This window comes from Citrobacter sp. RHBSTW-00887 (assembly GCF_013728095.1).
In the GTDB taxonomy this organism is placed as follows: Bacteria; Pseudomonadota; Gammaproteobacteria; order Enterobacterales; family Enterobacteriaceae; genus Citrobacter; species Citrobacter braakii.
Window position 1 is genome coordinate 743,054 of record NZ_CP056267.1, and the last position, 115,343, is coordinate 858,396.

Sequence of the window (115,343 nt, forward strand, 5' to 3'; positions counted from 1 at the left end):
GCATGCAACTGTACCAGCGCTTTTTCCCGCGTTTGCGGGTCGTCGTCTGACAGTTGCACCACTTCAGTTTGTACTTTCAGCGCGGTCAACGGGCTGCGCAGCTCGTGGGCAGCATCAGAAGTGAAGCGCCGTTCGCGGACCATCATGGAATGGGTGCGGGTAAACAACTGATTGAGCGATTCAACCAACGGGCGTACTTCGCTTGGCACACCTTTCGGGTCGAGCGGCTCCTCCGATTCCGGTGAGCGCCAGCGCAGAGCCTGCGCCAGTTTTTTCAGCGGCCTGAGTTCACGGCTAATCATGACCACCAGGATTAGCAACATCAGCGGCAGCGCAATCAACCACGGTGTTAACTGGGCGGTGACGATCGACAGCGCCATATCCTCTCGATACTCCCACTCCTGGCCTACCACAATGCGGTATTTGCCGTCAGCGGAATTCAGCCACAGAAAACGCCATGCGTCGTTGTCCCCCTTGAGTTGGCCATCGGTAAAGCCTTCGCGGGTGTAGCTGTAGGGAATGTCCTGGCCGTTGTCGCCATCGTGCAATACCATTTTGCCGTTGATGGTGAAGATGGCAAACGTCAGCGCGTCGTCATCAATATGGCCGTGCTTGAGCTTCTTCGGCGTGCGAGCCATATTGCTTGAGGTGGTGACGTCGCTGATATCCAGCGTGCTAAGCCGCTTGGCGAACAACATCAGTTGGGTATCAAACAGCTCATCGACATTATCGGTGGTCTGCTTCCAGGCTACAAAGCTCGAAACGGCCCAGGTTGCTGATGCCAGAATCAGAAAAATAAGCGTTAGCCTGACGCGCAGGCTGAGGCGTTGTGTGAGTTTCATGCGTCACCCAGGGTGTAGCCAATGCCATGCACGGTACGGATAAAGTCGCTGCCGAGCTTACGGCGTAAGTGATGGACGTGTACCTCAATCGCATTGCTGGAGACGTTTTCGTCCCAGGTATACAGTTTTTCTTCAATCAGTTTGCGGGGCAGGACGCGACCCTTATTGCGCATCAGCAGTTCCAGTAGAGCGAACTCTTTGGGTTTGAGAGACAAAGGCTCATCTGCCGCCGTGGCAACCAGCGCACCGGGATCGAGCGTCACCTGGCCATGGCGCAATATGTTGCTCGCCTGGCCGCTGGCACGGCGCACCAGCGCCTCCAGCCTGGCGGCAACTTCGATCAGCGCAAAGGGTTTGCACAGATAGTCATCCGCGCCGAGACGCAGACCCTCAACGCGTTCCGCCAGCGCGTCGCGAGCGGTCAGAATCAGCACTGGCTCCTGCTTTCCGTTGGCTCGCCATTCGCGCAAGATGTCCCGTCCGTCGATGCCTGGCAGCGTCAGGTCGAGGATCACCGCATCATAAGGGGCGCTGTAGAGCGCTTCTTTCCCCTGTCGACCCTCGGTAAACCAGTCGGTGCTGAAACCCATTTTACTCAGACCTGTTTTCAGGCCGTCGCCGATCAACGTGTCATCTTCGATCAGTAAAATACGCATATGTTCTTCCCTGCAGCCGCTCTCATTAGCGTCAGTAAACCTTGTGACTACAGCCTCTGTACAGCAAAAAAAGTATCTTTTTTGCCTTAAGAACTTGTTAAGGATTAACTTATTTAATAGTCGTAAACCAAAATGAAAGGGAGACATGACGATGAAAAAATTAGCTGCAATGGTTGCTGTAATGGCACTGTGTTCCGCACCTGTTCTGGCAGCGCAGCAGGGCGGTTTCTCTGGACCGACAACCACCACGCAAAGCCAAAATGGCGGATTTGTCGGCCCGAATGGTAGCAGCGCGACGGTAGAAAGCGCCAAATCACTGCGTGATGACACTTGGGTTACCCTGCGCGGGAACATTGTTGAGCGTATTTCCGACGACCTGTATGTGTTTAAAGATGCGACCGGCACGGTGAATGTGGATATCGACCACAAGCGCTGGAACGGCGTAACCGTCACACCGCAGGATGTGGTTGAAATCCAGGGTGAAGTGGATAAAGACTGGAACTCCGTTGAAATCGACGTGAAACAGATTACCAAAGTTGCCAAATAATCCCCATCAGGGCCGCACTCGTGGCCCTTTTCTTTGTGACTCAACACGCCAGATAGGGTAGTATCTGCGGCAATATTGCCCTTCAATAGAGGGGTACAAAGTTGAGGAACCACGATTAATGAGCGATATGGCAGAGCGCCTGGCGCTGCATGAATTCACGGAAACCGCCTATCTGAACTACTCCATGTACGTCATCATGGACAGGGCGTTGCCGTTTATTGGCGATGGTTTGAAACCCGTTCAGCGTCGCATCGTGTACGCGATGTCCGAACTAGGGCTGAATGCCAGCGCCAAATTTAAAAAATCCGCCCGTACCGTCGGTGACGTACTGGGTAAATACCACCCACACGGCGACAGCGCTTGTTATGAAGCGATGGTGCTGATGGCGCAGCCGTTCTCTTACCGTTATCCGCTGGTTGACGGGCAGGGGAACTGGGGGGCGCCGGACGATCCGAAATCCTTCGCGGCGATGCGTTATACCGAATCCCGCCTGTCTAAATATGCGGAAGTTCTGCTGGGTGAACTCGGCCAGGGTACGTCGGACTGGGTGCCAAACTTCGACGGCACCATGCAGGAGCCGAAGATGCTGCCTGCGCGTCTGCCAAATATTCTGTTGAACGGCACGACCGGTATTGCCGTTGGTATGGCGACGGACATTCCGCCGCATAACCTGCGTGAAGTGGCGAAAGCGGCGATTACCCTGATTGAGCAACCGAAAACAACGCTGGATCAGTTGCTGGACATCGTGCAGGGGCCGGATTACCCGACCGAAGCGGAGATCATTACCTCGCGGGCAGAGATTCGTAAGATTTACGAAAACGGACGTGGCTCCGTACGTATGCGCGCGGTATGGACGAAAGAAGACGGCGCGGTGGTGATTTCCGCACTGCCGCATCAGGTTTCCGGGGCAAAAGTGCTGGAGCAGATCGCCGCTCAAATGCGCAATAAAAAGCTGCCGATGGTAGACGATCTGCGCGACGAATCGGATCACGAAAACCCGACCCGTCTAGTGATTGTCCCGCGCTCCAATCGTGTGGATATGGAGCAGGTGATGAACCACCTGTTTGCCACCACCGATCTGGAAAAAAGCTACCGCATCAATCTGAATATGATCGGTCTTGATGGTCGTCCGGCGGTGAAAAATCTGCTGGAGATTCTCACCGAATGGCTGGCGTTCCGCCGCGATACCGTACGTCGTCGCCTGAACTATCGTCTGGAAAAAGTGCTTAAACGCCTGCATATCCTTGAAGGTTTGCTGGTGGCGTTCCTCAACATTGACGAAGTGATCGAAATTATTCGTCATGAGGATGAACCTAAGCCCGAGCTGATGTCGCGGTTTGGCATTTCTGAAACCCAGGCTGAAGCCATTCTTGAGCTGAAATTGCGCCACCTTGCCAAACTCGAAGAGATGAAAATCCGCGGCGAGCAGGATGAGCTGGCGAAAGAGCGCGATCAGCTGCAAGGCATTCTGGCTTCCGAGCGTAAAATGAGTAACCTGCTGAAGAAAGAGCTGCAGGCTGATGCCGAGGCCTATGGCGACGAACGCCGCTCTCCGCTGCAGGAACGTGAAGAAGCGAAGGCGATGAGCGAGCACGACATGCTGCCGTCAGAGCCAGTGACCATTGTGCTGTCTCAGAGTGGTTGGGTGCGTAGCGCGAAAGGCCACGACATTGATGCGCCGGGATTAAGCTATAAAGCGGGCGACAGCTTTAAGTCTGCGGTGAAGGGTAAGAGCAACCAACCGGTGGTGTTCGTGGACTCGACCGGACGCAGTTACGCCATCGACCCGATTACGCTGCCGTCGGCGCGTGGACAGGGTGAACCGCTGACCGGGAAGCTCACGCTGCCGCCGGGCGCGACGGTTGAGCACATGCTGATGGAAGGCGACGATCAGAAACTGCTGATGGCATCCGATGCGGGTTACGGTTTTGTCTGCACCTTCAACGACCTGGTAGCTCGTAACCGTGCTGGTAAGGCATTGATTACGCTGCCAGAAAATTCGCGCGTTATGCCGCCGGTTGTGATTGAAGATGAAACCGATATGCTGCTGGCAATCACCCAAGCTGGTCGCATGTTGATGTTCCCGGTAAGCGATTTGCCGCAATTGTCAAAAGGCAAAGGGAACAAGATTATCAATATCCCTTCAGCGGAAGCGGCGAAAGGTGAAGATGGCCTGGCGCAGCTCTACGTGCTGCCGCCACAAAGCACGCTGACTATCCACGTCGGTAAGCGCAAAATTAAACTGCGTCCTGAAGAGTTGCAGAAAGTGACCGGCGAGCGTGGCCGTCGCGGTACGCTAATGCGTGGTCTGCAGCGTATCGATCGCATTGACATTGACTCGCCTCGACGCGCCAGTCACGGCGACAGCGAAGAATAACGCTACCGTCCGGCTCTCCCTGTTTTAGCCCGGGGAGAGCCAACGTTAAAAATTCCCGTGAAACCGTTGTTTATTCGTGCGTTGCGATTAACAATACGCTTTTCCAGAGAGCCGCCCTTAACAAAGCCCTAACCTGATACTGCGTGATGAATCAGGTGACGTAAAATGCCAGGCTCTTAGGCCTCAGAGGTTGTTATGCTATATATTTTTCGTTTAATCATTACTGTTATTTACTGCGTTCTGGTCTGTATTTTCGGTTGCATATACTGTTTGTTCAGCCCACGAAATCCAAAACACGTCGCAACGTTCGGTCATATGTTTGGCCGCCTGGCTCCCCTTTATGGCCTGAAGGTTGAGTGCCGCATGCCGGCAGACGCGCAGAACTATGGTAATGCTATCTATATTTGTAATCATCAGAACAACTATGACATGGTTACCGCTGCGAATATCGTTCAGCCGCCGACGGTGACGGTAGGCAAAAAAAGCCTGTTGTGGATCCCATTCTTCGGGCTGCTGTACTGGTTAACCGGCAACCTGCTGATTGACAGAAACAACCGTACCAAAGCGCACAGCACCATTGCGGCGGTGGTGAATCATTTCAAAAAACGTCGTATTTCTATCTGGATGTTCCCGGAAGGAACGCGCAGCCGTGGTCGCGGTCTGCTGCCGTTTAAAACCGGCGCGTTTCATGCGGCGATTGCGGCGGGTGTCCCGGTTATTCCGGTGTGCGTTTCAACTACCTCGAACAAGATAAAACTCAACCGACTCAATAATGGTCTGGCGATTGTAGAGATGTTGCCACCGGTAGATATTAGCCATTTTGGGAAAGATCAGGTTCGTGAACTGGCAGCGCATTGCCGTACGCTGATGGAACAAAAAATCGCAGAACTCGATAAAGAAGTTGCTGAGCGGGAAGCCGCCGGTAAGGTTTAATCCGCGCAATTCGGGTTTGTTACAGGAAAAGATTTCCTGCGTGTTAATCGCCAGTTTTTCATGGAGTTTATATGTCATTCAGTCGGCGTCAGTTCATTCAGGCATCGGGGATCGCACTGTGTGCAGGTGCTGTTCCGCTGAAGGCTAATGCTGCCGGTCAGCAACAACCGTTACCCGTACCTCCGCTGCTGGAGTCCCGTCGGGGGCAGCCGTTATTTATGACGCTGCAACGCGCCCACTGGTCCTTCACGCAAGGCACGCGCGCACCTGTCTGGGGGATTAACGGTCGCTACCTGGGACCGACGATCCGCGTCTGGAAAGGGGATGACGTCAAGCTTATCTACAGCAACCGTCTGACTGAAAATGTCTCGATGACTGTCGCTGGATTACAGGTGCCAGGCCCGCTGATGGGCGGCCCGGCGCGCATGATGTCCCCTAATGCAGACTGGGCACCAGTGCTGCCGATTCGTCAGAATGCCGCTACGCTGTGGTATCACGCCAATACGCCAAATCGTACTGCCCAGCAGGTTTATAACGGTCTTGCCGGAATGTGGCTGATTGAAGATGAAGTGAGTAAATCACTGTCTATTCCCAACCACTACGGCGTGGATGATTTTCCGATCATTATCCAGGACAAGCGTCTGGACAACTTTGGTACGCCGGAGTACAGCGAACCCGGCAGCGGTGGTTTTGTCGGTGATACGCTGCTGGTCAACGGGGCGCAAAGCCCGTATGTCGAAGTCTCTCGCGGCTGGGTGCGTTTGCGTTTGCTGAACGCTTCAAACTCGCGTCGTTACCAGTTGCAAATGAGCGATGGCCGCGCGCTGCATGTGATTTCCAGCGATCAGGGCTTTTTACCTGCGCCCGTTTCGGTGAAGCAGCTCTCGCTGGCGCCTGGCGAGCGCCGTGAGATCCTGGTGGATATGACTAACGGAAATGAGGTCTCTATCACCTGTGGTGAGGCGGCCAGCATTGTCGACAGGATCCGCGGATTCTTTGAGCCTTCCAGTATTCTCATCTCCACGCTGGTATTGACGCTGCGCCCGACCGGCCTCCTGCCGCTGGTGACCGACAGTCTGCCAATGCGCCTGCTGCCAACGGAAATCCTCAGTGGTTCACCGATTCGCAGCCGTGATATCAGTCTGGATGACGATCCCGGCATCAACGGTCAGCTGTGGGACGTCAACCGCATGGATATTACCGCTCAGCAGGGCTCCTGGGAGCGCTGGACGGTACGAGCGGATATGCCTCAGTCTTTCCATATCGAAGGCGTCTCGTTCCTGATCCGTAATGTGAATGGCGCAATGCCGTTCCCGGAAGACCGGGGCTGGAAAGATACCGTCTGGGTCGACGGCCAGGTTGAATTACTGGTCTACTACGGACAACCTTCCTGGGCTCATTTCCCGTTCTACTTTAACAGTCAGACGCTGGAAATGGCGGATCGTGGCTCGATCGGACAGATGTTGGTGAACCCGGCGCCGTAATGCGCCGGAGTTTCCGTTACGCCCGCCAGAACATGCGCGAGAACAGGATCAGAATGGGGTAAATCTCCAGACGCCCCATGATCATGGCCGCGCACATCAGAAGTTTTGCCTCCTCGTTTAAGGTGCCAAACGTCGTTGCGGTGATGCCAAATCCCAGCCCCATGTTATTGATGCAGGCGGCAACGGTGGCGAATGAGGAGAAGAGATCGTAGCCCATCAGATTGAGCGCCCAGATAAAAAAGCTGGTAAATAAAACGTAGAGAAAGAAAAAGCTCCATACCGAACGCACTACTCGGTCGCTTACCACGTTATTGCCCACTTTGATATTCAGCAGGGCGCGAGGATGCGCGAGCTGATGTAACTCCTGACGGCATTGCTTGAACATAATCAAAAAACGCAGCACCTTAATCCCCCCGCAGGTCGAGCCGACACAACCGCCGAAGAAACTGGCGCTGAGCAGCATGAAGATCGTGTGCGAAGGCCACTGCGCATAATCCGCCGTCGACAGGCCATTATCTGTCAGCATGGAGCTGGCCAGAAAAAAGGCATGCACCAGGCTGTCCGTTATCCCGTACATACCCGCCCGCCAGACCTGCCAGGTGGCGATCAAGGTGACAACCAGCGCAATAAGCAGAAAGAAACGCAGCTCGGCATTACGACGAAAGGGCTTAAAGGTACGTTTCACAATAGCTACGTACCAGAGGGTGAAGTTAAACGCAGACAGCAGTGAAAACAGTCCGGCGACTAACTCAATAGCGTGGCTGTTATAAAAGCCGATGCTCTCGCTACGGGTAGAAAATCCGCCGAGAGAGACCGTCGACAGCCCGTGGCATAAGGCATCGAAAAACGACATCCCGGCAATCCAGTAGGCCAGAGTACAAATAAGGCCGAGAATGACGTAGGTCAGCCACAGCGTACGAGCGGTATCAGCAAGCCTTGGCGTGAGGCGTTCTTCTTTAAAGGGACCTGGCATTTCAGACTGATACAGCTTCATACCACCAATACCCAGCAGGGGTAATACCGCCACGGCAAGGACAATAACCCCCAGGCCGCCAATAAAATTGAGCTGAGCCCGATAATACAGATACGATTTCGGCAAGGCGCTGACGTCGTCAATTACCGTAGCGCCAGTGGTGGTTATCCCGGAAACCCCTTCGAACAGGGCATCGGCAAAGGAGAGATTTAAGCCATCGTCCATCCACATCGGCATGGCGCTGATAAACGAAAACAGCAGCCAGAACAGGACGATAATGACGAAGCCATCCCGGGTTCGTAGTTGAATACCTGCATGTTTGGTTGCCAGCCACGCTCCACCGCCGAGGGTAAAGAACGTCATAAATGTGCTGAAAAAAGCGAAAAAGCTCCGCTCTTTATTTAACAGAGCAATGGCCATCGGCGGCAGCATGGAGAAGCTGTAGAGAAGAACCAGAAATCCGCACAGGTGAACAACTACCCGTAACTGGGAAATATGCAGTGAATCGTTGAGTCGCAATGAAAAATCCCCCGCCGAAAAAGAGTTATCTCAGCTGGCCGGCATGGTGTTAATTATGAATGATAAAAATGGGCGTCGTAAAATTTAACAATTTAAATCACTTTCTACTTGTCCGACTCAGACTCCACTTCATTTCTTGCCGACATACAGCGTATAATCCCCGGCCTTTGATTATTTTTTTACCATTTTTGGAAGCACTATGAGCGCAATATCCCTGATCCAGCCGGACAGAGACCTTTTCTCCTGGCCGCAGTACTGGGCTGCCTGTTTTGGCCCGGCACCATTTTTGCCGATGTCACGCGACGAAATGGACCAACTTGGCTGGGATAGCTGCGACATCATTCTGGTTACCGGCGATGCATACGTCGATCATCCCAGCTTTGGCATGGCAATTTGCGGCCGTATGCTGGAAGCGCAGGGCTTTCGTGTTGGGATTATCGCCCAGCCGGAGTGGAACAACAAAGACGATTTTATGCGTTTGGGTAAACCGAACCTGTTCTTTGGTGTAACCGCAGGCAACATGGATTCGATGATCAACCGTTATACCGCCGATCGCCGACTGCGCCATGACGATGCTTATACGCCAGACAACGTGGCGGGCAAACGCCCGGACCGCGCGACGCTGGTCTATACCCAGCGCTGTAAGGAAGCATGGAAAGATGTGCCGGTTATTCTCGGCGGTATTGAGGCCAGCCTGCGCCGTACCGCGCACTACGACTACTGGTCTGATACCGTTCGTCGCTCCGTGCTGGTGGATTCAAAAGCCGACATGCTGATGTTCGGTAACGGCGAACGTCCGCTGGTGGAAGTGGCGCATCGTCTGGCGATGGGTGAAACTATCGATCAGATCCGCGACGTGCGTAACACCGCGATTATGGTTAAAGAAGCGCTGCCGGGCTGGAGTGGGGTGGATTCCACGCGTCTCGACACGCCGGGCAAAATTGACCCGATCCCGCATCCATACGGCGAGGATCTGCCGTGTGCCGACAACAAACCTGTCGCCCCGAAAAAGCAGGAAGCGAAAGCGGTAACCGTACAGCCGCCGCGCCCGAAACCGTGGGAAAAAACCTACGTGCTGCTGCCGTCCTTCGAAAAAGTGAAGGGCGATAAAGTGCTGTATGCACATGCGTCGCGCATCCTGCACCACGAAACCAACCCAGGCTGTGCGCGTGCGCTGATGCAAAAGCATGGCGATCGCTACATCTGGATCAACCCGCCAGCCATTCCGCTCTCTACCGAAGAAATGGACAGCGTCTTTGCGCTGCCGTACAAGCGCGTGCCGCATCCGGCGTATGGCGACAGCCGCATTCCGGCCTATGAGATGATCCGTTTCTCGATCAACATTATGCGTGGCTGTTTTGGCGGCTGCTCGTTCTGTTCGATCACCGAGCACGAAGGCCGCATTATCCAGAGCCGCTCTGAAGATTCGATCATCAATGAAATCGAAGCTATTCGCGACACCGTTCCGGGCTTTACCGGCGTGATTTCCGATCTCGGCGGCCCAACGGCGAACATGTATATGCTGCGCTGTAAGTCACCGCGTGCGGAGCAAACCTGCCGTCGTTTGTCATGCGTCTACCCGGATATCTGTCCGCATATGGATACCAACCACGAGCCGACGATTAACCTCTATCGCCGTGCGCGTGATTTGAAAGGCATTAAAAAGATCCTTATCGCTTCAGGTGTGCGCTATGACATCGCGGTCGAAGATCCGCGCTATATCAAAGAGCTGGCGACCCACCACGTGGGCGGCTATCTGAAGATTGCGCCAGAGCATACTGAAGAAGGCCCGCTGTCGAAGATGATGAAGCCGGGGATGGGCAGCTACGATCGCTTTAAGGAATTGTTCGACACCTACTCTAAACAGGCCGGTAAAGAGCAGTACCTGATCCCGTACTTTATTTCTGCGCATCCTGGGACGCGTGACGAGGATATGGTGAATCTGGCGCTGTGGCTGAAGCAACGTCGTTTCCGTCTGGATCAGGTGCAGAACTTCTATCCATCACCATTGGCGAACTCCACAACCATGTATTACACCGGGAAAAACCCGCTGGGTAAAATTGGTTACAAGAGTGAAGACGTGGTGGTGCCGAAAGGTGATAAACAGCGTCGTCTGCATAAAGCGCTGCTGCGTTACCACGACCCAGCCAACTGGCCGTTAATCCGCCAGGCGCTGGAAGATATGGGGAAAAAGCATCTGATCGGTGGTCGTCGCGAATGTCTGGTTCCGGCGCCTACGCTGGAAGAGATGCGCGAAGCGCGTCGCCAGAACCGTCATACCCGTCCGGCGTTGACCAAGCACACGCCTGTGGCGCATCAGCGCCAGACGCCCGCCGCGAACAAAAAACGTGGGAAAGTAGCTGGGCGCTAATCTGTCTTGCCCGGGAGTGAAATGTTTACCGGGCCTGAAAGACAGTCGGCCGGATAAGGTGCCATCTGGCAGAAGTGCTCAGTAATTATGCCTCACGAATTCTGGCCGCTAATGCGGCCAGTTTTGCATCATCCGCCCGTTCATGATCGTGTGACGACAGATATCCTTCATACTGCTCGAAAAATTGGTTCTGCTGCGATTCAATCGGCTTCCAGTGGGGCAGATCGCATGGGACTCAATTAGCTGTGCACGTGGTCTACGCCGAAATTCAAATCAGTAAAGGCCCGACGAGATGTCGGGCAGGAGAGAAGGGGTTAACCGCCGAACTGGTCCGGGTCTGGTCCCAGACGTTTGCCCTGATCGAGCTTTGCGATTTCGCCTAATTCATCTTTATCCAGGCGGAAGTCCCAGACGTTAAAGTTTTCTGCGATACGCGCAGGGGTGACTGATTTCGGAATAACCACCAGGCCGCTATCCAGATGCCAGCGGATGACAATCTGCGCCGGTGATTTGCCATATTTCTCTGCGAGATCGCGGATGATCTTTTGATCAAAGACGTCTTTGCCGCCCTGCGCCAGCGGGCTCCAGGATTCGGTCTGGATTTTATGCGTTGCGTTCCAGGCGTGCAGTTGGCGCTGTTGCATAAGCGGATGAAGTTCTATCTGGTTAATCACCGGTGGTACGCCGGTTTCATCCATCAGTCGCTGGAGATGATTGATCTGAAAGTTACACACGCCGATGCTCTTAATCAGCCCTTCTTTTTGCAGATCGATCATGCTTTCCCACGCTTCAACGTAGTGGTCGATCGCCGGAACCGGCCAGTGCATCAGATAAAGATCGAGGTAATCGAGCTGGAGTTTCTCCATGCTTTCGAGCAAGGCTTCCCGAGGACGTTTCTGGTCATCATTCCATAGCTTGGTGGTGATGAATAACTCTTCCCGCGGTACGCCCGCATCGCGTATTGCTTTGCCGACACCTTCTTCGTTTTTGTACGCCGCAGCGGTATCAATTGAGCGATACCCCACTTCCAGCGCTTTATGAATGGCAGTGATGACCTCTTCGTTACTTGCCTTCCAGACCCCCAGGCCCAGCTGCGGCATGACGTTACCATCCTGTAGTTTAATAATGGTTGGACCGGTCATAATTCCTCCCCTGAATTGAGTTTACCGAGGCAAGCCCCGGTAAGTTAGGTGTGACTTAAGTCTGGCCTATCCTCGTCATACTTCAAGCTGCATATGCGTTGGCTTTATTACGCGGCCCATCCATGAGCCTCACCCTTTCAGGTCCGCTGCAAGCAGCGTTCAAATCTGCTCCCGGCAGGTTTGTCGTTTCACCCCCAGTCACTAACTTATGTAAGCTCCTGGGGATTCTCTCCTTTGCCGCCTTTATGCAACTCGAATTATTTAGAATATAAATACCCAAAAATGAAAGGCGGAGGTGAAAAAACCTTAGCGGGCAGCTTCGTAAATCCGACGGCTGACCTCGAGCGTAATGTCCTGATGTTCGCCCAGTTTCGTACCGCCGTGCGCTTGCAGTTTTTCCAGTAGCGCTGGGATGGAGCTACCGTCCAGGCCGTAGTCAGACAGACGAGTCGGTACGCCCATTTGTTCGAAGAAAGCGCGGGTTGCGGCAATAGCGGCGTCGATGCGTTGGTCATCGGAACCTTCGGTGATATTCCAGATACGCTCTGCGTATTGCAGCAGTTTGGCACGTTTGGTATCGCGTTTTTCATTCCACAGCGCTGGCAGAACGATAGCCAATGTTTGAGCATGATCCAGACCGTGCATTGCGGTCAGTTCGTGGCCCAGCATATGCGTTGCCCAGTCTTGTGGTACGCCTGCGCCAATCAGACCGTTCAGCGCCTGGGTTGCCGCCCACATAACGTTCGCACGCACGTTGTAATTTTCCGGCTCCTGCAATGCTTTCGGGCCTTCTTCTACCAGCGTAAGCAGAATACCTTCAGCAAAGCGATCCTGAATTTTCCCGTCAACCGGATAAGTCACATACTGCTCAACGGTATGTACGAAGGCATCTACGACGCCGTTCGCAACCTGACGCGGCGGCAGGGTATAGGTGTAAACCGGATCCAGCACGGCGAATACCGGCTGCACAAATGGGGTCATAAAGGCCAGCTTATCGCCGGTGGTTTTACGCGAAATGACCGCGCCGGAGTTAGATTCAGAGCCGGTTGCTGGCAGGGTTAATACGGAGCCCATCGGGATAGCGCTTGTTACGTCGTTGCCGTGGGTTTCCAGAATGCGCCATGGATCGATGCCGTCAGCGTATTGTGCCGCAGCCGCGATGAATTTGGTGCCATCCAGCACCGAACCGCCGCCTACCGCCAGCAGGAACGTCACTTTCTCATCACGCACGATTTTTACCGCGTTCATCAGCGTTTCATAAGACGGGTTCGGCTCAATACCGCCAAACTCCAGCACGTCCAGGCCTTTCAGCGCATCCTGAACCTGTGCCAGGACACCGGTTTTTTTCACGCTACCGCCGCCATAGGTAACCAATACGCGAGCATCCTGAGGGATTTGATCGCGCAGCTCAGCAATCGCACCTTTACCAAACAGAATGCGGGTTGGGGTATGGAGATTAAAGTTGTTCATTGCTCGTTCCCTTATGTGGGTAAAAAAGAGGGCAGGAGAGTGTCTGCCGGATGATGAACATTGTGGTCGTCAGCCGCGCTGCTCTCAATGCTCATTTCTGCCGATGTCTTGCCCATTTCTACAGACTGCTGGAGAAAACGGATAAATCTGCGCATTATGTCAGGGTTGCAAACCGATGATGAAATGGTGCTCTATGAACCGTGATGAGATCTGCCTTCTGCTGACAGAAAAAATTAAGCAGCTGAAAAACAATGAAAATAAACTCAGCGAACTGCTGCCAGATGTCCGCCTGCTGCACGGCACTGAGCCGGCAGCGCGTACACCGGTAATGTATCAGCCAGGAATCATATTTCTCTTTTCGGGACATAAAATTGGTTATATCAATGAACGTGTATTTCGTTATGACGCCAACGAATACCTGTTGCTAACCGTACCGTTACCCTTTGAATGTGAAACGTATGCAACGCCGGAGGTTCCCCTGGCCGGTATCTACCTGAATGTCGATATTCTGCAATTGCAGGAGCTGTTGATGGACATTGGGGAAGATGAGCTGTTCCAGCCCGCCATGGCGGCCAGCGGGATCAACTCCGCGACGCTCTCTGACGAAATTCTTTGCGCCGCTGAGCGCCTGCTGGATGTGATGGAGCGACCGCTGGATGCGCGTATTCTGGGGAAACAGATTATTCGCGAGATCCTCTACCATGTGCTGACCGGGCCGCGCGGCGGCGCATTACTGGCGCTGGTCAGCCGCCAGACGCATTTCAGTTTGATAAGCCGGGTGCTGAAGCGCATTGAAACCAAATACACCGAAAATCTCAATGTCGAACAGCTGGCGGCAGAAGCGAACATGAGCGTGTCGGCGCTTCATCATAATTTTAAAGCGGTGACCAGCACGTCGCCGCTGCAATACCTGAAGAGCTATCGTCTGCATAAAGCACGGATGATGATGATCCACGACGGGATGAAGGCCAGTGCGGCTGCCATGCGCGTCGGCTATGAGAGCGCATCGCAATTCAGTCGGGAATTCAAACGTTTCTTTGGCGTAACGCCGGGGGAGGATGCAGCCAGAATTCGAATGATGCAGGGGAGTTAAACTTGCTCAGCGCTGGCCTGATAAGCGAAACGTCATCAGGCGAAAATGCCGGGGGAACCCCGGCCTACGGTTAATGCTCAGGCGCTACAGTATTTTTTTTTAATCACGACAAACAGGGTTCCCAACAGACCCGCGGTTAACAGGGCAATCGGCAGGATCATTAAAAAGGTCATCACCTGATCTTCATGGCGTTTGACGAACGGGATCATGCTCAGCGCATAGCCAAAGCCGGTGACGACGGTGACCCACAGCAGACCGCTCAGCCAGTTAAAAAACTGGAACCGACGGTTTGGCAGGCCCGAAATTCCCGCCATTGTTGGCAGCAAGGTACGAACGAATGCCAGGAAACGCCCAGCCAGCAGTGCCATCAGCCCGTGTTGGTCAAACATGCAGGTAGCGCGCTGATGATATTTATCAGGTAATTGCGCCAGCCAGCCTTTTACCGTCCGCGTGTTGCCCAGCCAGCGTCCCTGAATGTAGCTCAGCCAGCAGCCCAGACTGGCTGCGGCAGTCAGAATAGCTATGGTAGGTATAAAACTCATCACGTCCTGAGCGATCAGCGCCCCTGCCAGCAATAACAGGCTGTCTCCGGGTAAAAAGGAGGCAGGCAGCAGGCCATTTTCTAAAAACAGTGTGGCGAACATTACGAAGTACACCACGCTCACAACGTGCGGATCCGCCAACGCGGCAAAATCGTGTTGCCAAAGCGCGGAGACAATATCTTGAATGACTACCATGGACTTTCCTGTGGAACAGCGTTTATGTGTGGATTGTACTCCTGAATTGTCCGGGATGCCTTGATCCCGGACGCAACAATTGCAGACTTTTCCACCAGAAGTGTCTGCATATATGTCCATCTATGGCAATTTTACTCGATTCGGGCAAATCCTGCGGCCAAATCGGCAATCAGATCGTCAACATTCTCTAAACCGATATGCAAACGGATGAGCGTTCCACTGAAGTCCACCTCGCCTTGCGGACGGATTGCCGCAATGTGTTCCGGCTGATTAGCGAGAATCAGCGACTCAAAACCGCCCCAGGAGTAGGCCATGCTGAACAGGCTGAAGTGGTCCAGATACGCGGCCAGCTCTTCATGATTTAGTTTCTTATTCAATACAAATGAGAACAGTCCGCTGCTGCCGGTGAAATCACGCTTCCAGAATTCGTGGCCTTTACTGCCGGGCAGCGCGGGGTGGTTCACGCGGGCGACCTGCGGATGGCTGGCCAGCCACTCGGCGACCTTTAAGCTGCTTTCATGATGTTGGCGCAGGCGAACGCTTAGCGTACGCAGTCCGCGGCTGGTCATATAGGCGGTATCGGCGTCCAGCATTTGCCCCATCAGATAGGCATTTTCGCGCAGTTGATCCCAGCAACGGGCATTAGCTACCGCAGTGCCGACCATGGCGTCGGAATGGCCAATCAGATATTTGGTGCCAGCCTGAATAGAAATATCGATGCCAAAATCCAGCGCTTTGAACAGCACCCCGGCAGCCCAAGTGTTATCAATTATGATGATCGCATCCGGCGCGACGCTTCTGACGGCGGCAACAATAGCAGGAACATCATGTACTTCCATGGTGACAGAGCCGGGAGATTCCAGAAATACGACTTTAGTGTTCGGCTGTATGTGCTTCACAATATCGGCACCAACCAGCGGATCGAACCATCCGGTGGACACGCCGAGTTTGCCGAGAATTTTGGTGCAGAAATCCTGGCTGGGTTCATAGGCGGTGTTGGTCATCAGCACATGATCCCCTTGTTCCACAAAGGCGAGGATGGTGTTGGCAACGGCCGCCGCGCCGCAGGGGAATAACGCACAACCCGCGCCGCCTTCCAGTTCACACATTGCCTCCTGCAGGGAAAGATGCGTCAAGGTTCCGCGACGTCCATAGAAAAGCGCACCGTTAGCACGGTTGTGCGTAGCCTGCTTTTTGGCCTCTACGGTGTCAAACACTAGCGAAGAAGCGCGCTGGATCACGCTATTTACCGCGCCCAGCGTGTACTTTTTACTGCGTCCTGCGTGAACGAGTTTGGTTTCAAGTTGCTTATCTGCCATGTCGTCTTACCTGTTTTTATACGTCTGGATGTCTAAACTACCATGAATCAAAGATGACGCATCCTGCAGAACGGTCATACAGTAGAAAATAATCTCAAAATGCTTCTGGTGACTTTTTTACTGCGTAAGCGCAAGGAAAAGAAACCAAAGGTGCGGCAATGTGTAAATAGTAATGAGAACGACTATCAATTCGACGTCGTTTTGATATCATTACGCTCAGATTTTGTGATTTGCGTCCTGGAGATACAGAGTGGGTAATAATTTGATGCAGACGGATCTTTCCGTCTGGGGTATGTATCAGCACGCCGATATCGTGGTTAAGTGCGTGATGATTGGGCTGATTTTGGCATCAGTGGTCACCTGGGCTATCTTCTTTAGTAAGAGCCTTGAGTTCTTTACTCAGAAACGCCGCCTTAAGCGTGAACAGCAACTGCTGGCGGACGCCCGCTCTTTAGACCAGGCAAATGAGATTGCTGCAGGATTTGATGGCAAAAGCTTGGGCGCACAGTTGATTTACGAAGCGCAGAACGAACTGGAATTGTCAGAAGGCAGCGACGACAACGAAGGTATTAAAGAGCGTACCGGCTTCCGTCTGGAGCGTCGTGTGGCGGCGGTAGGTCGTCATATGGGACGTGGTAACGGCTACCTGGCCACCATCGGGGCTATCTCTCCATTTGTGGGTCTGTTCGGTACCGTATGGGGGATCATGAATAGCTTCATCGGCATTGCACAAACCCAAACGACCAACCTGGCCGTTGTTGCGCCGGGTATCGCAGAAGCACTGTTAGCGACGGCGATCGGTCTGATCGCGGCAATTCCTGCGGTCGTTATCTACAACATTTTCGCACGTCAGATTGGCAGCTATAAAGCGATGCTGGGCGATGTCGCGGCACAGGTATTGTTGCTGCAAAGTCGCGATCTGGACCTGAACGCTAGCGCTTCTGCCCATCCGGTACGTGCTGCGCAGAAATTACGTGTAGGATAATGTTCCATGGCAATGAGCTTTAATGAAAACTTGGACGATAACGGTGAAATGCATGAAATCAACGTGACGCCGTTTATCGATGTTATGTTGGTTTTATTGATCATCTTTATGGTGGCCGCACCGTTGGCAACGGTGGATGTGAAGGTGAATCTCCCGGCTTCCACCAGCACGCCGCAGCCGCGTCCGGAAAAACCGGTTTACCTGTCTGTTAAAGCCGATAAGAGTATGTTTATTGGCAACAATCAGGTGACGGATGACACCATGATTAGCGAATTAAATACGCTGACCGATGGGAAGAAAGACACCACGATTTTCTTCCGTGCGGATAAAACCGTCGATTATGAAACCATGATGAAAGTTATGGATACGCTGCATCAGGCGGGTTTCCTGAAGATTGGTCTGGTCGGTGAAGAGACCGTGAAAGCGAAGTAATCCTGATTGCCGGGTAATGGTTGTTGCCTTACCCGGCCTTCCTCTCCTGATTCAACTCTCCCCACACGCCCTTATCTGTCCTCATCCAGTGCGACTGCCGTTATCCTGGTGGGTTCGTAGTTTCCTTCAGACAGTTTACGCGTCAGGCGTAAGGTGGCTGTTTCTCGCTTGAGTATATGCTGGTATGTGCTCTCCAGCCGGGCCATGATTTTGTCCCGTAGTTCTGGTTGCTGCTCCATAATGGCTTCAATCGCGGCGCCATAGATCTCTTCTTTAGCCTGTAGCGCATAAATTTCGCGACGATTTTGCCATTTCATCCGCACCAGCGCGGCGGGAATAGAGACCATCTCCTGGGCAACGCTTTCCAACGTCGCATTTTTATTGGCAATCAATACGGCCAAATTTTGCTTTAAGACAAACTCATCGCTTTTATGGTCATCTAAAGCCAAATAAACATTATTATCCTCAACATCTTTCATTTTATTTCTCTTCCAGAGAATAAAAAATAGGATCGCTGGTCTCACGCGTAATTAAATTAAGCCAAATTTTATTGCCCTGTTCATTTACGCTGGCTGTTTTTGTCGATAAAATTTTACTTAATTCTTGAGCATTAATGTCGCCTTCCGCTTGTAGTGAATTGAGCAGGCGAGTGAAGGACTCAATTTTTGCGGCACGAAACAGGCGCTCTTTTAAATGGCGATCGCACTCTTCAAATAACATATTGCGCGCCTGGCCGTTAGCGGTAGAGCTAATCAAAATATCGGGTTCATAATCACTTAATGTTCTCTTTCCCTGAGTCAAATTTTCACTATTATCTGCGGGACGGGTATTAGTAGATGAGCTGGATAAGTGAAAACGCGAGGGAACAAGATGCTCGGGAAGCATGTTGAAATATCCTTTGATGCCAATGATATGTTGTTCTAAATAAACCAGGCTGCGTTGACAATAGCATGGCGTAATTTTAAAATCAAAAAAAATGGAGCCAGTATATGAACAGTATATTTTATTCTGTTATTACCCTGCTATTGCTTACCTGCGGGGTACTTTTGTTGATGCGCAGTGCAAATAAAAACCGATATGCAGAAAATGGGCACTCTGAAAACCAGCCGGAAATGCTGAGTAAAGAAGAGGGGGAAGATCATTTTTCGGTACTGATGAATTCGATTACCCCAGTATGGTATTGGCGCGTTAATCACGAATATATCGATTTTATCCACTCCACGATCAAGCGGATGACAATGGTAGAGCTAAATGAGACGCCAGGGCTATTTGATGCACAGCGGCGTTGTAGCGATCTCAACTCTGCGGTGTATAAATATTACGACAATATAAAAAAGCGCTGTCTGAGCGGTGAGAAAGTCCCGCATGCCGATCTGGATGTGCTTAACTTACGCCAGTGCTTCAGGGAGTTCAGTCTGGAGGCTTATCCTGCGCTTGTCGCGCTGGTGTGGCCGGAATTTCAACGTCCAGAGATCAAAGCGGAAGAGGTGTGAAGGGATTGGCTGGCCCTGTTACGTGCCGGGGAGGCTAACGCCGCTTCCCGGCACAGAGTTACAAACGGCTATTTGTCAGATGAGGCCTGCCACAGGTTCAGTTTACCATCCGTGACATGCTTATCGATCTGCGCCAGTTCTTCGGCGCTGAACGTCAGGTTAGCCAACGCCTGAACGTTCTCCTCCAGTTGCTCCGGTCGGCTGGCGCCAATTAATACCGACGTCACCCGGTTGTCTTTCAGCAGCCAGCTTAAGGCCATTTGCGCCATCGACTGTCCGCGCTGTTGCGCCATTTCATTGAGCAAACGCAGGCTGTTAAGGTTTTCTTCCGTCAGCATATTTTCCGTCAGCCCACGAACTTTTTTCCCTTCACGCTGCATGCGTGAACCTTCCGGAATGCCGTTGAGGTATTTCCCCGTCAGCAGCCCCTGGGCCAGCGGCGTAAATGCGATGCAGCCCATGCCGTTGGATTCCAGCGTATCCAGCAGACCGCTGCTGTCTACCCAACGGTTAAGCAGGTTGTAAGAAGGCTGGTGGATCAGCAGCGGAATTTTCCATTCCCGCATCAGCTCGGCCATTTTCTGCGTACGCTTCGGGGAATAGGATGAGATGCCGACATACAGCGCTTTACCGCTTTGCACCGCATGGGCCAGCGCTGAGGCGGTCTCTTCCATTGGCGTATTTTCGTCAACGCGGTGCGAGTAGAAGATATCGACATAGTCGAGGCCCATGCGTTTCAGGCTCTGGTCGAGGCTGGCGAGCAGGTATTTGCGCGAACCGCCAGAACCGTATGGCCCTGGCCACATGTCATAGCCTGCCTTGGTGGAGATGATCAGTTCATCACGATAGTGTGCAAAATCCTCGCGCAGTAATCGGCCAAAATTCTCTTCTGCGCTGCCCGGAGGCGGCCCGTAGTTATTGGCTAAATCAAAATGCGTGATGCCTAAATCAAATGCTTTACGCAGCAGAGCGCGCTGTGAATCCAGCGCCTGAACGTGCCCAAAACTGTGCCACAAACCCAGCGATAGCGCGGGTAAACGTAAACCGCTGCGCCCGCAGTAGCGATAGAGCATCTGCTCGTAACGTTCAGGATTGGCAAACCAGTCCATGAGATCTCCTTAGTGCAGGTGAATTTCGAAACAACGTTTCTATTCTAGCGGGTTCATGATGAATATCCCGTTCACCAGGTCACACTGGAATGAAAAACTGGGCAAAAACAGACCACTGTGCTTTGCTTAAAAAAACATCGATCTGGAGTGCTGCCATGCCGCGTCTAACTGCCAAAGACTTTCCGCAAGAATTGCTCGACTACTATGACTATTACGCTCATGGCAAAATAACGAAACGCGAGTTTCTCAATCTTGCTGCGAAATATGCAGTCGGTGGTATGACGGCGCTGGCATTATTCAATGTGTTGAAACCCAATTATGCCCTCGCAACGCAGGTGGAGTTCACCGATCCTGATATCCTGGCGGAATACATGACTTATCCTTCACCTGAAGGGCATGGTGATGTGCGTGGGTATCTGGTTAAACCTGCGAAAGCGACGGGGAAAGTTCCGGCGGTAGTGGTGGTGCATGAGAATCGTGGGCTGAATCCGTATATTGAGGATGTGGCACGGCGGGTGGCGAAGGCGGGCTATATTGCACTCGCGCCTGATGGATTAAGTTCAGTGGGGGGCTATCCTGGCAATGATGATAAAGGTCGGGAGTTGCAGCAGCAGGTTGACCCCGTAAAGCTGATGAACGACTTCTTTGCCGCCATTGAATTTATGCAGCGTTATTCAGACGCGACGGGAAAGGTGGGTATCACCGGATTTTGCTACGGTGGCGGCGTATCGAATGCCGCAGCCGTTGTTTTTCCTGAACTGGCCTGCGCAGTGCCTTTTTATGGGCGTCAGGTTCCTGCATCAGATGTCCCTAAAATCAAAGCGCCTTTATTACTGCACTATGCGCAATTAGATACCCGAATTAATGAGGGATGGCCTGCCTATGAAGCGGCGCTCAAAGCCAATAAGAAAGTCTATGAGGCATATATCTATCCCGGCGTTAATCATGGTTTTCATAATGACTCGACACCGCGTTATGATAATGCTGCCGCTGATTTGGCCTGGGAGCGTACTCTTGCATGGTTTAACAAATATTTACGATAGAAAACAAGGGATTATTTAATGCTTCAGGTTAATTATCTGAATAATAATGCTAGCTAATTTCATTAGCATTCATGTTGATATAGTGTAAATAATATTGGATATACTTAAGAAAGTAAAAAAATAAAGAATGCATTATATCTTCTCTGTTGCCTGCCGATAACAAGGATAAGTATCGCCTGATGGCGAATTCCTCATCAACGGCAAGGAAATTATTATGCGTTTGCTGAAAAACTTCACTATTCGTATTGTCATGTTGGCAATACTGGGACTTTTTTGCCTGCTCTGGTCGGGCGTGGGTTTATTCAGTCTTCATTCTTTATCAAAAATATCTGAAGGCAATGATATTGACCGTCATCTTGTCCATCAGATGACGGTGCTCAGTCAGGGGAACGATCAGTATTTTCGCTTCGTAACGCGCTTAAGTCGCGCCATGGATGTCAAAATGAGCGGCGGAACGCCTGATTTTGCACCAGCGCAGCAGTCCCTGGATAATATGAGCAAAAAACTCCAGGAGATGAAAACGTTGTCTCCGGGGCCTATGGATCCGGACGTTGCCGCGGCGGTACTGGCGAAGTGGCAGGCGCTGCTGGATAACGGGGTGATTCCGCAAATGCAACTGGCGCAGCAGGGCACGCTTACGGCCTTTGCGGAGCATGCCAGCACCGTTACGCCAGCGCTGAGCCGTGAATTTGGCGCCAGTGCCGAACGTTTTAACGCCACGGCAGGTAAGCGGCTTGATACCACGCGCGTCATGGTCGATGGCAAAACGTCTATCATCCGGACGCTAATTATTACCGCCGTGATCCTCGGTATTGCCCTCCTGTTCTTCACAGACCGTTACCTCGTCGCCATGATGGTGAAACCCCTGGGACGTATCCGCCAACAGTTCCAACAGATTGCTCAGGGCGATCTCAGCCATCCAATCGAAGATTTTGGCCGTAACTGCGTGGGCCAACTGGTGCCGTTATTGTGCGCGATGCAGGACAGCCTGCGCGAAGCCGTCAGCACAATTCGCTCAGGTAGTGACAACATCTGGCGAGGGGCTACGGAAATTTCCACCGGCAATAACGATCTCTCATCGCGTACTGAGGAGCAGGCTGCGGCGCTGGAAGAGACCGCTGCCAGCATGGAGCAACTGACCGCAACGGTAAAACTGAACGCCGAAAACGCGCGTGAAGCCAGCCAGCTTGCCGATACGGCGACAGAGACGGCAGGTAAAGGGAGCAGCCTGGTTTCAGAAGTGGTTGAGACGATGGACGGCATTGCCGCCAGCTCTAAACAGATCGCGGAAATTACGTCTGTTATTAATAGTATTGCCTTCCAGACCAATATTCTGGCGCTGAACGCGGCAGTTGAAGCTGCCAGAGCAGGTGAGCAGGGGCGTGGTTTTGCCGTTGTTGCCGGTGAGGTGCGTAACCTCGCCAGCCGTAGCGCCGGGGCGGCGAAAGAGATTGAGACGCTGATTGGCGAATCGTCGCGTCGCGTCGATCAGGGCGCTCGACTGGTTAAAGAGACGGGATTAACCATGGAGGCAATTTTGCGCGGAGCCACCGAAGTGACCGTTATCATGAAGCAAATTGCTTCTGCCTCAGAAGAACAGAATAAGGGCATCTCGCAGGTGAGCGTGGCGATCACGCAGATGGACAGCGTAACGCAACAGAACGCCGCGCTGGTAGAGCAAGTTTCCGCCGCGGCTGTGGCGCTTGAACGGCAAACGGAAGAGCTGCAACGCTCGGTACAACAGTTCCGTCTTTCAGCAAACGATGTGCAGTACGCCGCGGCCAGTACCGCTTCCCCTTCAGCAGACAGCAAAACGTCTGCGGCCGCTAAAAAGGATGAATGGGTGTCCTTTTAAGCGGGCATAAAAAAGTACGTGATACCTCTGGCCTTTGCTTAAAAAATCGCTATATAATTTATTATATAGCGATTGGAGGTTATGCATGGACAACCATTTTGGAAAAGGCTTGATGGCCGGATTAAACGCGTCAAGTGCGGATAGCGCACGCACGGCGGCCAATTTTTGTGCTGATTATAAACGCGGTTTTGTGCTGGGATTTTCTCATCGAATGTTTGAAAAAACGGGCGATCGACAGCTCAGCGCGTGGGAAGCGGGGATCCTCACGCGTCGCTATGGGCTGGATAAAGAGATGGTTATGGATTTCTTTAAAGAGAACCAGTCCAGTACAACAATTCGTTTTTTCATGGCTGGCTATCGTCTCGAAGCTTGATCCGAAAGGGGTATTATCTTGCTTTAATTAATTACACTATTGACCTACGCCTTCGTTTTGTTGCTCCGCCGAAGTATTATAATGCACATAACCATATAAAAAGTGTGGTAAATGGCGCGCCGATCGCAATATGCAACATGCGAAAGGTGCAAAATAAAAGCCAGGTCTTCGCAACGGAATAACTATAAAATGACTGGAGATAACTCTCTCATCAATTCGAACGGCATCAATCGCCGTGATTTCATGAAGCTTTGTGCAGCACTGGCCGCTACCATGGGGCTCAGTAGCAAAGCCGCCGCAGAAATGGCCGAATCAGTTTCTCGTCCTCAGCGTCCACCGGTTATCTGGATTGGTGCGCAGGAGTGTACGGGTTGTACTGAATCGCTACTTCGCGCGACACACCCTACAGTGGAAAACCTCGTTCTGGAGACAATCTCTCTGGAATACCATGAGGTACTCTCTGCCGCTTTCGGCCACCAGGTCGAAGAGAATAAACATAACGCTCTGGAGAAGTACAAAGGGCAATATGTTTTGGTTGTAGATGGTTCTATCCCACTGAAAGACAATGGTATTTACTGCATGGTTGCCGGTGAGCCGATCGTAGATCACATCCGCCGGGCCGCAGAAGGCGCTGCCGCTATCATTGCCATCGGCTCTTGTGCCGCGTGGGGTGGTGTTGCTGCTGCTGGCGTTAACCCAACGGGTGCCGTCGGCTTGCAGGAAGTTCTGCCAGGCAAAACCATCATCAACATCCCCGGCTGTCCTCCGAACCCGCACAACTTCCTTGCAACGGTCGCGCATATCATCACTTACGGTAAGCCGCCGAAGCTGGATACCAAAAACCGTCCGACATTTGCCTATGGTCGTTTGATTCACGAACACTGCGAACGTCGCCCGCACTTCGATGCAGGTCGTTTTGCTAAAGAGTTTGGCGATGAAGGTCACCGTGAAGGATGGTGCCTCTACCATCTGGGCTGTAAAGGACCAGAAACCTACGGCAACTGCTCAACGCTGCAATTCTGCGATGTTGGCGGCGTGTGGCCGGTGGCTATCGGTCACCCTTGCTACGGCTGTAACGAAGAAGGTGTCGGTTTCCATAAAGGTATTCACCAGCTTGCTCATGTGGAAAACCAAACACCGCGTTCCGAGAAACCTGACGTCAATATGAAAGAAGGCGGCAATATTTCTGCCGGGGCGATTGGGCTGCTTGGTGGCGTAGTAGGACTGGTTGCCGGTGTCAGCGTGATGGCGGTTCGTGAACTGGGGCGTCAGCAGAAGAAAGATAACGCTGACTCACGGGGAGAATAACCGTGAACAGACGTAACTTTATTAAAGCAGCCTCCAGCGGGGCATTGCTGTTGGGCGCTGCGCCGTCCATCAGCCATGCGGCTGCAGAAAACCGTCCGCCGATCCCTGGTTCTCTTGGGATGCTCTATGACTCGACGCTGTGCGTAGGCTGCCAGGCCTGTGTCACCAAGTGTCAGGATATCAACTTCCCGGCGCGTAACCCGGAAGGCGAGCAGACCTGGTCGAACAACGACAAACTGTCACCGTATACCAATAACATCATCCAGGTGTGGCGTAGCGGAACAGGCGTTAACAAAGACCAGGAAGAAAACGGCTACGCATACATTAAGAAGCAGTGCATGCACTGTGTCGATCCGAACTGCGTCTCCGTTTGCCCGGTCTCCGCGCTGAAGAAAGATCCGAAAACTGGCATCGTCCACTATGACAAAGATGTCTGCACGGGCTGTCGTTACTGCATGGTCGCCTGCCCGTACAATGTGCCTAAGTATGACTACAACAACCCGTTTGGTGCGCTTCACAAATGTGAACTGTGTAACCAGAAAGGTGTTGAGCGTCTGGATAAAGGCGGTTTACCGGGTTGTGTTGAAGTGTGCCCTGCTGGTGCGGTGATTTTTGGTACGCGTGAAGAGCTGATGGCTGAGGCGAAAAAACGTCTCGCGCTGAAGCCTGGCAGCGAATACCACTATCCGCGTCAGACGGTGAAAGCAGGCGATACCTATCTGCATACGGTACCGAAGTATTACCCCCATCTGTACGGCGAGAAAGAGGGTGGTGGTACACAGGTTATGGTACTGACGGGCGTTCCTTACGAGGATTTGGATCTGCCGAAACTGGATGATCTTTCAACCGGTGCGCGTTCCGAACATGTTCAACATTCCTTGTACAAGGGCATGATATTACCCCTGGCTGCGCTGGCGGGCTTAACCGTGCTGGTTCGTCGTAACACGAAAAACGACCATCACGATGGAGGAGACGATCATGAGTCATGATCCTAAACCGCTGGGCGGAAAAATAATCAGCAAACCGGTCATTATTTTTGGGCCGCTTATCGTCCTGTGTATGCTCCTGATCGTGAAACGTCTGGTCTTCGGATTGGGCTCAGTCTCCGATCTGAACGGCGGTTTCCCATGGGGTGTATGGATCGCGTTTGACCTGCTGATTGGTACCGGCTTCGCATGTGGTGGCTGGGCGCTGGCGTGGGCGGTGTATGTTTTCAACAGAGGACAATACCATCCACTGGTACGTCCGGCGCTGCTGGCGAGCCTGTTTGGCTACTCGCTGGGTGGTCTGTCGATCACCATTGACGTCGGTCGTTACTGGAACCTGCCGTATTTCTACATTCCGGGCCACTTCAACGTGAACTCGGTACTGTTCGAAACGGCGGTCTGTATGACCATCTATATCGGCATCATGGCGCTGGAATTTGCTCCGGCTCTGTTTGAACGTCTGGGGTGGAAAGTCTCTCTCAAACGTTTGAATAAAGTGATGTTCTTTATCATTGCCCTTGGCGCGCTGCTGCCAACTATGCACCAGTCTTCAATGGGTTCATTGATGATATCTGCGGGCTATAAGGTGCATCCGCTATGGCAAGCTTATGAAATGTTGCCGCTTTTCTCCGTATTAACCGCTTTTATTATGGGCTTCTCGATCGTCATCTTTGAAGGCTCGTTGGTACAAGCCGGGCTGAAAGGTAATGGTCCGGATGAGAAAAGTTTGTTTATCAAGCTGACGAATACCATCAGCGTACTGTTGGCGATTTTCGTGGTTCTGCGCTTTGGCGAACTGATCTATCGCGACAAGCTGTCCTATGCGTTCTCAGGCGATCTTTACTCCCTGATGTTCTGGATTGAAGTCGTGCTGATGGTCTTCCCGCTGGTGGTGCTGCGCGTCACTAAGCTGCGTAACGACTCACGCATGCTGTATCTGTCTGCGCTGAGCGCATTGCTGGGTTGTGCGACATGGCGTCTGTCCTATTCGCTGGTGGCGTTCAATCCTGGTGGTGGCTACCACTACTTCCCGACCTGGGAAGAACTGTTGATTTCTATTGGTTTTGTGGCTATTGAGATTTGTGCATACATCGTACTCATTCGTCTACTGCCGATACTTCCTCCTTTAAAACAAAACGATCAAAATCGTCATGAGGCGAGCAAAGCATGAGCCAGAGAATTACTATTGATCCGGTAACCCGTATTGAGGGTCATTTACGCATCGACTGCGAAATCGAAAATGGCGTGGTATCTAAAGCATGGGCTTCCGGTACCATGTGGCGCGGCATGGAAGAGATCGTGAAAAACCGCGATCCGCGCGATGCCTGGATGATTGTGCAGCGTATCTGTGGCGTTTGTACTACCACTCACGCTATCTCTTCCGTTCGTGCAGCAGAAAGCGCGCTGAATATTGATGTTCCGGTGAACGCACAGTATATCCGTAACATCATTCTGGCCGCGCACACTACGCATGACCACATTGTTCACTTCTATCAGCTCTCTGCGCTGGACTGGGTGGATATCACCTCTGCACTGAAAGCAGATCCAGCGAAAGCGTCTGCCATGCTGAACGGCGTGTCCTCCTGGCACCTGAACAGCGCAGAAGAGTTCACTAAGGTTCAGAACAAGATCAAAGACCTTGTTGCCAGCGGTCAGTTAGGCATTTTTGCCAACGGTTGCTGGGGTCACCCGGCGATGCAGCTGCCGCCAGAAGTGAACCTGATTGCGGTCGCTCACTACCTGCAGGCGCTGGAATGCCAGCGTGATGCTAACCGTGTTGTGGCGCTGTTGGGCGGTAAAACGCCGCACATTCAGAACCTGGCGGTAGGCGGGGTTGCTAACCCAATTAACCTCGACGGCCTTGGCGTGCTGAACCTTGAGCGCCTGATGTATATCAAGTCCTTTATCGATAAGCTGAGCGACTTCGTTGAGCAGGTTTACAAGGTTGATACCGCAGTTATTGCTGCGTTCTACCCTGAGTGGCTGGAACGTGGTCAAGGTGCGGTTAACTATCTGAGCGCACCGGAATTCCCGACTGACGGTAAAAACGGCAGCTTCCTGTTCCCGGGTGGTTACATCACCAATGAAGATCTGTCGACCTATCGTCCGATCACCTCTCACTCCGATGAGTACCTGATCAAAGGGATTCAGGAGAGTGCGAAACACGCCTGGTACAAAGACGAAGCGCCGCAGGCTCCGTGGGAAGGCACAACGGTTCCTGATTACACCGGTTGGTCAGATGATGGCAAGTACTCCTGGGTTAAAGCACCGACCTTCTACGGTAAAACAGTTGAAGTGGGGCCGTTGGCCAACATGCTGTGTAAACTGGCGGCCAAACGCGAGTCTACCCATGCCAAGCTGAATGAAATCATCGCGATTTACACCAAGCTGACCGGTAAAACTATCGAAGTGTCACAGCTGCACTCTACGTTGGGCCGTATTATTGGCCGTACCGTTCACTGCTGTGAACTGCAGAACGTTCTGCAGGATCAGTACAATGCGCTGATTGTGAACATCGGCAAAGGCGACCACACCACCTTCGTGAAACCGGATATCCCGGCAACGGGTGAATTTAAAGGTGTCGGTTTCCTCGAAGCGCCGCGCGGTATGCTGTCTCATTGGATGGTGATCAAAGATGGCATTATCAGCAACTACCAGGCGGTAGTACCGTCAACCTGGAACTCTGGCCCACGTAACTTTAATGATGAAGTGGGACCGTATGAGCGCTCGCTGGTAGGTACGCCGATTGCCGATCCAAACAAACCGCTGGAAGTGGTTCGTACCATTCACTCCTTCGACCCTTGTATGTCATGTGCGGTGCATGTGGTGGACGTTGATGGGAACGAAGTGGTCTCAGTTAAGGTTCTGTAATGCGGATATTAGTCTTAGGGGTCGGCAATATTTTGCTGACCGACGAAGCCATCGGGGTACGTATCGTTGAAGCATTAGAACAACGGTACGTCCTGCCAGACTTTGTTGATGTTCTGGACGGTGGTACGGCTGGGATGGAGCTTCTCGGTGATATGGCGAACAGAGATCATCTGATCATTGCTGACGCCATTGTGTCGAAGAAAAACACGCCAGGAACGATGATGGTCCTGCGGGATGAAGAGATCCCGGCGCTGTTTACCAACAAAATCTCACCGCACCAGCTTGGTCTGGCCGACGTATTGTCGGCCCTGCGTTTCACCGGCGAGTTTCCGAAAAAGCTGACGTTAGTCGGTGTTATTCCGGAATCGCTGGAGCCGCATATCGGACTAACGCCAACGGTTGAAGCGATGATTGAACCTGCGCTTGAGCAGGTTCTTGCCGCGCTTCGCGAATCAGGTGTTGAAGCGATCCCGCGGGAGGCGGCTCATGTCTGAGGAGTTTGTCGGTTTTCAGACGGCCCCGAAGAAGCAAATTCAGGCAGCGTTTGAAGAGGTTGCCCGGCGTTCAATGCACGATCTCTCTTTCCTGCATCCGAACATGCCGGTATATGTCTCTGAATTTACGCTGTTTGAAGGACAGTGGACGGGGTGTGTTATCACGCCCTGGATGCTCAGCGCACTGATTTTCCCCGGACCGGACCAGATCTGGCCGGTGCGTAAAGTCAGCGAAAAAATCGGACTGCGTCTGCCGTATGGCGAGATGACCTTTACCGTTGGTGAACTGGAGGGCGTATCGCAATACCTTTCCTGCTCACTGATGTCGCCGCTTTCGCACAGTATGTCGGCGCAAGAAGGCATGCGTCTGACTGACGATTGCGCGCGAATGCTGTTATCGCTGCCGGTTAGCGATCCGAATGCGCCGCAGCTTAATCGCCGCGCGTTGCTGCTGGGTCGTCGGAACTGCGAAAATGCATGAGCTGTCCCTTTGTCAGAGCGCGGTTGAGATTGTTCAACAGCAGGCAGAGCAGCACGGTGTCAAACGTGTAACCGGTGTTTGGCTGGAAATCGGGGCGCTCTCCTGCGTTGAAGAGAGCGCCGTTCGTTTCAGTTTCGACATCGTCTGTCAGGGGACGCTGGCTCAGGGTTGTGAACTGCATATTGATTACAAGCCAGCCCAGGCATGGTGCTGGGATTGCAGTCAGGTTGTGGAAATCACCCAGCATGATGCGCAGTGTCCACAATGTCAGGGCGATCGTCTGCGGGTTGATGCTGGCGATTCACTGAAAGTGAAAAGTATTGAAGTCGAATAACCCATAGGTTGCTATGGGGCGGAGTCAGATATGTGTATTGGAGTCCCTGGTCAGGTTCTGGCCGTTGGTGAAGATATTCACCAGCTTGCGCAGGTTGAAGTGTGCGGCATCAAACGTGATGTCAATATTGCCCTGATTTGTGAAGGTGATACAGCTGAGCTGGTCGGGCAATGGGTGCTGGTGCACGTAGGGTTCGCCATGAGCATCATTGATGAAGATGAAGCTAAAGCCACGTTAGACGCACTTCGCCGCATGGAGTACGACGTCACCAGCGCGTGACAAATCCTGAATGAAATTGCCGGATAGCGGTTGCCATCCGGCAATTTATTTTAGTTCTGGCGCTTATCTTCGGTTTGGGTATCGAAGTCGCTGGCGTCATGGCGTTCATGAAGCTGCTCGTTCAGCGGTCCGTTAGTGCGGTTTACAATACGACCACGCTTAACCGCCGGACGCGCTGCAATCTCTTTTGCCCAGCGTTGTACGTGCTTGTAGCTTCCTGCGTCAAGGAACTCTGCTGCGTCGTAGACGTTGCCCAGAACCACATTGCCAAACCATGGCCAGACCGCCATATCGGCAATGGTGTATTCATCTCCGGCCACAAACTGATGTTGCGCCAATTGTTTATCCAGCACGTCGAGTAAGCGCTTGGCTTCCATGGTGAAGCGATTGATAGCGTACTCAATTTTTACCGGAGCATAGTTATAGAAGTGGCCAAAGCCTCCGCCGAGGAACGGCGCTGCGCCTTGTAACCAGAACAACCAGTTCAGCGTTTCGGTGCGTTTTGCCAAATCCTGCGGCAGGAAATAACCATATTTTTCCGCCAGATAGAGCAGGATTGCGCCAGATTCGAATACGCGAACTGGTGGGTTTTGCGAGTGATCGCGTAGCGCCGGGATCTTCGAGTTCGGATTCACCTCAACAAAGCCGCTGGAAAACTGATCGCCATCGCCAATGCGGATAATCCAGGCATCGTATTCCGCGCCCTTCACCCCCTGCGCCAGCAACTCCTCCAGCATGATCGTCACTTTCTGCCCGTTTGGCGTACCCAGCGAATAGAGCTGCAGCGGATGTTTGCCAACCGGCAGCGTTTTCTCGTGGGTGGCACCGGAAACCGGGCGGTTGATATTGGCGAATGCGCCCCCGTTCGATTTTTCCCACGTCCAGACTTTCGCGGGCTGATAGGTATTGTCTGACATATTGACCTGCCTTCTGAGTGGTTGTGTTGATGCAGTGTAGCAGTTAGGTAGAACTCAATTTAACAGATTGGGACTTTATGTCGCTTTGTGCTGAAAGGGGAAGATAAATCTAACCCGTTCATTGTACTCGCTCCGTACTCCATGAAGAGGAAATCAATGTTGGACGGAAATTGCTACCGTATTCACCATTAAAAATTGGCGGTGAATAAGCAGTAATAATGAAAAATGGTGTTCCAGGAGTAAGCGGTTATCAGGGCCCGGCGGGTGGGTGGGGCGCGGTAAAAGCCGTCACTGCTTCGGTGTTTTCGCAAAAGGCTGTCGCCCGCGACATTATCGCGATGTTCAAAATGAACCAGGTGAAAGGGTTCGACTGTCCGGGCTGTGCGTGGCCGGACCCAGGGCATCGTGCGCCAATGGAGCTGTGCGAAAATGGCGTTAAGGCGGTCTCCTGGGAGACAACCAGTAAAAAAGCGTCACCGGAATTTTTCAGCCGTCACCCGGTTTCCACACTCTGGCACTACAGCGATTATGAGCTGGAAAATATCGGTCGTTTGACGCATCCGATGAAATACGATGCAGCATCAGATACCTGGCAGGCGGTGGATTGGGATATCGCCTTCCAGGAGATAGGCGAGCGTCTGCGCAGCTATGATTCACCCCAGCAGGTTGAGTTTTACACCTCCGGCAGAACGTCAAATGAAGCGGCGTTCCTGTATCAGCTTTTTGCCCGCGAATATGGCAGCAGCAACTTTCCTGATTGCTCAAACATGTGCCACGGACCGACCAGCGCAGGGCTAACGCCGGCCATTGGCCTTGGAAAAGGGACCGTTGAACTTGACGATTTTGACCATTGCGATCTGGTGATTTGTATCGGGCATAACCCTGGCACTAATCATCCACGTATGCTGACCACCTTACGCGACGTTGCCAAACGCGGGGCTAAAATTATCTCTATCAATCCGCTGAACGAAAGGGGGCTTGAGCGCTTTAGTTTCCCGCAAAGCCCGAAAGAGATGTTCACCGGTCAGTCGACGCAGCTGAGCAACGACTATTACCAGGTAAAAATGGGCGGTGACGCCTCGCTGCTCAAAGGCATCATGAAGGCGCTGATCGAAATGGATGAAGCGCGGATCTTACTGGATCAGCAACCGACACTCGATCATGCGTTTATCGATGAGCATACTGCTGGATATGCAGCGCTGTATGATGACTTACGTCAGCATAACTGGGCGGAGCTGGAACAGGACTCGGGCCTGACGCGCAGTCAGATGGAAGACCTGGCACACAGCTACAGTAAATCTCGTGCGACTATTATTTGTTACGGGCTGGGCATCACCCAGCATAAAAACGGTACTGAGAACGTCCAGCAACTGGTAAACCTGCTGCTACTGAAAGGCAATATGGGTAAGCCGGGGGCGGGGATCTGCCCGTTGCGCGGTCATTCTAACGTTCAGGGCGACCGTTCCGTGGGGATCAACGAAGCGGCATCCGAAGACTTCCTGCAACGCCTTGAGACGCATTTTTCTATCCGTGTGCCGCGTACACATGGCCGCTCCAGCGTGGAGAGTATTCGGGCCATCGAACGGGGAGAGGCAAAAGCGCTCATTTGCATGGGTGGCAATCTGGCGGTGGCGATGCCGCAGCCGCAGCGTACCTTTGCGGCGATGAAAAATTTGGATCTGCAGGTCCATGTTGCGACCAAGCTGAACAGATCGCATTTGCTGCTGGCAAAGCATAATTACCTGCTGCCTGCATTAGGTCGAACGGAGCGCGACATTCAGGCGACGGGGAGCCAGTCGGTGACCGTCGAAGACTCGATGTCGATGGTCCATGCTTCCTGCGGCGCGCTGAAGCCAGCTTCCCGCTGGTTAAAATCGGAACCCGCGATTGTGGCGGGCATGGCACACGCCACTCTGCCGCTTTCGCCGATCAACTGGGAAGCGTTAACCGGGGACTACGCGCTGATCCGTGACGCCATTGAAGCCGTGATCCCGGCGTTCCACGATTACAATGCCCGTATTGCCGAGCCGGGCGGATTTCGTATGGATACGCCCGCTTCGCGCCGTGAATGGCGTACGGCGAATGGTAAAGCCAATTTTATCGTCAGCCATCAGCGGGCGGTAGAGCGAGAAAATCAGCCTGCCGATGCACTGGTTCTGGCGACGCTGCGCAGCCACGATCAATACAACACCACTATTTATGGTATGAACGATCGCTACCGTGGCATTACCGGTCGTCGGGATGTGGTGTTTTTAAGCGCTGAAGAAGCGGCGACTCGCGGTCTGAGCCAGGGAGATGTGGTCAACGTTCAGGCGCTGGACGACAGCGGCCAGCCCTGTGCGGATCGCATTATGTGCGGCTTGACGGTGGTGATTTACAACATGGCGGTGGGCTCAATAGGCGCTTATCTGCCAGAAGCGAATGTCCTGCTTTCGCTGGATGCGGTGGACACACAAAGTTTGACTCCGGCGTATAAAAGCGTACCGGTCACCCTGACAAAAGCGTAGTTCCTGCTGTGAATTTTTCGCCTCTGAGCGCCAGCCGCTGCGTTGAGGTGTATGATGATGTTGACCTCTGTCCGGTTAGTGTCGCAGAGCAGGCAATCAGAGCGAAAAATTCACGCCAACCTGCTCAGGCTGTATTGTTTTGAGGTAAGGTGCATGAGCAAAGGAACGACCAGTCAGGATGCCCCATTCGGGACATTATTGGGCTACGCCCCAGGCGGCGTAGCAATCTACTCTTCAGATTACAGCTCCCTCGACCCACGGGACTACGACGATGATGCGGCATTTCGCAGCTATATCGACGACGAATACATGGGCCACAAATGGCAGTGCGTAGAGTTCGCACGCCGCTTTCTCTTCCTTAATTATGGCGTGGTCTTCACCGATGTGGGCATGGCCTGGGAGATCTTTTCCTTACGCTTTCTGCGCGAAGTGGTGAATGACAATATCCTGCCGTTACAGGCATTTCCGAATGGTTCACCCCGCGCGCCGGTAGCCGGTGCTCTGCTTATCTGGCAAAAAGGCGGTGAGTTTAACGATACCGGCCATGTGGCGGTCGTCACCCAGTTGCTGGAAAACAAAATCCGTATTGCCGAACAGAACGTGCTCCATACGCCGTTGCCACCCGGACAGCAGTGGACCCGCGAACTGGAGATGGTGGTTGAAAACGGTTGTTACACCCTGCGTGATACCTTTGACGACACCACCATCCTTGGCTGGATGATCCAGACCGATGATACCCGTGACAGCCTGCCGCAGCCGGAGATCGCCAACGACTCGTTGAGAATTGGCGGCGCGCGACTGGAAGATAACGGGCAGTTTGACGGTAAATGGCTTGATGAACAGGATCCGCTGCAGAAAGCCTACGTGCTGGCGAACGGCCACGTTATTAATCAGGATCCGCATCAGTACTTCACCATTACCGAGAGTGCAGAGCAGGAACTGATCAAAGCCACCAACGAGCTGCACCTGATGTATCTGCACGCGACCGACAAAGTGCTGAAAGATGACAACCTGCTGGCGCTGTTCGATATCCCGAAAATCCTCTGGCCGCGTCTGCGCCTTTCCTGGCAGCGTCGTCGGCATCATATGATTACGGGACGTATGGATTTCTGTATGGATGAACGCGGACTGAAGGTGTATGAGTACAACGCCGATTCCGCATCGTGCCATACCGAAGCCGGTTTGATCCTCGAAAGATGGGCCGAGCAGGGCTATACAGGACAGGGACACAACCCAGCTGAAGGATTGATCAACGAACTGGCGGGGGCCTGGAAGCACAGCCGCGCGCGTTCTTTTGTCCACATCATGCAGGATAAAGATATAGAGGAAAACTACCACGCTCAGTTTATGCAGCAGGCGCTACGTCAGGCCGGGTTTGACAGTAAAATTCTGCGTGGCCTCGATGAGCTACGTTGGGATGACGCTGGTCAGCTGATTGACGGGGACGGTCGTCTGGTGAACTGCGTCTGGAAAACCTGGGCGTGGGAAACCGCGATTGAGCAGGTGCGAGAGGTCAGTGAAACGGAGTACGCTGCGGTACCAATTCGTACCGGGCATACGAATCAGGAAGTGCGTTTAATCGACGTGTTGCTGCGCCCGGAAGTGCTGGTCTTTGAACCTCTGTGGACGGTGATCCCTGGTAATAAAGCGATTCTGCCGATCCTGTGGCAACTGTTCCCACACCACCGCTATCTGCTTGATACTGATTTCACTGTTAATGAAGAGCTGGCGCAAACCGGTTATGCAGTGAAACCTATTGCTGGACGTTGTGGCAGCAACATCGATCTGGTGAGCCATCAGGAAGAGTTACTGGATAAAACCAGCGGTAAGTTTGCCGAGCAGAAGAACATTTATCAGCAGCTTTGGTGTCTGCCAAAAATTGCCGGTAAATATATTCAGGTTTGTACCTTCACCGTAGGCGGTAACTATGGGGGGACCTGCCTGCGCGGCGATGAGTCGCTGGTGATTAAAAAAGAGAGCGATATCGAACCGCTGATTGTGGTGAAGGAAGAGTAATCTTTTTGCGTGTTCTTGATTGAAATGCGAAAAGCCGGAGTATATCTCCTAATGCTTGTCAGTTTAGCTTTTGATGGAAACCGTAATGCATAGCGTTGCGGTTTCTTTTTTACTGCCCGGGGATAATGTCTCACCCTTCCCACGGGCAGGAAAAAACTCTCCGCCATATCCAGTATCTCATTATGTAGTGGCACACTGCCCATCACTGCACCCTGATGCCATAGACGCGTCCTTGGAAACGGACAGCGATTCATTCAATAACGCCCCGATTTCTGCTCCCAGCGCGAGGTCGTCTACCTGACCAAAATATTGCTGGCGTAGGTATCCCTGCTGATCAATTAACGTCAACGTAGGTGTACCGCGCATAGCGTAGGACAGCATGGTCTGGGGGACATCATTGTCAGGAGACGGCATATCCACCCCGACGGGGAAAGGGATGCGGTATTCTGATAGAAAGGTTTCCAGTGCCTGTGCGGTCATTACCTCATGATGCTCAAAAACCGTATGTAGGCCAATAACGGCCACTTTATCCGGTGGAAAAGTGGCATACACACGTGAAACCTGCGGCAGTCCATGGGAAACACAGCCGGGACACAGCATCTGAAATGATTCCATTACCACGACCTTGCCGCGCAATGATTCCAAGGTTATCGGCTGTGACGTATTAAACCAGCGTTCAATTGTCAATGCTGGTGCTCGCGGATGACGAATGATATTCATGTTAACTCCAGAACCCGCACTGTGGTGCGGGTTAATTTCCGTTACTGGTTTACTTTCCCCGGCAGCGTCAGCTTGCCAGAGGCCACTTTAAATACATCCTCGACGCAAAGTAGCGGCGCATGAACGGACGCATTAACTCGTAGCCCGGCAGTTACACCATCAAACTGGCTGGCAGTGACCACGCCAATATTATCGAACGGAACTTTCACTTCTACAGTTTCGCCTGTCAGCGTAGGATTCCAGCCCGGACTGTCCAACAGTACCGGCAAGCCAGGCCAGGTTTTTGGCAACCTGGGTTTTTGTCCCTCAGGAATATCAACTACGGCCAGTGCGCCAGGCCCGCAGACCTCGTTAGGCTTCAGCACCACCCAGTGGGTATGCCACAGATCGCCATCATTGTTGCGGTTACCATCGCCATTTTCATCATACAGCGGCGTATCATCCAGATCAGGATGGGATGTTACCGCCAGTGCCAGGATACCGGCCTTATGTTCAAATCCCACTTCATACGGATCGATCGTTGTCGGCCAGACATAAGAGAAAATTTCCGTTCCCGCCAGCTTACCTGTTACTGCAGGCTTACTTTTACCTGCCTTGCCGGAAACTGCCATATGGAAGGTGGCAACATTCCCTTCGGTAGTGACTTTAGTGTGCACAATATCAAACTCAGCCAATACAGCCTTGTCGGCGCTGGTTTTAATACCGCCCTGATGAGGCTCATTGCCATGTGCACCGGCAGAGGTGGCGACAGCCATTGCTAATACAATCGCAATACGTTTCATTTTTATCCTTAAAGCAGATCTTTAATAAACGCACCAAAGTTGATGTGAAGCGGGATACCGCCATCCAGTACCAGGGCTGGAACAGATTGCACACCAGCTTCGATGGCCTCATTCAGCCGCGTTTTATCATTTCCGAGATGAATGATTTCTACCGTGTATTGAGCGGGATCCAGTGCCAGTGCGATTTGGTGTTCTGCATCTACGCATACCGGGCAACCTGCATGAAAGAAAACGGCTGTTTTACTCATGATGACTTTCCTTGTGTAATATCAAATGGTATTGAATCGATACCATTTGATATTACACACACACTGAAAATATTGTCAATATGGTTTTGAATCGATACTATTGATGACAGTAAATCCCCATCGTTAGAAAGTCTGGACGTTTGCTTATCCAGCACGTATCCCGGCAAGCAGAGGCAGGTAACTGTGACACTCTTTGATATTCTTGAACGCCTGGTGAGCCTGCAAATGGGCAGCTTTTATCGCCATCCGCAACTGAAAGGACTCCCCACAACATGGGTTCAGATTCTTTTCTATTTAACGCGATGCAATGGTTATTCCAATACGCCCGCTGCAACAACGGAATACCTCGGGCTGACTAAAGGCACGGTATCGCAGTCCCTGAATAAACTAGAGCGTGAAGGCTGGATTAGAAGAGAAAATGACGGCAAGGATAAACGGGTTGTCCATCTGGTTCTGACATCCAAAGCGAGTGAAGTGATGCATACCATCATGCAGGAGACACTGCAGGAGCCTTGGGATTCATTAGCTTTTTCTGAGGAACAACTGAAAACAGTTTTTCTGGCCCATCTGCGGAGTATGCAGAAAAATCAGGGGGCCAGAATGTTTGGTGAGTGCCGTTTTTGCCGGTTTCATCAGTCGATAAATGGGCATCCCTGGTGTGGTCTAACAGAAGAGCCAATTCCCATGGAAAGCACCACATTAATTTGTCGTGAATTTGAGGAACCGGAAAATAGTTGCAGCGTTAGCGATCAGAACGAGAGAAAGGGCTAGATACTGGCTTTTGAACGGGTAAAGTGCGGACATAAAAAAATCCATAAAATGGTATGCACATTCTCTGGATTTTGTAGTGGAACACTGAATTTGGCCACCTGAATAGAGGTGATATGCTCACTCTGCCACGTGTTCGGGGTTCATCGCAGCAGTTAACCCCCCTGAAAAACCAGACGGCAGACGGGCTGTATTACGCGGTCAGGTTCTGGCGTTGCATAACATCAACCATGGTTTTGCTGGCGCAAGAAGTATCGTGACCATGTCAACGCTGAGAGGCTTCCGGATGAGGGCAGGCTGATTACACCGATTGAATTTCTTGTGACTGGCGATTTGTCATCGTGTATGGCGGTTTTCCAGGCCCATGCCCTCCCAGGCGTCATACAGCCCTGACATTAAATGAAACGCTCTCTTTTGGGACATAAAACCGATTATGTTCCTGATGCTTTCCTTATGGCTATTGCGGTGTTTCCCACATGAAGCAAGGCTATGACTCACTGCCCCCTTTTATTTCTTTCTGATCTAAAACCATTTCCTTGAAAGCGCATTGGTGTTTTTAACTTTCTTATATTGATGTAGATCAATTCAAGAACCATTTATTAATAATTATCCGTTCATTTTAACTGCTGCGACATAAATGTTTGTTTTGTGTGCCGGTAATAGTCCATTTTACTGACATTTCAGCACTATTCACTATTAACATTTAGAGGAAAATTCCTAAGAATTTACTTAAAATAGATTAAAGATCTGTAAGTTTGATTTATTGTCGATCATTGTTCTATTATCACATGTAAAGAACTTTCGTTTGAAAGATGCACGCAGTGATAAACCGAGGGATGATGAGATGGCTGATAGTTTCCAGAATGAAGTGCCAAAGGCACGTATTAATCTAAAGCTTGACCTGCATACAGGGGGAGCCAGCAAGAAAACTGAGCTCCCTCTGAAATTACTGGTGGCGGGCGACTTCAGTAATGGTCAGGAATCTGCACCACTGTCTGAGCGCAAAAAAGTTAACTTGAACAAGAATAATTTCGACTCAGTTCTTTCCGAATATTCCCCAAAAGTCAATCTGACCGTTAAAAACACGCTCGCCAGTGATGGTAGCGAAGACAATATCAGTCTGACATTCCAGAGCATGAAAGATTTCACCCCGGAGCAGGTTTCCAGACAGATCCCTCAGCTGAAGGCAATGCTTTCCATGCGTAACCTGCTTCGCGATTTAAAAGCGAACCTGCTGGACAATCAGGCTTTCCGAAAGGAGCTGGAAAAAATTCTGCTCGACCCGGCGTTAAGCGCAGAACTCCGCTCAGAGCTGTCTGCTCTGGCACCTAAACAGCCATAACGGTCACGATGATTTAACGGATTAAAAAGGAAGATGCTGATGTCTGTAAAAAATGAGAATGCGACTGGTGGCGAAAGCGTGGTGCTGGAACGTCCTGCTGCGGGCGGGGTTTATGCGTCCCTGTTTGAAAAAATCAATCTGAACCCGGTCTCTGAGCTGAGTGCGCTGGATATCTGGCAGGACGCGCAGGCGATGTCGGATGCGACTGCGGATGAACGTTTAACGGCCGGCATGCAGGTGTTCCTGGAATGCCTGACGAAAGCGGGCTCAAAAGTTGAAAAACTCGATAAAAACCTTATTGACCACCATATCGCAGAGCTGGACTACCAGATTAGCCGTCAGCTGGATGCGGTAATGCATAGCGAAGAATTCCAGGCTGTGGAGAGCCTGTGGCGCGGCGTGAAATCCCTGGTCGACAAAACTGATTTCCGTCAGAACGTGAAGGTTGAACTGCTGGATATGTCCAAAGAAGACCTGCGTCAGGACTTCGAAGACAGCCCGGAAATCATCCAGAGTGGACTGTATAAACATACATACATTGATGAGTATGACACCCCGGGCGGTGAGCCGATTGCCGCGCTGATTTCTGCCTACGAATTCGATGCCTCTGCGCAGGATGTCGCTCTGCTGCGCAATATTTCAAAAGTGTCTGCCGCAGCGCATATGCCGTTTATCGGCTCAGCCGGCCCGAAATTTTTCCTCAAGGATTCAATGGAGGAAGTGGCGGCCATCAAAGATATTGGTAACTACTTTGACCGTGCGGAGTACATCAAGTGGAAATCCTTCCGCGAGACGGACGATGCACGCTATATCGGTCTGGTGATGCCGCGTGTACTGGGTCGTCTGCCTTATGGTCCGGACACCGTGCCAGTGCGCAGCTTCAACTATGTGGAAGAAGTGAAAGGCCCGGATCACGACAAATACCTGTGGACTAACGCCTCGTTTGCTTTTGCGTCTAACATGGTTCGCAGCTTCATCAACAACGGCTGGTGTGTGCAAATCCGTGGCCCGCAGGCCGGTGGTGCCGTGCAGGATCTGCCTATTCATCTGTACGATCTGGGCACCGGCAATCAGGTCAAGATCCCGTCAGAAGTGATGATCCCGGAAACCCGCGAATTTGAGTTTGCCAATCTGGGCTTCATTCCGCTGTCCTACTATAAAAATAGAGATTATTCCTGCTTCTTCAGCGCTAACTCCACCCATAAGCCGGCCCTGTATGACACCGCGGATGCCACGGCTAACAGCCGTATCAACGCCCGTCTGCCGTACATCTTCCTGCTGTCGCGTATTGCGCACTACCTGAAGCTTATCCAGCGCGAAAACATCGGCACCACCAAAGACCGTCGTCTGCTGGAGCTTGAGCTCAACACCTGGGTGCGCAGTCTGGTGACTGAAATGACCGATCCAGGCGACGAGCTGCAGGCCTCTCACCCGCTGCGTGATGCAAAAGTGGTGGTGGAAGACATCGAAGACAACCCGGGCTTCTTTCGCGTGAAGCTGTACGCCGTACCGCACTTCCAAGTCGAAGGGATGGACGTCAACCTGTCACTGGTTTCCCAGATGCCGAAAGCCAAGTCATAAGCTAAGGCAGGAAGCCAATGAATACGGAACAACCGTTATGGGGCAGGGGCGTTATGGTCTCTCCCCAGCACTTCCAGCAACAGGCCGCATACGCGGCCTGGTCTGCGGAATGCATTGCCCGACTGGGCCTCTCCCATCCCTGGGGGATGATTGATGCCACTTTCGAACCGGATGCACTGAAACTGGGCCGCCTGCAGGCCCGTCATCTGCACATCCGTTTCCCCGACGGCACGCTTATCGACACGGATAATGCCGACTCCCTGCCGCCGGTGCTGGCGCTTGAGGGCGAATCACAGGAAGTGGCGGTGGTTCTGGCGCTTCCGCTACTGCGGGCAAATGGCGGCAACTGTCTTAAACCCGATGAGGTGGCCGAGCGCCCTGTGCGTTATCGCCAGCGCTGGCGGGATGTCCGTAACGCCTTTGGGGACGATACCCGCCAGATTGCGGTGATGCAGCCCGAGCTGACGTTGCGTTTCGCCCATCAGAACAACAGTGATTACCTGACCTGTCCGGTCGCCCGTCTACAGCAGGATTCACAGGGGAGCTGGGCACTCGATGAAACCTTTCTTCCGCCACTGCTGGCTCTGCAGGGCAGCCGCTGGCTGGTGACCCAGCTGGAACAGCTGATGATGCAACTGCGTGCCCGTCTGAGTCGCCTGATGGACATGCGTCGTGAAAGTAACGAGCGCATGGCCGATTTTGCCGTGGCTGACGTGTCTCTGTTCTGGTTGCTCAATGCCCTGAACAGCGCAGAACCCGTGCTCGGACAGTTTCAGCGACACCCGCAAAGTCCGCCGGAGCGTCTGTATCCGGAGCTGGCAAGGCTCGCGGGCAGTCTGCTGACCTTCTCGCTGGAACACCAAGTGAGTGCTATTCCTGTCTGGCAGCATGAGCAACTGAATAACGTCTTCCCGCCGCTCTTTGACCTACTGGGCGACCTGCTGGAAGCCAGCCTGCCGTCGCGGGTGGTAGCGATTGAGCTTGAGCATGATGCCCGGCTTCACTTCTGGCAGGCCCGTCTGCATGACCCACGCCTGCGCGAAGGGGCAGATTACTACCTCTCCGTGCGTTCACCGATACCGGTGGCACAGCTGCAGGAACAGTTCCCGCGCCAGTGCAAGGTCGGCAGTCCGGATCATGTCAGGAGTATCGTCAATTCATCACGGGTGGGTGTGCCCCTGATGCCCCTGCGTCATGTGCCGGCCGCCATCCCACTGCGTCTGGAAAACCAGTATTTCAGCCTCGATGTCTCTCATCCTCTGGCCAGCGAAATGCTTCAGGGCGGCACCTGTATGTTTTACGTTCCGGGCATGCTCGGCGAGCCTGAACTTGAACTCTTTGCGGTACTGAGAACATGAGTGAGCCTAAACGCAGCGCTGCTGCGTCCATTGATATTGATGCCCTGCTGCAGGACACCTGGCTGCAGGTGATCAGCCTGCGTCACGGTCCGAAGTTTCAGGATGGAGAAGGGCGCACGTTGTGGGAGCGCTGCATTGCTGATGTCGAACGCGTGCAGCGTGAGCTGAAAGCGAGCGAACTCGATGAAGCCAGCTGTCAGCATATTCTCACTGCACAGTGTGCGCTGCTTGATGAAGCCGTCAAAGGTCGCGGTGTGGAGGATGATGCCTGCCTGCAGTGGTATGACATTCCTCTGCAGGGGCACTTCCTTGGCACCATGGATGCCGGTGATACGCTGTGCGATCGGATGCGCGATGTGCTGCGTGAACCGGCGCCCGACCACGCTGTTGTGACCTGCTTCCAGCGGGTCATGATGCTGGGGTTTCTCGGCAGTTTCCGCTCGCTGAACGATCCGGAGCGCCAGAAACTCGTCAACGCGCTCAGTGAACATGTCACGCCGTTCAGCTATCCGCAGGCTCACCCGATACTGGCAGAAAGCCGTACCGGACGAGGAATGGGTGGTTGGCTGGCGTCATGGCCCGTGCGTATCGGCCTGAGCGTGATGGTAGTCGCCGCACTCTGGTGGGGACTGGATCACTGGTTGGATCAGACGCTGCTGACCCTGCTACCGGGAGCCGTGAAATGAGTCCTGAACAACAGCGCGGGCTTGCGTTATGGGCCGCCCTGCTGAGTGCAGTGGTCTGCCTGGGTTTCCTGCCGGTGTCCCGACTGGTTTCTTTGCTTGTTCTGTTGGCGATGCTGGGGCTTATCCTGGCGTTCTGGTATGTCGCCAGTCGTCGTGTGGAGCATGACGTCACCCTGCGTCTGGATGACCTCCCGGAAGCCACTTACCGTCAGCCCGTGGTGTTGGTCTGTGGCGATCTGCCGCTGGCATGTATGCAGCAGTCACCGGTGCTCACTGTCACGCAGGGATGCTGGATCCGCGTGGAGGATCATCAGGATCTGGAGCAGGCAGCCCGCCAGGTACTGTGGTTGCGACCTGACTGGGGTCGCCAGCTGTCGGTGATGGTCAGCGTCTGTCCACAGAAACACGCCGACAGCGAGCGCCTTACCAGTCGTCTGCTGGCCTTGCGCTGGCAAATCAGCCAGTTGCGTAAAGAAACCGGGCATTCCGTGCCGCTGGTTCTGAATGGTCAGGTTGGCAGTGCGATGACGAATGATCTGCTCTGGCAGGCGGCTATCCCGGGGGAAGGGGTGAGGGTCTGGCGTGAATCTTCAGCGCCGAGTTCAATCGCTACATGGGTTACCACCGGTGGGTCGCCTGCGATGCAGCAACAGGTGTTGATGAACAGCCTGATGAGCTGGTTCCATCAGCACGTCAAAGCTGTCTTTATGGATGAGAACCCCGACGTTCCTGTCATTGCGCCTGTCGCGGTGCTGTGGGGAATGGGACCGATCCTTGCCGGAAGTCTGGCCACATCTGCCTGGACTGCGTGGCTTTCCCGTCACACTGCGATGCAGCAGGTAGCGGGCTGGCAGCCGGTAGGAACGGACAGTACGGTTATCTCCCCCTTCCCGGATTTTATCCTGCCACTGCTGCCCGAAGGGCGAGGCCTGACGCCGCGTGGGCGAGCCTTCCGTTGTGCGCTCGGGATTTTCACGCTGGCGGCCATTGCTGCGCTGCTCAGTAGTGGCTGGAACAATCGCCAGCTGCTGCAGCGTGTGAGCTTCGATATTGCCCGCTATGACCGTATCCCGATGCATGATTTCGGACCCAAAGCCGATGCCGTTGCTGTCCTGCGTGACGATGCGGCAGAGCTGAATGACCAGGCTCGTAATGGCGTACCGATGCGGATGGGGCTCGGTCTGTATCAGGGGGAGCGTCTGCGAATGCCTGTGCTGGATGCGATCCGTTCCTGGGTGCCTCCACCTCCGCCGTCTGAACCACAGCCGAAATCCAAACCGGTACCGAAAATTGTCCGCCTCGACAGCATGTCGCTGTTCGATTCCGGTAAATCCGACCTCAAGCCGGGCTCCACCAAAATGCTGGTGACCTCCCTGGTTGGCATCAAAGCTAAACCGGGCTGGCTGATTGTGGTGTCAGGTCATACCGACAACACCGGCAATCCAAAACTGAACCAGACGCTTTCACTTCAGCGTGCCGAAGCGGTGCGCAACTGGATGCGTGACACCGGCGATGTGCCGGAGAGCTGTTTTGCGGTGCAGGGCTATGGCGAAAGCCGCCCGATCGCAACGAACGACACCCCGGAAGGGCGCGCACTTAACCGTCGTGTCGAAATCAGTCTGGTACCGCAGGCCGATGCCTGTCAGATACCGGGCAATCCCCAGGCGTCATCGGATGATGGCGCAGATAAAACTGTAATGGAGTAAATCACATGGCAATTCCTGTTTATCTTTGGCTGAAAGACGACGGCGGCGCGGACATTAAAGGTTCTGTGGACGTTCAGGATCGTGAAGGCAGCATCGAGGTTGTCGCTCAGGAGCATAACCTGTACATCCCGACCGATAACAACACCGGCAAGCTGACCGGTACCCGTATCCACACCCCGTTCCTGTTCACCAAGGAAATCGACTCGTCCAGCCCGTATCTGTACAAGGCGGTGACTACCGGTCAGACCCTCAAGTCTGCGGAATTCAGGTGGTACAAAATCAACGACGCGGGCCAGGAAGTGGAGTACTTCAACACCAAACTGGAAAACGTGAAAGTGGTGAAAGTGAATCCTGAAATGTATGACATCAAGGATCCTTCTAAAGAGAAGCACAACCACCTTGAGCGCATTGAACTGCGCTACGAAAAAATCACCTGGACCTACAAAGACGGCAACATCATTCATTCCGATTCCTGGAACGAACGCGCCACCGCGTAAGCCTGATGCGGACGGGGTTTCCTGTCCGCATTTTTTTGCTGAGAGCCTGCCTGAAACGGGTTTTCAGCAAAGAAAACCACAAACTGCCAGCCTGACCGTATGCGCTTTGGTCTCCTTCACGGAAAACAGCGATGGGCGGTAGCGTGTCCAGGAACCGACAAAGAGAGAGATTCATGGAAAATCCAGCCATCCTGTTGCGACGTCTGAACCCTTACTGTGCCCGTGCGATGGAAGGGGCGGCTTCGCTCTGTCAGACCCGCGCCCATGCGGAAATTCTGCCGGAGCACTGGCTGCTGAAGTTGCTCGAACAGGGGGAAGGTGACCTGACGGTGCTGGCGCGCCGTTATGAGTGGGATATGGACGCCATCTGGCAGGATTTGCTGGGCTGGCTGGACAAGCAGCCGCGTTCGGTTCGCAGCCGCCCGCAGCTGTCTGCTTCCATTCAGTCTCTGCTGCAGGAAGCCTGGATGCAGGCCTCACTTGCCGGAGAGGAAAGTATCCGAAGCCAACACCTGCTGATGGCGCTGACGGAGAACCAGCGACTTGCTCGCTGCGATGGTCTGTGGCCTTTGCTGACCCTGGGGCAGAGCCAACTGGAACGCCTGCGCCCGCTGCTCGACGCGCAGTCCGATGAACGCCCGGAAGTACAGCAGGAAGCCGAACTGGCACAGAGCCATGGTGGAGAAGTGGAGTTCGTCGGGCGTCCTGTCGGCGTGGAGGTAAAAGAGGGGGAACTGACCCCGGCGCTGCAGAACGCGCTGGATAAATTCACGCTCGACATCACTGCCAAAGCGAAAGAGGGCAAGATTGACCCGGTGTTCGGCCGTGACACGGAAATCCGCCAGATGGTCGACATTCTCTCGCGGCGTCGCAAAAACAATCCGATCCTGGTCGGTGAACCGGGTGTCGGCAAAACCGCGCTGGTGGAAGGCCTGGCGCTACGAATCTCTGAGGGTAACGTGCCGGAATCGCTCAAGCCGGTGGCGCTGCGCACCCTTGACCTCGGCCTGCTGCAGGCGGGGGCGGGCGTGAAAGGTGAATTCGAACAGCGCCTGAAAAACGTGATTGATGCGGTGCAGCAGTCGCCGGTGCCCATTCTGCTGTTTATCGATGAAGCACACACCATTATCGGCGCGGGCAACCAGGCGGGCGGTGCGGATGCGGCCAACCTGCTGAAACCGGCGCTGGCCCGCGGTGAACTGCGCACCATCGCCGCCACCACCTGGTCTGAATACAAACAATATTTTGAACGTGATGCGGCTCTTGAGCGCCGCTTCCAGATGGTGAAAGTGGACGAGCCGGATGACGATACGGCCTGCCTGATGCTGCGTGGTCTGAAATCACGCTATGCCGAACACCATGGCGTGCATATTACTGACGATGCGGTACGCGCCGCCGTCACGCTGTCCCGCCGTTATCTGACGGGCCGCCAGTTGCCGGACAAGGCCGTCGATTTACTCGATACGGCCGCAGCCCGCGTGCGCATGAGCCTCGACACCGTGCCGGAGCCGCTGACCCGTATTCGCGCGCTGATGACCTCGCTGGACATAGAGAAGCAGGCGCTGCTGGAAGATATCGCAGTCGGCAATCAGAGCCACGGCGAACGCCTGACCGCCATTGAGCAGGAAGAGAAGGACCTTATCGCTGAACTTGACGAACTGGAAGCCCGGTACGGCGAGGAGCTGAAACTCACCGAACAACTGCTGGAAAGCCGCCAGGACATCTCCCGCCAGAGTGAGACGCACGCGCTGCAACAGGCGCTGAACGGCATACAGCACAGCAACCCGCTGCTGTCGGTGGATGTGGACGTCCGCACCGTCGCCAATGTGATTGCCGACTGGACCGGCGTGCCGCTCTCTTCCCTGATGAAGGACGAGCAGACCGAACTGCTGACCCTGGAAAACGAAATTGGCAAACGTGTGGTGGGTCAGGATGTTTCTCTTAATGCCATTGCACAGCGTCTGCGTGCCGCCAAAACGGGCCTGACGTCAGAAAACGGTCCGCAGGGTGTGTTCCTGCTGGTCGGTCCAAGTGGTGTCGGCAAGACCGAAACCGCACTGGCGCTGGCGGATGTGCTGTACGGTGGCGAGAAGTCACTCATCACCATCAACCTGTCCGAGTACCAGGAGCCGCACACGGTGTCCCAGCTGAAAGGCTCGCCGCCGGGCTACGTCGGCTACGGTCAGGGCGGTATCCTCACCGAAGCGGTCCGCAAGCGTCCGTACAGCGTGGTGCTGCTCGATGAAGTGGAAAAGGCGCACCGCGACGTGATGAACCTGTTCTACCAGGTCTTCGACCGCGGCTTTATGCGTGACGGCGAAGGGCGCGAAATCGACTTCCGCAACACGGTTATTCTGATGACCTCGAACCTCGGCAGCGACCACATCATGCAGTTGCTGGACGAACAGCCGGAGGCCAGCGAAGGCGACCTGCACGAACTGCTGCGCCCGACTCTGCGTGACCACTTCCAGCCTGCGCTGCTGGCCCGCTTCCAGACCGTGATTTATCGTCCGCTAGCGGAAGCGGCGATGCGCACCATCGTGGAAATGAAGCTGGCGCAGGTGAGCAAACGCCTCAACCGTCACTACGGCCTGACCACGCAGATTGATGAGAGCCTGTATGACGCACTGACTGCCGCCTGCCTGCTGCCGGATACCGGGGCGCGTAACGTCGACAGCCTGCTGAATCAGCAGATTCTGCCGGTGCTGAGCCAGCAACTCCTGACCCACATGGCTGCGAAACAGAAACCACAGTCGCTATGCCTTAGCTGGAGTGAGGAAGAGGGTATCGGGCTGGAGTTTGACCGTACACAAGGAGTGCACGCATGAGCAACAATCCCCCAATCAGATTCAGCCACAACCATCACCTGCTGGCGGTGAAGGGCTGTGCAGCAGAGCTCGATGTGCTGGCGTTTGAAGGCGATGAAGCCCTGAGCTCGCCGTTCAGCTACCGGATTGAGTTCACCAGCGGCAACCATGCCATCAGCAAAGAAATGATGTTGATGAAAGCGGCTTCCCTGACGCTGCAGGCCCCGGTAGACCAGGGTTACGGCATCAAAATGCAACAGGCCGTGCGCACCCTTCAGGGAGTGGTGAGCGGCTTTGAACGCCTCAGTACCTCAAAGGATGAAACCCACTATGCCCTGACGCTCCAGCCACGCCTGGCGCTGCTTGACCGTTCGCATCAGAACGCCATTTATCAGGATATGTCGGTCCCACAAATCGTGGAAAAAATTCTGCGCGAGCGCCACAACATGCGCGGTCAGGATTTTCTGTTCTCACTCTCAAAAGAGTACCCGCGTCGTGAGCAGGTGATGCAGTACGGCGAGGATGACCTGCACTTTATTACCCGTCTGTTGGGTGAGGTGGGCATCTGGTTCCGGTTTACCACTGATACGCGCCTGAACATCGACGTGGTGGAATTTTATGACGGCCAGCAGGGGTATGAAAAAGGCCTGACGCTGCCATCGGTTCCGCCATCAGGACAGCATTCAAAAGGCGTGGACTCGGTCTGGGGCATGGAGAGCCATCATAACGTGGTGCAGAAGCAGGTCAGCACCCGTGATTACAACTACCGCCAGGCCACGGATGACATGAACACCCGGGTCGATGCGACCCGCGGGGATGCCACCACCTACGGTGATGCCTATCACTACGCTGATAACTATCTGACACCAGGTAGTACCTACGACCGCAATCCGGCCCCGGAGTCAGGGGCGTTTTATGCCCGCATTCGTCATGAGCGCTACCTGAATGGTCAGACGCAGACCCGCGCCATCACCAGCTGCCCGACCCTCTCTCCTGGGCATGTGCTGAAAGTCACCGGCGGGTACGAAGTGGCAGAGGTGTTTGCTCAGGGCGTGGTCGTCACAGCGATGCACAGCCATGCGCGCCGTGATGAAGACTTCGGCGTCAGGTTCGACGGTATCCCGGACAGCACTGATTTTAGTTTCCGCCCTGAGCCTGGCTCACGCCCGGTGATGGCCGGCACATTGCCGGCACGTGTCACGAGCACCACCGAGAACGATACCTACGGCCATATCGATAAAGATGGCCGCTATCGCGTCAACATGCTGTTTGACCGTGATAACTGGGAAACTGGATTCGAGAGCCTGTGGGTACGGCAGTCCCGCCCTTATGCGGGTGATACCTACGGCCTGCACCTGCCGCTGCTGGCGGGCACCGAAGTGGCGATTGGCTTTGAGGACGGTAACCCGGACAGACCGTACATTTCTGGCGTACTTCACGACTCGGCCCACGGCGATCACGTCACCATCCGCAACTACAAACGTAACGTCCTGCGCACACCGGCGAACAACAAAATCCGCCTCGACGATGAGCGCGGGAAAGAGCATATCAAGGTTTCCACTGAGTACGGCGGCAAGAGTCAGCTGAATCTCGGACATTTAGTGGATGCTGAGAAGCAGAAGCGCGGTGAGGGTTTTGAACTCAGAACGGACTCATGGGGCGCGATACGGGCGCAGAAAGGCATATTTATCAGTGCGGATGGCCAGGCGAAAGCACAGGGTCAGGTGCTGGAGATGCAGCCGGCGGTCAGCAATCTGGGGGATGCCCGGGAGCAGATGACGTCCATCTCCGGTGACGCGCAGAAGGCGACCGCGAACCCGGCCGATCTCCAGGCGCAAATCAAACTGCTGGAACAGCAGCTGACAGACCTAAAAAAAACAGTGCTGCTGCTGAGTGCTCCGGACGGCATCGCACTGACCAGCGGACAACATCTGCAGGTCTCTGCCGGGCAGAATCTGATAGCCACTGCCGGTAAAAATGCCGACGTCAGCGTGGTGAAAAATCTGTTCGTCGGGGTAGGTAATGCCCTGAGCGTATTTGTGCGTAAGCTCGGTATTAAGCTCATTGCTAATCAGGGGCCGGTGCAGATACAGGCGCAGAACGACCTGATGGAATTGCTGGCCCGTAAAGAAATCAGCATTGTCAGCACGGAGGATGAAATCAAAATCATCGCGAAGAAGAAGCTGACTCTGAATGGTGGTGGGAGCTATATCCGGATTGATGCGAGTGCGATTGAATCTGCTACTGCAGGTGAATATCGTACGAAAGCAGGACATTATGGGCGTAAGGCAAGCGCATCAGAAAAGGTCACGCTGCCTGTATTTCCTGTAATGGAACCTGGCGAACAAAGCTTACGTTTTGCTTTCCCTGGTGCCGATAGTGTCAGCCAAAGTATGGACTGGATGACAAATCAGCCATACAGCATTACTGACAGCAATGGCAAAATCCTGTCGACCGGCACGGTAGACAGTTCAGGTCGCTTCCCGAAAATAGTGCTTCCTGAAAGCGATACATTAAATTTAATCATTGGGCGAGAAACCTGGAGTAAAGAGGAGCTTTCTTTTTCATCAACTGAAGACGACAGTATGGAATATTTTGAGGATGAAGCACCTGATGCTGATCTTTATTTAAGTGAAATGGATTCTGAAGATGATAGAACATCATCATTGACTGAACCAATGATTGCAACTTTATTAAACTTAACAAAGGTTAGTTGATAATGTTAAGTATGCTTATGAAACTTACGTTGAGTGTGGCTATCTTATTTTATAACTTCGGTGTATATGCTGTATGCCTGAAAGAGGGGGATAAGATTGTACTCACAGGAGTAATGAAAGAGGAATTATTTTACGGCCCCAAAAATTGGGGGGAAGATAGGGAGCATGACGAAAAATTACTCTATTGGATTCTGCATTTAAATAATCCGCTACAGTGCGTGGTTGATGCTAATACTGACCAAAAAGGTTGGGACAGCAATGTTCAGCTCATTGTTAGCGGTGATGATTATAAAACTAAACGCAATTTACTTAATCACCATGTCACTGTAGATGGAAAAGTTATGCTTGCTGTCACAGGCTATCATATGACTTCAGTTTTACTAAACGACACCAGCTTTAAACCAACGGGAAAATAAAAAGGATGATGTATGAGATTTGTAAAAGCGACATACCATCTTGAAACCAAAACGGTTGAGTACGAAGCTGGTGATGGGACTCGTTTGCTAAAAACTGCAGGGACATTAAACTGGAGATTTAACAATCCCGGGAATATTATGGCATTGCCTGATGCAAGTAAGCAAAAAGGGCGGATAGGTGCCGGGACTGTATATAATCCGAAAGAAAATACATTTGCGATTTTTTCCAGCATTGAAGCTGGGGAGCGTGAAAAATGTGCATTGTTGAAGCGAAAATATCGAAATAACACCATCTCTGAGATGATGTCGCAGTATGCCCCTGAAACCGCAGGCAATGATCCCGTAGCGTATGCCAACTTTATAAGTTCAGAGAGTGGCGTTGCAAAAGATAAAAAAATATCTGACTTGGATGATAATGAATTCGGGAAAGTTGTGGATGCAATCAGTAAAAAAGAAGGTGGCCTGAAGGCCGGTACTGAAAAATGGGTATATGTGACAAATGTGACTGTTTCTGATGGCTCTCGACCAGTTGCTGATGTGCCATTTAAAGTGACAATAGGAAGCACTAGCTACGAGTGGAAAACAGATGCTTACGGCAAGCTCAAGACAATCATCCATACGAAACAAGGAATGGCTATTGTCGTCAAATATACTAATTCTGCTGGAAAAGAGGATATTGTTCATTCAGCAGTCGCTGGGGATGAAACGAAGAATATACTGCTTACGCGAAACTTTTCTCAATTCTCTGCAAAAACTCTTGCCGAGACCCCCAAACTTCCACGTGAGAAGAGCGCTCAGAAGCCGATAGAGTATATAGTCATGTCAGGAGACTCTCTATCGAAAATTGCTGAACGTTATAAGACAAGCACTTATGAAATTGCCAAAAACAATAATATAAAAGATGTGAGTAAGATCTTCCCAGGTCAGAACTTGACGATTTATGGTGCCAATACTAATGGTCCTTCAACCTATATAGTTGCACCGGGTGATACTCTTGCGAAGATTGCAGCACAAAATGGCACAACTGTTGATGAACTCGCTCGTCGGAACAATATCGCAGATCTAAACAAAATCTATCCAGGTCAGTCGATATTGATTTCAAATGATGCAAACTATTCAAAATGGAGTAGCTCTGTCTCAGCCTCTGACAAACAGGCACCCAAACCTCAGCCCCCAGTTAGTAGAACTTCATCCAATGTGCAATCGGTCAATTTAGATAAAAAAACACTGGAATCAGTTGGATCTAAAAAATCGGATAAACCGATAGCATTGCTTCCCCATGAACAACGTGAGGCACCGTGGATGCAAAAAGCAATGGAAGAGGCCAAGCTGTGGGGCGGGGTTAAAGAAGATAAGATTGGACACAATTTTCATCAGCTGATTAGCCCTAAATGCAATTACACACTTTCTAATACTCCATGGTGTGCTTCTTTTGTTAACTACTGTTTTAAAGTGTCATCTTATAAAATATCCAAAGGATTTGCTGGGTCTAATTCATTTGTCGCCGATGAAAATTTTAAAAAAATATCATCACCAATTTATGGCTGTCTAATGGTATGGCGCCGAGGTGGGAAAGGACATGTGGCATTTGTTTATGGGCGAGATTCAGTAAGTGGAGAGATAATTGTTCTTGGTGGGAACCAGAATGATTCTATTAACTTTATGCTTCAAAGTGACACTACGAAATTTTTTGTTGGCTACTATATTCCTGCTGCATATTCAGAGTTGGGTAGAGGGGTGCTTCAAGTATTTAATGTCGTAGAATTAAATGAATCAATCAATACACCATATGTACGCAAGCTGAAAGGCAAAAATAAACCTGCCGTTAAGGATAGATAAATGTGTAATAAATTACTGTTGATTTTTCTTTCCTTATTTTGCTTTAAGGCCTACTGTGGGGAAAGAGGATATTACTTGTTTGTAAGCGGCAATGAGGATGGGAAGGGATTGTACCAAAGCTATAGGGGTGAAAATAAAACACACGAAGAAAATCAATCGTGTTGGCAGAAAAGATCTGGGTCAGAGATCTCCATCTCTTATGTTAAAACTGTTCCTGCAGGTATTACGCCTCAATTAATTGATAGTGCTATGAATGGCAAAAGCTCAAGCCTCAATATTTTGAGATACAAACTTTCATCATTTCATGATGACCAGATAGCACATGGGTTTGATGCAATGATAAATATAGAAAAGTATAATGATAATGCGATTTTAACCTTAGTACCACTTGAAGGTAAAATAGTGACTGAGAAAGTGATTTCAAGTGATTTTCAGTCATTGGACTTAGGGTTGTGCAAGGTTCTGTTTGCCGTTGATAATTATTTTGCTCCATGATTTCATGGATGGTATGCATCGAGAGCATGGGGTTTCTTGTGCTGAACATATGAAGCCTTTGTCGAGGAATTGAAGATGTATATATTTTGAGAAAATAATGTGTGGCTCATTTAGGTGAGTATTTTTATTTGAAGAAGGATGCCGTTAATGAAACTTTATTCAGAAGCTAAGCTGATTTTTAGGTTGGCATGCATATTCATGATTTTTCCGGTTAATCCTACTTGTGCTAAAGAACTTATCTTCAATACAACGTGGATAGATAATTCTGGCGAGCATGAGTTGGTGATGGAGAAGGAAGTCAATAAAGATAATACTGGAGAGCATTTATCTGTAAAACAGGTGACGAAGGGAAAGGATGATTGGATTCTAAATGATTATGTTAATGACTGTGAAGTGGATATTAATCTGAATTTGATAAAAGAATCAATTGAAGTAAACAATAGTTTTGCCGATGGCGAAGGCACTGTTTTATTTGCTTATAAAATTGGATGTATTGGTGGGATAGACCCAGTTACTGTAAAGTATTTCGCGTATAAAAATGGAGTAAAATATTCCCTACGAGGGGAAGAGCATATCATAGTTGAAAACGGTGGGTATGGTGGAGAAAGCCCTCCGGTTCCAGATTATAATCTAAAAAACGATAAGCTACTGCTAAATTACATGCTGAAGAAATGGAAGTCTATTTCAACGACCAAATTAAATTAACGTCTTTATCCTTCATTAAAATAATGAACCTTTTTTGATTGTGACCTTTCACGTGGTTTTAAGTGAATTATTCCCTCACATCATCTTTACCCAAAGCCAATTTAGTTAATCTGTAATATGAGAGAATGAATGTTATATACACTTAAACATTTGCCAGAATGCTATCCAAGACCTAAGTCTCTGAAATTTTCTCGTTGGATTATTGCTCTGGTTGCCATGCTTTCGGTCAGTGTTATATTAATGCGTATATTTTGGCGTTATGTTGAAAATCTGTATTTTTGGAAGGTTGCTTTAGGTGTGCCTATTGTTTTGTGGAGTGTTCCATTTGCTTCTTGTCTGCTTCTGTGGGCATTGCAGGATAGCAAAGCAAATGCTTTCGACACACAACGAGAACAATGGATTCTTCGAGAAACCCGTAAGGCACGTCGTGCACTACAGGTGCTGAATGTAACATTCATTACCGGCCACTCATCAGTTGCTCAGAAAGATACAGCTATTGCGATGCAAAATAACGATAGCATTATTGTTTCGCAGGTCGACCGAGATGGAAATGAAAGCTCCAGGATGAGCCAAATTTATTCCAGCCCGCAGGACTCGCTAAAATTCGTGATAACGAATATTTTTTCGAAGTTGATTGCTGGCATTCCTTTCGCACATATCCCTGACAAATTACCACTGGTAGTATTTTTTGATGTAACAACATCGCTGCCTCTGGAGAGTATTCGCCATTACTGGGATGAAACCTGGCAAAAGAACAATATTACTCTTCCTGTTGAATATGGTGAGGGGACTGGGCTCAGTGTAATCGATCGCTGGTTGAATGAACGTATTAAAGATAAAGCAATGTTATTGATTGTGGGTCTCCAGTTAAAGCCTGCCGAATCTGACAACACAGCTGAAGCCGGTGTAGCACTGCTTCTTGGCAACCGCCTGACCCAGGAATCACTCGAACCTCTCGCGTTGCTGCACCGTCCAGATGCTGCTCCAACCGGTGAGCTGAGGGAGGGGATGAACATGGCCGCCTATAATGTCCCGCTCAAAGAAAATATCGTGAAAAATTTATGGCTTGCCGGGCTGACGGGTGAGCAGCGTGCAGAAGTTATTGAGTGCCAGAATGCGCACCCTGCGCAGTCTGTAGAGGACGAAGCCGTCATTTCGCTCGATACATCCATGGGACATGCCGGTGCCGCGGCTCCCTGGCTGGCTATCGCTGCCGCCACTGAAATCGCCCGACAAACTCAGTCCCCACAGATGATTATCTGCGGTGATACGACACAGAATGTGCTGTGGAGCACACTCATTACCCCGATTGCTTCCCGACAGGAGATGGATCCGTGAAGCTACCTTTAACACCGAAGACTACGGAAGGCCGCTATCTTGCTGTCGCATTGATTTTCTTTTTGCTGTTAGCCGTTATGACGTTCATGGTCTGGAAGCATCCGGATGTAGCCGGGATTGAAGACGGAAGTCAGCAGCAAATTTACTGGCTTATCGCCGGCGGATGTATTTCAGGTTGCGCCCTTATCGTATCCGTAGTGCTCCTGGCGGCAGTACGTAGTGCCGGTAAGCAGGAGTTTAATGCGCTTGTCGACAACACCAACGGTGATGATGAGAAAAAGAAGCGGGAAAATGATAAAGCACCTGTTCACCCTGCGGTGGTCATGTGTAACAAGATTCGGGGACATCTCCGCTCCCGTATTGGCCTTTACTGGCGTCGTAAAACCCGTCTGTTGTTAATCACTGGTGATGAAGCGGCAATCGAACAGCTGGTACCTGGCCTGCAAAGTCAGCAGTGGCTCGAAGGCAACCGTACCGTGCTGATTTACGGCGGGAGCCTGACATCGGAGCCTGACCGCGAAAAATACACCGCGCTGCGCAAGCTGCGTCGTGGACGCCCACTGGACGGGATTGTTCGCGTCATGCCGCAGTCGCTTAACCTGACGCCACAAATCAGTGACAACGATTTACGCGGGCTGGAAAAAATCAGCGAGCTGCTGCGTTATTCTGCCCCGGTCTGGCTGTGGCAACTGTGCGACAGCAAGTGGTCGCAGGCAAGACGCACTGAACAGGCGGTAGGGGCCAGTTTCCCGCTACGTGCCAAGCCTGACGATATAACCCGCCAGCTAGAACTCATGTTGCCGACCCTGCGGATGCAGGGAGTGATTCAGGTCGCTGAGAACAACAGCTATGACTTCCTGCTGCGCCTTGGCCAGCATCTCAAAGATGGCGGTATAGCCCGCTGGACGCAGCAACTGGTGCCATGGCTGTCTGCCTCACAGCAGCGCGTTCCACTGCGTGGCCTGATGTTCAGCCTGCCGGAGAATAAACCTGCCGCTATCGCAGGAGAAACAGCCGGTGCTGCACCTGCCGACGCTGAGAAATATATCCCGGAATCAAAGCGCCATGCGCTAACTCTGCCAGCGACCTGGCAGGGTATCGTTGGCGACTGCCTCCGTGTACGTGGCCGCCGTGTCGGGATGGCGTGGGAACAAACGCTTGCCTGGATACTGATGATCATTATCGGGGTCTGGGGGGGCGGGACGCTGCTTTCGTTTTCACTGAACTACGGGCAAATCTCTTCTGTCGCGACAAAAGCACGCAACCTGGTGGAACATCCTTCCGTATCGGATTACCAGCTGACGACACTGCATGAACTGCGTAACGATGCGGGTCGTTTACAGCATCACATTCAGAATGGCTCACCTTTGTATCAGCGCTTTGGCCTTGATCATAGCCAACATCTGCTGAGCGCGATGCTGCCGTGGTACGGTGTCGCGAATAATCGCCTGATTCGCGATCCGGCCAATGCCGCTCTGACGGAAAAACTGACCGCGCTGATCAACTCTGTGCCGAACAGCGATCGGCGTGCGCAGCTTGCTAAACCCGGTTATGACCAATTGAAGGCGTGGATGATGATGGCTCGGCCGGATAAAGCCGACGGCGCATTCTACGCGCAGACCCTGAAAACCGTGCAGCCAGCGCGGACGGGCATCTCTACCGGTCTGTGGCAAAGCCTGTCGCCGGATTTGTGGGCCTTCTATATCGCCACACTCCCAAAACAGCCACAGTGGAAAATCACGCCGGATGTGCAGCTGGTGAGCCAGAGCCGTCAGGTACTGTTACAGCAAATCGGGCGTCGCAACGCGGAAAGTACGCTGTATGAAAACATGCTCAAATCGGTGCGCCGTAACTTTGCAGATGTATCTCTGGAGGACATGACCAGCGGTACTGATGCCCGGCGCCTGTTCACCACTGATGAAGTGGTACCAGGCATGTTTACCCGTCAGGCGTGGGAGGGCGGTATTCAGCAGGCGATAGAGAAAGCGGCTAACTCCCGTCGTGACGAAATTGACTGGGTGCTGAGCGACAGCCGAAAAGCAGTGTCCTCAGACCTGTCGCCGGAAGCCCTGAAAGCGCGCCTGACGCAACGTTACTTCACTGATTTTGCGGGTAGCTGGCTGAATTTTCTCAACAGCCTGCGGCTTAACCCGGCAAACAACATTGCAGACGTCACTGACCAGTTGACGCTGATGAGTGATGTGCGCCAGTCGCCACTGATTGCTCTGATGAATACTCTCGCCTGGCAGGGGCAGACCGGCCAGCAAAGCGAGGGACTTTCGGATTCCATTATCAAATCGGCTAAGGATCTTGTCGGCGGGAAAGACAAACCGGTGATTGACCAGTCTGCGTCAGGGCCGCAGGGTCCGCTGGATGAAACCTTTGGTCCGCTGCTTCAGCTTCTGGGTAAAAACAAAGGCAGCAACGTCATGTCGGCTGACACTTCGCTGAGCCTGCAGACCTATCTGACCCGTATCACCCGCGTGCGTCTGCGCCTGCAGCAGGTGGCAAGCGCTTCTGATCCACTGGAGATGATGCAGACTCTCGCCCAGACCGTGTTTAAGGGCAAGAGCGTCGATCTGACCGACACCCAGCAATACGGTAGCCTTATTTCGGCAAGCCTTGGCGAAGAGTGGAGCAGTTTTGGCAGCACGATGTTCGTGTTGCCACTGACTCAAGCCTGGGAAACGGTGCTGCAGCCGTCGGCGGCGAGCCTGAATGATAAATGGAGCCGCGCCGTGGTGGCGAACTGGCACACGGCCTTTGACGGGCGCTTCCCGTTTGCGGTGAGTAAAAGTGATGCCTCTTTGCCGATGCTGGCTGAATTTGTGCGTAAGGACAGCGGACGTATAGAGCGCTTCCTGACGACAGAGCTCAACGGTGTGCTGCACAAAGAGGGTAGTCAGTGGGTACCGGATAAGGTCAACAGCCAGAGGTTGAACTTTAACCCGGCCTTCCTGCGGGCCATTAACCAACTGAGCCAACTGTCAGACATTCTGTTCACAGATGGCAGCCAGGGCATCAGCTTTGAACTGCAGGCGCGTCCTGTGCCGCAGGTGGTGGAAACCCAGTTGACCATTGATGGACAAAAGCTGCACTACTTCAACCAGATGGCCGACTGGCAAAGCTTCCGCTGGCCGGGAGATACCTACAAGCCAGGGACGATGCTGACCTGGACCACGGTCAATGCCGGTGCGCGTCTGTTCGGGGATTTCAGTGGGACCTGGGGCTTTATTCGCTGGCTGGACCAGGGCAAGCGCCAGCAGCTTGACCGCAGTCAGTGGATGATGAGTTTTACCGCCCCGGATGGTCGCACCCTGCAGTGGGTGCTGCGCTCACAACTCGGAAAAGGTCCGCTGGCGCTGCTGGAACTGCGTGGTTTCACGCTGCCGGATCAGATATTCAGTGTTGACAGCGAGGCCACCGCGCAGGCGCTGATGGCCAACACCAGAAACAATGACATGGAGGGGGGCGAATAATGAGCACACTGCAGAATCTGGTTGCCGCCTGTCAGGCTGACGAAACTCAGTTGCGGCAACAGGCGCAGGCACGCACGGAAAACTGGCAGCCCTGGCTTGCTCCGGTAAATGACACCAGTCCGACCGGAGAAGACCCCGGTTATGACGATGATTTTCAGCGTATCCGCGAGGAGGTCAATAAACTATCCGGCATCGATACCGGCCTGATTTGCACGCTTGCCGAAAAACTGCTGACCACCACAGCCAAAGATATCCGGATCGCCACCTACTACTGCTGGGCGCGTCTGCATCAGGACGGGGAGACCGGCTTTGCCGAAGGGCTTGAACTGCTGGCCAGATTGCTACAGCGCTATGGAACGCAGCTTCATCCTCAGCGTGAGCGGAGCCGTAAACCGGCGCTGGAGTGGCTCGCAGGCTCCCGCGTTCTGGACAGCCTGTCACTCTGGCCGGAAGTGGTACGCGATGATGCACTGCGCACTGCCGGTGCGCTGCTGCTCATCCGCGACAGTCTGGAGCCAGAACCAGAAGCGTCACGGCCAGAGCTCAATGCACTATACAGTGCTCTGGAGTCTCGCCTGATGAAGGCCGGTGGCGTGGATGCTGTGGTACCGCAGAACGCTGGTAATAAGGCTCAGTCACAGAGCGCTATGCATACCATCGAGTCAGACACGCCGGTTTTGAGCCGCATCACCTCTGGTCAAGATTTGCTGGCCCAGGCCCGTACCCTGACCGGATATCTGCGTGAGCAGCCCGATGGCTGGCTCGCCGCACACCGGCTGATGAAAAGCCTGCGTCATGACACGCTGAGTGCTATTCCGGCACCTGATGCCGAAGGGAAAACGCGCATCGAACCGCCGCGCGCTGACCAGCGGGCCATGCTCAAACGCCTGTATCTGCAGCAGAGCTGGCTGGAAATACTGGAGCAGGCGGACAATACCTTCTCGCGCGGTGCCAATCACCTCTGGCTGGATTTGCAGTGGTATATCCACCAGGCACTGATAAAGTCAGGGCAGGATGTACTGGCCGATATCATCACTGCAGACCTGAAAGGGTTGCTGCGCCGCCTTACCGGGCTTGAAACCTTGGCCTTTAATGACGGAACGCCGTTTGCCGATGAAGTCACGCTGAACTGGATAAATCAGAGCGTACTGGACGATATGTCCGGCTGGCGCGATGAGCCGGTCAGTGCCGTCAGTGAGACGGGCAACGATATTCTGGCCCTTGAGCCGGAAGCGTTGGAGAAAGCGGACACTGACGGTCTGGATGCCACACTACACTGGCTGCAGACCCGTCCGGGCTCCGACTCCACAAAAGACAAATGGCTGCTGCGCCTGCTGATGGCCCGTGTAGCCGAGCAGAAGGGCAAGAATGAACTGGCGCTGCATCTGCTGGGCGAGCTCGATGGTGCTGCGCAGTCCATCACCCTCACGCAGTGGACACCGGCGCTGCTGTTTGAAGTGAAATCGCGTCGCCTCAGACTGCTGCGTATGAAAGCTACACGCAGTGAAACCGATAAATCACGGCTTCAGCCTGAGATGGACCAGCTTCTGGCTGGTCTGATTGCGCTCGATCCGGCAGGCAGTGCAGTGCTTTGCGGATAACCTGGACTGAATTCAGCTAAGGGAAAAATATGGCAGCAGAAGGCTTTTACCTGGTGCAGGGCGACAAGACGACCTGCGGCGGGAGAATAACGACGGGTGCAGAGGATCACACTCTGTTTGATAAACCGGTTGCCCGGGAGCAGGACAGTGTGACCTGCGGGAAGCATGCCGGACTATTCAAGATAGCCGGTGGCATCGACAACGATACCATTCATGACCGGCGAATGGCCGGAACCCTCGACAGCTACAGTACATGCCCCTGCAAGGCGAAGTTTATTCCGTCGATGATGGATGATACGTACGAGAAGACAACCTCAGGCCAGAGCGAACCTGAACAACATGCACAGTCAGCAAATAAGAATAATAAAAAAAGCGATGAAAAATTGGATTATAAAATCCTGTTGTCAGGAAATAAGGTCCTTACGCCTCTTTCAATTCCAGACTATGATGAGATGATAAAGGGAGGAAGTACCAACTACACTGAGAAAATTGGTTTCCGAATCATCAATAAAGGCGATGAGGCAGAAGGGCTTTCCCTTGAGGTTGTGGATGGTGCTGAACTTATTTACAGTGAAAAGTATACTTCCAGCTTATTTGAGCAAGGCGAGCATGAATGGTACTGGGATGGTTACAGTAATGCAGGAATACTGGATACTCGTAAGCTTAAAAGTAAGTCATTAACGGTCAGGTTAATTGCCCTTAGGGGCGATCAAATGATAAAGGTAGATCTGGCATTAAATAATTCACCTAAAGAACAAGATTGGGTGGATGTGCTAATCAATAGAACCAGTACCACAGTTGATGTCTTCTGGCGGGGCGCTTTTGATGATGGCGGTATTGACGGTATGAATCAATTGCTCCAACCCGTGAGTTATATTGATTTGCAGAAACTGGCAAAGGAAGGAATAGAATTTTACTGGTCCCGAAATGGTACAAGAGTTCCGGGTATTGGTGATGGCATCATAACCCGTCAGGGTAAATACAAGGTTTCTGTTTCTGTTGGCGTTAATACTACAGCATCCATGCCTTCATTTAGTTTGGTAGAATGCTTGGAAAGTGAATATGGTCGTTCCTCGAGTCTTGCTGGATTTAGAAAAATCTGCCATAATTATGGTTTTTATTATAGTCGTTATATTCAAGGATTAGAACCTGACTATAATGCTGCTGCCGAATCAAGGTTTAAATTAGATTCTGCTCATGAAATGGGACATATCCTTCTCAATAAATATGGTGCAGGATCAAGTCCGGATTATTCGTGGTCTCATAAAAAAACATCTACGGTGCTTACACAGGAACCTTTACCTGGTTTCAAAATGCCGAGACAAGGAGAGATAGATCTTATGAAATATTCTGATAACCCAGCGCCAGCACTTATTCAGTATAGTAATTCTATAGCGGCGAATGAAGATGTAAAGGGATTAATATGGCTCTCTCGGGTTGAATTTAATGATTAGATTATCTGTTATTATTATTATTATTATTATTATTATTTTTGTTTTTTTGACAGGATGCTCTAACCAGTTGACATATGATGGAGTTGTTTATATTTTTAACCCGTGCCCAGTAAGAGTTTCCATTATCACAAAAAACTACACTGGTTCTATAACGTCTCAGAATGGACAAGATTCTGAAGTATTATCATTATTGCCTAAAGAACGTGGCATTATTGCTGTGTTCTCTTTAGTAAGTTTAAAACAAGATTTTTCTGAGCATTTTAATGCTAATGGGCAAGATTTTATTGTGAGTATTTCAGATGGTCATAGTGAAAAAGTTTTAAAAGGCAATCAAATATTTTTGTTGTTGAAAAATGTGACTACGGAAAGAAATTTGGAAACACGCAATGTAGTCTATGAGATTAATGATAGTTCTTTATGTCCATAATGATTTTTTGATAAATTTATTGTTACTGAACATTGATGTACCTAATGTTAAATAAACAGCAATCATTGGACATCCAGGGTAAACATTCAGTGGCGGCTGAAGAGGATGTAAAAGGTTTGATCTGGCTGAGTAGGGTAAAATTCAATGACTAAATTACTTCTTATTTGTATTTTTTTTGAGCGTGTCAGCGTGTTCGTCACAAAAACCATACCCCGGCGTTATTTTTATAAAAAATCCTTGCGATGCACCGCTTTCTGTCTCGGTTTCAGAATTTTCTGGCTATATCTCTTCATTGGGAGGAAATACTGATGAACATTTTACGCTTGCAGTCGGACAACAGAAAGCATTTGCTCAGTTTCAACGATCCAGTAAAGACCAGAATCTAGAATGGTTGTTTTCAGAGAAATATGGTGGTGGATTTAATTTAACAACAGGGGATGGTGATCATCAAAAAAATACTCTGGAGCTAACATATATCCTTTGCTGAAAACCGTGTCTGATAAAGACGAGAATTTCATTTGTCTTGAAATTAGCTCTCATGGCATTTGTCCATGAAATCTTGACGGACTTGGCAAGCAATGTATCCTCTTAAACAACGTGTAATTACATTTTTCGGTGTGGTATTCTTCCTGGTGATTTCTATCGGGATTTCATATCTCGGTATTTTTAAGTTGAGTGAATACCTTTCTTACCCCGATGTCGTTAACTTCTCTTTTTGGGTAACTTTTTCTGCCGCATTTTTCTTTTTTTTCTCACCGTTATTGGTGATGATTTTTCCTGTTATTTTTACCGGGAAGCAGATAACCATTGCATCAGGTAAAAAATTACTGAAAACCACGTTTATCATCTTAGGGTTAACTATCCTGGGAATGTTCATTTTTTCAGAAAGATACACAACATCGTTAATGCATAAAGGTTACACAGAATGTCAGGGGATCCCTTCGGGTTGGATGCTTGGCATGGCAAAAAAATATGCCATAGAACCGTCCCTTTGTACTCAGCATTGATGATTCTCTTTTCTTTATGATTACCCGTGCCAGACTCCCGGAGTCTGCTTCAGTGTTTAACACGCAGCAATTTACTAAGCAGAATAAAGATGGATGATTTAACCCTGCGTTATTATGACGCTGAAATGCGCTACCTGCTGGAAGCGGGCGAAGAGTTCTCCCGGACCCATCCCGAGCAGGCGGCAATGCTCAATCTCGATAAAGCGGGCGCGCGCGACGCGTACGTGGAGCGTCTGTTCGAGGTCTTTGCCTTCCTGATGGGCCGTTTGCGCGAGAAACTTGATGACGATCTACCGGAACTGACCGAAGGGCTGGTCATCCTGCTGTGGCCACATTATCTGCGAACCATTCCGTCGATGTCGGTGGTGGAGTTCACCCCCGACTGGCGCTGCATTTGCTGGGTGAGCTCGATGGTGCAGCACAGTCAATCACCCTCACACAGTGGACACCGGCGCTGCTGTTTGAAGTGAAATCGCGTCGCCTCAGACTGCTGCGTATGAAAGCCACACGCAGTGAAACCGATAAATCACGGCTTCAGCCTGAGATGGACCAGCTTCTGGCTGGTCTGATTGCGCTCGATCCGGCAGGCAGTGCAGTGCTTTGCGGGTAACCTGGACTGAATTCAGCTAAAGGGAAAAATATGGCAGCAGAAGGCTTTTACCTGGTGCAGGGCGACAAGACGACCTGCGGCGGGAAAATCACCACGGGCGCAGAGGATCACACTCTGTTTGATAAACCGGTTGCCCGGGAGCAGGACAGTGTGACCTGCGGTAAGCATGCCGGGCTTTTCAAGATAGCCGGTGGCATCGACAACGATACCATTCATGACAGGCGAATGGCAGGAACCCTCGACAGCTACAGTACCTGCCCCTGCAAGGCGAAGTTTATTCCATCAATGATGGATGATACGTACGAGAAGATCAGTGGATCTTCCGCTGGAGAAACAGCTGCAGGCTTTGCAGCATCTGTGCAAACTTCGCCAGAATTGCCGAGTTATCTGACCGGTAAGCAAAAGCCAACTGGATTTGTACCTGATTATCCAGTTTTACGGAATACTCATGATTTACCTGATGGTAATTTGAGGGCTATGCTAAGGCAAACTAATCAGGATGTGATGCTGCTCACTCTTCCAGAAGCTTTCGAAATATTGTCCTCGTGGGGGGCATGGAAACATGGATGGGTAGCAATAACAGAAAGTGACCCCGGACAAATAGTTGTAAATTATGGAACAAATATCAAGGACGTTGTGACTGCATCCATGTTGATCAATCAATTGGGAAGCTTCAGCATAAAAGCAACAACATATGTAAACCGCAACGGTACAGAACTGATAAAAATAAGTGGTTATCCTGGCGTAAGGAAGATATTGAATGCACCTGTGTTTGCGGCTAAAAATCCAAAGATTGTTGATTTGGGTATTGGTAAATATGGGTTTGCAAAATCTGTTGTTGAAGGAGCACGGCTGACATTTTATGTCGCAGCCGCTTACAGGACTCTTGATTTCATTTTGAACGATGAGAGATCTTTAGCTGAATTCATAGGATCTCTGGCTACTGATGTAATGAAAATTGGCATTGTATCAGTAGTCACATTTGTCGTTGGAAGTGTCGTAGTAACCCCGTTGATTGCATTTAACCTTGTAATAGTCATTGGCGTTGGATTTTTTGCTGCCTGGGGTTTAAATAAGCTGGACCAGAAGTTTGGTGTGACAGACAAAGTAGTTGAGTACATTGATGCGGCTCAACAGGAATTCGCTGAAAAAGCCAGAGAAATGGAAGATGGTTTTTGGGATTTAGGTGCTATGCTTGCAGAGCAAATGTTAATTAAAGGCAAGCAAATTATAGAGTCAGAAATTAGATGTTTTTTGAGAAACTCAATTGACGATATTATCAAGAGGATATACTAACATATGACAAAAAAAACCAAAGCTGTTTTTTCAATTCTTATATTGTCGGTTGTTTCTATTCTGTCGTTTTATTTTTGGTTGAGCGAAGTCTTTGACTGTCTCAAATTTCATGATGAGATTATTTTTTCGTGGATGTCATTAAGTCTTATATCCATACCAATTATGTTTGCGTTTCCTTTATACTGGTTTTACCTTTCGCTCCGATATGAGCAAGAATACGCACTTAAAAAAGTGAATAAAATTATGCCACTTTTCAAGTGTATGTGTGTGTTTGCTTTTGCTTTGTCATGTACTATTTCGTTTGGCTATTTGTCAGCACTTAAAAGCAAAGGTTACATTCTTTGCTCAGGAGTGCCATCTGGATGGACACCCGGAACGGCCAGCAAGTATGTGGTCGATAAAAAATTATGCTTCAGTTCGGATAGGCAGCATGAAAGATAGAATTCGTGCATTTTTCGCTATAGTGATCATTCTTGGGTCGTGTGCTCTGAGCTTTTATCTTGGAAAAGGTATATTTAAAGAATATTCCAGCTTTGGTGATGAAATTGTTTTTTCATGGTTAACCGTTGCTTTGGTTGCGTTGCCTTTCGTGATGATATTTCCACTGGCCTATTTTATTCTGGTTCTTTTCATGGAAAAAGAGTTTGCTTTCAGGAAGATGGATTACTATGTTTTATATTTTAAATGGGGTTGCATTGCTATCGTAATACTGGGTCTGTTGTACTCCATCTTCTATCCCAAAGAGCTGATTAGCAGAGGATATGTACGCTGCAATGGTATTCCATCGGGCTGGATGCCAGGCACAGCCACTCGTTATGTAAAAGAAACATTCTCCTGTAAACCATATTGATGAGCGACCTTTTTTATTTGAAGTCGCCTGTCGGTTTTTGGAATTCCCTTAATCGCTCATCATGCAGTAATTAACTAAACAGAAACTATTATGGATGATTTAACCCTGCGTTATTACGACGCTGAAATGCGCTACCTGCTGGAAGCCGGTGAAGAGTTTGCCCGTGCTCACCCGGAGCATGCGGCAATGCTCAATCTCGATAAAGCGGGCGCGCGCGACCCGTATGTGGAACGCCTGTTTGAAGGTTTTGCCTTCCTGATGGGCCGCTTGCGCGAGAAACTTGATGACGATCTACCGGAACTGACCGAAGGGCTGGTCAGCCTGCTGTGGCCACATTATCTGCGCACCATTCCGTCAATGTCGGTGGTGGAGTTCACCCCCGACTGGCGCGAAATGAAAGAGCAGATGCGCATCGTCAAAGGTTTCGAGGTGAACTCACGACCGATCGGCGAGAAGGGCACGCGCTGCCGGTACACCACCACCAAAGAGATCACCCTTCAACCGTTGTCGCTGGAGCACGACCGCCTATCGACTGACCCTGACGGACGTTCGGTCATCACGATGCGCTTTAACTGCAGCCATCTCGCCGACTGGAGCCGTGTCGATCTCAGCCAGCTCCCGTTCTATTTCAACGCAGATGCCACACTACACTAGCTGCAGACCCGTCCGGGCAACGACTCGGCAAAAGACAAATGGTTGCTGCGCCTGCTGATGGCCCGTGTGGCCGAGCAAAAGGGCAAGAATGAACTGGCCTTGCATCTGTTGGGTGAGCTCGACAGCGCCGCACAGACAATTACCCTCACACAGTGGACGCCTGCACTGCTGTTCGAAGTGAAATCGCGCCGCCTCAGACTGTTGCGCATGAAAGCCAGCCGCAGTGAGGCCGATAAATCACGACTTCAGCCGGAGATGGATTTGCTTCTGGCTGGGCTGATTGCGCTCGATCCGGCAAGCAGTGCAGTGCAGTGCTTTGCGGGTAACCTGGACTGAATTCAGCTAAAGGGAAAAATATGGCAGCAGAAGGCTTTTACCTGGTGCAGGGCGACAAGACGACCTGCGGCGGGAAAATCACCACGGGCGCAGAGGATCACACTCTGTTTGATAAACCGGTTGCCCGGGAGCAGGACAGTGTGACCTGCGGGAAGCATGCCGGACTATTCAAGATAGCCGGTGGCATCGACAACGATACCATTCATGACCGGCGAATGGCCGGAACCCTCGACAGCTACAGTACATGCCCCTGCAAGGCGAAGTTTATTCCGTCGATGATGGATGATACGTACGAGAAGATCAGTGGAGCTTCCGCTGGAAAATCAGCAGCTGGCTTTACAGCGACTCCGACGCAGACCTCTCCTGAGCTGCCTGGTTATCTGACCGATGAGCAAAAGCCGACAGGGTTTGTGCCTGATTATCCAGTTTTACGGAATACTCATGATTTACCTGATGGTAATTTGAGGGCAATGTTGAATGCTAATAACCACAACGTCATGTTACTTACGCTTGGGGAAGTTTTTGAGTATTTGACATCTATGGGATTCTATAAATCAGGGTGGTCCTTCGTTTCCCAGAGCAAACCCGGTGAATTTGTTGTTAACTACGGTACTAATTTAAAAGACGCATACTCCACTTCGAAGGTATTATATCAGCTAGGTAGCCTTGGCATAACTGCAACAGTGTATGTTAACCACAAGGGGACAGAGTTAATAAAAATAAGTGGTTATGCTGGGATCCGGAAAATATTAAATGCACCTGTGTTTGCCGCAAAAAATCCTCAGATCATCAAGTATGGAATAGGAAAGTACGGACTGAGTAACGCGATAAAAGAAGGTTTTCTTTTCGGTCTGATTTATGTCTCTGTGGCTGATTCTGTTGACTTTATCTTTAATGATGAGACTACGTTAGCGAAATTCATAGGTAAGTGGGCTGTAGATGTGGTTAAGGTCGGTATTTCGTCAGCGATAACCTGGGGGGCTGGTTTTTACGCTGTAGGGGTATTCTCAACAATTGCAGCACCAATAGTTGTTGTGCTGGTTGCCGGTGCATTATCCGCATGGGCACTCAATAAATTAGATGATGAGTATAAGATTACAGACAAAGTTGTTTCTCTCATTGAATCGGCGCAGCAGGAATTTGTTGAGAAAGCAAAAGAAATGGAAAGAGGCTTATGGGATTTGGGCGCAATGTATGTTGATGGTATGCTTTCTCGTGGGAAAACGGTTATTGAATATGAGGTAAAGAAATACATAAGGCAATCATTAGAGAATTTTGAAAAGGAGTGGTTTTGATGCAGGAATTTCCATTTAAACGTAGGGTTGGAATGTTTTTTGGTATGCTGTGTCTTTATGTTCCATTGATCTTGGTGGGGGGGGGGCTTTCCTTAACTACGCTAAGAGAATATTATGAATTCCCATCTGAATTATCATTCTCATCTTTTTTTGTCTATGGTTTTTCTGCTGTCTTCATCTTGACTCCAGTAGCATTTTTTTCTTTATGGCCTATTTTTCTAGGACGCAGAGTTTCTATGAAGGTACAAAAAATTGTAACTAAGTACATGATTGCAGTATTCATTGTTACTGTTGCTTTTCAGGTTGGATTTAAAATTTATTTTTCAAACAAACTTGAAAATAAAGGATATGTTGTCTGTCCAGACACCCCGAAAGCTTGGGTGCCTGGCATGGCAACAAGATACGCCAAAGATCCCCAGAGTTGCCGTTAGTAAATATCATAGTATGCCCAAAAAAGCTGCTGGAACACCTAATCTAAGATAAAGCAGTATATTAAAAAATACATTGGCGACTTAACTTCACAGGTAATTGATTTATGAGTCCAAAACGTAGATTTGTTGGAACCCTTATTATTTGGTGTGTTTCATCGTTTGGTTCTTTATGGTTTGCATATGATGCATTCACTGAACTATTTGAATTCGAAAATGAGATTGTTTTTTCACCAACAGTTTCCGCTCTACTAATGATACCGATAATCCTTCTTTTTCCATGTATATATTGGTATCTGGCTATGCGGCACGGAGAGGAACAGGCAATTATAAAATGCAAAAATACCAATAGAATTTTTATAGGTTTGGTTGGTGTTTTTCTCATAAGTTCTGTCATTTTTTCCTTTGCATACACTTCGGCTCTTCAAAGTAAAGGCTATGTGAAATGCACCGGCCGTCCTGATGGATGGATGCCGGGGATGGCCACTGAGTATGTACTACCACCATCGGTATGTGGGCAGCGTGATAATTAATAAGATGTTCCTGTCCTCAGGAACATCATCAGCACAATTTTATTTAGATAATACTATTCATTCGGCAATTATTGAGCAGAAATTAATATGGACGATTTAACCCTGCGTTATTACGACGCTGAAATGCGCTACCTGCTGGAAGCCGGTGAAGAGTTTGCCCGTGCTCACCCGGAGCAGGCGGCAATGCTCAATCTCGATAAAGCGGGCGCGCGCGACCCGTATGTGGAACGCCTGTTTGAAGGCTTTGCCTTCCTGATGGGCCGCTTGCGCGAGAAACTTGATGACGATCTACCGGAACTGACCGAAGGGCTGGTCAGCCTGCTGTGGCCACATTATCTGCGCACCATTCCGTCAATGTCGGTGGTGGAGTTCACCCCCGACTGGCGCGAAATGAAAGAGCAGATGCGCATCGTCAAAGGTTTCGAGGTGAACTCACGACCGATCGGCGAGAAGGGCACGCGCTGCCGGTACACCACCACCAAAGAGATCACCCTTCAACCGTTGTCGCTGGAGCACGTCCGCCTGTCCACCGACCCTGACGGGCGTTCGGTCATCACGCTGCGCTTTAATTGCAGCCATCTTGCCGACTGGGGTCGTGTCGATCTCAGTCAGCTCCCGTTCTACTTCAATGCAGACGCTCCGCTGGCCTGCGCCATGCATGAAGCTTTTACCATGAACACGGCCCGCCTATGGTTGCGGATGCCGGGAGACATGGACAGAAGACCGCTCGACGGATATTTCACTGCGCTGGGCTTTGGTGATGACGATGACCTGTGGCCGAAGGGAAGCAGCAGCTTTAGCGGCTACCAGCTGTTGCTGGAGTACTTCACCTTCCGTGAAAAATTCATGTTTATGGGGCTGAGTGGGCTGGAGACCGTGGCCTTTCCGGCTGAGCTCCCATGGTTTGAAATCGACGTGGTACTGGCGGAGCGCTGGGAGCATGATTTCAGCTTTACCGAAAAGCATCTGCGCCTGAACTGTGTGCCGGTGATTAACCTGTTCCCGCTGGAATCCGACCCGCTGACACTCAACTCCCTGCAGACCGAATACATGCTGCGCCCAATGCGCGTGCAGGATGGTCATACCGAGATATACGCGGTGGATTCGGTAATGTCATCGAGCCAGCACACCTACGTGCCGTTTTCGAGTTTCCGCCACAAAGGTGGAATGATGCGTCATGAAGCGCCGGAATATTACTACCACACCCGCGTGCGCCGTGGCCCGTCGGGCCTGCATAACACCTGGCTTATCCTTGGCGGTGAAGCCTTTGATAACCACACCGTACCGGAAGACGAAAGCCTGTCGCTGACGCTCACCGGCACCAACGGCCAACTGCCACGACGAGCACTGCAGAGCACGGTGCTTGATACGGTGATGAAAACCACCTCGACCAGTATTGCCGTACGTAACCTGTGTGCGCCGACACTGCCCTGTTATCCGCCGGCGCAGGACCGTTTCCACTGGCGCGTGCTGAGTCACCTCGGCAGCGGCTTCCTGTCGATGATGGATAATGCCGATGTGCTGCGCGGTACCCTTGCGCTGTACGAATGGACCGACAGCGAGATGAACCGTCGCCGCCTGGAAGCCATCATTGACGTGAAGCACAGCGAAACCGAGCGCTTTGAGCAGGGCTACCTGGTACGCGGTGTGCAGATTGAGGTGACGCTGGACAGCCACGGCTTTGCCGGACGCGGTGACATCTGCCTGTTTGGTGAGATGCTCAGCCGCTTCTTCGCGCTGTATACCGATATCTATTTGTTTAACCGCCTGATTATCATCCTGCAACCAACCGGAGAGCGCCTTGAATGGGAAGAGAAGCACAACCGCCGTATTCCCGGCTGACCCCGCGCCTGGAGGCTGACCTTAACCGGATAAACTTTTACCGTTTCTGCCAGTTGCTGGAGAAACTGAATCCGGACCGGCCGCTGATGGGCTCAACCAGCCACCCCGCAGATGACCCGGTGCGGTTTGCGCCGCATCCGGGGATGGGTTTCCCTGCCAGTGAACTGAAAGCTGTCGAATATGACGAGGATGATGACCGCAGGCCACCGATCATCCGCATGACCTTTATGGGGATGTATGGTGTCGATTCTCCTTTGCCCACAGCGTACCTTGATGACATCACCCAGCGCCGGGAAGGGCATGAGGCATTACAGGGCTTTCTGGATATCTTCAGCCACCGCATCCTGACTCAGTTTTATCGTATCTGGCGAAAATATTCCTACCCGGCCACATTCGAGCCTGGCGGGACTGACAGCATCTCGCAGTCGTTGCTGGGCCTGGTGGGGTTGGGCATTCCCGGTACGGCAAACCATATTGCCACGCCGGTATCCCGATTTCTTGCGCTGCTGGGCGTACTGCAACAGCCCGGTAAAACCCAGGAGGGAATGCAGGCGCTGGTGACGCTGCTGGCCCCGGATACCACTGTGAAGGTCAGCCCCTACTGTCTGCGCCCGGTGGCGGTCAGCCAGCCACTGGGCTTTTACGGTGATGACGATTTTCTTCTGGATGGCAACACGCCGCTCGGCGACGAAGCGATGGATGCCAACAGCCAGCTGCTCGTTGCTATCACCACGGAAAATGAACAGGAAGTACAGGGCTGGAAGCCGGATGGCCTGCTGTATCAGGACTTTCTGGTGATGCTGCGTGTCTATCTCGGCTGGCGCTTCAAGGCAAAAATCACCCTGACCACCGCCACTCGTCTGCTGGCCGCGCCGCCCCTTGGCGAAGGCCCATTCTGGCTGGGGATGAATGGCGTGCTGGGCGCGGAAGACGAAGGTCTCCCGGACGATATCCCGCAGACCTATACGACCGAACTGGGCTATTACACCGGACTTCAGCCCGCGACACCACAACAAGGAAACCGACGTGTTACGTACAAGTTTAACTAAAACCACGCGCTGGCTGTTACCGCTGCTGGCATTAAGCCTTGCAGGCTGCGGGGTGACGCAAAGCATCACCGATGGCACCAAATCGGCGTTTAATGCCGTGTTCTACAAAAAAATTAAGGTACTGCACCTCGATTTCACCGCCCGTGAAGCGCTGAATACCGATTCCCGCGAAAGTAACTCACTGTCTGAACCGGTTGTGGTTCGCGTCTACCAGTTAAAAGGCCGCAAAGCATTCGACAAAACGGTCTACCAGCAGTTGCTGATAGACGGGGAGACCATTCTGAAAGCTGACCTGCTGGCAAGCCGTGATGTGGTGGTTAAGCCGGGCGGTGATGCGACCCTGAATATGCCGATGGAGGTCGATACACAGTTTGTGGCGGTGGTGGGTCTGTTCCGTCACCCGGATATGGTCAACAACACCTGGAAGCAGGTGATAGGCCGCGAAGAACTTGACCCGGATAAGCCGCGCATTCTGGAAGCCGGTAACAACCATCTGACGCTGCAACAGCTTAAGGACGAATGATGACCCAGGGATATAACACGCCTTCGCTGTATGAAATGCTGACCGGAAATTTTACCGGTGGTCTCAATCTCAACCAGGTCAGTGAAGAAAATCAGGTCATCCTCTCGGTACTGGATAACATGCAACGCATCCTCAACTGCCGTGCCGGCACTCTGGCGCATCTGCCAGACTACGGCCTGCCCGATATGACGAAAATCCTTCAGGGCATGCCGGGAACGGCCCATGAGCTCATGGGGACATTGTCTGCCGTTCTGCTCAAATATGAGCCTCGCCTGAAAAAAATAACGGTTGTCCTGCTGGAGCAGCACGTTCCTGGTGAACTGCGCTATGCCATTGATACTGAGCTGAAGGGAATTGGCCTTGTGCGTTACGGAACCGAGTTTATGCCCGAGGGGCGGGTTCTGATTCGGCACCTCAAGAGGCAGGGTTGGCTTGAGACTGGAGTGTACTGATATGGAAAAGAATCGCATCAGCACCGGGGGGGACCCGCGTGCTTTCATGGAGTTCGGGCAGTTACGTGATGAAATTAGCAAGCTGACTCACCCTGCGCGCCCGGACGTTGACTGGCAAAAAGTTGAACAGTTAAGCCTGTCATTGTTTCGTCATAATGGCGTCGAACTGCAAACACTGGCCTGGTACACCGTCGCCAGAATACGTAATGCGGGACTGGAGGGACTTGCCGAAGGCACGGAACTTCTGGAGGCCTTACTGACGCACCACTGGAATGCAATATGGCCACAGCAAACCCATGCCCGCGTTGAGATCCTGGCATGGCTGTCTGTTCGCTTACAGCAAGAATTGCGTACGTTAACGCTGTCATATGCTGATTTATCAAAGGTGTATCGGGTTGAACAAAGTTTAAAACATGCCTGCGCAGTGCTGCAACGGCTTGAATTGAAAGCGCTTAGTAAACTGGAGGCTATCGTGACCTGGATGCACAATGCAGCTTTGCGTCTGGAGAAGTCCGATCCCGATTCGGGATCGGCCGTAGTGATGATACCGGCTCCAGGGGCAACAAATAACGTTGCGACGTCTTTGCCACAGTTGGTCTTTGTGGTTAATGAGCCAGCGTCGTCCGAGCAATCGAGCACAGCGGTTTTAGCGACCAAAATCGATCATGGAACCCGACGTATGTGGCTGGGATTTGCTATCGGTGTCATGGTTACAGCAGTGGTGAGTACAGGCGCTTTTCTTGGTATCAACTATATGCGAGCTGACGGATATGAACTGGTTAAGCCATTGCCGCAGGTGCTGACACCTGAACAATTGTCCACATTGAAGCAGTCCTCAGATTTGCAGGGGAAGAAGCAAGATATAATTGCTGCAACGCAAGGGCAATTGGACGTTTTACATCGCTTGCCACCTTTGTGGTCGCGGGAATATGCTGCATCATTAGCGCAGCAGTTAGTCACTCTGTGGCCGGAAGAATCACAGACGACAGTATTCACGAGCAGATTACAGAAACAGTTAACTACGGAAGCGTTGCCGGAAAGTGCTCTGCAAAACTGGCATAATGCCCAGCAGGGGCTGGAAGCGTTAACCGCCCAGCTAAATGCGCTTGATGAACGCAAGGGTAAATACCTGACGGGGTCGGAGTTGAAATCAGCCATTTTCACTATCCGCCGCCAGCTTGACCAAACGCCGCCGACAGAAGAATTGTTGCGTCAAATCGATGAGGAATTAAAAAAACAGGGGAGTGTATCACCCGCTTTGTATCAGCAGCTCGATATGCGGCTTAACCAACTTCTTAATCGTTATACGCTGCTGAAGCAAAATGCCATTCGAGGGCGGTAGTACTGGAAATAAGCCAGCCAAAGATCATCAACTGATTTAGTTGGTTATATAAAATTGGTTGATGATCTCCGCTATAAAATCATGAAAAATTAATAATAATATTCATCAGGGATTATCACTGAGTGCTCTAAAAGGTTAACGCCAGGATCTCTATCGGGGCCCCTATAGTGCACCCTGCCCATCACTGCACCCTGATGCCATAGACGCGTCCTCGGAAACAGAAAGCGGCGTATCATCCAGATCAGGATGGGATGCTACCGCCAGCGCCAGGATAGTGCTGTGATCATTACCGCAAGGATAGATACTGTGTTTCGTGAGGGACGGGCATTTACAGTATTGAAGAATCCATCGAGCAACTGAATTACTGCTGCGACGTCGGCCATAGATAATGACGGTCAAACTGGAAGACCCGAATCATTCGTAATGCATTAATGCCGCTGGCTTTACGCGCGGCAAGTGTTTTGCCGGATTTTTGTGTGCCCGTTGGTTACCCGCGGTGTTTAGCGACCGCATCTTAAGAACTCCCCCTGGTGCTGGCACTCACCATTTCGAATGGTGATGAGCAGGTTACCAGCGTAACAATCCATAACTCCCGACTATTCCGCAAAAGAACAGAGCAAACCCATTATGAATCATGACCCAGCCAACTTAAGTAATCGCTTTCCCGTCCTTGGTTGTGCTGCCAGTAGCTTCCCCAAGGGAAGATTGTGCCAGGTACAGTTGCGTAAAATCACTGGGATCAATATTGCTTCTCAGCGTTCATGTCGAGCCATTGCATTCTTTATTTCATTATTCCAGAGATAATTCAATACATTAAGGTCGCTAGTGTCCAACAGCAGAATGATATTGGCTTCGGCTAAATAATGTTCTATTTCATGCTCGAAATCCTGCCCCAGAGCATTACGCCGGTCATGCCATGCGCTTTCATGGTGAGATCCCGTCAGGTAAGCAGGGAGAAAAAGCAAAAGTGTGGATCCCGGTGAGCCGATTTAATCTGCCTAAGTACAGTCTATTTTTGTGGTCTAAAATATCGTATTTATTGCTTTGTTAGGTGTAAATGTCGCCTTTGGATTGGGTTTTCATGAAAATATCGTGTTTTTTGGTCTGAATTTTTGTTGAATCTATGTTTAGATTTCTAAGCGTAAAGTCTTTCGTATTAATTGCCACAGTTTAGCAATGAGTAATAGATGTTAGAAAATAATTTTATGGCTATTATTTAGCAAAAATTAAGGGTTCCAGGATGTACGAGAAAAGTTTTGCATTACTTGGTTTATATGCTTTTGGGCAAGTGATGGTTGTTTTGTTTTTCTGCATGTTGTGTTTACTTATAATCTATCTCACTAAATCGCGATGAATCTTCCAATTGTCATCTAATCTATTTTAATAACTGAGTTATTTATAATATAAAGATAACAATGATAATGTTTAAATCTTTTACTCATTTTTTCTAGGGATGTAGGTTTATGGCTGTCACAGTTCTTACCAATAATTCTTATTTAAGAATAGGAATTAAGGAGTTGATGCGGAACAGTAATTTAATGGATGATGTAATTGTACTGGATCTTGACTCATTTAATTCTTTATATGAATTAATAGGTGAACTTGAGGTGTTGAGGTTACCCAAAAACAAACGGCTAACCTATGTAGGTAGCAAAAGCATTATTTTCAGGCTTATGGACAAACTGAACCCCATTCCAGTCAGTGAATCGTTATTGCGGATCAAAAACGATATTAGCGCTATCAAATTATCAACCTTCAAAGAACTGAAAGAGATGGTTAATCAGTATCACCAGCTTTCTCTACTAACGGTGAGGGAGCGTCAATGCTTACATGCTTTATGCCAGGAGGAGAACATTTTGCGCTCCGCAAAGCTCACCAACATGACCGAGAAAACTTTCTACACCATGGTCAGAAATGTAACAAGTAAGCTGAATTTGCAGGGGCTTTTGCAGTTGAGAGTCTTTTTATCAAAGGAATTTTAACGTTTAAAGATTGCGTTTTACTAAAACTAATGTCCCTCCTACCGTGATATTCTCCCCCCTTTTTTATCATCACATCGCCTGACTACGTTGGGTGAAAACCTTCATACACACACTCTCGTGTCGTCTGTAACCGCCTACACCGCTCTCATTGTGGCGGAATAAAAGCTTAGTTTTTTAAAGTATTTTATTCTGCCGTCATAATGATTCTGTACACTCTACCTAGAACCCTCTTTCCTATTTTTACCTTTCTTAACTTTGCTAATCTTATATTTTCGTTATTCAGTCATGAAATATTTATTTGATGATTTAAATTAAAATTTAAAATTTTTAAGTGTTAAATGTGTGTTTTTTGTTGGTTTTTATGGTTGAAATTTTAACTATTGGTAACATATGTGGAGCAATGTAATCTTTTTGGTTTATAAGTCTGTAATATTGGCAATGTTTAGGTTTTTAATCTCGTTTTTTATAAATTAACAGAATATTATATCTAGATTTTAATGTGATGGTGTTTTTGCAGTGATTATATTTTTTATGGTTTCATGTGTTTTTAATATTTCCTTTAAATTCAGTGATTTAGTTTATTTTTAATGAGGTTTGACTGCGCTGCATATGCTGTTTAATAATAAGCGCGTATTCGGGAATATATATTTTCGAACTACATTTCATTCTAAATAGACAGGAATGTCTCTAAATTCAGGAAAAGTACTTATTATGAAAAAAATTCTTCTCGCGGTAGCTATGTCCTCTGTAATGATTACTGGTGCACATGCCGCTGAGGATCAGGGCCACGGTAAAATTACCTTTAAAGGTTCTGTTATCGATGCTCCATGTTCAATTGATGCAGACAGCCTTGATCAGACCGTTCAATTGGGTGCTATTGCCAAAGGTGCTTTAGAGGGCGGCAACCGTTCTACTCCTGTAGATTTCAACATCCAGCTGCACGATTGTACCTTCGAAAATGGCAATGAAGTGAATGTTGCTTTTAACGGTTATGAAGGTGATAAAACCGCGGGTCTGGATAGTTCATTTGCAGTTACCGGTCAGGCTCAGGGGGTGGGCGTGATAATTACTGATATGGGTAGCAATGTGATTGCTCCAAATACAACTGCAAAAGCGATCGTACTTAACGATGGCGATAATGAACTGCAGTTCCAGGCTTATGTTCAGGGTGCGAAGACTTCCGGTGCTGTTGTGCCTGGTACGTTTACCTCTACTGCTAACTTCGTGATGTCTTACGAGTAAGTTTTAGCTGTTGTTCTGACATTTAGAATAACAATCCAGGCGCTGACAAATGTTTGCGCCTGAGTTTAATCGCCAATGACGGCAGGCAGGAATGAAGATTAGTTATGCGTTATTTTAACCAAATAGGATCTATAATCCTAACTTGCTTCTTGCTTGCAGCATTTCCATATTATGTTATCGCTTCTGAACAGAGCCGCGGCCGAGTCAATATGCAGGGGAGTATCATTGATACTGCCTGTAGTATTACTATGGATGACCGCTACCAGACCGTTCAAATAACAACTCAACCTGTTGCGATGGTTATTCAGCCCGCCGAAAAGGTAAGCGTTTCGTTTCATATTAATCTCGAAAATTGCTCGTTACAGTCTGATGGTCCTCCCCCAAAACAGTGGAGCCACTTTCAGGTTACTTTCGATGGATCATCTGATGACGGGAAGTTATTTAATGTTACAGGTGAAGCCAAAGGCATTGCACTTGAAATTAGCGATCATAACGGGAATATAGCCATTCCTGGAAAGGTATTACCCGCGGGAATGCTTTCGCCGGGCTTAATGGCACTGAATTACCAACTTCATTTGAAAGGCAATGGCCAGGAAATCAGGCCTGGTGATTACTATAGTATTATTCGCTTTAAGGTGGATTATTTTTGATGAAACATAATCCAGGATACCTAGGGAAAATTCGTCCGCTTGCGCTCGAAGTATTTTTGATACTTTCCAGCTGTCAAATTGCAGTGGCTGCCGATGACGTTCAGTTTAATACGGATGTACTTGACCTCAAAGATCGCTCTCAAATTGATTTGAGCCAGTTTTCACAGGCCGGGTATGTGATGCCCGGGAGCTATACGCTGGCTGTTCAGATTAATAACTCTTCGTTGCCAGAACGTGAGATTGATTTTTTTGCCCCAGATGATGACGCAAATAAAAGCTATGCGTGCCTGACTCAAGATGTCGTGGAACAGTTAGGGCTGACGGAAGCGTCTGCCAAAAAACTCACCTGGTGGCACAATAACGAGTGTCTGGATCCCGCGTCTCTTCCCGGTATGTCCGTGGCTGGAGACCTCGGTGCCAGTGCGGTGAAAGTCAATTTGCCTCAGGCTTATCTGGAGTACACCGCCGATAACTGGGATCCACCGTCTCGCTGGGATGATGGCATCCCTGGCGTGCTGTTTGACTACAGTATGAATGGTCAGACAACTCACCAGCAGCAGGGGGGCGATTCTAAAACGCTCAGCGGCAATGGGGTTGCCGGGATGAACGTTGGCGCGTGGCGTTTTCGCGCGGACTGGCAGGGAAATTACAGTCATCGAACAGATAATAGTGGTGGTAATGAGCAAAACTGGAGCTGGAACCGTTACTATTTATACCGGTCGATTGCGGCTGCACGGGCAAAACTAACTCTCGGTGAAGATTATTTATCCTCCGACATGTTTGACAGTTTCCGTTACACCGGGGCCAGCCTGATTTCGGATGACAGCATGTTACCGCCTAACCTGCGTGGTTATGCGCCTGAAGTTGTCGGGATTGCAAAGACCAACGCTAAAGTCACGATCAGCCAGCAGGGGCGAGTGATTTATGAAACTACTGTTGCTGCCGGTCCATTCCGTATTCAGGATTTGAGTAATGCCATCAGCGGTAAACTTGATGTGAAAGTTGCGGAGGAGGATGGCAGTAGCAGCCAGTATCAGATCGATACTGCGACCATCCCTTATTTATCCCGACCAGGACGTGTGCGTTATAAATTTTCAGCCGGTAAACCGTCAAGTTATGAACATCATAGTCAGGGGCCGGTGTTCGGCACAGGAGAGTTTTCTTGGGGGGTCACAAACGGCTGGTCGCTATTTGGCGGCGGGCTGACTGCTGGAGATTATACGGCTTTAGCTTTGGGGGCGGGGCGTGATTTGATGGCCTTCGGTGCATTATCTTTCGATATCACTCATTCTCGTGCAGTAGTGCCGGAAGACGGAACAAAACAAGGTGGTTCATATCGTCTCAGTTATTCTAAGCGTTTTGATGAGACTGACAGCCAGGTGACGTTTGCAGGTTACCGTTTTTCTGAACGTAATTTTATGAGTGTAAGCCAGTACCTGAATGCGAAATATCAGGGATATAAACGCACGAATAGCAGCAAGCAACTTTATACCATCAGTTTTAATCAGCAAGTGCGAGACTGGCATTCATCGTTTTATATAAATTATAGCCATCAGACCTATTGGGATCGCCCGACAAATAATGCATATACCATCTCCATGTCGCGCTATTTTGATTTCATGTCGTTTAAAAACATGAGTCTGAATGTTTCTGCATTTCGAAGTGATTATAATGGTTTGAAAGATGATGGTGCCTTCGTCAGCCTTTCTATACCGTGGGGAGACGGGGGTTCATTAAGTTACGATGCGTCCTTCAGTGGAGGGACGAATTCTCAAAGGGCGACCTACTCTAACAGCATCGGAAACAGCGACAATTATAGCGTGAGTGCAGGTTTGACGCGTGATAATAGGGTCAGCGGCGGCGGCTATCTCTCTCATCAGGGAGATTTCAGCGATATGAGCTTTAACAGTAGTTTTGAGGGTAATCGTTATCGTGCTGCGGGGGCCTCTATGAGAGGTGGGATCACTGCGACGGCGAAGGGTGCGGCATCGCATCGAGTTGGTGCGCAGGGTGGCACGCGGATGATGGTGGATACCGGTGGAGTTTCGAATGTCCCGGTCAGTAATACTGGGGTACCGTCTTATTCGAATATGTTTGGTAAGACCGTTGTCGGTGATGTGGCGAGCTACTACCGTAATAGCATTAATATTGATCTAAATAAGTTAGGTGAGGATGTCGAAGCCACGCGTTCGGTTGTACAGGGGACACTGACTCAGGGCGCTATTGGTTATCGTCGTTTTGGTATTATTGCCGGACATAAATCGATGGCTGTTATTAAATTAGTGAATGGTAGTACGCCGCCTTTTGGTGCAACGATACTGAATAATAATAAAGACCAGACAGGGATTATCAGTGAAGACGGTATGGTCTGGCTATCCGGGATTAAACCGGAAGAAAAAATGGAAGTGAACTGGGATGGTGAGGCTCAGTGTGTTATTACTCTGCCTGCCACAATGCCGGAAGGAAATTTGTTATTACCGTGTGTTGCCGAGACAAAGTAATTAATCGGTGAATCTAACAGATGATTATCAGTAATATAGACAGATAAGCGAAATATGAAAATGACTATTCAATCCCGTTTGGCCACTACCTCCAGGGCGTGTGCAATTACTCTGGTGTTAATGGGGCTTTCACAATCTGCCAATGCTGCCCTTGCTCTGGATCGCACTCGCGTGGTGCTGGATGGAGGAGACAACTCTGTTTCTATGGGGGTGACGAACCAGAATAAAGAGCTGCCTTATCTGGCACAGATCTGGATCGACGATGCGCAAGGTAACAAGATCACCAGCCCTCTGACTGCGCTTCCACCCGTGCAGCGTATCGAACCTGGCGCCAAAACTCAGGTAAAAGTGCAGGCTACACCCGGAATGAACCTGTTGGCGCAGGACCGGGAGAGCCTTTACTACTTTAACCTGCGAGAGATCCCGCCGAAAAGCAGTAAACCCAATACGCTGCAGATTGCATTACAGACACGCATCAAACTGTTTTATCGCCCGGCTGCGTTGAAGGTTGAATCCAACAGCAAGCCTTGGCAGGAACAGGTGACATTAACTAAAGAGGGAGGCAAATACGTGGTGCATAACCCAACGCCTTATTTTGTCACTTTTACCGGCGTGTCACCGGCATTAGGCGGTGAAAGCCTCAAAGATTTCAAACCGCTGATGCTGGAACCTAAAGGGCAAGCGCCTTTAGGCGTACCGGCTTCAGCGGTGGGTAACAGCCCTGTTCTGACCTATGTCAATGATTACGGCGGCCGCCCAAAACTGATTTTTAGCTGCACGGGAAATAGCTGCACGCTTAAAAGTACCAAGGCCGGTTAAGACCTGCTCTACTGGACGTTTTTGCGAAGGACGTCTGGTGGAAAATGGAGGGGTAAATGATGCGGACCAGACTGAAATTGCTGACATCGTTTTTATCGATTGTTATGGCAGCACTGCCTGGCACCACTTTCGCTGTGGATCATTGGAATGTGGAAGGTGAGCACGGGGAAATACAGGTGCGTGGTGCATTGACTGAAGGCGTATGTCGTCTGGATATGATCTCCCGCTGGCAAGATGTTGAACTGGGAGCGACGTCTACTGCTGAGTTGCAGCATCCGGGCGATCGCAGTGTACCCGTTACATTTTTGCTGCGCCTGAAAGATTGCACCCGTAAAGGCGGCAGTCTGGTGGATAAACGAACCGGCAATGTTGCCTGGGACGCTATTCAACCCATTCTTTCTGTGCGGTTCCAGGCACAGACTAACGCCGATAATCCTGAACTGATTGGTGTCATTGGCGTAGAGGGGATAGGCCTTCGTTTGACCGATCACCGGGGGCAGGATGTTCGCCTGGGCGAACAGGGCCCGGCTCAGTTTATCTCCCCAGCACAGGATGAGCTGGTTTACAGCGTTAGTGTAGAGAGAACATCTGCCCCACTTACGGCAGGTGAGTACTACGCCACAGTGAATTTTGAACTGGAGTATGACTAATGAATCCCCGGATAATTTTTGCCGTGTTGTTGGGGCATCTGACGTTAACGCCCATTTATGCGGTGGAAAATAATATCCATATCAGCGGTAAACTCGTCACTGAACCCTGCACGCTGTCTCCTGAATCAGCAGACATTCCACTGGATTTTGGCAATGTGGTCGGTAAATACTTTCAGACGGCTGCCCGCACACCAGGCATGGTTTTTTCCATTAAGCTCGTTGATTGCGATACCAGTATGGGCAATAGTGCGACGGTGACATTTCTTGGGGCTGAAAGCGGACCTCTGCCAGGGCTGCTGGTCACCAATAACGGTGAGGAAAATGGTCTGGCTTTCGGCATTGAAACCTTGCCAGATTCAGATACGGAAGCGCCGTCGCAATTAATCCCCATTAATAAACCAAGTCCGCTCTTTCTGCTAAGTAACAGCGAGTCGGAGATTAAATTGCAAGGATATATCGAGGCGGAGCCTAATGCCATTGAAACCAACACTATAAAGTCTGGTCCTTTCTCGGTGACGGCAACATTTAAGGTGGATTATCCATGAAGAAAAGTCACTGGGGTTCCCTTACCCAAAAAGGAATGTACTTTTCACTGATGAAGTCGCAGTGGCTATATCATTTCGGGTTGGTCTCTCTTATCTTTTTGCTATGCGCAACGGGCACGACACATGCCGCCCGCCGAGATGCGGGAGATAGATTTGAAATGAAAATAAATATCTCTGGTTCAATTGTGGTGACGGGGAAATGCACATTTAATGAAGGCGGCGAAGTGTTGGTTGATTTTGGTGACATTCGCTTTAGTTCTATCAGTAACGAATTAGGCAAAACTTATATTGAACCGCTGATCAGCGATATGACTTGCACTGGTGATACGTCGGGTACGGCGAGGATGATGCTTTCTTCAAAAGATGGCAGTGAACAACTATATGACGGTAATAAATTGCTCGAAGTTGGCATTGTTGGGGGCGTTGCCGCCAACACTGGACTGGGTATAGCACTGAGGGTAAATGGACAGATTCAGGATGTTAATGTGCCTTTTGCCGTTGAGGTAATGCATTTTCCCAAGCTAGAGGCACAACTGATACAAACCGATGTGAACAAAAAACTGATTAGTGGAAACTCTATTACATCATCTGCGACGCTACTGATGGAATTTGATTAAAGGGGCCACGAACAAATATGAGAATATGCTTTATTAAGCTGGTGTGTTTGGTCTTTGGGGTCGTATCTTTTAGTGTGTTGGCAATTTCTGAACAGAAGGGGGACAGTGTTGATGTTAAATTCACTGGTCTTCTTCAGGCAATGACGCCTTGTTCAATTGATAACGATCGAACAATCGAAATTATTTTTGGTAATGTTGGAATTAATAAAGTTGAAAGTGGCCAATATAACCGTGAAATTGATTATGATCTCGACTGCGGTAATGTCGGAGACTTGAATACGATTTTGATGACATTAAATGCGACACCGGTACCATCCGACGGAAGTATTGTTGATTCCGGGAGGAAAGGTCTATGGATTCAGTTTTATAAAGATGGGGTTCCATTAATATTAAATGAAGAATTTAGATTGGCAAATGTTACTCAAAAACCAAAGCTAAGTGTTTCCCTTATTCCAAACCCAGGAGAGGTTTTGGAGGAAGGTGAGTTTTCGGTAGCGGTGACGTTAATTGCGGAGTACATTTAAATGAAGTTTAGATTTATATATTTAGTCGTTTTGTTAATTATGTCTACAATTCCATGTGGAACGGTGGAAGCGTCACATAGCGTTATTCGTGGAATTACTGCATCAGGACAGGATTGTGCGGATGGCCATTCAAGTCATCTCATTTATACGCCCGAAGGTGGATGCCACTGGAATCCATTGATAGGTGATAGAGGTTCTGCTGAGCTATTATGGGGGGCAGGGCAAAAATTTGTCCCTACGTCAGATAGTAGAAATGTCGGAGCGGTTTTTGGCTGGGAAGGTGCATATGTCCCTTTTAGTGCTAATTATAAAATAAGAATGTATTTTTGCCCATCAATCTATCCGGTGGTATGTCCTAAATCGTCTGCGACATATTTTATGGATACTGTTAGGTCTGTTTTCATTCGGTCAGGACAATTAATATATGAGCAAAATGTTGATTTCGGTGGTTACTCTGGAATGCTTTCATCTTCATCAAATGCTTGTCTTGTCCTTCTTGATGACCATATGAATGAATGGCGCTCTTTGGGTATGTTTTTTTGCAAAGGTGTAATGGAACTCCCTAATACAGGGTCTACATGTTTCTTAAATCATGGTACTGATATTTCTGTTGATATGGGGATATTGGAAAGAAGTGAAATACAAACAAGTATTGCCTCGTCAAATCAACACGAAAAAAGAGACGTGGGTGTCCTTTGCACTCGCGATTCTGGAACAGCAGTAACTATTCAATTTGAATATGATTCCCTATCCGTTGATGATGGTGATTCAATAAGAACTAATGCTAATGGGTTTGGTGTTGCTATGGTTTTTGATGGTGAGCGTGTTGAAAGAAATAAAATAATCTCAAGGGACTATGACGCTGGCTATACGACGTCAACGCTGGAGTTTTATGCGGTGCGCGAATCAACCCAATCTCTTTCCGATATCCCAACAGGTGATTTTAAGGCAAGCGCAGTAATGATAATGACAATTCAATAAATTGTTTAGGATTATTTAATACGACACATTCATGAATGTGTGCTGCTTAGAGTAAAGAGGTCTTTTCATAATGTTAATGTGTAAAGTTTGTGATATCGAACGTCTCAGGTTACTGGGAAATGCAGTCATTCATTATGGGGGAGGTATAACCAATCTAAAAAAAAGATCGTTGACTGGTATTCATTGTGTCAATGATAGTTGTCCTGAGGTGGCAAAATTACTGGCTGAAATTTCGAATTATCTTCAGGGTCTTATTGAGGATGGTGAGTTGAGGAAAAATTATTATTTTTGCAATGCAGAACACTATGATGGATCGACGAAATCGTTAGTTGGGAGCTAATTTTAGTATTTCTATGATGTCAGGTGTAATTAAACAATCATATTTTTACTCCCCGTTGCTACTGTTGTTGCTTATCATCATTCACGTCCCTGTGGATAATGTCAGTGCAGCGGGGCTTAATTCTTTACATAGCATTGCTACCTGGTGGGTTATTGCTCTGCAGTCAATTGTTATTATTTTTTCTAAATGGAATAAAACGGATTTCTTTGGGTTAAATTATGTTTTTTGGTTGATGTTAGCATTTTTACTTATTAATTTGTCTTTAATCACAACAAATGAACTCGGATGGCAAATAAACGCCCTGGGAAGAACAGCATTTATTATCCTGCTGTTGGTTTTTTTTTGCTTGCATATACAAAGCAGGACGACATGGATGGATGCCCATCTTTTTATTGGCATCCTCGCCGTAGCTGCCTTTATACAAGCCATTGTTACCATCCTTCAGCTCTATACGCCTTATTTTTCATGGCGATGGCTGCATTACAATCCTCTGGCGGCGGAAGGTCGGCCATTAGGTATGTTCGGTCAGGTCAATCTTCTGGGATCATTTTTGGCGACGGGCCTCGGCGCGGCGCTGTGGTCCGTGGTGCAATGCCGCCGTAAAAATTCAATTTTTGCCTGGGTTGTCATTCTACTGACGATCGGTTTCGCCCTTTATTTGACCCACTCCAGAACGGGATGGCTGGGGGCCACTATTGCCATGGTGGGGCTGGTTATTTTTTCTCCGGCGAAAATGCGTCGAAAAACAATACTACTGATAACCGGCCTGATCGTTGGCTGCTGGCTGCTGATACAAATCATTCCATCGCCAGGGATCCCGGTTCTCGTGCCAGCTGAACACCAGATGCAATCCCAGGCTGATAAAACGGCAATAAATTCAGATGCAAAAGATGCATCGGCTTTCAGCCTTGAGCGCATGCGGGCTGAATCTTCCATCCAGCGCAGGCAAATGCTGGAAGGAAGTGTTGCGTTGATAAAACAGCATCCTCTTTTGGGTGCGGGGGCTGGCAGCTTTGAAAGCGTGTGGCCTGATGCGCTCGCAAGTACGGGGCAAGTTTCCAGCTTTGAGCATACGGTGACGCATCCACACAATGAAATTCTATTCGTGTTGGCTGAAGGCGGCATTGTGGCATTGAGCGGGCTACTGTTGTTTGCCGGCATTTTTTGCATCCCTTTGATTAAGGGGTCGCATCGTTCGCGTACGATCTGGGCCCTCACGCTGCCTATTGCCCTGCACTGCATGACAGAGTATCCGTTTTATCTGTCAGCCGTGCATGCCGTCATTTTTTTGCTTTTGCTTCGTCTTAGCTGGCCGGTTCGTTTGCTTAAACTTCGGGAAGTTTCACTCAGCCTGAAGCGTTTCATCCTGATTGCAGTGGGGGGCCTCTGCTTATGGGGCATGTTTTTTCTGCATACGGCCTGGCAGACGCGCGCAATACTGCGCACAGCTGAGAGAAGTGGGTTAACGGATACTGAATTACTCAAGGATGTACCAAATTCATTCGCACAGTATGACCGATTGCAATTTAACCGGTGTGTCAGTGAGCTTATGGCTTTCAATCAGAGCCGAAAAACCGCTCATCTGAATCAATTTGAACGCTGTGCCAGCACCTGGCTGCACGTGCATAACGACGCCAATATGACAGCGTCGTTGATTACCATTGCAAAATCGAAAGGTGACCTGGAGGCGGCGGAGAAATGGCGCATCCGGGGGCATCGTGATTTTCCTTTCGATCCCCGCTTCCTCCGAGGTGATCTTTGAAACTCTGCTTTATCGTTAACGATGCGGCCTATTTTGCCTTGCACTGGCTTGACCGCGCCTGTGCGGCGAAAAAGGCCGGTTATGACGTTCATCTTTTATGCCGTCAGGGCGATGAGTTTGTTATGCGTCAATTGCATCAGGCAGGAATTCACTGGCATGAAATTTCACTGAAAGGCCCGTCAGCAAGCCCGTTTAACCTGATACAAAGCGGCTTGCAAATATCGCTTTGGTTGCGCCGTTTGAAGCCTGATCTGGTGCATTGCATTACGCTAAAACCCTGCCTGATTGGTGCAGGTCTTGCTGGCCGCTGGCCGGTAGCCCTAACTTTCCCGGGATTAGGCCGCTTGTGGAGTGGCACCTTTCCGTTCGCGAGACCGGCCAGGGCAATCACGGGATGGTGGTGGCGCAGGGCTACCCGAAAACCTCAAACCCTGCTGGTGTTTGAGCACGAAGGCGATCGCAAGACGCTCATGGACAATTGCGGTATCACAATATCCCGCACGATGGTGACTGGTTGCTCAGGGGTTAATCCCGATGCTTTTCCTTATTCGTCTTTCCCCAGAAATCGCGTACCGGTTGTGTTATTTGCGGGGAGGCTCATTCGTCCTAAAGGGCTCGACACGTTGCTTAACATTTGTCGACAGCTGCGCTCAGAGGGCGTGGCTCTGCACCTGCAGGTGGCAGGACTCGCCGCCCCGGGAGACGTGAATGGTATTCCCGAAGCAGAGCTCGTTCAGCTTCACCACCAGGGGGAGATTGAGTGGTTGGGGGCACGACATGATATGCCTGCGCTGATTGCTCAGGCCAATATTATTGCGCTTCCATCGCGTTATGCAGAAGGGGTGCCGCGCATTCTCCTGGAGGCGGCCAGTTGCGGTCGTCCTTCCGTGGCTTTTGATCGTGGTGGATGCCGAACCATTTTACCCGCAGATAACAGTTGTGGTGCGCTGATAAAAGATGGCGATGATATTGCCTTTGCTGCTGCCCTGAGGGGGCTATTGGAGGACCCTGCTTGCTGTGAACGCAAGGGTAAAGCAGGGCGACAGCGTGTGCTTCATTCTCTGACGGCCTCTCATGCTGCGGCTAAGAACCTCTCTTGTTATGAGCGAGTGCTGAGTCTCTCCGCGATCTCTGGCGTCATGGAACTTGAAAAATGAAACGTTTTATTTTGTCGTTACTGTGGCAGCGGGATCTTATTCGTGTGCTGGTCCAAAAAGAGATAAAGGTACGCTACAAAAACAGTCTGTTCGGCTGGCTGTGGTCTGTAGGGCACCCGCTGATGTTCGGGGCTATTTACTGGCTGATCTTCGGGCAGGTCATGCGGGTGCCTATTGCTGATTACCCGCTTTTTTTGTTGTGCGGTCTTTTTCCCTGGCAGTGGATTACGTCCTGCCTGAGTACGGCACCTGCTTTGTTTTTTGTAAATAGTGCCATTATCAAAAAAACCACCTTTCCACGCATAGTCTTGCCTATTACTCAGGTGTTAACGGAGGGGGTACATTTTTTATTTACCCTCCCGGTACTGGCTCTGTTTTTGCTGGTCAGCCGTACAGGTTCAGAACCTACATTTGCCTGGCTATGGGGCGGAGCACTGCTGTTTTTAGTGCAATTTATGCTTCTGACTGGACTGTCTTGTCTTTTATCGTCACTAACGTTGTTTCTGCGCGATCTTGAACGCTTTGTACAGCTTGGGCTGATGCTCTTGTTTTACGCCACGCCGGTGCTTTATTCGCCTGAAATGGTACCTGCACGCTGGCAATGGCTTCTCAATCTTAATCCATTGGCACCTTTGATTCTGGCATGGCGTGAACTTTTTATGCATGGACGACTTTCTGGCGAACATTTGCTGTCAATGTTTGTGTTTTCCGTCGTGATGTTACTGGTTGGATATCAAGTGCTCCGTAGGCTTGCTCCCCGATTCGCGGAGGTTTTGTGATGTCATCGACGGTTGAACTTGTCAAGGTAAGTAAGAGCTACCCGCTTTGGCACCACCTCGGTTCTGGTCTTAAATCGCTATTGCTACATCCAGGACAGCTTAAAGCTCTGATCAGGCAACATCAGCACACAGCGCTGGAAAATGTGAGTTTTCGTATTCGTCGCGGAGAATCCGTGGCGCTGATAGGCCGCAATGGCGCAGGGAAAAGTACGCTATTGGGACTTGTCGCAGGCGTGCTTTCCCCTACAACCGGACAGGTAAAGGTATGTGGCCGCGTAGCCTCAATGTTGGAACTGGGGGCCGGATTTCATCCTGAGCTCACCGGTCGGGAAAATATTGCTCTAAATGCAACGCTCCTGGGTCTGCGTCGGGAGGAAGTTAAACGAGCGATGCCGGCGATTATCGATTTCGCTGAACTTGGACGCTTTATTGACGAACCGGTACGAATCTATTCCAGCGGAATGTTAGCCAGGCTGGGTTTTGCGGTTATGACTCAAATCTCTCCGGATATTTTGCTTGTAGATGAAGTACTTGCCGTGGGGGATGCTGCTTTCCGCCAACGCTGCTATGAAGTACTAAAACGCTTTCGGGCCCAGGGCGTCACCCTTCTTTTCGTCAGCCACAATCCAAAGGATATTCAACAATTCTGCGATCGCGTGCTGTGGTTCGAAAACCATCAGATGATTGCTGATGGCTCACCAAACGACATTCTTCCACTCTATCAAGAAGCTATGCAGCAGGAAGCGAGTAAAAAATGAAAAATAAAAATATCTATATCGTAGGGGCTGGTTTATCCGGCGCGACCATCGCTCGGCTGTTGGCCGAACAGGGTGCTCAGGTTAGCATCTTTGAACAACGTGACCATGTCGCGGGAAATTGCCACGATGAACGATGCCCGCATACTCAGGTGCGTGAGCACCGTTACGGACCGCATATATTCCATACCAACGATGAAGAAGTCTGGCAGTTTGTCCAGCGCTTCGCACGATTTATGCCATATCAACATCGTGTGTTTACGACCAGCCAGGGGCAGGTCTGGAATTTGCCAGTAAATTTGCACACCTTAAACCAGTTTCGCTCAGCGGCAATGACGCCCAATGAAGCGCGAAAATGGCTTGCTTCAATGACGATTTCAACGCCTGACGGCGCAGAAAATCTTCAGCAACATGCGCATGAACTTATGGGGGCTCCCCTTTATGAGACGTTTTTCCGTGATTACACCGAAAAGCAGTGGGGATGTTCGGCTACGCAGCTTCCGGCTTCTATTCTCAAGCGCCTTCCATTCAGGTTTGACTATACAGATGGCTATTTTGATAGCCGTTTTCAGGGTATGCCACAGGACGGGTATACCGCGATGGTTCAATCTATGCTGCAACACCCCAATATTAAGGTGCAGACTGACGTCACTGTGACGGCAGAAATTGCACGTGAGTTGATGGATAAAGGACATGTTTTCTGGTCCGGTCCACTTGATGCCTGGTTTAATCATGATGCGGGTCGCTTGCGCTGGAGGACGTTGGATTTTATTCGGGAGGCTGCAACGGCTGACGCTCAGGGGTGTGCCGTCATGAATTATGCTGATAAATCTGTTCCCTGGACGCGCATTACTGACCATGCGCGTCTGAGTCCCTGGGAGCAGCATCAACAAACGCTTTTAGTCAGGGAAATCCCTCGGGAGGCCAAAGAGAATGATATCCCTTATTACCCGTTGCGAATGGCAGATGATGAACGGCTGCTGACTCACTACCGCGAACGTGCTTCGGCTCTTACTGGTGTGACATTTATCGGGCGATTAGGGACTTATCGCTATATGGATATGGACGTTACGCTACGCCAGGCCATATCGATCGCGAAGCATTTTATAACAACCCCAGCAGGTGAGCACTTTTTGGCCTGGCCGGATGATAACGCATGAAAGTGGCTGCGCTGATTGTTACCTTTAACAGGTTAACGATGCTGAAAAGGACGCTGGTCCACACGCTAAATATGTCATTCGACCAGGTGCTGGTGGTTAACAACGCCTCCACCGATGGAACCAAAGAATGGCTGGATAGCCTGGATGAGCTAAGGCTGACTGTATTGCATCAACCTGAGAATCGTGGTGGTGCGGGTGGCTTTGCAGCAGGATTAGAAGCGTTAACGGCGGTGACGGGTTGGACGCACGTCTGTCTTTACGATGATGATGCGCAACCTGCACCGGATTGGCTTTGTGAACTGGCAAAGCAGCCTCAGGCCGATATTTGGTTGAGTCATGTTCGAGATGCACTCAATCAACCTTGCCGAATGAACATGCCGTTTAAGCGTTTGCCGCAAACCTTACGACAATCGTTGGGCTATCTTTTCTTCCCTGAGCGATGGCTGCCCCGAGAGCCCAATATAACGTCGGTCTGTACGCTGACGTTTGTGGGTTGCTGCGTTGAGCGTAGAGTCGTACGGCAATTGCTGGATGTACTGGATACAAGATTGTTTCTTTATTTTGACGATTTGGCCGCCGGAGCCGCGCTTGCAAGACAAGGTGTCAGGATGCTGTGGTGTCCATCGCTACGATTTCAACATGATATTAACAGCCGCAGCGGCGTCTCTCCCGAGCGCCGTAAGTTATTAACACGAAACCTTTTGTGGCTATCAAGAACCCGTTCGGGTGCCCCATGGAATAACAATGTCACTGCGTTGAGGGTGCTTGGGCAATTGGCTGGCGCAATGAGTGGCCCTGAAAAACTCCGCAATATCTGGCACTGGGGTATAGGGCTTCGTGACGGTCTGGCTGGTCCGGGGGAGGAAAATAATGTCTGAACCCGTGGTCCGTTTTTTCGTATGCCATCATCGCCCGGCACCATACTTTCGAAATCGTTATTTTACACCCATTCAGGCAGGTCGATCTGTTGTTTCAACTCGTCTTGATTACGCGGCGGGGGACGACGAAGGGGACAATATTTCGTCTCAAAATCCCTTCTGGAGTGAGCTTACGGCCCTTTACTGGATATGGAAAAATGTCGATGCCGACTGGTATGGGCTGATGCACTATCGGCGCATGCTGACGTTTCGTAAGAATAAGATCCTGAACGGAACATTCTCTAAACTGGATGAAAATACCCTCCACTATTTCGGCTGGACAGAGAAACAGGTCAATGAGTGTCTGGAGTCATATGATGCCATGACCGCTCCTGCGCTACCGGTACATCCCCCTGGGTTGCCTGAACAGATAATGACGGTGGCAGAGTATTATCATCGTGCACATCATGGTGCCGATCTGGAAAGCATAGTTGAAAGAGTGAAGCGAGACTGGCCAGATTTCTATCTCCCTCTGATTGACTGCCTTTCACGAACTTCGATGGTCACGGGTAATCTTGTGGTGATGCGACATCCTTATTTTCAGGATTACTGTTCGTTTCTTTTTGGAGTATTACTACCGGAATCGCAACAACGCTCTCTTGAGCATTACACGCATTATCAGCAGCGAGTTTGGGGCTTTCTTGCCGAGCGTTTGACGCAGGCCTGGCTCATTGCGGCTCAGCAGCGTTGGCCAGAGATGAGGATTGGGCAAACAGGGGTTGCAACAGGGGTTTCTCCTGCATACCTCAAGCCTTCTCAACCCGTAGAGCCAGATCGAAGCCAGTTGATTGATGAGGCAATACAAGTCGCTATCGCAGTCGATGACGCCTATGTTGTTCATGCCGATACATTCTTGTCATCGCTGATTACAGGGCTACATCCGAAACAAAGACTCATCATCCATTTACTGTGCGATGAAACATTATCTCAAAAAAGCAGAGCGCTCCTGTCCAACGAAAGGGGTGACAACATCCGCTTTCAGTTTCATCAGGTTTCACATAACTCTCTTGAGTATCTCCCCAATAACCGACGCCATATTAGCCATCGAACGTGGTATCGACTATTGCTTGCGGAATTGCTTACTGATGTATCCCGAGTGCTGTGGTTGGATGCGGATATGGTGGTATGCGGCAACCTTCTTCCTCTCTGGCAGTATGATTTGCCGGCAAATGTAGTAATGGGAGCCTGCGCGGATGAGGGCGGAAGAGATCAGGCGCAGAGGCTTGGTATTGAGAGCCTTTACATTAATGCTGGGGTACTCCTTATCAACCTGGATGCACTCAGAGCGCGTTATCCGTCTCCATTAAAAGAATACCTGACCATTTATTACCGCTTTCAGCAAGTTATTCGATTGCAGGATCAGGATGTGCTGAATTTGGCGCATCAGGGAGAAATTCATACTCTGCCTTTAATTTACAACGTCCAGACGCGTTGTTACTTGCCGGACATCCTGACACCTTCTTTTAGTGCCCAGGAGCACGTTGCAGCGCTGGCCGGACCCGTCATATTACATTTTACAGGCCCGGATAAGCCATGGCTTCCTGGCTGTCGTCATCCGCTTCGACGCGAGTATTTTAGGCATTTAAGAACGCCCCGCACTCCCATGGGCAAGCTTCGGTTTACGTTATCGGATGGTTTAATTCGCATTTATCGCCATCTGTGGTTTCGGATCGGAGGGCAGAAGATACAGGATTGTATACGAGGTTCACGGCGTCTGAGGGCGCTGCGCCGGGCGTATAGCATCTACCAGAATTTAATTTTTAAGTGAGAGGGAATTAACCTGAAACCTGACATTATTCTTGATACTCGCAGTGCAGAAATACCGGTGGTGAGCATCGTCGTTCCTGTTTATAACACAGCTGCTTGGGTAGAAATGACGCTTGCTTCATTATCCTCATCATTACTGACTAATGCTGAATTGATCGTCATTGATGACGGCAGTACCGATGATAGTTTCAAGTGTTTGCCGGATTTGTTGGCGAAATTTCCAGGACAGGTTCTTCTGTTGAAGCAACCCAATCAGGGACTGTCGGCTACTCGTAATAAAGGGGTGTGTCTGGCAAGAGGTGACTGGATTGCTTTTTGTGATAGTGATGACTGGTTAAATGCATTAACGCTAATGGTGGCCATTGATCGTGGTGAAAGGAATCATGCTGATGCTGTTTTTTGGCGCAGTATGGTTTATGACGATATTAATCAGACACTGTCTCCTTTCTATGATGAAAAGAGCTATTCTCAGTCGCGCAAGTATTGTGATGATGGGGTTACTACGTTTATTGCGGCCCCTGAATTATTAGGTCTTGAGCCAAATATTAATACCGGAGTTTATCGGAGGAATTTTTGGTTGCACAACGTTGGCTTTTTTCGTGATGGCAAAGTATTTGAAGATTTGGTTCCTCATTACCGTGTTCTTTTTAGCGAAGGAAAAATAATGTTGATGGACATAGTCGGTTACTATTATCGGGTGGGAAGGCCCGGTAAAATCACGGAGGAACGAAGCCATCGCCGACGCGATATGGTAGACGCAGTAGCGGGAGTCATTGACGCAGTGCCTGCAACACTTTCCAGTAATCATTGCAGAATATTAATGGGGCAGCTATTACGTATGTTGCACTGGAGTGGCGTCGCTTCTCTACCCGAAGATCGCAAACCCTACTATGTTGCATCGTGTTCGCTGTTTGAGCATGCCCGTCCGCGTCAGGTGCTTGCTACGGCATTCAAGGCTGGGTTGCCAGCGGGGCAGGCCATTATTGCTTTAGCGTTGTTAGTGGGTAGCTCACATGGACTGTCTCGACTGGCTGCTGGCTACCGATGGAGCAGTCTGCCGTTTTTGGTCCCCGGTTTACTGTTTCGTCCGATGTTATGGCTCGGTATCTTTCGTCTGATGGGGAAAATGATTAAAGGCGGTTCACAATGAAAGTTATTTCTTCCTGTATCGATGGCAGACACCCTTATTTTGCTCAGCGTCCTGATATCCCACTGATTATCATTCCGGGTGACAAATTGATTAGCCCAAATATGATTAATTCATTAAAAGAGCATGAGGCACCTATCTGGATTGTGGACTCAGAATCTGCTGGCCAACGAAGGTGGAGTTCGTTACTTTCGCATTCAGATATTTATGTCGTGTCAGATATAAATCAGCTTATTAATAAATCTCCTGTAGATAAGAGATACGAACTCTATGCTGTGCTGGACCAAAACAACTCGGAACAAATAAAAAAATTAATTCTTTCTCACGCTCCAGATGTTGCCTGCGGCGTTCTGGAACGTTCAGCGGGAGACTGGCTGCAATGGTACCAATTTTCAGCGAAACATTGTGAGCGTTTTAGCTGGTGGGTGGATGAAGCTTCAACGCAAGTCAGTGGGCGCTTGTCTTCAGTACCCGTTAGTGTTGTCGTACCTGTCTATAATGTTGTCGATTGGCTGGATGAGTGCCTTTCATCATTAGCTCATCAGGATTTGGACGGGCTGGAAGTCATTGTTGTTGATGATGGTTCAACCGATGGTAGTGGGGAAATTGCTAAAAAATGGCAGATACAATATCCGCAACGCTTCAGAACGATTCATCAACAAAATTCTGGGTGTGCTACTGCACGAAACACCGGTCTTTCAGCTGCTCGGGGAACATTTACTGGGTTTGTTGATAGCGATGATTTTGTTGCACCGAACATGTTTAGCTCTCTATTCCGTTCTGCTGTGCTGCGTCAGTCTGATGTGGCTCAATGCGGCTGGACTGAATTTTATCCCGATGGTGGGAAGGTGGAATGCCCGGGTAATGAGAATGCGTTGCTTTGTGATGAGTTAAGTTCGCGTCCCACGATTTGGCGTAAGATCTACCGTACAGCGATGCTGAAAGAAAAGGCAATTGTATTCCCGGCACATATTCGTCGTTTCGATGATCTTCCTTTTCAGTTTGAAGCATTGTTCGCAGCCCGAAAGTTAACAACGATTACGGATTGTCACTATTTTTACCGTCAGGCAAGGCCAGGACAGGATATCGGCATCAAGGATGAACGCTTATTGGTACATGTTGAGCTTTTCGAATGGCTTATGTTGCGCCTTAAACCAGAGATAACACGTTCCACGGCAATGCAAGCTTTTAGATTGATGTTAAATACACACTATTGGGGATGGTTTATTATTGAAGAGCCCCTAAAAAAACATTACCTGAACAATATATTCAAACAATGCCTTGGAGCATCATTTCCACTCACTCATTTTGAGCGATTCTTACTGGCAAGGAAGATGGGAAGTAAAATGTTTAACTTTTATATGCGTTTAACCCTCTGTAGCCTGGTGTCCAGATTTGGTTTAAAAGGCAAAAGTAATGGTTAGATCTCTGATCACAATGGGTATTCGTAGAGTATTTCCTGGGATAACTCTGCGTTATAGGCGGCTTATAGACTCAATTAACGCCATTTTAAGCAACAGTGTTCATCAACAATCGCAGATAGACTCGCTCTCTTCTCAGCTGAATGATATTCGCCAGAAACTTTTGGTTGTATCGCAATCTATTCATCATTCTGAGCGTCTGATAATGAAAAGAAAAGCACCATGGCGTTGTGTTTTTCTTGTCCACAGTGTTGAAATATGGAGTAGTTTGCACGCTGTTTGGCTCGCAATGAGTAAAGATCCTCGATTTGATCCGATAGTTGTGACTATCCCGCGAAAGTATCCTGGAAGCGAAAAGCTTTGTAATGAAGAGAATACCCATAATAGCATGAAATCTAAAGGTATTCCGCATATCAGGATTATCTCGGGAGATCTTTTTGATGACTTGTCTACTCTTCGTGCATTAGAACCTCAAATTATTTTTAGACAATCACATTGGGATGCTGATATATCGCCAGCTTTTGCTGCCGAATGGCTTGGTTTTGCGAAGATTTATTATATAGATTACAGTATTGCCCCGATTCATGTCTCAGGATTTCGGGCGAGTCCTTTGTATCGACGAGCCAGTGGAATATTTATTGCGAATGATGCAATACGCGAGTTTATGCCATCAACATTACCCGTAATCACTTCTGGGCATCCACGAGTTGATTATTTGTGTCACGCAGAACCCATCTGGCCGATAAATACAGGAAATAAGTTTAAAATAATATGGAGTGCGCACCACTCCACGGGTACTGAATGGACCAATTTCGGTACATTTTGGATGGTGAAATCATTTATGCTGAATCTGGCACAGGTGCATCCTGAAATTGATTTTTTGTTCAGTCCTCATCCTGCGCTTGTCAGCCAAATGCAATCAATTTCAAACACATCCTCTTCAGAGTTTGATGTATTTTGTGCCAGATGGTGTGCACTACCGAATACAGGAGTACTTACAAATGGCGACTACGCCGGTCCGTTCAAGGCTTCCGATTTACTGATCGTTGATGGGATTAGTTTTCTGCTTGAATACCAGCTTAATCAAAAGCCTGTATTGTTTTTAGAGCGTGAAGATCATAGCCCCTTCAATGCATTTGGCGTTCATGTCAAGAAAGGGGTTCATCCTATCCCAGCAGAGCAGCCAGAGATGTTAGTCCCATGGTTAGATCATTTTTCATCCGGAGGTAAGGACCCGTTGCAAAATGAGCAGAAAGCCTTGTGCGAAACGTATTTCAACCAACAAAGGGTGCCAGAAGCTATACTAGAAAGCATTGCTAATGACATGGCAGCATCATCAAAATAAAAATAAGTAGTATAAATTTCTGCAAGTTAGAACTGTAAGGACTATAATTTATCCATTATGTTGATACGTATCTGCATCAAATGCTGATCAATTTGTTAGAGACATTTATCAAAATGAAATTTTTGATTAACAATTCTATAGTTTACAATTCTGATGATGGTTCTTTAGTTAACAAAAATCGTGCGGACGATATTATTGTTTTACCACATATGGCTGCACGTGTTCTTACATGCTTGTTAATCAACGCAGGGAAGGTTGTCCCCAGAGAAGCGATTTTTGATTATGTATGGTCTGGAAATGAGATGCTTGCATCAAATAACAGTCTGACTCAATATGTTTCTTTTATAAGAAAAACGCTTACAGACTTGGAATGTCAAGAGGAGTTAATTAAGACAATACCACGCGTTGGTTTTTATTTATCTGGAGATAATGTTAGTAATTATAAAGATGGTGGTTTTAGTTTGCTCAAGGATGGTTTTTTTAGTAAATATCTTTTTGCAATTCTAAGTTTTATGATTTTGCTTATGGTTTTATTATATCAGATTTTTTTCCTTAAAGACCGATTAACAAACAAGGAGCTCTTTTATTTTGGTAAAATAGATTCTTGTAAAATTTACACGCTTAAAAATGTAAGCGAGCATGATTTTGCATCAATTCGTTCCAGGATTGAGAAGATGGTTGAAAATGAAAATTTTAACATAGCCTGCACTAAGGATTTCTCGTATGTGTATCAATCTGATGAACGTATTTCACTAGAGGGTAAGGGGCGGGAATTTATTAGCCGTTGCAATATTTCTGGTGAGAAAGATAATATTATTTCAGCTTGCAATGGAGTGTATATCAATGCGCGCAATTATTAAGTTAACCATACTTATATCTTTCATTGTGATTATTCTGGCTAATATATATTATTACTTTGATGTGTCCAAGCGAGAAATGATTAATTGTGAGTCACCCGTACTGATCCCCATGCCAAAAAAAGGATTTCAATACAGCGGTATAATCGGTATGACTTTTAATCCCAACGGGACTGGAATGGCTTCTTTTTCTGGTGAACTCACAGAGTTAGATACTAATACTACATTTGATGTACTGAGGATTATATATTTCGATTACTCGATTGAATACTATAGCTATTTCACATTATCAAATTTCGTTATCAAGAAAAATGTTAATGATTCAACTGATGATCAGATGTTCAATCGACTAATGTTTGATTTAAGTACAGCTGGTCGTCGAATTCGAGTTGAAAGATTGAAGGACACCGCTTTCCTTATCGAAAATACATTTAATCCGATTTTCATTTGCATTGAAAGATGATTAATAATCGGTGTAAAAATCAGAACGCTCAAAAGATTTTTATTCTGTAAATTATTTAAAAAGCGGAATTTTAACCTATATTAATATGCCATTTTAACTAAATATGCCGTTTTAATGGGTTTTGAGGATATCATTTGCAACAATTCTGAATGACTCCGAGGTTGGCTTTTCTTATGAGCAGTAATGCGGTAAATGATAATGTTTATTATTTGTTGTTGGGTGAAACGGAAAGAAATATAATTGGAAAAAGTCTTTCTGAAAAAGATGCAAAAGAAGAATTAAGTGGTGATTCATCTATTAAAACAGATGTTGCTTTAAGAAAAATTGGGAAGCTTAATGAAACAATGCGTCTTGCTAAAGGGCGTAAAGGATACGCTAACTTGAGTCTTATATATCAAGCGCTTAGTACCACCTCTGAAGCAGGATTGACAACGAGACAGATAGCAGATATTTGTGGATTATCTATTTACGTTACCCGAAATTGGTTAACAAAGCTGAATGAGGCTGGGGTAATATGTTGTCATCTTTTTGATGGAAAATCTTTAGGTTGGACTATTGATTTGTAATACTTGCGTTCTATTTGAGATGCAAGACTTTTAAACAAATTTCAAAAAAAAGTATTGTCAGTGGTAGTAATCTCTGGCTTCTGTTTCCCTATGTTTATAGATATAGCTGTCAATTAGCATTATAGGTATTTATGTTGACCCACGATTCAGTGCTGGATGTGGACGATACTCATTCAATTGTCACGGATAAAGGTGTATGTCATTCAGACGGTTTTTCAAAGTAAAATATGTCACTCATTAGTAACCTGCTACAGTTCTTTTGGGATTTGTAGGGGGGGCGGCCTGAGTATTTGACTGTGCGTTGTTAGCAGACAATTCCGGCTATACTTATTTATCCTGGTGTAGAGATTTTGAGATGCGATATAAATATGTGATGCTGCTCTGATGAACAGGATGACCTCATTCAACTATTCGTTTTAGCGTTTTAACTTAAAATTTTTGTGTTAACGTTTACAGTTTATGGTCATTATCTTTTTTAACTATTTTAAATCACTCTAATGTGTCCGTTAAATCTGTGTCGATTCAGTTGCATTAAATATCATTAGTGTTTTATCTTGTATGTATATCTTTCATTGAATTTTAAATCTATATTTTTGATGTGTTCAACTAAATGTTTCTCCTTAAGGCATGTGGTTGTATTGTCTTTACGACGAAACTTTATATTTTCTCTATTAATTAAAGAGAGTTTTTTTACCGGTGTATGGTCCAGGATGGGAGGGCAATACTGATTTTAGAATATAAAGTCAAAATGATATTCATTGTAGGTCTATGGTTTTTATTATTTGCTGTCAGAAATTTAAATAATCTATAAAGTGTTAATTAATTTTTTTGAAATTGAGGATGGAAAATGAAACGCGCAAGTGTGAAAGAAAGAGAGTATCTTATAGGGCCATTAACAACAAGTCACTGGATTCAATCGGCACCGTATAATAACTTTGTAAAACCGTACTTAGTCGGTTGTACTGCCCTGGCTATTGCTCAATTAATGAGAGCTAATTCCTATCCAGCTAAAGGTAAGGGGATGATTAATGGTATTATGGCTGAAGATCCACAAATTAATATCGATGGATATGTGTATCGTTGGGATTTAATGGATGATAAGGCTCTATCAGAAGAAGCACGAGATGCAATATCAACTATGATTGGACATGTTGCATGTGCAATCAACACGCACTTTGGTTTATCATCTAGCTCTCAACTGGATTTTTTAGAAGAGATAAGTGCGCTTGTCGATAACTTTAGCTATGAAGATGACATATCATATATCTCATACAAAGAGACGAATAACTATACCGATTATATTCAACAATCAACTATAAACGATGCCGTTATAGAAAACCTGCAAATGGGATTCCCTGTTTTGGTTGATATTCCAGGGCATTCAACTGTATGTGATGGTTACATGGGGGATGGTGTTTTTTCTTTTAATTATGGCTGGGGGGGGGGCAGTAGCTATTACTATAACTTAACTAATGATATGCAGGGTTGTAAACCAGTGTGTATTATATTTGGCATTAGGCCATCATCTGAACCGTTGTTGGTAGCAGAAAAATTATTAGTAACTAATAATGTTTTAACCCAGCTATCTTCGAGTTCTGTTGAGGTCGTTATAAAAAATATTACAGATACTAGTTTTGAGGGACATTTGAACTTAGTGTCCTGTGATAAAAATAATTTTAAAAGAAATGTTATAAGCAAAAATGTTAATATTTCCCTCGCATCAGGTGAGGAGTCTAGTTTAATAATTCCTATTGAAATGCCGATTGATATATCTTTTGGTGAAAGATATGTGGAAGTAATGTATCTTAGCAAAGATGGTATGATGCAAAAGCTTAAGGATAGTAGCAATAATATCTTAAAAGAAAAGGTTACGATTAATCGGCATGTATGTGAGACATTACATTTAGTAAATGATGTAGTGATCCCCACTACTATTCCTTATGGAAGTCAAATAGAAGTAGAAATAAAAATACATAGTGAGATTGATGAGGTAAAAGAATTTTTCCTATTACTTACTGATATCAATACTAACATTATTAAAACTCTAGGTAGTACTATTGTACGTTTAGATAATGGTGAAAACTCACCATTTGTAATTAAAGGCGACTTCAATGAAATATCTGTAGAACAAAATTATAGAGTTATCATTGCTACAAAAAGTGAAGAAGTGTTCCCTGTTTTTGAGAAGTTAGATTTATTTGAATCTGATGTTTATATTTTATCAGAAGAAAATTATAGTGAATTTTTTTCCTTATCAAAGAATATACCTCTACCAGATGTTTTATATTCAGGTGCAACTTACCCACCATCTGAGGTTGTTATTCAACCTATTGTTTTTGAAGGTAATAAGCTTTGCGATTTTTACATTGAATATTTGGATGTAAACGGACGTATTATCAGGAGTAATAAAAAAAGTTATGGGGTTACAGAACTGGGGGAAATTAAGATTGACCTTAATATAAACCCTGGTCAACTCAATGTTGACCAGTCACAACCTGTTGCAGAATATTCAATACGGTTGACGCATAGTGATTTCGACGATAATGAGAATCGATATATTGTTAAGCCTGGAGATATTTCCGTTAGTAATCCAGCACTAGTCAATATATTTTACCGGAATCCTTATGATTTTATGTTCCTGACTAAAAGTATTGAAGTGAGTAAGAATGAATTCAATCATTTAGAACAGTTTGATGTTACATTTTCATCGCAATATATGATTGAATATTCGCATCTTCCAAGTGTGGAAATTGTAACGTTCAATGTTAAATTAAAAGATGAGGATTTTAATGAGTACTTAATAGGGTCTGAAAAAGGACTTATCTATTTAAATGAAAGTTTTTCCAACACCATCAGTTCGAAGGTTAGTGAACATATTCCAAGTGGTAAATATACACTCTATGTCCAGATCGTATGTGATCATTATAATGACCCATTGCCAGAGAAAGTGTATGGATACACGAATGAGGTCTTAGATGAGATAAATATTACTATTATTTAGCTGGCTCTTTTATGTTGGTATAATAAATGTAGCACGCTCGTGTTAATTCTGACACATTCGGGCTTTAAGTCATCAGCCTGTACTCTTCCTGTGTCAGGTTATTCAGCCATTCATGGGGGCGCTTGTTCTGCCCCCTTTTTTAGATACTACCATCATCAAGTAATACCCGTTTTTACATGTCATAATTCTGTTTCATCTGCCTATTGCAAATGCAGCCTGGGATTTAGGTACAGGAACAACTCTCATTTCGTCACTCTTGTAGACCGGTAATCACTGTGAGTTCAACGGGCCGATGTGTAAGTATCCCGCATAATCGTGCCATTCATATTTAGAGATCCTCCGGCATAATCAATCTGCCAACAAAGTAGATTGCTATGCGTAAAGCCCGTTTTACTGAGCATCAGATCATTGCCGTGATTAAGTCGGTTGAAGCCGGACGAACTGTTAAGGATGTCTGCCGGGAGGCCGGTATCTCTGAAGCCACCTACTACAAATGGAAGTCCAGATACGGCGGCCTGGAGGCTTCTGATATTAAAAAGATCAAGGATCTTGAGGACGAGAACCGACGTCTCAAACGGATGTTTGCCGACCTGAGCCTTGAGAACCGGGCGCTGAAAGACGTTATCGAAAAAAAGCTTTAAAATCAGCCTTTATGCGTGAGCTGGTCACTCATCTGATAACGACGTTCGGACTCAGTATCCGTCAGGCCTGTCGGAGTCTTAACCTGAGCAGAACGGTTTACCATTACCGCCCGGATACCACACGTGACGAACCCGTTATTGTCGCGTTGCAGGCAGTGGCCGAGCGATACCCACGATACGGTTTTCCGAAACTTTTTCAGGTTCTGAGGCGGCAGGGACACCCGTGGAATCACAAAAGGATCCATCGTATTTATTGTCTGCTGAAGCTGAACTTTCGTCGTAAGGGCAAACAGCGGTTGCCGGTGCGTAATCCCTCGCCACTGGCCACGCCGGAAGCGCTGAATCAGAGCTGGTCTGTCGATTTTATGCATGATGTCCTGGTCTGTGGCCGTCGTATTCGCACGTTCAATGTCGTTGATGACTTTAACCGTGAGGCGTTGTCGATTGAAATCGATCTGAATCTGCCAGCTCAGCGCGTGGTCCGTGTACTCGACAGGATCGCGGCAAATCGCGGGTATCCGGTCATGCTGCGCATGGATAATGGTCCGGAATTTATCTCTCTGGCACTGGCTGAATGGGCAGAGAAACATGCAGTAAAACTGGAGTTTATCCAGCCAGGTAAGCCGACGCAGAACGCTTTCATTGAGCGCTTTAACCGGACATACCGTACAGAAATACTCGATTTTTATCTGTTCAGAATGCTGAATGAAGTGCGGGAAATCACGGAGAAATGGTGTCAGAATATAACTGTGAACGTCCGCATGAATCACTGAACAATATGACACCGGAGGAATACCGACAGCACCATTATTTGGCCGGGATCTCAAAAAATGCATGGAACTAAAACGGGTCTATTTACACTAGGAGCGGATACCGTAAGTATTTTTCCTCTGAAGGGGCATCCCTTTCAAGAAATGCATCCGTTGTGGATTTATGCAACGCCTGAAGCTACTAACAAAGAACAATTTGTCTGACCAAAGGCATTTTTTAGCAATGGGAAAAGAGGGGGAAGTTCCGTTAGCGATTTTAGGGGCCTGAGGCTCTTAAGTGATTTAAGTGATGGCAAATTAGGTGTGGTAACCATGTCTTTTACTGCACAGGCCACATAGCCATCGTGATCAATCAACTTACCTTTAGTAAACCAGCCTAAATGATTCCCATTGAAGCCATAAACATCAAACTCATTGTTCTGGTTACGTTTAAGGTAGGCGCTTGGTTCGCCCTCCCAACTATATAAAGTCAACTCGTCATCAAGTGAAATATAAACGACGGCGTTGCCTTGATTATCATAAAGATCTAGGTCATTACTCGCAGTAACACAAGATGAGAAAAGAAACATAACTAGCAAGAGTGATTTTTTCATAAAGTCTCAAGTTTCTTAAAAAGGAAAAGTTCGAATATTCTACCAAAATTATGAGGACACTAACTTCCGATTTTCGCTCATATAAGACCTTCGTCCTGCCCGTCAAGTGCCGTGAGTAGATTGTGCGAGCGTATGGATACATTAGATACCTAAAGGCTCTTGAGTAGACCTACAAACATTGTCTGTCGCTTGGGTTGAGCATAAAATACCCATTCAATTTTATGCGGGTATTTGTATGGAATACGTGGCTTTTGGTGATGAGAGTGGTACGACAGGGAGTGACCGCTGTTATGGCATTGGTTTGCTGTGTGTGCGTAAAGACACGTTGCACATCTTCAATGAGCGCGTCCAGAAATTAAAAGATAAGTACGGGATTGTCGGTGAGTTGAAGTGGTCCAAGATTAAGAACAGTGCAGGGCAGGCAAACATTTGCATTGAGCTGCTGGCTATGGTGCTCAAGAACTCGTGCTGCTTCCACTCAATTGTTGTAGTTAAGAACATTTACAACAACTGGCAAACGGACAGGGAGTTGGCTTTTTACCAGACGTACACAATGCTCGTTAAGAACGTTGCTAAGCAGATTAAGAGTGACGTTGAGGTGATCATCGACCAGAAGATTGATAAATACAAAAAGAACGATGAAGTGACAGGTATTGTTGCTAACAACATGCTGGCTAGGGCAGGGATGAAGAAGCTGGTTAAGTCTGTGACGATGCACGACTCTAAGCATCATCTTGGATTACAGGTTGTCGACATTCTGACCGGAGCTGTGAACTCTGGGTACTTGAAGTACCTTAATCCTCGGCGAGAACTATCAGTGGCTAAGGAGCTTGCCTTTGAACGTATGGCTGCTCTGCTTGGCTGGGATTTTTTCCATTACGATACATTCCCGAATAAGGATTTTAATATCTGGCATTTCCCGCAAGAGATGCGAGCTATGCCGGGTTCAAAGAGTATTCGACCTGATTACAGCGTTCCATTGGTTAAGCGGGAAGAGCTGCCCTAACCTTGACTTCAAAAATCGATTGTTTACGCATAGGCCGACCAGATTTAAAGGATAGGTGTTAATCGATACTGTAGTGGTGCACTAAATTTGGCCACTGGAACAAATATGTAAATGTCCACTTCTCGCTCTTTGCCGACAGTCAGAACCGTTTGCCGGAAATCTGTTAACCGGCCCGTAAAGTGATCCATACACTTTTCACCATAATGCTCCTGCGGGAGCATTTTTTTCGGTAATTTTTCAGTACTGGTAAACAGTTGATGGTTGAGGGTATCCATCAGTACTCGGAGAATAGCGGCTTTACTGTGAAATGGAACACATCATGAGTGACGCGTTATCAACCGAATCCACCTCAGCACTTCCTTTTCTGAAGCGTGTCAGCCAGGACCGACCCATCTGTGATGATATTACGGTCAGCTTTCCTGAACGGGTTATCGCTTAGATGCTCAGTCTGAAATCCTTCTTTCGTCCGGGTCGTGAGCGCCCGACAGTCACTCCAGCCCCCAAAACCGCAAAACCCACGGCACCGCCAAGCTATTATTTGTCGATGCCAGCCAGCGAACTGCTGGCGACAACCCGCCGTCAACAATGTCTGCAATCACTCTGGGATTATTCGTCCCTGCCGAAAGAGATGTATCGTCAGTATTATCTGGTGCCGCTGGAGCGTTGCGTCATCCTGATGCAGCAGTTTCCGCTGGCGGAAACGGGCTTACATGCCCGCCCGGGAGGAATGGTCGATTACATGCTGGAGACGGTGTCGTATGCGGCGCGGTTGTCGAAAAGCTATATGTTGCCGGTTGGCGCTCCACCAGAAGAACAGGCGGCGCAAAGCGCGGCCTGGAATGCGGTGGTTGTCTATGCGGCCATGCTGTCTTCCCTTGAGTCCCTTTGCCATCTGCATGTTGAGCTGGAGAGCGGCAAGCGCTGGTTCCCTCTGCTGGATGCGCCGCCTGAGCCTTACCGCTTTCGTTTTGTTCCTGAGCTATCTCCGGAACGGCAGCAAAGTTTCGGCGCGATGATGGCCTGGCGGATTATGCCCCCGGAAGCGATTGACTGGTTAAGCACCTGGCCTGAAGCGGTTAAAACCTTATCGACTTACCTGACCGGCTTCCGGGCGCAATCGGGCGTGATTAACGCCATTATTTCTGAGGCCGTTCACCTTTCTTCAGGCATATCCGCTGCACCGATGACGGTGGACACACTAGCTGCTGCCGTTGTACCAGTCCCTGCGGAAGTGGTCACGGAATTGTTACAGCCAGACGTGTTGATACCTGCTCAGGCGGGGAGTCAGCCCGCTTTGTCTCCTGTTCAGGAAGGCGTGGCATCAATCAGGGAACTGATTTCAGCGCCGCTCTTAGCTGAAGACGATGATATGCCGGAAGCGCCGGATGATACGGATATGCTGCTGGCGATGATGGGCTATGAGGCAATGATGAACGATGAGCCGGAAAGCCAGGAAGACGTTCCGCAATCCGCGACGAACAACGATCCCGAAGACGTATTCTGGCAATGGTTAATCACCGGCTGCGGCAACGGAAGCCTGGCAGTGAATACCCCAGATGCGCGTATTCATCTGGTGGCCGGTTTTGTCTTTTTACGGACCCCGGGAATTTTTCACCAGTTTTTATCCGACAAGGGGACGCCGGGAGACGATAAAGTGCGGCTCCAGCGGGCGTTTGAGCAACTGGGGCATCACCGACAGGACAATGGCACGATGTATACCTGTCATCTGTACCAGAATGAACAGCTGGAAGGGCGTTTCCAGAAACTGAGCGGCTATCTGGTACTTGCCAGTAAAGTTTATGGTAGCGATAACAATCCGGGAGATAACCCCTTATTGATTGTTATATAAGGATATTCTTATGACTGCCTGCACCTTTGGGACACTGACTGAACACTATTTTTACAGCAAATCACTGCGACCGGCGACAGAGTGGAGTTACCAGAAAGTCGTTCGCTCGTTTGAGGGGTTTACGCCGCATAATCCTGCGAATATCGATCATCTTACGGTACTGAAATGGCGGCATCGGGTATTGAATGATCAAAACTGCGCCACTAGGACGTGGAATAACAAGGTGGCGCATATGAGGGCGTTGTTTAATTTTGGTATTAAGCAGGGATTATTACCGCAGGCTGAAAATCCTTTCAATGGCGCGGTTGTTCGTCCGGGAACAAAAAAGAAGAAGACGCTGACACAGACGCAAATGGATGCGATGTACCGGCTGATGGCGCAACATCTGGACGCTGAGACAGGGAAGGGGAACAGCAGTATGTTCAACGGTCGCAGAAATGCGCTACTCCCGGTATGGTTCTGGCTGACGGTGGTGAATGTTTTCCGCTATACGGCCATACGACAAAATCAGCTTCTGCATATACGGCTGGGTGATATTAACCTTGAGGAACGGTGGATTGACCTGAACATCGAGGGAGCGAAAAACCATCGCGAGCATCGGGTTCCGATTGTCTCGTCGCTGTATCCGTCGCGGGAGGAACTGGTGAGAAAAGCCGGTGAGGCTGGGATGGAGTCGGATGATCAGGTGTTCAATGTGGGCTGGTTTGACCTGGTAAGAAAGCGTAAATACCCGGAAGTGATGAATGAGTTCCCGTTGAGAGCGTTCTTCCGGCGCTTATCCCGGGAGTGCAAATTCACGATCACTCCGCACCGGTTCCGGCACACGGTTGCTACGCACATGATGAAATCCCCGGAGCGTAATCTGTATGCGGTGAAGAAACTGTTGGGTCATGTGAGTATCACGTCAACGCTGGAATACATTGATGAAAGTGTTGATAGTCTGCGGGATATACTGGAAACGGAGTTGATGTAGCAGTGTGATGAATACAGCACTGACACAATTTGACATTAGCAAACAAAAGCTGTAAAGATCACGCACGAAAAAACAGACTTGCGGCAAACAAGTCTGTTTTTCAGGAGCCTTTCTTTCCACTACGGTAACAGCGTTACATCGTGTTTTTACTGGCTCACCTTCGTGTCCGTCAGAATTGCGTCTTGCAAATCTGACCAACCGGCTTTGGATAGTGGTGCCGGACTCGGAATCGATGCTTTGCTTTATTCTTATGATTTACAAGTAAAATTTTTGATGTGGTTAAAAATGTACCCTCATTTGTACCCTCTGTCCCACCTGTTACGAATTTAAAAACCGAATCGGGGACGGCAAGGGGATGGTCATATGAGGATGATGTGTAGATGCTTCATTATGGTCTTATGTCTGGCGACGCACCTGGTGCGTCACAAGGATCCAGTAACAAACCACCAGAAGAAAAGCACCAGGTACGCCTGCTTTATTTTGGCCATAAGTAGTTGAGATGGCAAGGCGTTTGTTTAGCCCCTTCACTGGTAATGAAATTCCACTTATGTGCAGACAGGTAAATCATCCTGACTACTGCATGGATGCCAGCGTGCCAGGGTAGTGGTGGGCGATGATGTCATTCAGCTTATCAACCAGCTCTGCCCGCTTAAATGTGATATGCGCTGTTCCCTTCTGAAAGTACTTAATAGAAAACATCTCATCTTCATGGCCCAGTCCAGAACAGTTTTACCGCCGATACTGCTGGTCAGCGTCGATATATCGGCAACGTGTTGTATCAGTGTCTCAATTTGTTTAAGTACGTTACTACGTCCGATGATGATGCGTTCAATGCTGGTGGAGCAAATTACGTCAGTATGGTCAGTTAACACTTCGGATTCGGTGAGAGTAAGTTCTGACATGGTTCTCCTTCCTTATATAAAGCAAAGCGCCAGCCGATGAAGGCTGGCGTTTATGCGTAAGGTTAATATCGGATAGCGATTATTCTGACCGGATGTGTTGCAGAGACTGAGTATATCGGAATGAGGGTCTACCAGTCGAAAGTGGCAAAGCCGGGCAGCAATTCGCCCAGAGCATCCAGAAGGATAATTCTGATGGCGTGGAGACGTATCAGCGTCACGATTAGCCGACGGCAGGGCTTCGATAATCCCCGCTTCTTAAGCTGGAGTACCGGGTACTGCCAGGAATCCAGATAAATCAGATAGCCGGATCCGGTATAACTTATCCATTCACTGTCACCATGGTCTTCATGTTGATGTGACAATGTAAACAGCAGGGTGTTGTCGTCTTCGGTAATATGCGCGGTGCTGCACTGGATCCCGTTCAGACGGGTGGTACGTGGTAGCGGATCTTCAACAACCAGCTTTCCGGGAGTATCAGCAACACGAAGTGAATAACCGTTATCGCTGACCACATTCATCAGGTCGGCCAGTTCAATCCCGTCAATATCTACAGCGATCCGGCCCATATTGAGGGCCAGTACGTTGATGGCATCGGCTTCCACGGTCAGAGAGAGTTTCATTGCCCGGCCTCACTGTATTTACCCGTCGTGATATCAGTAATCGCTCTGTAGCCATGGCGGGTCATCAGCCCAGTTTCTTTTCGGGCCCGCAGGATATCGATACTGCCGATAAGCGGTGACTGTGTGTCTGCGCTGAAACCGTGACGATCGATACGGACCAGTTTGTATTTTTCGACGATAAGATTCACCGCATCACACAGGGTGATCCCGGTGCCAATATGCTCCTGGATCACGCCATCGTGGCCAAACGGTGTGTCGTTAAGCGTAAGACCGTAGTGCTGATCCAGCAGGTACGTCAACAGAGTCTGCCAGATTTCAACGGGAGACGGGCGCGACGGCGCCGCCCGTGTGGGGGAGTCTGATAATATTTTCATGGTGTGATCTCTTTATGGATGGTGCTCTACGGCGCAGGGGTTATGCGGCAGTAGCAGGCGTTGTGTAAATCGCGAGGTAAAGGTAACCGTGTGAGCCGAGGGTATCGGCCTCGCAGGTCAGACCTTTTGCATACAGCGTGACGCAGTGCTGATGACGGGGATTCAGTTCACCGCTGGTAAGCATTAACTCCAGCTGTTTCATCAATACCGGGAAAGCCTGGTCAAGATGGCGCAAATCCGCATCGCAGAACTGACCATCAAAGTTCGCACGGTCAGCCAGATAATTCAGCCGATTCCCCTCCTGGACCAGACGGGCCCCAAAACACGGAGAGACACTGCGCCTGAGCCCCCACCAGGGTTCGCTGATATCATGCGTTGTTATCGTGGTTTTCTTCGACAAAATGTAGTCCTTCTTAATCGTGAATTAATTCAGGCTTACGCTGCGTAATACGACATACGGGCCATTGCGGTCCTGGCGGCGCTCAGCGAATACGGCCAGTACACCGCTGATATCTTCCACCTCGCGACCGACATAGTGGCAGATGCTGCCGGACCATTTATATTTGCCGGTACAGAAGCGAAACAACCGGGACTGTGGATGCTGGCGGTATATCGCCATCGCCTGACGCTTACTGATAATTTTCATTAATACTCCTCCCTTACAACCAGCCCCGTTCAGCAAACGAGACGATATCCATTCCGCCGATAACGAGGTGGTCCAGGAGACGCACACCCACAAGGTCCAGAGCATTCTTCAGACGCTCTGTCACCCGTCTGTCAGCCTGACTGGGTTCGGCATGACCTGAGGGATGACAGTGAGCAACAATCACCGCTGCCGCATTGTATTTCAGGGAGGCCTTCACCACTTCCCGTGGATGGACTTCAGTGTGGCTGATGGTGCCTTTGAACAGCGTTTCGTGCGTAATCAGCCGGTGCTGGTTATCCAGCAGCAGCAGAACAAATGCCTCTCTTTCCTCCATTGTCAGCTGGAGCCGTAACCAGTCACGTACTGAGCTGCTGGACGTAAACGATGCGCCGGGTTCGCGTAACTGGCGCTCCAGCAGGGTCAGTGCCTCGCGGATGGTCTGTTGTGCTGATGCCGTCAGTTCATATGCAAACAACGGTAACTGTTTTTCCATGGTGCGGGACCTCAGTCGATAATGTGCATAATGGCGCTGCATTCCGGATGGTTCAGCGCGTAGTCCCGAAGACGGTAATAGTGTTCCGTCATGGCATCACACTCCGTGCGGCAGGCATGGTGGCTGTAAGCAATCAGACAGGCTGCAATCCCGGCAGCTTCAGCACTCATTTCAGCGCCGTTACCATTCAGGATATTGAACAGCGACCAGGGACCTTCACTCTCTTCCGGAGCCATGAAAGCGCCACCGTTGCTGAGAGTGTAAAAATCCCAGACACCACCGCTGTAATCCGCACACAACCGGTCCATCCAGGCAAAGATGCGGGGTTCGAGGGTTATCCACTGCGGGATACGACCAAAATGCTGAGGCCAGAAACGAAGGCGCTGTTCATCTTTAACAGGTATGGCACAAAGAGTGTCTGTCGGAATGGTGTTATCCGTTAATGCGTTGTTCATGATTAATGACTCCGGAAATAAAAAAGCCAGCCGGTCAGGGCTGGCGGGAAAGGCTGAGACTGAAGTCTGGTAAGGTTGGTCAGGACCTGCGGATGCCATAACGTGCGATGTAGCGATTCAGCATCACTCCGGCTTCAGGTTCAAAGTTCCATGCCCGCCAGACCATCACACCTTCGCAACGAATAACCAGACGAAAATGCGTTCCCTGGTCGTCTTCAATGGCGACGTTGTCATATTGCGCTGCGATGCCTGAGGCCTGCTCACGCGTAAACGGGCCGGAGGGAAGGTGTGGGTGAGTTTCGGTGTTCACGGGTATGTCTCTCCTCGTCGAAGTCATTCCTGTCCCAGCAGTTCGAGCATATTCTCTGCCATCACCCACAGCGCACGATTAAGTTTCACATCGCCGTCGATACCGTTCACAGCACGGGTACGGTTGCTTCGTCCTTGTGCAGTGCGTCCCGCCAGTCCTCCCTTCATCAGGTTCTCCTGCACCCGCTGGTACACCGTCCAGAGGTCGTCACTGCGGTCTTCGTAACGTCGTGGCGTCAGTATCTGAGCGGTAGTGACGGGCTGGTGGTCTTCACCAAAACGATAGTGGAGAGCAGCCCTCGCCATCGCCTGCTGCGCTGGTGGTGGTAACAGAGCCGACTGCATGGCATCACGTTTCTCCTCAACCCGGTCAAATATCCCCAGTACCTCGTAAGCCCCTTCAATAACTTTCTCCACCACATCCCCTTTATGCGGCACCCGTACTTCGCCGAATGACTGCCCGCAGACCAGTCCGTTGGTACAGACGCCACGAAACAGTCCCGGCAACATCTGATAGCTGGATGAGCCATCGTGTGAATTGAGGAGGATAATTTCGGGAACCTGCTGGCCGGTGAGTTGTCCGGCACGACGCAGGCGCAACATGTGTTTGGTGTGCTCCCGTCTGCTCTGGTCACGTACGCGGGTCTGGCAGGCAAAAAAAGGCTCAAAACCTTCCCGCTGCAGATTATCAAGAATAGTGATGGTCGGTATCCAGGTATATCGGTCACTGCGGGATTCGTGTTTATTCTCACTAAAAACACTGGGGACGTAATGCATCAATTCTTCACGGGTTAACGGGCGGTCGCGCCGTACCTGATTTACCCGTCCAAAACGACTGGCTAGTTTCATGATGAGCTCCTTAATTTATCTGTTTGTACCAAACCGCTTAACCTTCAAGAATAGATATATCCTTCGAGGGATAACGGATTTTCGCCAAAGTAATATAGGTTCAAACTCATCCATAACTTAATAAAAAGCCCAAACATTATATGTGATAAGTCCAGAGCAATTTGATGGCTAAAAAGGTATAAAAATCATGAATATCGTTAATTCCTTCCTTTATTGCAATTTCAACCCCTGACTAAAGAACAGTGGCGTTTGTCTATGTATGTATATAGATGTGTATATAGGTTAATGATACATATCGACACATATAAACCAATGCCTGTAGATTAATAAACATGAGAACATATGTAATTCAATACATTGAAACCAACAAACATTCCATCACTAATAAAACAACGCTCATGCATATAACTCGGCAAGTAAACATATACCGTATGTATAATGCATATGAACAATACAAGCGTAGAGAAAGTGATTTAATTAAATAATCAGCTCTACTACGACTAACACTTTCGAAATATAAAAAAGGAAACAAATAGTATGTACGAATATATCACCTCTCACGGAAAATTGAATCAATACCATTTAAAGAAAATAGAACAAACTATTGATAAAGCATTGAGTGAACACTCAAGAGTATTGGCTGTAAGAATAGATTTACATACTCCTGTTCTCAAACCATTAAATGACATGCCTGATGAGGCTAATTTCGCAAGGACAGATTCATCAGTAATATCCCGCTTTACGGATTCTCTGAAAGCAAAAATTTCACATCATCTTAACAAACGGGAGAAAGAGGGTAAACGCGTTCGTAAAACATCATTACGCGTTGTCTGGGCCAGAGAGTTTGTACCTGATTCACATAAGAAACATTATCACGTATTACTGTTACTCAACGGGGACACTTTCAATACACTGGGAGCGTACGATAGTAAAAAAGGTACACTCCTCCGCCTTATACGTGAGTCATGGATGAGTGCTGTCAGTTTCATTTATCCCCCCGATAAAGAGTTAGTCCACACACCCAGCAATCCTTGTTATTACCTGAATGCAAAGGATGGCAAGCAAAGTGAGTCATATGGCTCACTGATTTACCGGACAAGTTACTTTGCAAAAAAGAAAAGCAAATGCTTTACAGATGGTGAACGTAATTTTGGATGTAGCTTTAAATAATGGCATCACAAATTATCTATTTCCCCATGGGTAAAACAGACCAGAACAGAGCTGTTCATGACTCATATCTGTACAGTATCAGGTAGCAAAGCAATCCTGACTAAAATAATATCAATCCAAATAAAGCTAATTTGGTCTGATGGTTTTCTGGTGTATTCCAAATAGCAGCCGGATAGCATATTCTCATTACCGGAAGGAGATACCCTTAAAATAAACTTGACATGAGAGATAAGATATGAGTGTTGGATGTTCGCTTAATGATAGAAATAACAATCCTGTAAATTTTTTTCCTCCCATTTTAAGAGATGCCGTGGAGGAGATAGAAAGAGAACTACAGGCTCCGGTAGAACTCATTGAAACAGTTGTTCTGGCTGCTGTATCACTGGCATGCCAGGGGGTAATAAAAATACAACATCCAGACGGGAGAGTGAGCCCTTGCCCAATGTATTACACCGTTATTGCTGACTCTGGAGAGAGAAAAAGTGCCGTATTTAAATTAGTCACACAACCATTTTTTGATTTTGAAAAGGAATCACGTCAAAAATATACGTTATTAATGCTGGATTACAATGCAGAACTTCAGTCATGGAAAAGTCAGGAGAAAGCACTATTGAAA

General features: G+C 49.4%; 105 protein-coding genes and 7 pseudogenes (2 of these 112 running past the window's edge). 86 read left to right on the top strand and 26 right to left on the bottom strand.

Annotation, left to right across the window (positions count from 1 at the left end):
• Positions 1–842, bottom strand: partial view of a quorum sensing histidine kinase QseC gene (qseC, locus tag HV314_RS03575; RefSeq protein ID WP_181547350.1) — the 5' portion only. The gene continues 508 nt to the left of window position 1, outside the view; the window shows 842 of its 1,350 coding nt (coding positions 1–842); it begins with the start codon at positions 840–842; the stop codon falls past the left edge of the window.
• The gene (gene qseB, locus HV314_RS03580) at positions 839–1,498 is read right to left on the bottom strand and encodes a quorum sensing response regulator transcription factor QseB (protein ID WP_181547352.1); all 660 of its coding nucleotides are present in this window, start codon (positions 1,496–1,498) and stop codon (positions 839–841) included. The genes qseC and qseB overlap by 4 nt, the downstream gene beginning before the upstream one ends.
• Before the next feature lie 151 nt (positions 1,499–1,649).
• Here qseB and HV314_RS03585 point away from each other — a divergent pair, with 151 nt between their 5' ends.
• From HV314_RS03585 to ftsP, 4 genes are all read left to right on the top strand, one after another.
• A complete protein-coding gene (locus HV314_RS03585) occupies positions 1,650–2,045 on the top strand; it encodes a YgiW/YdeI family stress tolerance OB fold protein (RefSeq protein WP_016154511.1) in 396 nt (131 codons plus the stop codon).
• Between the two features lie 118 nt (positions 2,046–2,163).
• The gene (parC, locus tag HV314_RS03590) at positions 2,164–4,422 is read left to right on the top strand and encodes a DNA topoisomerase IV subunit A (protein ID WP_016157479.1); all 2,259 of its coding nucleotides are present in this window, start codon (positions 2,164–2,166) and stop codon (positions 4,420–4,422) included.
• Between the two features lie 195 nt (positions 4,423–4,617).
• Positions 4,618–5,355, top strand: a complete 738-nt coding sequence (plsC, locus tag HV314_RS03595) for a 1-acylglycerol-3-phosphate O-acyltransferase (RefSeq protein ID WP_016154509.1) — start codon at positions 4,618–4,620, stop codon at positions 5,353–5,355.
• A 71-nt stretch (positions 5,356–5,426) separates the two neighbouring features.
• Positions 5,427–6,839, top strand: coding sequence for a cell division protein FtsP (ftsP, locus tag HV314_RS03600; RefSeq protein WP_016154508.1), 1,413 nt, complete (start codon positions 5,427–5,429; stop codon positions 6,837–6,839).
• 16 nt (positions 6,840–6,855) lie between these two features.
• Here the strand turns inward: ftsP and HV314_RS03605 are convergent, their stop codons facing one another.
• On the bottom strand, positions 6,856–8,331 hold the full coding sequence (locus HV314_RS03605) for a TrkH family potassium uptake protein (protein ID WP_049283273.1): 1,476 nt from the start codon (positions 8,329–8,331) through the stop codon (positions 6,856–6,858).
• 199 nt (positions 8,332–8,530) lie between these two features.
• Between HV314_RS03605 and HV314_RS03610 the strand changes: the two genes are divergently transcribed.
• Positions 8,531–10,702: a YgiQ family radical SAM protein gene (locus HV314_RS03610; RefSeq protein ID WP_003024532.1), complete on the top strand. Its 2,172-nt coding sequence runs from the start codon at positions 8,531–8,533 to the stop codon at positions 10,700–10,702.
• Positions 10,703–10,787: 85 nt separating this feature from the next.
• Here the strand turns inward: HV314_RS03610 and HV314_RS03615 are convergent.
• The 3 genes and pseudogenes from HV314_RS03615 to yqhD all read right to left on the bottom strand — a co-directional run.
• Positions 10,788–10,968: pseudogene (locus HV314_RS03615) on the bottom strand (hypothetical protein); the annotation flags it as partial.
• A gap of 48 nt (positions 10,969–11,016) precedes the next feature.
• Entirely contained in the window at positions 11,017–11,844 is an 828-nt protein-coding gene (gene dkgA / locus HV314_RS03620) for a 2,5-didehydrogluconate reductase DkgA (RefSeq protein ID WP_016154506.1), read from the bottom strand.
• Positions 11,845–12,150: 306 nt separating this feature from the next.
• Entirely contained in the window at positions 12,151–13,314 is a 1,164-nt protein-coding gene (gene yqhD, locus HV314_RS03625; RefSeq protein ID WP_003838168.1) for an alcohol dehydrogenase, read from the bottom strand.
• A gap of 193 nt (positions 13,315–13,507) precedes the next feature.
• Here yqhD and HV314_RS03630 point away from each other — a divergent pair, with 193 nt between their 5' ends.
• The gene (locus HV314_RS03630) at positions 13,508–14,407 is read left to right on the top strand and encodes an AraC family transcriptional regulator (RefSeq protein ID WP_181548085.1); all 900 of its coding nucleotides are present in this window, start codon (positions 13,508–13,510) and stop codon (positions 14,405–14,407) included.
• 77 nt (positions 14,408–14,484) lie between these two features.
• Here HV314_RS03630 and yghB read toward each other — a convergent pair whose 3' ends face one another.
• Positions 14,485–15,144, bottom strand: coding sequence for a DedA family general envelope maintenance protein YghB (gene yghB, locus HV314_RS03635; protein WP_016154504.1), 660 nt, complete (start codon positions 15,142–15,144; stop codon positions 14,485–14,487).
• Between the two features lie 131 nt (positions 15,145–15,275).
• Positions 15,276–16,463, bottom strand: coding sequence for a cystathionine beta-lyase (gene metC / locus HV314_RS03640; protein ID WP_181547354.1), 1,188 nt, complete (start codon positions 16,461–16,463; stop codon positions 15,276–15,278).
• 250 nt (positions 16,464–16,713) lie between these two features.
• Here metC and exbB point away from each other — a divergent pair, with 250 nt between their 5' ends.
• Both exbB and exbD read left to right on the top strand, forming a co-directional pair.
• Positions 16,714–17,448: a tol-pal system-associated acyl-CoA thioesterase gene (gene exbB, locus HV314_RS03645; protein WP_075848586.1), complete on the top strand. Its 735-nt coding sequence runs from the start codon at positions 16,714–16,716 to the stop codon at positions 17,446–17,448.
• A gap of 6 nt (positions 17,449–17,454) precedes the next feature.
• On the top strand, positions 17,455–17,880 hold the full coding sequence (exbD, locus tag HV314_RS03650) for a TonB system transport protein ExbD (RefSeq protein ID WP_016154501.1): 426 nt from the start codon (positions 17,455–17,457) through the stop codon (positions 17,878–17,880).
• A gap of 71 nt (positions 17,881–17,951) precedes the next feature.
• Here exbD and HV314_RS03655 read toward each other — a convergent pair whose 3' ends face one another.
• Positions 17,952–18,359 (bottom strand): hypothetical protein, encoded by a 408-nt coding sequence (locus HV314_RS03655; protein WP_016154500.1) that lies wholly within the window; start codon positions 18,357–18,359, stop codon positions 17,952–17,954.
• 1 nt (position 18,360) lies between these two features.
• The gene (locus HV314_RS03660; RefSeq protein WP_080859494.1) at positions 18,361–18,765 is read right to left on the bottom strand and encodes a hypothetical protein; all 405 of its coding nucleotides are present in this window, start codon (positions 18,763–18,765) and stop codon (positions 18,361–18,363) included.
• A gap of 104 nt (positions 18,766–18,869) precedes the next feature.
• Between HV314_RS03660 and HV314_RS03665 the strand changes: the two genes are divergently transcribed.
• Entirely contained in the window at positions 18,870–19,373 is a 504-nt protein-coding gene (locus HV314_RS03665) for an ESA_00282 family adhesion-associated protein (protein WP_016154498.1), read from the top strand.
• A 68-nt stretch (positions 19,374–19,441) separates the two neighbouring features.
• Here the strand turns inward: HV314_RS03665 and HV314_RS03670 are convergent, their stop codons facing one another.
• Positions 19,442–20,482, bottom strand: a complete 1,041-nt coding sequence (locus HV314_RS03670) for an aldo/keto reductase (RefSeq protein WP_181547356.1) — start codon at positions 20,480–20,482, stop codon at positions 19,442–19,444.
• 155 nt (positions 20,483–20,637) lie between these two features.
• Between HV314_RS03670 and yghX the strand changes: the two genes are divergently transcribed.
• The 11 genes from yghX (at position 20,638) to hybG (ending at position 30,506) form a co-directional block, all read left to right on the top strand.
• Entirely contained in the window at positions 20,638–21,525 is an 888-nt protein-coding gene (gene yghX / locus HV314_RS03675; RefSeq protein WP_181548086.1) for a YghX family hydrolase, read from the top strand.
• Positions 21,526–21,739: 214 nt separating this feature from the next.
• On the top strand, positions 21,740–23,380 hold the full coding sequence (locus tag HV314_RS03680) for a methyl-accepting chemotaxis protein (RefSeq protein WP_181547358.1): 1,641 nt from the start codon (positions 21,740–21,742) through the stop codon (positions 23,378–23,380).
• An 85-nt stretch (positions 23,381–23,465) separates the two neighbouring features.
• Entirely contained in the window at positions 23,466–23,753 is a 288-nt protein-coding gene (locus HV314_RS03685) for a DUF2623 family protein (RefSeq protein WP_016154494.1), read from the top strand.
• A gap of 189 nt (positions 23,754–23,942) precedes the next feature.
• Entirely contained in the window at positions 23,943–25,061 is a 1,119-nt protein-coding gene (gene hybO / locus HV314_RS03690) for a hydrogenase 2 small subunit (protein ID WP_016154493.1), read from the top strand.
• 2 nt (positions 25,062–25,063) lie between these two features.
• Positions 25,064–26,050 (top strand): hydrogenase 2 operon protein HybA, encoded by a 987-nt coding sequence (gene hybA, locus HV314_RS03695; protein WP_003828357.1) that lies wholly within the window; start codon positions 25,064–25,066, stop codon positions 26,048–26,050.
• Positions 26,040–27,218: a Ni/Fe-hydrogenase cytochrome b subunit gene (gene hybB, locus HV314_RS03700; RefSeq protein WP_016154492.1), complete on the top strand. Its 1,179-nt coding sequence runs from the start codon at positions 26,040–26,042 to the stop codon at positions 27,216–27,218. The genes hybA and hybB overlap by 11 nt, the downstream gene beginning before the upstream one ends.
• The gene (gene hybC, locus HV314_RS03705; RefSeq protein WP_003024476.1) at positions 27,215–28,918 is read left to right on the top strand and encodes a hydrogenase 2 large subunit; all 1,704 of its coding nucleotides are present in this window, start codon (positions 27,215–27,217) and stop codon (positions 28,916–28,918) included. Before hybB ends, hybC begins: the two co-directional genes overlap by 4 nt.
• A complete protein-coding gene (locus HV314_RS03710; RefSeq protein ID WP_016157468.1) occupies positions 28,918–29,412 on the top strand; it encodes a HyaD/HybD family hydrogenase maturation endopeptidase in 495 nt (164 codons plus the stop codon). Before hybC ends, HV314_RS03710 begins: the two co-directional genes overlap by 1 nt.
• Positions 29,405–29,893 (top strand): hydrogenase-2 assembly chaperone, encoded by a 489-nt coding sequence (gene hybE, locus HV314_RS03715; protein ID WP_181547360.1) that lies wholly within the window; start codon positions 29,405–29,407, stop codon positions 29,891–29,893. Before HV314_RS03710 ends, hybE begins: the two co-directional genes overlap by 8 nt.
• Entirely contained in the window at positions 29,886–30,227 is a 342-nt protein-coding gene (gene hypA, locus HV314_RS03720) for a hydrogenase maturation nickel metallochaperone HypA (protein ID WP_016157467.1), read from the top strand. Before hybE ends, hypA begins: the two co-directional genes overlap by 8 nt.
• Before the next feature lie 30 nt (positions 30,228–30,257).
• Complete coding sequence (gene hybG / locus HV314_RS03725; protein WP_003024459.1) at positions 30,258–30,506, top strand: hydrogenase maturation factor HybG; 249 nt, start codon at positions 30,258–30,260, stop codon at positions 30,504–30,506.
• A 50-nt stretch (positions 30,507–30,556) separates the two neighbouring features.
• Here hybG and yghU read toward each other — a convergent pair whose 3' ends face one another.
• The gene (gene yghU / locus HV314_RS03730) at positions 30,557–31,423 is read right to left on the bottom strand and encodes a glutathione-dependent disulfide-bond oxidoreductase (protein ID WP_016154488.1); all 867 of its coding nucleotides are present in this window, start codon (positions 31,421–31,423) and stop codon (positions 30,557–30,559) included.
• Between the two features lie 218 nt (positions 31,424–31,641).
• Between yghU and HV314_RS03735 the strand changes: the two genes are divergently transcribed.
• Complete coding sequence (locus HV314_RS03735; protein ID WP_181547362.1) at positions 31,642–33,930, top strand: FdhF/YdeP family oxidoreductase; 2,289 nt, start codon at positions 31,642–31,644, stop codon at positions 33,928–33,930.
• A gap of 153 nt (positions 33,931–34,083) precedes the next feature.
• Complete coding sequence (gene gss, locus HV314_RS03740; RefSeq protein ID WP_181547363.1) at positions 34,084–35,946, top strand: bifunctional glutathionylspermidine amidase/synthase; 1,863 nt, start codon at positions 34,084–34,086, stop codon at positions 35,944–35,946.
• Positions 35,947–36,126: 180 nt separating this feature from the next.
• Here the strand turns inward: gss and HV314_RS03745 are convergent, their stop codons facing one another.
• Genes HV314_RS03745 through HV314_RS03755 form a run of 3 tightly spaced genes read right to left on the bottom strand, consistent with a single transcriptional unit; the run spans position 36,127 to position 37,696 of the window.
• The gene (locus tag HV314_RS03745; RefSeq protein WP_016154485.1) at positions 36,127–36,666 is read right to left on the bottom strand and encodes a redoxin domain-containing protein; all 540 of its coding nucleotides are present in this window, start codon (positions 36,664–36,666) and stop codon (positions 36,127–36,129) included.
• Between the two features lie 41 nt (positions 36,667–36,707).
• Positions 36,708–37,448, bottom strand: a complete 741-nt coding sequence (locus HV314_RS03750) for a hypothetical protein (protein WP_049268884.1) — start codon at positions 37,446–37,448, stop codon at positions 36,708–36,710.
• Between the two features lie 8 nt (positions 37,449–37,456).
• Positions 37,457–37,696, bottom strand: coding sequence for a thioredoxin (locus HV314_RS03755; protein WP_053388765.1), 240 nt, complete (start codon positions 37,694–37,696; stop codon positions 37,457–37,459).
• A 183-nt stretch (positions 37,697–37,879) separates the two neighbouring features.
• Between HV314_RS03755 and HV314_RS03760 the strand changes: the two genes are divergently transcribed.
• The 59 genes and pseudogenes from HV314_RS03760 (at position 37,880) to HV314_RS04055 (ending at position 104,562) form a co-directional block, all read left to right on the top strand.
• A complete protein-coding gene (locus HV314_RS03760; protein ID WP_047358633.1) occupies positions 37,880–38,467 on the top strand; it encodes a MarR family winged helix-turn-helix transcriptional regulator in 588 nt (195 codons plus the stop codon).
• 111 nt (positions 38,468–38,578) lie between these two features.
• A pseudogene (locus tag HV314_RS03765) lies at positions 38,579–38,753 on the top strand (IS3 family transposase); the annotation flags it as partial.
• A 555-nt stretch (positions 38,754–39,308) separates the two neighbouring features.
• Positions 39,309–39,806, top strand: a complete 498-nt coding sequence (tssB, locus tag HV314_RS03770; RefSeq protein WP_101700276.1) for a type VI secretion system contractile sheath small subunit — start codon at positions 39,309–39,311, stop codon at positions 39,804–39,806.
• 33 nt (positions 39,807–39,839) lie between these two features.
• The gene (gene tssC / locus HV314_RS03775; RefSeq protein ID WP_181547365.1) at positions 39,840–41,387 is read left to right on the top strand and encodes a type VI secretion system contractile sheath large subunit; all 1,548 of its coding nucleotides are present in this window, start codon (positions 39,840–39,842) and stop codon (positions 41,385–41,387) included.
• A 17-nt stretch (positions 41,388–41,404) separates the two neighbouring features.
• Entirely contained in the window at positions 41,405–42,745 is a 1,341-nt protein-coding gene (tssK, locus tag HV314_RS03780) for a type VI secretion system baseplate subunit TssK (RefSeq protein WP_181547367.1), read from the top strand.
• Positions 42,742–43,431: a type VI secretion system protein TssL, short form gene (tssL, locus tag HV314_RS03785; RefSeq protein WP_181547369.1), complete on the top strand. Its 690-nt coding sequence runs from the start codon at positions 42,742–42,744 to the stop codon at positions 43,429–43,431. Before tssK ends, tssL begins: the two co-directional genes overlap by 4 nt.
• Positions 43,428–45,137 carry an OmpA family protein gene (locus HV314_RS03790; protein ID WP_181547371.1) on the top strand — a complete coding sequence of 570 codons (1,710 nt, stop codon included), beginning with the start codon at positions 43,428–43,430 and terminating at the stop codon, positions 45,135–45,137. Before tssL ends, HV314_RS03790 begins: the two co-directional genes overlap by 4 nt.
• Positions 45,138–45,142: 5 nt before the next feature.
• Positions 45,143–45,634 (top strand): type VI secretion system effector Hcp, encoded by a 492-nt coding sequence (gene hcp, locus HV314_RS03795; RefSeq protein ID WP_033758542.1) that lies wholly within the window; start codon positions 45,143–45,145, stop codon positions 45,632–45,634.
• A gap of 173 nt (positions 45,635–45,807) precedes the next feature.
• Positions 45,808–48,462 (top strand): type VI secretion system ATPase TssH, encoded by a 2,655-nt coding sequence (gene tssH, locus HV314_RS03800; RefSeq protein WP_181547373.1) that lies wholly within the window; start codon positions 45,808–45,810, stop codon positions 48,460–48,462.
• A complete protein-coding gene (locus tag HV314_RS03805; RefSeq protein WP_181547375.1) occupies positions 48,459–51,158 on the top strand; it encodes a type VI secretion system Vgr family protein in 2,700 nt (899 codons plus the stop codon). The genes tssH and HV314_RS03805 overlap by 4 nt, the downstream gene beginning before the upstream one ends.
• 2 nt (positions 51,159–51,160) lie before the next feature.
• Positions 51,161–51,574 carry a DUF4431 domain-containing protein gene (locus HV314_RS03810; protein ID WP_239006912.1) on the top strand — a complete coding sequence of 138 codons (414 nt, stop codon included), beginning with the start codon at positions 51,161–51,163 and terminating at the stop codon, positions 51,572–51,574.
• A gap of 12 nt (positions 51,575–51,586) precedes the next feature.
• Positions 51,587–53,413, top strand: a complete 1,827-nt coding sequence (locus HV314_RS03815; RefSeq protein WP_181547379.1) for a TIGR02594 family protein — start codon at positions 51,587–51,589, stop codon at positions 53,411–53,413.
• Positions 53,414–53,908, top strand: a complete 495-nt coding sequence (locus tag HV314_RS03820) for a hypothetical protein (RefSeq protein ID WP_115190193.1) — start codon at positions 53,414–53,416, stop codon at positions 53,906–53,908.
• 147 nt (positions 53,909–54,055) lie between these two features.
• Positions 54,056–54,613: a M949_RS01915 family surface polysaccharide biosynthesis protein gene (locus HV314_RS03825; protein WP_181547381.1), complete on the top strand. Its 558-nt coding sequence runs from the start codon at positions 54,056–54,058 to the stop codon at positions 54,611–54,613.
• Between the two features lie 129 nt (positions 54,614–54,742).
• Positions 54,743–55,951, top strand: coding sequence for a hypothetical protein (locus tag HV314_RS03830; protein ID WP_181547383.1), 1,209 nt, complete (start codon positions 54,743–54,745; stop codon positions 55,949–55,951).
• Positions 55,948–59,430, top strand: a complete 3,483-nt coding sequence (locus HV314_RS03835) for an ImcF-related family protein (RefSeq protein WP_181547385.1) — start codon at positions 55,948–55,950, stop codon at positions 59,428–59,430. Before HV314_RS03830 ends, HV314_RS03835 begins: the two co-directional genes overlap by 4 nt.
• Complete coding sequence (gene tssA, locus HV314_RS03840; protein WP_181547388.1) at positions 59,430–61,031, top strand: type VI secretion system protein TssA; 1,602 nt, start codon at positions 59,430–59,432, stop codon at positions 61,029–61,031. Before HV314_RS03835 ends, tssA begins: the two co-directional genes overlap by 1 nt.
• A gap of 29 nt (positions 61,032–61,060) precedes the next feature.
• Positions 61,061–62,485: a PAAR domain-containing protein gene (locus HV314_RS03845; RefSeq protein ID WP_181547390.1), complete on the top strand. Its 1,425-nt coding sequence runs from the start codon at positions 61,061–61,063 to the stop codon at positions 62,483–62,485.
• A complete protein-coding gene (locus HV314_RS03850) occupies positions 62,478–62,912 on the top strand; it encodes a hypothetical protein (protein WP_181547392.1) in 435 nt (144 codons plus the stop codon). The genes HV314_RS03845 and HV314_RS03850 overlap by 8 nt, the downstream gene beginning before the upstream one ends.
• 578 nt (positions 62,913–63,490) lie before the next feature.
• Positions 63,491–63,919 (top strand): hypothetical protein, encoded by a 429-nt coding sequence (locus tag HV314_RS03855; RefSeq protein ID WP_181547394.1) that lies wholly within the window; start codon positions 63,491–63,493, stop codon positions 63,917–63,919.
• An 89-nt stretch (positions 63,920–64,008) separates the two neighbouring features.
• A pseudogene (locus tag HV314_RS03860) lies at positions 64,009–64,305 on the top strand (type VI secretion system baseplate subunit TssF); the annotation flags it as partial.
• Positions 64,302–64,529: pseudogene (locus HV314_RS03865) on the top strand (type VI secretion system protein TssA); the annotation flags it as partial. The pseudogenes HV314_RS03860 and HV314_RS03865, both read left to right, overlap by 4 nt.
• Positions 64,530–64,559: 30 nt before the next feature.
• The gene (locus tag HV314_RS03870; RefSeq protein WP_181547396.1) at positions 64,560–65,825 is read left to right on the top strand and encodes a PAAR domain-containing protein; all 1,266 of its coding nucleotides are present in this window, start codon (positions 64,560–64,562) and stop codon (positions 65,823–65,825) included.
• Positions 65,826–65,828: 3 nt separating this feature from the next.
• The gene (locus tag HV314_RS03875) at positions 65,829–66,266 is read left to right on the top strand and encodes a DUF1240 domain-containing protein (protein ID WP_181547398.1); all 438 of its coding nucleotides are present in this window, start codon (positions 65,829–65,831) and stop codon (positions 66,264–66,266) included.
• Entirely contained in the window at positions 66,256–66,675 is a 420-nt protein-coding gene (locus HV314_RS27250; RefSeq protein WP_181547400.1) for a DUF1240 domain-containing protein, read from the top strand. The genes HV314_RS03875 and HV314_RS27250 overlap by 11 nt, the downstream gene beginning before the upstream one ends.
• Positions 66,676–66,765: 90 nt before the next feature.
• A pseudogene (locus tag HV314_RS27255) lies at positions 66,766–67,665 on the top strand (type VI secretion system baseplate subunit TssF).
• 20 nt (positions 67,666–67,685) lie between these two features.
• Positions 67,686–68,960, top strand: a complete 1,275-nt coding sequence (locus HV314_RS03895) for a PAAR domain-containing protein (RefSeq protein ID WP_181547402.1) — start codon at positions 67,686–67,688, stop codon at positions 68,958–68,960.
• A complete protein-coding gene (locus HV314_RS03900; RefSeq protein ID WP_181547404.1) occupies positions 68,960–69,391 on the top strand; it encodes a DUF1240 domain-containing protein in 432 nt (143 codons plus the stop codon). The genes HV314_RS03895 and HV314_RS03900 overlap by 1 nt, the downstream gene beginning before the upstream one ends.
• A gap of 104 nt (positions 69,392–69,495) precedes the next feature.
• Entirely contained in the window at positions 69,496–69,921 is a 426-nt protein-coding gene (locus HV314_RS03905; RefSeq protein WP_181547406.1) for a hypothetical protein, read from the top strand.
• Positions 69,922–70,008: 87 nt separating this feature from the next.
• Positions 70,009–71,763, top strand: coding sequence for a type VI secretion system baseplate subunit TssF (tssF, locus tag HV314_RS03910; protein ID WP_181547408.1), 1,755 nt, complete (start codon positions 70,009–70,011; stop codon positions 71,761–71,763).
• On the top strand, positions 71,727–72,812 hold the full coding sequence (gene tssG, locus HV314_RS03915) for a type VI secretion system baseplate subunit TssG (RefSeq protein WP_181547410.1): 1,086 nt from the start codon (positions 71,727–71,729) through the stop codon (positions 72,810–72,812). Before tssF ends, tssG begins: the two co-directional genes overlap by 37 nt.
• Positions 72,790–73,335, top strand: a complete 546-nt coding sequence (gene tssJ / locus HV314_RS03920; RefSeq protein WP_181547412.1) for a type VI secretion system lipoprotein TssJ — start codon at positions 72,790–72,792, stop codon at positions 73,333–73,335. The genes tssG and tssJ overlap by 23 nt, the downstream gene beginning before the upstream one ends.
• On the top strand, positions 73,335–73,787 hold the full coding sequence (tssE, locus tag HV314_RS03925; protein ID WP_181548087.1) for a type VI secretion system baseplate subunit TssE: 453 nt from the start codon (positions 73,335–73,337) through the stop codon (positions 73,785–73,787). The genes tssJ and tssE overlap by 1 nt, the downstream gene beginning before the upstream one ends.
• 1 nt (position 73,788) lies before the next feature.
• A complete protein-coding gene (locus tag HV314_RS03930; RefSeq protein WP_181547414.1) occupies positions 73,789–75,129 on the top strand; it encodes a VasL domain-containing protein in 1,341 nt (446 codons plus the stop codon).
• Positions 75,130–76,592: 1,463 nt separating this feature from the next.
• Positions 76,593–77,111: a helix-turn-helix transcriptional regulator gene (locus HV314_RS03935; protein WP_131405349.1), complete on the top strand. Its 519-nt coding sequence runs from the start codon at positions 76,593–76,595 to the stop codon at positions 77,109–77,111.
• 711 nt (positions 77,112–77,822) lie between these two features.
• Positions 77,823–78,353, top strand: coding sequence for a fimbrial protein (locus HV314_RS03940; protein ID WP_223949828.1), 531 nt, complete (start codon positions 77,823–77,825; stop codon positions 78,351–78,353).
• Positions 78,354–78,457: 104 nt separating this feature from the next.
• A complete protein-coding gene (locus HV314_RS03945; RefSeq protein ID WP_239006911.1) occupies positions 78,458–79,003 on the top strand; it encodes a fimbrial protein in 546 nt (181 codons plus the stop codon).
• On the top strand, positions 79,003–81,504 hold the full coding sequence (locus HV314_RS03950) for an outer membrane usher protein (RefSeq protein WP_131405347.1): 2,502 nt from the start codon (positions 79,003–79,005) through the stop codon (positions 81,502–81,504). Before HV314_RS03945 ends, HV314_RS03950 begins: the two co-directional genes overlap by 1 nt.
• A gap of 54 nt (positions 81,505–81,558) precedes the next feature.
• Positions 81,559–82,323 carry a fimbria/pilus periplasmic chaperone gene (locus HV314_RS03955; protein ID WP_404990158.1) on the top strand — a complete coding sequence of 255 codons (765 nt, stop codon included), beginning with the start codon at positions 81,559–81,561 and terminating at the stop codon, positions 82,321–82,323.
• Between the two features lie 56 nt (positions 82,324–82,379).
• Complete coding sequence (locus HV314_RS03960; RefSeq protein ID WP_239006910.1) at positions 82,380–82,973, top strand: fimbrial protein; 594 nt, start codon at positions 82,380–82,382, stop codon at positions 82,971–82,973.
• Positions 82,973–83,518, top strand: a complete 546-nt coding sequence (locus HV314_RS03965; RefSeq protein ID WP_131405345.1) for a fimbrial protein — start codon at positions 82,973–82,975, stop codon at positions 83,516–83,518. Before HV314_RS03960 ends, HV314_RS03965 begins: the two co-directional genes overlap by 1 nt.
• Positions 83,515–84,135 carry a fimbrial protein gene (locus HV314_RS03970; protein WP_131405344.1) on the top strand — a complete coding sequence of 207 codons (621 nt, stop codon included), beginning with the start codon at positions 83,515–83,517 and terminating at the stop codon, positions 84,133–84,135. The genes HV314_RS03965 and HV314_RS03970 overlap by 4 nt, the downstream gene beginning before the upstream one ends.
• A gap of 17 nt (positions 84,136–84,152) precedes the next feature.
• Positions 84,153–84,659: a fimbrial protein gene (locus tag HV314_RS03975; protein ID WP_131405343.1), complete on the top strand. Its 507-nt coding sequence runs from the start codon at positions 84,153–84,155 to the stop codon at positions 84,657–84,659.
• Positions 84,660–85,640: a hypothetical protein gene (locus HV314_RS03980; protein ID WP_131405342.1), complete on the top strand. Its 981-nt coding sequence runs from the start codon at positions 84,660–84,662 to the stop codon at positions 85,638–85,640. It begins immediately after the preceding gene.
• A 329-nt stretch (positions 85,641–85,969) separates the two neighbouring features.
• The gene (locus HV314_RS03985) at positions 85,970–87,742 is read left to right on the top strand and encodes a PglL family O-oligosaccharyltransferase (protein WP_181547416.1); all 1,773 of its coding nucleotides are present in this window, start codon (positions 85,970–85,972) and stop codon (positions 87,740–87,742) included.
• The gene (locus HV314_RS03990; protein ID WP_181547418.1) at positions 87,739–88,899 is read left to right on the top strand and encodes a glycosyltransferase family 4 protein; all 1,161 of its coding nucleotides are present in this window, start codon (positions 87,739–87,741) and stop codon (positions 88,897–88,899) included. The genes HV314_RS03985 and HV314_RS03990 overlap by 4 nt, the downstream gene beginning before the upstream one ends.
• Positions 88,896–89,678 (top strand): ABC transporter permease, encoded by a 783-nt coding sequence (locus tag HV314_RS03995; RefSeq protein WP_094762104.1) that lies wholly within the window; start codon positions 88,896–88,898, stop codon positions 89,676–89,678. Before HV314_RS03990 ends, HV314_RS03995 begins: the two co-directional genes overlap by 4 nt.
• Complete coding sequence (locus HV314_RS04000; protein ID WP_047358694.1) at positions 89,678–90,436, top strand: ABC transporter ATP-binding protein; 759 nt, start codon at positions 89,678–89,680, stop codon at positions 90,434–90,436. Before HV314_RS03995 ends, HV314_RS04000 begins: the two co-directional genes overlap by 1 nt.
• On the top strand, positions 90,433–91,593 hold the full coding sequence (locus HV314_RS04005) for a UDP-galactopyranose/dTDP-fucopyranose mutase family protein (protein ID WP_181547419.1): 1,161 nt from the start codon (positions 90,433–90,435) through the stop codon (positions 91,591–91,593). The genes HV314_RS04000 and HV314_RS04005 overlap by 4 nt, the downstream gene beginning before the upstream one ends.
• Positions 91,590–92,471: a glycosyltransferase gene (locus HV314_RS04010; protein WP_053389970.1), complete on the top strand. Its 882-nt coding sequence runs from the start codon at positions 91,590–91,592 to the stop codon at positions 92,469–92,471. The genes HV314_RS04005 and HV314_RS04010 overlap by 4 nt, the downstream gene beginning before the upstream one ends.
• Entirely contained in the window at positions 92,464–94,278 is a 1,815-nt protein-coding gene (locus HV314_RS04015) for a DUF4422 domain-containing protein (protein WP_181547420.1), read from the top strand. Before HV314_RS04010 ends, HV314_RS04015 begins: the two co-directional genes overlap by 8 nt.
• A gap of 60 nt (positions 94,279–94,338) precedes the next feature.
• Entirely contained in the window at positions 94,339–95,427 is a 1,089-nt protein-coding gene (locus HV314_RS04020; RefSeq protein WP_131351402.1) for a glycosyltransferase family 2 protein, read from the top strand.
• On the top strand, positions 95,424–96,848 hold the full coding sequence (locus HV314_RS04025) for a glycosyltransferase (protein ID WP_053389972.1): 1,425 nt from the start codon (positions 95,424–95,426) through the stop codon (positions 96,846–96,848). Before HV314_RS04020 ends, HV314_RS04025 begins: the two co-directional genes overlap by 4 nt.
• Positions 96,841–98,190: a hypothetical protein gene (locus HV314_RS04030; RefSeq protein ID WP_181547421.1), complete on the top strand. Its 1,350-nt coding sequence runs from the start codon at positions 96,841–96,843 to the stop codon at positions 98,188–98,190. Before HV314_RS04025 ends, HV314_RS04030 begins: the two co-directional genes overlap by 8 nt.
• Positions 98,191–98,303: 113 nt before the next feature.
• Positions 98,304–99,050 carry a winged helix-turn-helix domain-containing protein gene (locus HV314_RS04035; RefSeq protein WP_181547422.1) on the top strand — a complete coding sequence of 249 codons (747 nt, stop codon included), beginning with the start codon at positions 98,304–98,306 and terminating at the stop codon, positions 99,048–99,050.
• Positions 99,034–99,510: a hypothetical protein gene (locus tag HV314_RS04040; protein ID WP_094762223.1), complete on the top strand. Its 477-nt coding sequence runs from the start codon at positions 99,034–99,036 to the stop codon at positions 99,508–99,510. Before HV314_RS04035 ends, HV314_RS04040 begins: the two co-directional genes overlap by 17 nt.
• Positions 99,511–99,683: 173 nt before the next feature.
• The gene (locus HV314_RS04045) at positions 99,684–100,076 is read left to right on the top strand and encodes a FaeA/PapI family transcriptional regulator (RefSeq protein WP_165500015.1); all 393 of its coding nucleotides are present in this window, start codon (positions 99,684–99,686) and stop codon (positions 100,074–100,076) included.
• 847 nt (positions 100,077–100,923) lie between these two features.
• The gene (locus tag HV314_RS04050; RefSeq protein ID WP_181547423.1) at positions 100,924–103,077 is read left to right on the top strand and encodes a C10 family peptidase; all 2,154 of its coding nucleotides are present in this window, start codon (positions 100,924–100,926) and stop codon (positions 103,075–103,077) included.
• 374 nt (positions 103,078–103,451) lie between these two features.
• Positions 103,452–104,562: pseudogene (locus tag HV314_RS04055) on the top strand (IS3 family transposase).
• Positions 104,563–104,649: 87 nt separating this feature from the next.
• On the opposite strand, the gene HV314_RS04060 reads toward HV314_RS04055, so the two are convergent.
• Positions 104,650–105,081, bottom strand: a complete 432-nt coding sequence (locus tag HV314_RS04060) for a 4-fold beta flower protein (protein ID WP_181547424.1) — start codon at positions 105,079–105,081, stop codon at positions 104,650–104,652.
• 235 nt (positions 105,082–105,316) lie between these two features.
• On the opposite strand from HV314_RS04060, the gene HV314_RS04065 reads away from it, so the two are divergent.
• From HV314_RS04065 to HV314_RS04075, 3 genes are all read left to right on the top strand, one after another.
• On the top strand, positions 105,317–106,087 hold the full coding sequence (locus HV314_RS04065; RefSeq protein ID WP_181547425.1) for a DUF3800 domain-containing protein: 771 nt from the start codon (positions 105,317–105,319) through the stop codon (positions 106,085–106,087).
• 439 nt (positions 106,088–106,526) lie between these two features.
• Entirely contained in the window at positions 106,527–107,936 is a 1,410-nt protein-coding gene (locus tag HV314_RS04070) for a TraI domain-containing protein (RefSeq protein WP_181547427.1), read from the top strand.
• Positions 107,937–107,946: 10 nt separating this feature from the next.
• On the top strand, positions 107,947–108,909 hold the full coding sequence (locus tag HV314_RS04075; RefSeq protein WP_181547429.1) for a tyrosine-type recombinase/integrase: 963 nt from the start codon (positions 107,947–107,949) through the stop codon (positions 108,907–108,909).
• A gap of 573 nt (positions 108,910–109,482) precedes the next feature.
• Here the strand turns inward: HV314_RS04075 and HV314_RS27525 are convergent.
• The 10 genes and pseudogenes from HV314_RS27525 to HV314_RS04120 form a co-directional block, all read right to left on the bottom strand.
• Complete coding sequence (locus HV314_RS27525) at positions 109,483–109,608, bottom strand: DUF4942 domain-containing protein (RefSeq protein ID WP_223306642.1); 126 nt, start codon at positions 109,606–109,608, stop codon at positions 109,483–109,485.
• A pseudogene (locus HV314_RS27260) lies at positions 109,605–109,811 on the bottom strand (DUF4942 domain-containing protein); the annotation flags it as partial. The pseudogene HV314_RS27260 and the gene HV314_RS27525, both read right to left, overlap by 4 nt.
• 128 nt (positions 109,812–109,939) lie before the next feature.
• Positions 109,940–110,431: a DUF5983 family protein gene (locus tag HV314_RS04085; protein ID WP_044349294.1), complete on the bottom strand. Its 492-nt coding sequence runs from the start codon at positions 110,429–110,431 to the stop codon at positions 109,940–109,942.
• A complete protein-coding gene (locus tag HV314_RS04090) occupies positions 110,428–110,805 on the bottom strand; it encodes a TA system toxin CbtA family protein (RefSeq protein ID WP_044349292.1) in 378 nt (125 codons plus the stop codon). The genes HV314_RS04085 and HV314_RS04090 overlap by 4 nt, the downstream gene beginning before the upstream one ends.
• Before the next feature lie 40 nt (positions 110,806–110,845).
• Positions 110,846–111,205 carry a type IV toxin-antitoxin system YeeU family antitoxin gene (locus HV314_RS04095; RefSeq protein ID WP_044349290.1) on the bottom strand — a complete coding sequence of 120 codons (360 nt, stop codon included), beginning with the start codon at positions 111,203–111,205 and terminating at the stop codon, positions 110,846–110,848.
• A 24-nt stretch (positions 111,206–111,229) separates the two neighbouring features.
• Positions 111,230–111,451, bottom strand: a complete 222-nt coding sequence (locus HV314_RS04100) for a DUF987 domain-containing protein (protein ID WP_044349288.1) — start codon at positions 111,449–111,451, stop codon at positions 111,230–111,232.
• A gap of 13 nt (positions 111,452–111,464) precedes the next feature.
• Entirely contained in the window at positions 111,465–111,944 is a 480-nt protein-coding gene (radC, locus tag HV314_RS04105; RefSeq protein ID WP_044349286.1) for a RadC family protein, read from the bottom strand.
• Positions 111,945–111,955: 11 nt separating this feature from the next.
• Positions 111,956–112,399, bottom strand: coding sequence for an antirestriction protein (locus HV314_RS04110; RefSeq protein WP_044349284.1), 444 nt, complete (start codon positions 112,397–112,399; stop codon positions 111,956–111,958).
• A gap of 79 nt (positions 112,400–112,478) precedes the next feature.
• A complete protein-coding gene (locus HV314_RS04115) occupies positions 112,479–112,709 on the bottom strand; it encodes a DUF905 domain-containing protein (protein ID WP_087776359.1) in 231 nt (76 codons plus the stop codon).
• A 23-nt stretch (positions 112,710–112,732) separates the two neighbouring features.
• Entirely contained in the window at positions 112,733–113,557 is an 825-nt protein-coding gene (locus tag HV314_RS04120) for a DUF932 domain-containing protein (protein ID WP_044349280.1), read from the bottom strand.
• Positions 113,558–114,094: 537 nt separating this feature from the next.
• Here HV314_RS04120 and HV314_RS04125 point away from each other — a divergent pair.
• Both HV314_RS04125 and HV314_RS04130 read left to right on the top strand, forming a co-directional pair.
• Positions 114,095–114,727: an inovirus Gp2 family protein gene (locus HV314_RS04125; RefSeq protein WP_181547432.1), complete on the top strand. Its 633-nt coding sequence runs from the start codon at positions 114,095–114,097 to the stop codon at positions 114,725–114,727.
• Positions 114,728–114,962: 235 nt separating this feature from the next.
• Positions 114,963–115,343, top strand: partial view of a YfjI family protein gene (locus tag HV314_RS04130; RefSeq protein ID WP_080748438.1) — the start only. Its footprint extends 1,077 nt past the window's final position; 381 of the gene's 1,458 nt are visible here — the first part of the coding sequence; the start codon lies at positions 114,963–114,965; its stop codon lies off the right edge, out of view.

Bases quoted from the DNA above. Each gene is read 5' to 3' on its own strand.
- tssA (WP_181547388.1), top strand. From the start codon at position 59,430: ATGAGCACACTGCAGAATCTGGTTGCCGCCTGTCAGGCTGACGAAACT.
- HV314_RS04000 (WP_047358694.1), top strand. From the start codon at position 89,678: ATGTCATCGACGGTTGAACTTGTCAAGGTAAGTAAGAGCTACCCGCTT.
- HV314_RS03895 (WP_181547402.1), top strand. From the start codon at position 67,686: ATGGCAGCAGAAGGCTTTTACCTGGTGCAGGGCGACAAGACGACCTGC.
- HV314_RS03870 (WP_181547396.1), top strand. From the start codon at position 64,560: ATGGCAGCAGAAGGCTTTTACCTGGTGCAGGGCGACAAGACGACCTGC.
- HV314_RS03960 (WP_239006910.1), top strand. From the start codon at position 82,380: ATGATGCGGACCAGACTGAAATTGCTGACATCGTTTTTATCGATTGTT.
- HV314_RS03965 (WP_131405345.1), top strand. From the start codon at position 82,973: ATGAATCCCCGGATAATTTTTGCCGTGTTGTTGGGGCATCTGACGTTA.
- hybC (WP_003024476.1), top strand. From the start codon at position 27,215: ATGAGCCAGAGAATTACTATTGATCCGGTAACCCGTATTGAGGGTCAT.
- dkgA (WP_016154506.1), bottom strand. From the start codon at position 11,844: ATGACCGGTCCAACCATTATTAAACTACAGGATGGTAACGTCATGCCG.
- HV314_RS03825 (WP_181547381.1), top strand. From the start codon at position 54,056: ATGAAACTTTATTCAGAAGCTAAGCTGATTTTTAGGTTGGCATGCATA.
- HV314_RS04100 (WP_044349288.1), bottom strand. From the start codon at position 111,451: ATGAAAATTATCAGTAAGCGTCAGGCGATGGCGATATACCGCCAGCAT.
- tssE (WP_181548087.1), top strand. From the start codon at position 73,335: ATGACCCAGGGATATAACACGCCTTCGCTGTATGAAATGCTGACCGGA.
- HV314_RS04070 (WP_181547427.1), top strand. From the start codon at position 106,527: ATGCTCAGTCTGAAATCCTTCTTTCGTCCGGGTCGTGAGCGCCCGACA.
- HV314_RS04035 (WP_181547422.1), top strand. From the start codon at position 98,304: ATGAAATTTTTGATTAACAATTCTATAGTTTACAATTCTGATGATGGT.
- tssK (WP_181547367.1), top strand. From the start codon at position 41,405: ATGAATACGGAACAACCGTTATGGGGCAGGGGCGTTATGGTCTCTCCC.
- HV314_RS03950 (WP_131405347.1), top strand. From the start codon at position 79,003: ATGAAACATAATCCAGGATACCTAGGGAAAATTCGTCCGCTTGCGCTC.
- yqhD (WP_003838168.1), bottom strand. From the start codon at position 13,314: ATGAACAACTTTAATCTCCATACCCCAACCCGCATTCTGTTTGGTAAA.
- HV314_RS03745 (WP_016154485.1), bottom strand. From the start codon at position 36,666: ATGAATATCATTCGTCATCCGCGAGCACCAGCATTGACAATTGAACGC.
- HV314_RS03670 (WP_181547356.1), bottom strand. From the start codon at position 20,482: ATGGACTGGTTTGCCAATCCTGAACGTTACGAGCAGATGCTCTATCGC.
- HV314_RS03945 (WP_239006911.1), top strand. From the start codon at position 78,458: ATGCGTTATTTTAACCAAATAGGATCTATAATCCTAACTTGCTTCTTG.
- gss (WP_181547363.1), top strand. From the start codon at position 34,084: ATGAGCAAAGGAACGACCAGTCAGGATGCCCCATTCGGGACATTATTG.
- hybO (WP_016154493.1), top strand. From the start codon at position 23,943: ATGACTGGAGATAACTCTCTCATCAATTCGAACGGCATCAATCGCCGT.
- HV314_RS03610 (WP_003024532.1), top strand. From the start codon at position 8,531: ATGAGCGCAATATCCCTGATCCAGCCGGACAGAGACCTTTTCTCCTGG.
- HV314_RS03660 (WP_080859494.1), bottom strand. From the start codon at position 18,765: ATGCTTCCCGAGCATCTTGTTCCCTCGCGTTTTCACTTATCCAGCTCA.
- HV314_RS03955 (WP_404990158.1), top strand. From the start codon at position 81,559: ATGAAAATGACTATTCAATCCCGTTTGGCCACTACCTCCAGGGCGTGT.
- plsC (WP_016154509.1), top strand. From the start codon at position 4,618: ATGCTATATATTTTTCGTTTAATCATTACTGTTATTTACTGCGTTCTG.
- HV314_RS04025 (WP_053389972.1), top strand. From the start codon at position 95,424: ATGAAAGTTATTTCTTCCTGTATCGATGGCAGACACCCTTATTTTGCT.
- hybE (WP_181547360.1), top strand. From the start codon at position 29,405: ATGTCTGAGGAGTTTGTCGGTTTTCAGACGGCCCCGAAGAAGCAAATT.
- qseB (WP_181547352.1), bottom strand. From the start codon at position 1,498: ATGCGTATTTTACTGATCGAAGATGACACGTTGATCGGCGACGGCCTG.
- HV314_RS03735 (WP_181547362.1), top strand. From the start codon at position 31,642: ATGAAAAATGGTGTTCCAGGAGTAAGCGGTTATCAGGGCCCGGCGGGT.
- HV314_RS03655 (WP_016154500.1), bottom strand. From the start codon at position 18,359: ATGAAAGATGTTGAGGATAATAATGTTTATTTGGCTTTAGATGACCAT.
- HV314_RS04065 (WP_181547425.1), top strand. From the start codon at position 105,317: ATGGAATACGTGGCTTTTGGTGATGAGAGTGGTACGACAGGGAGTGAC.
- HV314_RS04060 (WP_181547424.1), bottom strand. From the start codon at position 105,081: ATGAAAAAATCACTCTTGCTAGTTATGTTTCTTTTCTCATCTTGTGTT.
- HV314_RS03665 (WP_016154498.1), top strand. From the start codon at position 18,870: ATGAACAGTATATTTTATTCTGTTATTACCCTGCTATTGCTTACCTGC.
- parC (WP_016157479.1), top strand. From the start codon at position 2,164: ATGAGCGATATGGCAGAGCGCCTGGCGCTGCATGAATTCACGGAAACC.
- HV314_RS03850 (WP_181547392.1), top strand. From the start codon at position 62,478: ATGATTAGATTATCTGTTATTATTATTATTATTATTATTATTATTTTT.
- HV314_RS03935 (WP_131405349.1), top strand. From the start codon at position 76,593: ATGGCTGTCACAGTTCTTACCAATAATTCTTATTTAAGAATAGGAATT.
- HV314_RS03905 (WP_181547406.1), top strand. From the start codon at position 69,496: ATGAGTCCAAAACGTAGATTTGTTGGAACCCTTATTATTTGGTGTGTT.
- HV314_RS03680 (WP_181547358.1), top strand. From the start codon at position 21,740: ATGCGTTTGCTGAAAAACTTCACTATTCGTATTGTCATGTTGGCAATA.
- HV314_RS03750 (WP_049268884.1), bottom strand. From the start codon at position 37,448: ATGAAACGTATTGCGATTGTATTAGCAATGGCTGTCGCCACCTCTGCC.
- HV314_RS03815 (WP_181547379.1), top strand. From the start codon at position 51,587: ATGAGATTTGTAAAAGCGACATACCATCTTGAAACCAAAACGGTTGAG.
- HV314_RS03630 (WP_181548085.1), top strand. From the start codon at position 13,508: ATGAACCGTGATGAGATCTGCCTTCTGCTGACAGAAAAAATTAAGCAG.
- HV314_RS04090 (WP_044349292.1), bottom strand. From the start codon at position 110,805: ATGAAAATATTATCAGACTCCCCCACACGGGCGGCGCCGTCGCGCCCG.
- HV314_RS03855 (WP_181547394.1), top strand. From the start codon at position 63,491: ATGTATCCTCTTAAACAACGTGTAATTACATTTTTCGGTGTGGTATTC.
- HV314_RS03820 (WP_115190193.1), top strand. From the start codon at position 53,414: ATGTGTAATAAATTACTGTTGATTTTTCTTTCCTTATTTTGCTTTAAG.
- HV314_RS03585 (WP_016154511.1), top strand. From the start codon at position 1,650: ATGAAAAAATTAGCTGCAATGGTTGCTGTAATGGCACTGTGTTCCGCA.
- tssG (WP_181547410.1), top strand. From the start codon at position 71,727: ATGGGAAGAGAAGCACAACCGCCGTATTCCCGGCTGACCCCGCGCCTG.
- HV314_RS03830 (WP_181547383.1), top strand. From the start codon at position 54,743: ATGTTATATACACTTAAACATTTGCCAGAATGCTATCCAAGACCTAAG.
- ftsP (WP_016154508.1), top strand. From the start codon at position 5,427: ATGTCATTCAGTCGGCGTCAGTTCATTCAGGCATCGGGGATCGCACTG.
- HV314_RS27250 (WP_181547400.1), top strand. From the start codon at position 66,256: ATGAAAGATAGAATTCGTGCATTTTTCGCTATAGTGATCATTCTTGGG.
- tssB (WP_101700276.1), top strand. From the start codon at position 39,309: ATGGCTGATAGTTTCCAGAATGAAGTGCCAAAGGCACGTATTAATCTA.
- HV314_RS04010 (WP_053389970.1), top strand. From the start codon at position 91,590: ATGAAAGTGGCTGCGCTGATTGTTACCTTTAACAGGTTAACGATGCTG.
- tssH (WP_181547373.1), top strand. From the start codon at position 45,808: ATGGAAAATCCAGCCATCCTGTTGCGACGTCTGAACCCTTACTGTGCC.
- HV314_RS03685 (WP_016154494.1), top strand. From the start codon at position 23,466: ATGGACAACCATTTTGGAAAAGGCTTGATGGCCGGATTAAACGCGTCA.
- tssL (WP_181547369.1), top strand. From the start codon at position 42,742: ATGAGTGAGCCTAAACGCAGCGCTGCTGCGTCCATTGATATTGATGCC.
- HV314_RS03970 (WP_131405344.1), top strand. From the start codon at position 83,515: ATGAAGAAAAGTCACTGGGGTTCCCTTACCCAAAAAGGAATGTACTTT.
- HV314_RS04085 (WP_044349294.1), bottom strand. From the start codon at position 110,431: ATGAAACTCTCTCTGACCGTGGAAGCCGATGCCATCAACGTACTGGCC.
- HV314_RS03790 (WP_181547371.1), top strand. From the start codon at position 43,428: ATGAGTCCTGAACAACAGCGCGGGCTTGCGTTATGGGCCGCCCTGCTG.
- HV314_RS03710 (WP_016157468.1), top strand. From the start codon at position 28,918: ATGCGGATATTAGTCTTAGGGGTCGGCAATATTTTGCTGACCGACGAA.
- HV314_RS03975 (WP_131405343.1), top strand. From the start codon at position 84,153: ATGAGAATATGCTTTATTAAGCTGGTGTGTTTGGTCTTTGGGGTCGTA.
- yghX (WP_181548086.1), top strand. From the start codon at position 20,638: ATGCCGCGTCTAACTGCCAAAGACTTTCCGCAAGAATTGCTCGACTAC.
- yghB (WP_016154504.1), bottom strand. From the start codon at position 15,144: ATGGTAGTCATTCAAGATATTGTCTCCGCGCTTTGGCAACACGATTTT.
- HV314_RS03930 (WP_181547414.1), top strand. From the start codon at position 73,789: ATGGAAAAGAATCGCATCAGCACCGGGGGGGACCCGCGTGCTTTCATG.
- HV314_RS27525 (WP_223306642.1), bottom strand. From the start codon at position 109,608: ATGTTTTCTATTAAGTACTTTCAGAAGGGAACAGCGCATATCACATTT.
- exbD (WP_016154501.1), top strand. From the start codon at position 17,455: ATGGCAATGAGCTTTAATGAAAACTTGGACGATAACGGTGAAATGCAT.
- metC (WP_181547354.1), bottom strand. From the start codon at position 16,463: ATGGCAGATAAGCAACTTGAAACCAAACTCGTTCACGCAGGACGCAGT.
- HV314_RS03875 (WP_181547398.1), top strand. From the start codon at position 65,829: ATGACAAAAAAAACCAAAGCTGTTTTTTCAATTCTTATATTGTCGGTT.
- HV314_RS03805 (WP_181547375.1), top strand. From the start codon at position 48,459: ATGAGCAACAATCCCCCAATCAGATTCAGCCACAACCATCACCTGCTG.
- HV314_RS03995 (WP_094762104.1), top strand. From the start codon at position 88,896: ATGAAACGTTTTATTTTGTCGTTACTGTGGCAGCGGGATCTTATTCGT.
- hybB (WP_016154492.1), top strand. From the start codon at position 26,040: ATGAGTCATGATCCTAAACCGCTGGGCGGAAAAATAATCAGCAAACCG.
- HV314_RS04050 (WP_181547423.1), top strand. From the start codon at position 100,924: ATGAAACGCGCAAGTGTGAAAGAAAGAGAGTATCTTATAGGGCCATTA.
- hybG (WP_003024459.1), top strand. From the start codon at position 30,258: ATGTGTATTGGAGTCCCTGGTCAGGTTCTGGCCGTTGGTGAAGATATT.
- HV314_RS03900 (WP_181547404.1), top strand. From the start codon at position 68,960: ATGCAGGAATTTCCATTTAAACGTAGGGTTGGAATGTTTTTTGGTATG.
- HV314_RS04030 (WP_181547421.1), top strand. From the start codon at position 96,841: ATGGTTAGATCTCTGATCACAATGGGTATTCGTAGAGTATTTCCTGGG.
- HV314_RS03980 (WP_131405342.1), top strand. From the start codon at position 84,660: ATGAAGTTTAGATTTATATATTTAGTCGTTTTGTTAATTATGTCTACA.
- HV314_RS04045 (WP_165500015.1), top strand. From the start codon at position 99,684: ATGAGCAGTAATGCGGTAAATGATAATGTTTATTATTTGTTGTTGGGT.
- HV314_RS04125 (WP_181547432.1), top strand. From the start codon at position 114,095: ATGTACGAATATATCACCTCTCACGGAAAATTGAATCAATACCATTTA.
- HV314_RS03810 (WP_239006912.1), top strand. From the start codon at position 51,161: ATGTTAAGTATGCTTATGAAACTTACGTTGAGTGTGGCTATCTTATTT.
- HV314_RS03755 (WP_053388765.1), bottom strand. From the start codon at position 37,696: ATGAGTAAAACAGCCGTTTTCTTTCATGCAGGTTGCCCGGTATGCGTA.
- HV314_RS04120 (WP_044349280.1), bottom strand. From the start codon at position 113,557: ATGAAACTAGCCAGTCGTTTTGGACGGGTAAATCAGGTACGGCGCGAC.
- tssF (WP_181547408.1), top strand. From the start codon at position 70,009: ATGGACGATTTAACCCTGCGTTATTACGACGCTGAAATGCGCTACCTG.
- HV314_RS03845 (WP_181547390.1), top strand. From the start codon at position 61,061: ATGGCAGCAGAAGGCTTTTACCTGGTGCAGGGCGACAAGACGACCTGC.
- HV314_RS04015 (WP_181547420.1), top strand. From the start codon at position 92,464: ATGTCTGAACCCGTGGTCCGTTTTTTCGTATGCCATCATCGCCCGGCA.
- HV314_RS04005 (WP_181547419.1), top strand. From the start codon at position 90,433: ATGAAAAATAAAAATATCTATATCGTAGGGGCTGGTTTATCCGGCGCG.
- radC (WP_044349286.1), bottom strand. From the start codon at position 111,944: ATGGAAAAACAGTTACCGTTGTTTGCATATGAACTGACGGCATCAGCA.
- tssC (WP_181547365.1), top strand. From the start codon at position 39,840: ATGCTGATGTCTGTAAAAAATGAGAATGCGACTGGTGGCGAAAGCGTG.
- hcp (WP_033758542.1), top strand. From the start codon at position 45,143: ATGGCAATTCCTGTTTATCTTTGGCTGAAAGACGACGGCGGCGCGGAC.
- hypA (WP_016157467.1), top strand. From the start codon at position 29,886: ATGCATGAGCTGTCCCTTTGTCAGAGCGCGGTTGAGATTGTTCAACAG.
- HV314_RS04110 (WP_044349284.1), bottom strand. From the start codon at position 112,399: ATGAACAACGCATTAACGGATAACACCATTCCGACAGACACTCTTTGT.
- HV314_RS04075 (WP_181547429.1), top strand. From the start codon at position 107,947: ATGACTGCCTGCACCTTTGGGACACTGACTGAACACTATTTTTACAGC.
- yghU (WP_016154488.1), bottom strand. From the start codon at position 31,423: ATGTCAGACAATACCTATCAGCCCGCGAAAGTCTGGACGTGGGAAAAA.
- HV314_RS03940 (WP_223949828.1), top strand. From the start codon at position 77,823: ATGAAAAAAATTCTTCTCGCGGTAGCTATGTCCTCTGTAATGATTACT.
- HV314_RS04040 (WP_094762223.1), top strand. From the start codon at position 99,034: ATGCGCGCAATTATTAAGTTAACCATACTTATATCTTTCATTGTGATT.